This window comes from Bowdeniella massiliensis, from assembly GCF_023634005.1.
In the GTDB taxonomy this organism is placed as follows: domain Bacteria; phylum Actinomycetota; class Actinomycetes; order Actinomycetales; family Actinomycetaceae; genus Bowdeniella; species Bowdeniella massiliensis.
On record NZ_JALIQR010000008.1, the window covers coordinates 57,672 to 142,130 of the forward strand.

The 84,459-nt window shown below is 63.5% G+C and carries 72 protein-coding genes and 1 riboswitch (1 of these 73 cut by a window edge); of the genes, 32 read left to right on the plus strand and 40 right to left on the minus strand.

What is annotated here, in order from left to right; genetic code table 11:
* The 3 genes in view from tgt to dxs are tightly spaced (each overlapping or abutting the next) and all read right to left on the minus strand, a layout consistent with a single transcriptional unit that may run on beyond the window.
* Positions 1-647, minus strand: the 5' portion of a protein-coding gene (gene tgt / locus MUN85_RS06950) for a tRNA guanosine(34) transglycosylase Tgt (RefSeq protein ID WP_250506012.1). It extends 577 nt beyond the left edge of the window; only the first 647 of its 1,224 coding nucleotides appear in the window; its start codon is at positions 645-647; its stop codon lies off the left edge, out of view.
* Positions 644-1,324: a queuosine precursor transporter gene (locus tag MUN85_RS06955; protein WP_250506013.1), complete on the minus strand. Its 681-nt coding sequence runs from the start codon at positions 1,322-1,324 to the stop codon at positions 644-646. Before MUN85_RS06955 ends, tgt begins: the two co-directional genes overlap by 4 nt.
* Positions 1,321-3,204, minus strand: coding sequence for a 1-deoxy-D-xylulose-5-phosphate synthase (dxs, locus tag MUN85_RS06960; RefSeq protein WP_250506014.1), 1,884 nt, complete (start codon positions 3,202-3,204; stop codon positions 1,321-1,323). The genes MUN85_RS06955 and dxs overlap by 4 nt, the downstream gene beginning before the upstream one ends.
* 80 nt (positions 3,205-3,284) lie before the next feature.
* Between dxs and MUN85_RS06965 the strand changes: the two genes are divergently transcribed.
* The 3 genes from MUN85_RS06965 to MUN85_RS06975 are packed head-to-tail and all read left to right on the plus strand — an operon-like array spanning position 3,285 to position 8,033.
* Positions 3,285-5,237 carry an alpha/beta hydrolase family protein gene (locus tag MUN85_RS06965; protein ID WP_250506015.1) on the plus strand — a complete coding sequence of 651 codons (1,953 nt, stop codon included), beginning with the start codon at positions 3,285-3,287 and terminating at the stop codon, positions 5,235-5,237.
* Positions 5,238-5,252: 15 nt separating this feature from the next.
* A complete protein-coding gene (locus tag MUN85_RS06970; RefSeq protein WP_250506016.1) occupies positions 5,253-7,109 on the plus strand; it encodes a chloride channel protein in 1,857 nt (618 codons plus the stop codon).
* Positions 7,110-7,118: 9 nt separating this feature from the next.
* Positions 7,119-8,033: a TIGR01777 family oxidoreductase gene (locus MUN85_RS06975; protein ID WP_250506017.1), complete on the plus strand. Its 915-nt coding sequence runs from the start codon at positions 7,119-7,121 to the stop codon at positions 8,031-8,033.
* Positions 8,034-8,140: 107 nt separating this feature from the next.
* Here MUN85_RS06975 and MUN85_RS06980 read toward each other — a convergent pair whose 3' ends face one another.
* The 3 genes from MUN85_RS06980 to MUN85_RS06990 form a co-directional block, all read right to left on the minus strand.
* Positions 8,141-10,930, minus strand: coding sequence for an aconitate hydratase (locus MUN85_RS06980; protein ID WP_250506018.1), 2,790 nt, complete (start codon positions 10,928-10,930; stop codon positions 8,141-8,143).
* Positions 10,931-11,109: 179 nt separating this feature from the next.
* The gene (locus MUN85_RS06985; RefSeq protein WP_250506019.1) at positions 11,110-12,294 is read right to left on the minus strand and encodes a class I SAM-dependent RNA methyltransferase; all 1,185 of its coding nucleotides are present in this window, start codon (positions 12,292-12,294) and stop codon (positions 11,110-11,112) included.
* Positions 12,278-14,251 carry an APC family permease gene (locus MUN85_RS06990; RefSeq protein ID WP_250506020.1) on the minus strand — a complete coding sequence of 658 codons (1,974 nt, stop codon included), beginning with the start codon at positions 14,249-14,251 and terminating at the stop codon, positions 12,278-12,280. The genes MUN85_RS06985 and MUN85_RS06990 overlap by 17 nt, the downstream gene beginning before the upstream one ends.
* Before the next feature lie 83 nt (positions 14,252-14,334).
* On the opposite strand from MUN85_RS06990, the gene MUN85_RS06995 reads away from it, so the two are divergent.
* The gene (locus tag MUN85_RS06995; RefSeq protein WP_250506078.1) at positions 14,335-14,988 is read left to right on the plus strand and encodes a potassium channel family protein; all 654 of its coding nucleotides are present in this window, start codon (positions 14,335-14,337) and stop codon (positions 14,986-14,988) included.
* Positions 14,985-15,686, plus strand: a complete 702-nt coding sequence (locus tag MUN85_RS07000; protein WP_250506021.1) for a potassium channel family protein — start codon at positions 14,985-14,987, stop codon at positions 15,684-15,686. Before MUN85_RS06995 ends, MUN85_RS07000 begins: the two co-directional genes overlap by 4 nt.
* On the opposite strand, the gene MUN85_RS07005 is transcribed toward MUN85_RS07000, so the two are convergent.
* Genes MUN85_RS07005 through dut form a run of 4 tightly spaced genes read right to left on the minus strand, consistent with a single transcriptional unit; the run spans position 15,595 to position 17,765 of the window.
* Entirely contained in the window at positions 15,595-16,278 is a 684-nt protein-coding gene (locus tag MUN85_RS07005) for a DUF3159 domain-containing protein (RefSeq protein ID WP_250506022.1), read from the minus strand. The two genes, MUN85_RS07000 and MUN85_RS07005, sit on opposite strands and share 92 nt — an antisense overlap.
* On the minus strand, positions 16,275-16,577 hold the full coding sequence (locus MUN85_RS07010) for an OB-fold nucleic acid binding domain-containing protein (RefSeq protein WP_250506023.1): 303 nt from the start codon (positions 16,575-16,577) through the stop codon (positions 16,275-16,277). The genes MUN85_RS07005 and MUN85_RS07010 overlap by 4 nt, the downstream gene beginning before the upstream one ends.
* A gap of 4 nt (positions 16,578-16,581) precedes the next feature.
* Positions 16,582-17,262 carry a DUF3710 domain-containing protein gene (locus tag MUN85_RS07015; RefSeq protein ID WP_250506024.1) on the minus strand — a complete coding sequence of 227 codons (681 nt, stop codon included), beginning with the start codon at positions 17,260-17,262 and terminating at the stop codon, positions 16,582-16,584.
* On the minus strand, positions 17,262-17,765 hold the full coding sequence (gene dut, locus MUN85_RS07020; RefSeq protein ID WP_348647962.1) for a dUTP diphosphatase: 504 nt from the start codon (positions 17,763-17,765) through the stop codon (positions 17,262-17,264). The genes MUN85_RS07015 and dut overlap by 1 nt, the downstream gene beginning before the upstream one ends.
* Before the next feature lie 9 nt (positions 17,766-17,774).
* Here dut and MUN85_RS07025 point away from each other — a divergent pair, with 9 nt between their 5' ends.
* A complete protein-coding gene (locus MUN85_RS07025) occupies positions 17,775-18,224 on the plus strand; it encodes a DUF3093 domain-containing protein (protein WP_250506026.1) in 450 nt (149 codons plus the stop codon).
* On the opposite strand, the gene MUN85_RS07030 is transcribed toward MUN85_RS07025, so the two are convergent.
* Complete coding sequence (locus tag MUN85_RS07030) at positions 18,221-18,520, minus strand: DUF4193 domain-containing protein (protein ID WP_092561469.1); 300 nt, start codon at positions 18,518-18,520, stop codon at positions 18,221-18,223. The genes MUN85_RS07025 and MUN85_RS07030 overlap by 4 nt on opposite strands.
* A 231-nt stretch (positions 18,521-18,751) precedes the next feature.
* Here MUN85_RS07030 and sepH point away from each other — a divergent pair, with 231 nt between their 5' ends.
* Positions 18,752-19,738 (plus strand): septation protein SepH, encoded by a 987-nt coding sequence (gene sepH, locus MUN85_RS07035; protein WP_250506027.1) that lies wholly within the window; start codon positions 18,752-18,754, stop codon positions 19,736-19,738.
* Here sepH and MUN85_RS07040 read toward each other — a convergent pair.
* From MUN85_RS07040 to MUN85_RS07050, 3 genes are read right to left on the minus strand one after another with little or no spacing between them, the layout of a single operon-like run.
* A complete protein-coding gene (locus MUN85_RS07040) occupies positions 19,735-20,832 on the minus strand; it encodes an alkaline phosphatase family protein (protein WP_250506028.1) in 1,098 nt (365 codons plus the stop codon). The genes sepH and MUN85_RS07040 overlap by 4 nt on opposite strands.
* Positions 20,829-21,392: a DUF5998 family protein gene (locus MUN85_RS07045; RefSeq protein WP_250506029.1), complete on the minus strand. Its 564-nt coding sequence runs from the start codon at positions 21,390-21,392 to the stop codon at positions 20,829-20,831. The genes MUN85_RS07040 and MUN85_RS07045 overlap by 4 nt, the downstream gene beginning before the upstream one ends.
* A 30-nt stretch (positions 21,393-21,422) precedes the next feature.
* Complete coding sequence (locus MUN85_RS07050) at positions 21,423-23,969, minus strand: GNAT family N-acetyltransferase (RefSeq protein ID WP_250506030.1); 2,547 nt, start codon at positions 23,967-23,969, stop codon at positions 21,423-21,425.
* 81 nt (positions 23,970-24,050) lie between these two features.
* Between MUN85_RS07050 and MUN85_RS07055 the strand changes: the two genes are divergently transcribed.
* Complete coding sequence (locus MUN85_RS07055; RefSeq protein WP_250506031.1) at positions 24,051-26,534, plus strand: DNA gyrase/topoisomerase IV subunit A; 2,484 nt, start codon at positions 24,051-24,053, stop codon at positions 26,532-26,534.
* Here the strand turns inward: MUN85_RS07055 and MUN85_RS12920 are convergent.
* Positions 26,531-27,502 carry a GNAT family N-acetyltransferase gene (locus tag MUN85_RS12920; RefSeq protein ID WP_250506032.1) on the minus strand — a complete coding sequence of 324 codons (972 nt, stop codon included), beginning with the start codon at positions 27,500-27,502 and terminating at the stop codon, positions 26,531-26,533. The two genes, MUN85_RS07055 and MUN85_RS12920, sit on opposite strands and share 4 nt — an antisense overlap.
* A 192-nt stretch (positions 27,503-27,694) precedes the next feature.
* Positions 27,695-29,803, minus strand: a complete 2,109-nt coding sequence (locus MUN85_RS07065; RefSeq protein WP_250506033.1) for a DNA gyrase/topoisomerase IV subunit B — start codon at positions 29,801-29,803, stop codon at positions 27,695-27,697.
* Positions 29,804-29,945: 142 nt separating this feature from the next.
* Between MUN85_RS07065 and MUN85_RS07070 the strand changes: the two genes are divergently transcribed.
* Positions 29,946-30,158 (plus strand): DUF7455 domain-containing protein, encoded by a 213-nt coding sequence (locus MUN85_RS07070; protein WP_092561453.1) that lies wholly within the window; start codon positions 29,946-29,948, stop codon positions 30,156-30,158.
* A 57-nt stretch (positions 30,159-30,215) separates the two neighbouring features.
* Here the strand turns inward: MUN85_RS07070 and MUN85_RS07075 are convergent, their stop codons facing one another.
* The 5 genes from MUN85_RS07075 to MUN85_RS07095 all read right to left on the minus strand — a co-directional run bounded on the left by MUN85_RS07075 (position 30,216) and on the right by MUN85_RS07095 (position 37,890).
* The gene (locus MUN85_RS07075; RefSeq protein ID WP_250506034.1) at positions 30,216-32,030 is read right to left on the minus strand and encodes an RNA polymerase sigma factor; all 1,815 of its coding nucleotides are present in this window, start codon (positions 32,028-32,030) and stop codon (positions 30,216-30,218) included.
* A 194-nt stretch (positions 32,031-32,224) separates the two neighbouring features.
* Positions 32,225-35,098, minus strand: a complete 2,874-nt coding sequence (gene gcvP / locus MUN85_RS07080; protein WP_250506035.1) for an aminomethyl-transferring glycine dehydrogenase — start codon at positions 35,096-35,098, stop codon at positions 32,225-32,227.
* Positions 35,095-35,466, minus strand: a complete 372-nt coding sequence (gene gcvH, locus MUN85_RS07085; protein ID WP_092561447.1) for a glycine cleavage system protein GcvH — start codon at positions 35,464-35,466, stop codon at positions 35,095-35,097. The genes gcvP and gcvH overlap by 4 nt, the downstream gene beginning before the upstream one ends.
* 20 nt (positions 35,467-35,486) lie before the next feature.
* Entirely contained in the window at positions 35,487-36,587 is a 1,101-nt protein-coding gene (gcvT, locus tag MUN85_RS07090) for a glycine cleavage system aminomethyltransferase GcvT (protein ID WP_250506036.1), read from the minus strand.
* 20 nt (positions 36,588-36,607) lie between these two features.
* Positions 36,608-36,700: riboswitch (glycine riboswitch) on the minus strand.
* A gap of 158 nt (positions 36,701-36,858) precedes the next feature.
* Positions 36,859-37,890 (minus strand): DUF4192 family protein, encoded by a 1,032-nt coding sequence (locus MUN85_RS07095; RefSeq protein ID WP_250506037.1) that lies wholly within the window; start codon positions 37,888-37,890, stop codon positions 36,859-36,861.
* Between the two features lie 117 nt (positions 37,891-38,007).
* Between MUN85_RS07095 and MUN85_RS07100 the strand changes: the two genes are divergently transcribed.
* Entirely contained in the window at positions 38,008-39,090 is a 1,083-nt protein-coding gene (locus MUN85_RS07100; RefSeq protein ID WP_250506038.1) for a polyprenyl synthetase family protein, read from the plus strand.
* 3 nt (positions 39,091-39,093) lie between these two features.
* Here MUN85_RS07100 and MUN85_RS07105 read toward each other — a convergent pair whose 3' ends face one another.
* Positions 39,094-39,465, minus strand: a complete 372-nt coding sequence (locus MUN85_RS07105; RefSeq protein ID WP_250506039.1) for an Rv2175c family DNA-binding protein — start codon at positions 39,463-39,465, stop codon at positions 39,094-39,096.
* A gap of 188 nt (positions 39,466-39,653) precedes the next feature.
* On the opposite strand from MUN85_RS07105, the gene MUN85_RS07110 reads away from it, so the two are divergent.
* Positions 39,654-40,910 carry a LysM peptidoglycan-binding domain-containing protein gene (locus MUN85_RS07110; RefSeq protein ID WP_250506040.1) on the plus strand — a complete coding sequence of 419 codons (1,257 nt, stop codon included), beginning with the start codon at positions 39,654-39,656 and terminating at the stop codon, positions 40,908-40,910.
* 83 nt (positions 40,911-40,993) lie between these two features.
* Positions 40,994-42,898: a Stk1 family PASTA domain-containing Ser/Thr kinase gene (gene pknB / locus MUN85_RS07115; protein ID WP_250506041.1), complete on the plus strand. Its 1,905-nt coding sequence runs from the start codon at positions 40,994-40,996 to the stop codon at positions 42,896-42,898.
* A 48-nt stretch (positions 42,899-42,946) separates the two neighbouring features.
* Here pknB and MUN85_RS07120 read toward each other — a convergent pair whose 3' ends face one another.
* Positions 42,947-44,173, minus strand: coding sequence for a pyrophosphate--fructose-6-phosphate 1-phosphotransferase (locus MUN85_RS07120; RefSeq protein WP_250506042.1), 1,227 nt, complete (start codon positions 44,171-44,173; stop codon positions 42,947-42,949).
* 72 nt (positions 44,174-44,245) lie between these two features.
* Complete coding sequence (locus tag MUN85_RS07125) at positions 44,246-45,121, minus strand: lysophospholipid acyltransferase family protein (RefSeq protein ID WP_284501016.1); 876 nt, start codon at positions 45,119-45,121, stop codon at positions 44,246-44,248.
* Positions 45,122-45,180: 59 nt separating this feature from the next.
* Between MUN85_RS07125 and MUN85_RS07130 the strand changes: the two genes are divergently transcribed.
* Positions 45,181-45,549 (plus strand): hypothetical protein, encoded by a 369-nt coding sequence (locus tag MUN85_RS07130; protein ID WP_250506044.1) that lies wholly within the window; start codon positions 45,181-45,183, stop codon positions 45,547-45,549.
* On the opposite strand, the gene MUN85_RS07135 is transcribed toward MUN85_RS07130, so the two are convergent.
* On the minus strand, positions 45,550-46,488 hold the full coding sequence (locus MUN85_RS07135) for an ROK family glucokinase (RefSeq protein ID WP_250506045.1): 939 nt from the start codon (positions 46,486-46,488) through the stop codon (positions 45,550-45,552).
* A gap of 139 nt (positions 46,489-46,627) precedes the next feature.
* Here MUN85_RS07135 and MUN85_RS07140 point away from each other — a divergent pair, with 139 nt between their 5' ends.
* The 3 genes from MUN85_RS07140 to MUN85_RS07150 are packed head-to-tail and all read left to right on the plus strand — an operon-like array spanning position 46,628 to position 50,603.
* Entirely contained in the window at positions 46,628-48,451 is a 1,824-nt protein-coding gene (locus MUN85_RS07140; protein ID WP_250506046.1) for an AMP-dependent synthetase/ligase, read from the plus strand.
* A gap of 35 nt (positions 48,452-48,486) precedes the next feature.
* A complete protein-coding gene (locus tag MUN85_RS07145; protein WP_250506047.1) occupies positions 48,487-50,325 on the plus strand; it encodes a DEDD exonuclease domain-containing protein in 1,839 nt (612 codons plus the stop codon).
* Positions 50,322-50,603: an Lrp/AsnC family transcriptional regulator gene (locus MUN85_RS07150; protein WP_092561427.1), complete on the plus strand. Its 282-nt coding sequence runs from the start codon at positions 50,322-50,324 to the stop codon at positions 50,601-50,603. The genes MUN85_RS07145 and MUN85_RS07150 overlap by 4 nt, the downstream gene beginning before the upstream one ends.
* Here MUN85_RS07150 and trpD read toward each other — a convergent pair.
* Complete coding sequence (trpD, locus tag MUN85_RS07155) at positions 50,600-51,637, minus strand: anthranilate phosphoribosyltransferase (protein ID WP_250506048.1); 1,038 nt, start codon at positions 51,635-51,637, stop codon at positions 50,600-50,602. The two genes, MUN85_RS07150 and trpD, sit on opposite strands and share 4 nt — an antisense overlap.
* Positions 51,634-52,032, minus strand: coding sequence for a response regulator (locus MUN85_RS07160; RefSeq protein ID WP_092561423.1), 399 nt, complete (start codon positions 52,030-52,032; stop codon positions 51,634-51,636). Before MUN85_RS07160 ends, trpD begins: the two co-directional genes overlap by 4 nt.
* A gap of 219 nt (positions 52,033-52,251) precedes the next feature.
* On the opposite strand from MUN85_RS07160, the gene ctaE reads away from it, so the two are divergent.
* The 5 genes from ctaE (at position 52,252) to MUN85_RS07185 (ending at position 57,253) form a co-directional block, all read left to right on the plus strand.
* On the plus strand, positions 52,252-52,866 hold the full coding sequence (gene ctaE, locus MUN85_RS07165; RefSeq protein WP_250506049.1) for an aa3-type cytochrome oxidase subunit III: 615 nt from the start codon (positions 52,252-52,254) through the stop codon (positions 52,864-52,866).
* Between the two features lie 31 nt (positions 52,867-52,897).
* Positions 52,898-53,674, plus strand: coding sequence for a cytochrome bc1 complex diheme cytochrome c subunit (gene qcrC / locus MUN85_RS07170; protein ID WP_250506050.1), 777 nt, complete (start codon positions 52,898-52,900; stop codon positions 53,672-53,674).
* Positions 53,671-54,738 (plus strand): cytochrome bc1 complex Rieske iron-sulfur subunit, encoded by a 1,068-nt coding sequence (gene qcrA, locus MUN85_RS07175; protein WP_250506051.1) that lies wholly within the window; start codon positions 53,671-53,673, stop codon positions 54,736-54,738. The genes qcrC and qcrA overlap by 4 nt, the downstream gene beginning before the upstream one ends.
* Entirely contained in the window at positions 54,735-56,474 is a 1,740-nt protein-coding gene (gene qcrB / locus MUN85_RS07180; protein ID WP_250506052.1) for a cytochrome bc1 complex cytochrome b subunit, read from the plus strand. The genes qcrA and qcrB overlap by 4 nt, the downstream gene beginning before the upstream one ends.
* Positions 56,475-56,632: 158 nt before the next feature.
* A complete protein-coding gene (locus MUN85_RS07185; RefSeq protein ID WP_250506053.1) occupies positions 56,633-57,253 on the plus strand; it encodes a superoxide dismutase in 621 nt (206 codons plus the stop codon).
* A gap of 231 nt (positions 57,254-57,484) precedes the next feature.
* Here MUN85_RS07185 and MUN85_RS07190 read toward each other — a convergent pair whose 3' ends face one another.
* The 6 genes from MUN85_RS07190 to MUN85_RS07215 all read right to left on the minus strand — a co-directional run bounded on the left by MUN85_RS07190 (position 57,485) and on the right by MUN85_RS07215 (position 63,003).
* Positions 57,485-57,955, minus strand: a complete 471-nt coding sequence (locus MUN85_RS07190; RefSeq protein ID WP_250506054.1) for a cytochrome c oxidase subunit 4 — start codon at positions 57,953-57,955, stop codon at positions 57,485-57,487.
* Complete coding sequence (ctaD, locus tag MUN85_RS07195) at positions 57,955-59,670, minus strand: aa3-type cytochrome oxidase subunit I (RefSeq protein ID WP_250506055.1); 1,716 nt, start codon at positions 59,668-59,670, stop codon at positions 57,955-57,957. The genes MUN85_RS07190 and ctaD overlap by 1 nt, the downstream gene beginning before the upstream one ends.
* Positions 59,670-60,518, minus strand: a complete 849-nt coding sequence (ctaC, locus tag MUN85_RS07200) for an aa3-type cytochrome oxidase subunit II (protein WP_250506079.1) — start codon at positions 60,516-60,518, stop codon at positions 59,670-59,672. Before ctaC ends, ctaD begins: the two co-directional genes overlap by 1 nt.
* 149 nt (positions 60,519-60,667) lie before the next feature.
* A complete protein-coding gene (locus tag MUN85_RS07205) occupies positions 60,668-61,594 on the minus strand; it encodes an FKBP-type peptidyl-prolyl cis-trans isomerase (RefSeq protein WP_250506056.1) in 927 nt (308 codons plus the stop codon).
* Between the two features lie 79 nt (positions 61,595-61,673).
* Positions 61,674-62,027 carry an iron-sulfur cluster insertion protein ErpA gene (erpA, locus tag MUN85_RS07210; RefSeq protein ID WP_092561408.1) on the minus strand — a complete coding sequence of 118 codons (354 nt, stop codon included), beginning with the start codon at positions 62,025-62,027 and terminating at the stop codon, positions 61,674-61,676.
* 82 nt (positions 62,028-62,109) lie between these two features.
* A complete protein-coding gene (locus MUN85_RS07215; protein WP_250506057.1) occupies positions 62,110-63,003 on the minus strand; it encodes a glycerate kinase in 894 nt (297 codons plus the stop codon).
* A 53-nt stretch (positions 63,004-63,056) separates the two neighbouring features.
* On the opposite strand from MUN85_RS07215, the gene MUN85_RS07220 reads away from it, so the two are divergent.
* Positions 63,057-63,464, plus strand: coding sequence for a DUF4333 domain-containing protein (locus MUN85_RS07220; RefSeq protein WP_250506058.1), 408 nt, complete (start codon positions 63,057-63,059; stop codon positions 63,462-63,464).
* Here MUN85_RS07220 and MUN85_RS07225 read toward each other — a convergent pair.
* Positions 63,461-64,837, minus strand: coding sequence for a dipeptidase (locus MUN85_RS07225; protein ID WP_250506059.1), 1,377 nt, complete (start codon positions 64,835-64,837; stop codon positions 63,461-63,463). The two genes, MUN85_RS07220 and MUN85_RS07225, sit on opposite strands and share 4 nt — an antisense overlap.
* Positions 64,838-64,883: 46 nt before the next feature.
* On the opposite strand from MUN85_RS07225, the gene MUN85_RS07230 reads away from it, so the two are divergent.
* The gene (locus tag MUN85_RS07230) at positions 64,884-65,471 is read left to right on the plus strand and encodes a DUF3043 domain-containing protein (RefSeq protein ID WP_250506060.1); all 588 of its coding nucleotides are present in this window, start codon (positions 64,884-64,886) and stop codon (positions 65,469-65,471) included.
* Positions 65,468-66,463, plus strand: a complete 996-nt coding sequence (locus tag MUN85_RS07235) for an SLAC1 family transporter (RefSeq protein ID WP_250506061.1) — start codon at positions 65,468-65,470, stop codon at positions 66,461-66,463. Before MUN85_RS07230 ends, MUN85_RS07235 begins: the two co-directional genes overlap by 4 nt.
* Here the strand turns inward: MUN85_RS07235 and MUN85_RS07240 are convergent.
* The 3 genes from MUN85_RS07240 to MUN85_RS12925 are packed head-to-tail and all read right to left on the minus strand — an operon-like array spanning position 66,456 to position 68,279.
* On the minus strand, positions 66,456-67,487 hold the full coding sequence (locus MUN85_RS07240) for a quinone-dependent dihydroorotate dehydrogenase (RefSeq protein WP_250506080.1): 1,032 nt from the start codon (positions 67,485-67,487) through the stop codon (positions 66,456-66,458). The two genes, MUN85_RS07235 and MUN85_RS07240, sit on opposite strands and share 8 nt — an antisense overlap.
* Before the next feature lie 7 nt (positions 67,488-67,494).
* Positions 67,495-67,929 (minus strand): hypothetical protein, encoded by a 435-nt coding sequence (locus MUN85_RS07245; RefSeq protein WP_250506062.1) that lies wholly within the window; start codon positions 67,927-67,929, stop codon positions 67,495-67,497.
* A complete protein-coding gene (locus tag MUN85_RS12925; protein WP_250506063.1) occupies positions 67,926-68,279 on the minus strand; it encodes a hypothetical protein in 354 nt (117 codons plus the stop codon). The genes MUN85_RS07245 and MUN85_RS12925 overlap by 4 nt, the downstream gene beginning before the upstream one ends.
* 51 nt (positions 68,280-68,330) lie before the next feature.
* Between MUN85_RS12925 and MUN85_RS07255 the strand changes: the two genes are divergently transcribed.
* The 3 genes from MUN85_RS07255 to sucB all read left to right on the plus strand — a co-directional run bounded on the left by MUN85_RS07255 (position 68,331) and on the right by sucB (position 73,138).
* Entirely contained in the window at positions 68,331-69,788 is a 1,458-nt protein-coding gene (locus tag MUN85_RS07255; protein ID WP_250506064.1) for a leucyl aminopeptidase, read from the plus strand.
* 150 nt (positions 69,789-69,938) lie between these two features.
* The gene (lpdA, locus tag MUN85_RS07260; protein ID WP_250506065.1) at positions 69,939-71,318 is read left to right on the plus strand and encodes a dihydrolipoyl dehydrogenase; all 1,380 of its coding nucleotides are present in this window, start codon (positions 69,939-69,941) and stop codon (positions 71,316-71,318) included.
* A 26-nt stretch (positions 71,319-71,344) separates the two neighbouring features.
* Positions 71,345-73,138 (plus strand): 2-oxoglutarate dehydrogenase, E2 component, dihydrolipoamide succinyltransferase, encoded by a 1,794-nt coding sequence (sucB, locus tag MUN85_RS07265; RefSeq protein ID WP_250506066.1) that lies wholly within the window; start codon positions 71,345-71,347, stop codon positions 73,136-73,138.
* 50 nt (positions 73,139-73,188) lie between these two features.
* Here sucB and MUN85_RS07270 read toward each other — a convergent pair whose 3' ends face one another.
* Positions 73,189-74,484 carry a protein kinase domain-containing protein gene (locus MUN85_RS07270; RefSeq protein WP_250506067.1) on the minus strand — a complete coding sequence of 432 codons (1,296 nt, stop codon included), beginning with the start codon at positions 74,482-74,484 and terminating at the stop codon, positions 73,189-73,191.
* A 93-nt stretch (positions 74,485-74,577) separates the two neighbouring features.
* Here MUN85_RS07270 and lipB point away from each other — a divergent pair, with 93 nt between their 5' ends.
* The 4 genes from lipB (at position 74,578) to glnA (ending at position 78,499) form a co-directional block, all read left to right on the plus strand.
* Positions 74,578-75,237, plus strand: a complete 660-nt coding sequence (lipB, locus tag MUN85_RS07275) for a lipoyl(octanoyl) transferase LipB (protein WP_250506068.1) — start codon at positions 74,578-74,580, stop codon at positions 75,235-75,237.
* Complete coding sequence (lipA, locus tag MUN85_RS07280) at positions 75,234-76,268, plus strand: lipoyl synthase (protein ID WP_250506069.1); 1,035 nt, start codon at positions 75,234-75,236, stop codon at positions 76,266-76,268. The genes lipB and lipA overlap by 4 nt, the downstream gene beginning before the upstream one ends.
* Before the next feature lie 8 nt (positions 76,269-76,276).
* Positions 76,277-76,969, plus strand: a complete 693-nt coding sequence (locus MUN85_RS07285) for a DUF4191 domain-containing protein (protein WP_250506070.1) — start codon at positions 76,277-76,279, stop codon at positions 76,967-76,969.
* Positions 76,970-77,074: 105 nt separating this feature from the next.
* Positions 77,075-78,499, plus strand: coding sequence for a type I glutamate--ammonia ligase (gene glnA, locus MUN85_RS07290; RefSeq protein ID WP_250506071.1), 1,425 nt, complete (start codon positions 77,075-77,077; stop codon positions 78,497-78,499).
* Here the strand turns inward: glnA and MUN85_RS07295 are convergent.
* Both MUN85_RS07295 and MUN85_RS07300 read right to left on the minus strand, forming a co-directional pair.
* Entirely contained in the window at positions 78,496-81,384 is a 2,889-nt protein-coding gene (locus MUN85_RS07295) for a bifunctional [glutamine synthetase] adenylyltransferase/[glutamine synthetase]-adenylyl-L-tyrosine phosphorylase (RefSeq protein WP_250506072.1), read from the minus strand. The genes glnA and MUN85_RS07295 overlap by 4 nt on opposite strands.
* A 2-nt stretch (positions 81,385-81,386) precedes the next feature.
* Positions 81,387-82,718 (minus strand): glutamine synthetase family protein, encoded by a 1,332-nt coding sequence (locus MUN85_RS07300; RefSeq protein WP_250506073.1) that lies wholly within the window; start codon positions 82,716-82,718, stop codon positions 81,387-81,389.
* Positions 82,719-82,807: 89 nt separating this feature from the next.
* On the opposite strand from MUN85_RS07300, the gene nadE reads away from it, so the two are divergent.
* The gene (nadE, locus tag MUN85_RS07305) at positions 82,808-84,388 is read left to right on the plus strand and encodes an NAD(+) synthase (protein WP_250506074.1); all 1,581 of its coding nucleotides are present in this window, start codon (positions 82,808-82,810) and stop codon (positions 84,386-84,388) included.
* Positions 84,389-84,459: the final 71 nt, after the last annotated feature.

Consider the following 84,459-nt stretch of genomic DNA (forward strand, 5'->3'; position numbering starts at 1 on the left):
AGTTGCCGTGGACGCTCGGGGTGCGAGTCCATGAGGCGCGTGATCTCGCGCAGGCTCCGCTCTGCCCAGCGCCGAGTCCGCTCGAGCGACTCGACCTGATAGTCATAGGAGTTCAGCAGCGTCGTGAGTTCGTCGAAGGCAAAGATGATGTCGGCGCCAAGCGCGTGCTGGACCTGCATCGAGACTTCGGGAGTGAAACGATGCTTCGTGCCGTCGCGGTGGGAGGTGAACCAGACCCCGTCATCATCGACCTGGGCGCGGCGGATCTTGTCCTCGGCAATGTCCGTATCGGCATTGGCTTTGCCAGCAAACTGATCGGATAAGACTTTTTTGAAGCCCGACCCGAGTGAGAGCACCTGGAAGCCGCCCGAGTCGGTGTAGGTCGGGCCCGGCCAGTTCATGAAGCGGCCCAGTCCCCCAGCCTCTTCGACGATCTCGGGTCCGGGCTGCAGGTAGAGGTGATAGGCGTTGGCGAGCACAGCCTGCGCGCCAAGCGAGGCGATGGTCTCCGGCAAAACGGCCTTAATGGTCGCTTGGGTCGCGACCGGGATGAACGCCGGGGTGTGGATGTCGCCGTGCGGTGTGTGAATGATCCCGGTGCGTCCACCGGTCTCGAGCTGCGTGCCGAGAGTGAAGACCTCACTCATGCGGTCTCTCCCGCCCGGTAGCGCTTGAACAATGCGATCACTCGGTACGTAATGGGCAGCAGCATCACTTCGACGCCGACCTTGTAGGCAAAGCCGACGAGGATGTAGTTGAGGAGGTTGCCTCCCGTAAGAATCCCGCCGAAGGCGATCGTGCAAAAGATGATGGTATCGGCGCCTTCGCCCACGACCGTCGAGCCGAGCAGCCGCGCCCACAGGTGGTTCTCGCTGTGCCGTTTCATCACCGTCAGCACGAGCGCGTTCAGATATTGGCCGACGAGATAACCGGCAAGGGAGGCTGCCACGATACGCGGCACGAAGCCGAGGACCGCCGCAAAGGCCTCTTGGTTTTCATAGTCGGCGGCCGCTGGCGCAATCTGGACGAGATACAGGGTCAGCGAGGCAATGATTGAAACCACGAAGCCCAAGATGATGGCGCGCTTGGCGCGAGCGAAGCCGAACACCTCGGCGAGGACGTCCCCGAGGATGTAGGTCAGCGGAAAGAGGAGCGCTCCCCCATCGAAAATGAGCGATGCGGGGCCAATGTCGAACTGGATGAGTTTCGTTGCCGCGATGTTTGACAGCAGCAAAAACCCCACGAAGAGGGTGACGACGACGTCATAGCGCAGCGCGGCCGGAGGTGGCGCGACCTGGGCCTCCGGGCGGGTGTGAACGCTCACTGATCGCCTCCCACGGCATTGAGAATGGCATCCGGTGTCAGGCCGAAATCGTCAATGAGCTGTGATCGGCTCGCAGTGGTGTGGAAGTGCTTGGGAATCCCGAAGCAGTGCACCGTCGTGGCGGCGCCGCGCCGCGAGAGTTCATCTCGCAGGCTATCGCCCACGCCGCCATCAACCAGGCCGTCTTCGATATGGATGACGAGGTCGCTGTCTTCTGCGAGCTGCATAAGCGTGCTCGAATGCGGCAACACCCACCGCGGGTCGGCGACCGTGACCCGATCGCCGCGCGCAGCCAGTGCCTTTCCAACCGCGATGCCGGTCGGCGCAAACGGCCCGAGGCCGACGATGAGCACCCGGCGACCACTGCCCTCGGATTCGTCCTCGTCGAGGATATCGACCCGGTCATAGCCCTCACCGATTGAGCGGATCGCGGGCAGGGGCTCGGGCAGCGAGCCCTTCGGATAGCGGATCAGCGTCGGACCGCCGTCCTCATTCAGGGCGGTGTTGAACATCTCCGTTAGCTCATCGCCATCGCGTGGCACGGCGACCCGCATCCCCGGAATCGTGCGCATGAGGGCGAGGTCCCACATGCCGTTGTGGGAGGCGCCATCATCGCCGGTGATGCCGGCGCGATCGAGCATGAAGGTCACTGGAGCATTGTGCAGCGCCACGTCCATCAGGACCTGATCATAGGCCCGGTTTAGGAAGGTGGCGTAGACCGCGACGACGGGGTGCATGCCGCCAAAGGCGAGCCCTGCGGCCGAGGTGACGGCGTGCTGTTCCGCGATACCGACGTCAAAGACCCGGTCGGGAAACTCTGCCCGCATCGGGGCGAGGCCTACGGGGTGAAGCATCGCTGCCGTGATACCCACGACGTCGGGCCGCTTGCGTGCCGCCTTGACGATCTCTTCGGCAAAGACGCTGGTCCAGCCAAAGCGCGACGGCGCGACCGGCAGGCCCGTTTCGGGGTGGATGACGCCAACGGCGTGGAAACGATCATCGACGTGGTTCTCGGCCGGGGTGTAGCCGCGACCCTTTTCGGTGATGACGTGCACGAGCACCGGACCGCCATAGGCCTTGGCGCGGGTGAGCGCGAACTCCACCGCGATGGTGTCATGGCCATCGACCGGGCCAATGTACTTAATGCCGAGGTTTTCGAAGAATCCCTGCGGCGCCAGCACATCCTTGACGCCCTTCTTTAACCCGTGCAGCGCGTCGTAGGCCATGTGGCCAGGAGTTCCGCCCTTGTGCAGCGTGCGCTTGCCCCAGTCGAGGATCTTCTCGTAGCTCTTCGTCGTGCGCAGGGCATCGAGGTGGTGCGCGAGGCCGCCGATCGTCGGCTCATAGGAACGGCCGTTGTCGTTGATGACGACGACCAGCCGCGTATCGTCTTCATCGGCGATCGTATTCAGCGCTTCCCACGCCATGCCGCCGGTCAGGGCGCCATCTCCGATGACGGCGACGACGCTGCGGTCGTTGAGCCCCTTGATACGGTTGGCGCGGGCGATGCCCTCGGCCCAGGACAGCGCAGTGGAGGCGTGCGAGTTTTCGACGATATCGTGCTCGGATTCGCTGCGAGCCGGATAACCGGAGACACCGTCGCGCTTACGCAGGGCAGAAAAATCGCGGCGGCCCGTAAGGATCTTGTGGACGTAGGACTGGTGCCCGGTATCGAACACGATCCGATCCTTGGGCGAGTCGAACACGCGGTGCAGCGCGATCGTCAGCTCAACCACGCCGAGGTTTGGGCCGAGGTGTCCACCCGTCTTGGACACGGATTCGACGAGGAATTCCCTAATATCGCTCGCGAGCTCTGCCAGCTCGCTCGGAGTCAGTTGTCGCACGACGTCAACAGAGGTGATGCGGGATAGCTGACTCATGGTTCTCCTAGCAGGCGGCCATTACTTCGACCTCCTACTCTATGCCGATTTGGCCCCTGATGCGCCATACAATGGAGGCTATGACCACCACCACGATGCCGTATGGCACTTGGCCCTCTATTCTCACGATCGACTCCCTCACGGCCGCGAAGACAACGCTGTCAGACCCGCTCATCGCCGATACCGGGATCGTTGTCGGCCGCACCGGTGCAAGCGGCACCACTCGACTCGCACTCGAACGTGACGGTGAGATCGTCGACTTCCCACTGCTGGATGAGTCGGGCACGGAGATCCCGATCGGCTCCCGATTGCACGAATACGGCGGGCCAGCCATCGCCGTTGATGGCAGCGACGTCATCGTCTCCCATCGCACCACCGGCCGCCTGTACCGCGCATCGCTGAATGCAGCGCCGGGCGAGCGTGCGCTCGCGATCACGCCCGATGACGGATGGCGGTACGCCGACCTGCAGGCGCGCGACGGCCACGTCATCGCGATCGCCGAAATCCACGACGATTCCCGCGCCGATGGCTACCCGCGCCACGCGATCGTCGACATCGACTGCGCCGATGGCGAGCGCACGGTCATCTACGACGGCGCGGACTTCATCGCCGGCGTGCGCCTGTCCCCCTCGGGCGAACGCATCACGTGGTACGAGTGGGACCTCGGGTTGATGCCGTGGGAGGACACGCGCGTCATGCTCGGCGAACGCTTCGAGACGGCCATCACCGAGATCACGCGCATCGACGGCGGAACGTCCTCTGCCATCGCACCGCTGTTCGTCACCGACGACGACCTCGTCTTCATCGATGACCTCTCCGGCTGGTGGAATATCTACCGCGCGGAACTCGGCGAGCAGATCCGGGTGCGGGCGCTCCATCCCGCGGAGGCCGATTTCGCCGACCCGCCCTGGGTCATGACGATGCCGTACGCGGTGCTCGATGACGATCACCTGCTCGTGACGTGGGCGGCCGACGGGCAGCGCCACCTCGGCTCGCTTGCCTGGCGCACCGGTGAGCTCGAGGAATGGCTCATCGGCTACGACCCGCTCGGCACCCCCGCCGTCGCGGGCGACCGCGTCGCCGTCCTCGGGGCCAGCGCCACCGCCGCACCGGCGGTCATCGCGATCGACCTGCCGCACGCGCGCACTCGCCTCGTCCTTGCCTCCGATGATTCCCCGCTGCCCGAGGAATGGACCTCCCTGCCCGAGCCGCTGACCTGGCAGGTACCGGCCGGAGATGGCTTTGGCGCCCACGAGGCCTACGGCTACTTCTACCCGCCAAACCACCCCGAGGTGGCCGCACCGCAGGAGGAGGCTCCGCCGCTCATTGTCATGGTGCATGGCGGGCCCACCTCGGCCACGAGCCCCACCTACCGCGACGCCATCCAGTTCTGGACGACGCGCGGCTTTGCCGTCCTGGACGTCGACTACTCCGGATCCTCCGGCTATGGCCGCGCCTACCGGGACTCGCTCGCCGGACTGTGGGGCGAGATCGATAACGCCGATATCGCCGCGGGCGTCAGCCACCTTGCCGCCGAGGGCCTCATCGATGCCAAGCGCGCCGTCATTCGCGGTGGCTCGGCCGGTGGTTATGCGGTGCTGCGCGCCCTGACGACGCTGGAGACGTTCGCGGCGGGTACCTCCCTGTTCGGCGTCGCGGATCTGAGCTTGCTCGCCAAGGAGACCCACATGTTCGAGGCGCGCTACCTCGATGGGCTCATCGGACCCTACCCGCAGGAAGCCGAACGCTACGAGGAGCGCTCCCCCATTAACCATCTCGACGCGCTCACCGTCCCGCTCCTGCTGCTGCAGGGCGAGGATGACAAGGTCGTCCCGCCGAGCCAGGCCCGCGTCATCTACGACGCCATGGCGAACGCGGGCAAACCAGTCGCACTGCGCATGTACCCCGGCGAGGGCCACGGCTTCCGCGCGGCCGCGGCCCGCAAGGACGCGATCGCGACCGAGCTCGCGTTCTACGGTGAGGTCCTGGGCTTTAGGCCGCACGACGTCGAGGTCGACGTGCCGTGGGCCTAGCCTGACGCTGTCCCCATGACCACCCCGATCACGCCTCCGAGCCCGCCGGTTCGCCGGCTGCGCTCGCTGCTGACTCATCACCGCAGCGCCTTCGCCGCCCTGTGCGCGCTCGTCGGGATCGGGGTGGGCCTCGCCGCCGTTCTCTTCCAATACCTCATCGCCGCCGTCTCGCGCCTTGCCACCGGTTACGCCGATTACGGCGCGACGCTTGGCGCGCCCCACGGCGCAACGGGCTGGCATCCGGCCTTCGTCATCGCCGTGCCGGCAATTGCGGGCCTCATCTGCGGGGTCGCGATCAATCGATATTCGCCGTTCGCTCGCGGCCACGGCGTTCCCGAGGTCATGCTGGCCGTGCGGCGCAAAGGCGGCGTCATCCCCGGCCGCGTCGCGATCGTCAAGATCATCGCGACCGCGCTCACGATCGGCGGCGGCGGCCCCGTCGGCAAAGAGGGGCCCATCGTCCAGGTGGGGGCCGCTATCGGATCGTTTTTCGGCCAGAAACTCAAACTCTCCACGCGCCAGCTCACGCTGCTGTGCGGCGCGGGCGCAGCAGGCGGCATCGCCGCGACCTTCAACACCCCGCTCGCCGGCGCCGTCTTCACCCTCGAGCTGATCCTGGTCTCCTTCACCGCGGAGACGATCGGCATGGTCGTCATCGCCTCGGTCTCCGGCGCGGTCATCGCCCACCTGATCCTCGGCGACACCCAGGTCGTCTCCATCCCCGCCGTCCTGCTCGAATCGACGACGGACCTGTGGTGGGTCGCGCTCGTCGGCCTCGTCGCGGGCCTGGCCGGAATCGCATTCTCGCGCTCGATCTATCTGGTCGACGACGCCATGAACCTGGCCTACCGCGGACCAGAATGGGCGCGCCCGGCCGTCGGCGGCCTGCTCGTGGGCCTCGGCCTCGTGGCCGTGCCCGCGATGTACGGCGATGTCACCACGACGCTGCACCGCGTGCTGACCGGGCAGTTCGATGCCGCAATGATCGCGCTGCTGCTCGTCATGCAGATCCTGCTGGCCGCCCTCGTCATCGCGATGGGCGGCTCCGGCGGGGTATTCGGTCCCACCCTCTTCGTCGGCGCGACGACGGGCGCCTTGCTCGCCTCGGCCTTCGCACCCTTTGCGGCCAGCTCCCTTACGACCTTCGCGGTCATCGGCATGGGCGCTGCCTTCGCGGCCGCCGCTCGCGCGCCGCTGACGAGCGTCCTCATCATTGTGGAGATGACGGGCCAATACGCTCTCATCTTGCCGATGATGCTCGCGGTCGGGCTCGCCACGGGCCTGTCCGCCTTCCTCACCCGCTACACGATCTACACGACGAAGCTCGTGCGCCGCGGCGACGTCCTGGACGACCCGGTCGAACAGACCCTGCTAGGGCGAGTGCGCGCCGAGGGCCTCATGGGCCGCGAGCCCGCCGTCATCGGCGAGGCGCTGTCCATCCGGGACGCGGCCGCTGTCATTCGCGAATCAGGCTCCACCGCAGTGCCCGTCGTCGCGCCCGATGGCACCTACCTCGGCACGCTCGGGGCGCTCGGGATTGCGGCCGCACGCGAGGACGGCATCGACCCACACCGCCCCGTCACCGACATCGCCCTCGCACGCGAAGCCGTCAACCGGCGGGAGTTCGCCTCGGTCGTCCTGCGCACGCTCGTGGACGCCGGCATCGAGGGCATTGCCGTCGTTGATGACGACGGCAAGCTCGTCGGCTGGGTCGCGCAGCGCGATCTCGTGGGCCGCATCTATCGTCAGCAGCGCCGAGCCCTGCAGCAGGCGGAATCGGCGAGTTCGTGGGGGTCGCGCATGAGCACCCGGCTGGCGAAGTACCGCCGCCACCGGGACTCTCTGGAGGCGCACGAGCGCAAGCGCCCCTAGGGTGACACCATGAGAACACTACTGATCGCGGGAGCCTCCGGCTTCGTCGGAGGGGCCCTCACCGCCTACGCCATCGAGAACGCCTGGCACGTCAAACACCTGGTACGACGCGAGGCTCGCAGCGGCGACGAGGTCTCGTGGGATCCGGCGCGCGGCGAGCTCGATCCGGCGGCGATCGCGGCCGCCGATGCGGTCGTGTGCGTCTCGGGCGCGGGCATCGCGGATCGGCCATGGACGCCGGCTCGGCAGCGCGAGATCATCTCCTCGCGGATCGGCAGCGTAAACCTCCTCGCCCGCACGATCGCCGAGCTGCCGAGCGAGCATCGGCCAGAGGTGTTCGTCAGCGGCTCCGCCATCGGTTACTACGGCTCGCGCGGCGCCGCCGAGCTGACTGAGGACAGCGGTCCCGGTGAGGGCTGGCTGCCGCAGGTGTGCCTGGCGTGGGAGGCGGCCGCCGAGGCTGCCGAACAGGCGGGGGTGCGCACGATCCAACTGCGCACTGGCCACCTCATGGATACCGGCGACGGCCTCCTTGGCGTCTTGGAGCCGCTGTACCGCTGGCACCTGGGAGCGCAGCTCGGCAGCGGCGAGCAGTATTTTTCCTCCATTTGGATCGGCGACGCCGTCGCGGCGATCATGTTCGCGATCGAGGACGAGGAGATTTCCGGCCCGATCAACCTCGTGGGACCGAATCCGGTGACGTTCAACGCGTGGCACGAGGCGCTGCAGGACGCGCTCGGGCGATCCTCCCCGCTCGTGGCGCCGGCTCCCCTGCTGGCCGCCCTTGGCGCCATGGGCGAGGAACTTTTGCTCACGAGCCAGCGCGTCGTGCCGCACGCACTGACGCAGGCCGGCTTCACCTTTGCCGCGCCGACGGTAACCGAAATTATCGATCGCGCGCTGGCCGGCCCCTACGCTGATTAGGACCGCTTCAGGGCCGCCGTTCATGCACCCCGTCGCCGAGCCTGCCTAGGGCACAACGCAATCGGTCCGAGCCCTCAAGGGCCCGGACCGATCTTGGCGTCGTGTGGTTACTTCACGAGCGAGCGCAGCACGTACTGCAGGATGCCGCCGTTGCGGAAGTACTCCCGCTCTCCGGGGGTATCGATGCGCACTCGAGCGTCGAACTCGATGGTCGAGCCATCGTCCTTGCGCGCCGTGACCTTCACGGTCTTGGGGGTCGTGCCCTCGTTCAACTCCGTGATTCCGGAGATGTCGAAGGTTTCCGTGCCGTCAAGGCCGAGCGAATCGGCGTTTTCCCCGTCAGGGAACTGCAGCGGCAGGACGCCCATGCCGATGAGGTTGGAGCGGTGGATACGCTCGAAGGACTCGGTGATGACGGCCTTCACGCCGAGCAGTGCGGTTCCCTTGGCAGCCCAGTCACGCGAGGACCCGGAACCGTACTCGGTGCCGCCGAGGATGACGAGCGGGATGCCCGCCTCCTGGTAGGCCTGGGAGGCATCGAAGATCGAGTCCTGCTCACCGGTGAGGAAGTTCTTGGTGTAACCGCCTTCGACGCCATCCAGCAGCTGGTTGCGCAGCCGAATGTTGGCGAAGGTACCGCGGATCATGACCTCGTGGTTACCGCGACGCGAGCCGTAGGAGTTGAAGTCGCGCCGGCTCACGCCGTGGGACTTCAGGTACTCGCCTGCGGGCGAATCGAACTTGATCGCTCCGGCCGGTGAGATGTGGTCGGTCGTGACGGAGTCGCCGAGCTTGGCGAGCACGCGCGCGCCGGTGATGTCCTCGACGGGGGTGAGCTCCATGCTCATGCCCTCGAAGTACGGTGGCTTGCGCACGTAGGTCGATTCCTCGTCCCACTCGAAGATGTCACCCTCGGGGGTCTGCAGCGCACGCCAGCGCTCATCGCCCGCGAACACGTCCGCGTAGTCCGATTCGAACATCTCCTGCGTGATCGAGGAGTCCATGACCTGCTGGACCTCATCCGGCGAAGGCCAGATGTCCTTGAGGAAGACCTCGTTACCGTCCTTGTCGGTTCCCAGCGGCTCGGCTTCGAAGTCGAAGTCCATGGTGCCGGCCAGGCCGTAGGCGATGACGAGCGGCGGGGACGCGAGGTAGTTCATCTTCACGTCTGGGTTGATCCGGCCTTCGAAGTTGCGGTTACCCGAGAGCACCGAAACGACGGCCAGGTCGTTATCGTTGATGACCGCGGAGATCTCTTCCGGCAGCGGGCCAGAATTACCGATACAGGTTGTGCAACCGTAGCCCACGAGGTGGTAGCCAAGGGCTTCCAGCGCGGGCCACAGCCCGGCCTTCTCGTAGTAGTGGGTCACGACCTTGGAACCGGGCGCCATCGAGGTCTTCACCCACGGCTTGACGCTCAGGCCCCGCTCGACGGCGTTGCGCGCGAGGAGAGCGGCGGCGAGCATGACCGACGGGTTGGAGGTGTTGGTGCAGGACGTAATCGACGAAATCACGACCGCGCCGTGATCCAGCTCGGTCTCCGTGCCGTCTTCCATCGTGACCTTCACGCGCTTGTGCGGGCGACGGGTCGCGGTCGGGGTATCGACGATCGCCTCTCCCGAATCCTCGCCGTAGACCGGCGCGATCGGATCCGAGGCGGGGAAGGTCTCCTCCACGGCCTCATCGAGCCCGGAGGCTTCCTGCTCCTCATCGGAGACATAGTTCGGCAGCGCCGCAGCGAATGCTTCCTTGGCCTCCGACAGTTCGATACGGTCCTGCGGGCGCTTCGGGCCGGCGATCGACGGAACGACGGTCGACAGGTCGAGCTCGAGGTATTCGGAGTAGGCGGCCTCGCGCGACGGTTCGTGCCACAGGCCCTGCTCCTTGGCGTAGGCCTCGATCAGCTTGCACTGCTCTTCAGAACGGCCCGTGAGGCGGTAGTAGTCGACGGTGACGTCGTCGATCGGGAAGATCGCAGCGGTCGAGCCGAACTCGGGGCTCATGTTGCCGATCGTGGCGCGGTTAGCCAGCGGCACGGCCGAGACACCCTCGCCATAGAACTCGACGAACTTGCCGACGACGCCGTGCTCGCGCAGCATCTGGGTGATGGTGAGGACAACGTCGGTGGCGGTCGCACCCGTGGGGATTTCGCCCGTCAGCTTGAAGCCAACGACGCGCGGAATGAGCATGGAAACCGGCTGGCCGAGCATTGCGGCCTCCGCCTCAATACCGCCAACGCCCCAGCCCAAGACGCCAAGGCCATTGACCATCGTCGTGTGCGAGTCGGTACCCACACAGGTGTCGGGGTAGGCTCGCTCGACGCCGTCAACCTCGCGGGTCATGACGCCGCGCGCCAGATACTCGATGTTGACCTGGTGGACGATGCCCGTGCCCGGGGGCACGACCTTGAAGTCGTCAAAGGCGCCCTGGCCCCAGCGCAGGAACTGGTAGCGCTCCTCGTTACGGCCATACTCGAGTTCGACGTTGCGCTCAAAGGCGTCGGCGCGGCCAAAGACGTCGATGACCACGGAGTGGTCGATGACGAGCTCGGCCGGTGCCAGCGGGTTGATCTTGTCGGGGCTGCCACCAAGATCTGCGACGGCTTCGCGCATCGTGGCAAGGTCGACGACGCAGGGCACGCCGGTGAAGTCCTGCATGACAACGCGAGCGGGAGTGAACTGGATTTCGGTCTCCGGCTCATCGTCCGGGTTCCAGTTCGCAAGTGCCTTGATGTGATCGGCGGTGACGTTCGCACCATCTTCGGTGCGCAGTAGGTTCTCGGTCAGAATCTTCAAGCTGTAGGGCAGCTTGTCAGCGCCGTCAACGGCGTCCAACCGGTAGATCTCGTATTCTTTGCCATCAACATCGAGCGTGGCGCGGGAGTTGAATGAATCCACCTGGTTCTCCTTTGCAGTCCTTCGTTAGCCGGGCAGATGACAACCTGCCGACAAACTCTCTCGATATCAAGATACTTTATCGACGGCATGTCGTCCACTCGACACTCCACCTCCGTTCTAGCACCCCGCGCGACCGCTCACCCGTGGATTGAGGCCGCAAGGACCTCACAACTCATTGCTCAGGGCAGCGTGAGCAGCGCGGTGGTTTCGAGGTGGTGAGTGTGCTCAAAAAGGTCGAACGGGACGATCCACTGCACGTCGTAGCCCTTGCGAACAAAGACCGCGAGGTCTCGCGCGAACGCGGCCGGATCACATGCGATGAGGATGACCGCCACCGCACCGGAATCGGCGAGCAGCGACGCGACATCCTTGCCCAGGCCGGTTCGTGGCGGGTCGACGACGATCGCGTCAAAGCTGTGCTCAGCAAGGAGTGCTCTTACGGACCTTCTATCGATGCGGCCGTGGCGAACTTCGACACTGGAATGGACGTTCGCACGCGCATCCCCCGCGGCCGCTTCGCTGCCCTCCACGGTGATAAGTCGGCCGCGGCGGCCGATAACGTCGTGGATCGGAGCAGAAAACAGCCCCACCCCACTAAAGAGCTCAAGGACGGAGATCCCCTCGGGGTCACCCGGACCAAACAGCCCCGAGCGCACCTGCTCCGCCAGGAGCTGGGGTGCGGCCTCATGCGCCTGCCAGAATCGATCGGTGGACAGCTGGTAGCTGTACGTACTGCCGGCAACGCTCACCTGCTCGGTGATACGAACATCGGCGCCGGCCTCTACGACGTGTACCTCGCCCGTCGAGGTCGCCACATGCCGCAGCTGAGCTCCGGCGGGCCCGGTGACCTCACTGAGGTCGGCGATGGGGGCTACGGCCAGCGGCATTCGGTCAATCGCGACGAGGTCGTTGGAATGGTAGCGCCGCATCGCAGGCCGTCCCTCGTCGTTAAGGATCGTGCGAAACCGCGTGCGGGTACCGCGTGAGCCCGGTGATACCGCCCGAATGGGTTCGCGCACGTCGTTGGCAGCCTCGGCGATGTTAGCGCCCCCGATGCGACGTAGCGTGTGGTCGAGGACCGCCTCTTTGAATTCACGCTGCCCCAGAGGACTTAGATGACCGAGCTCCACTCCCCCAATGTTGTGGCGGGCGGCCTCGGGCCAGATATGCGCGCGGCGATGGGGACTCGCGACGACGACGTCAATAGCATCGCCAAAGGCTCGAGTCGCGAGCTCCTCGGTGATCTGGACTCGTACGGTTTCGCCCGGGGCGGTGTGCCGGACGAATACGACTTTGCCGCTGGGCAAGCGTCCAACGCAGGTGCCGCCGTGGGCTACGCCCGTAATCTCAACGATCGGATCCATGGCCACTTTCTTGTACGTCGGCGAGCTGGAAGGGAACCGAGGACATCACGACCCCGGGCGTAAAGAGCAGCCTCGACTTCAGCCGCAGCGCGGTTTGATTGTGCAAAATATGTTCCGGCCACGTTCGAACCACGAACTCGGGTACGAAGACCACCACGAGATCGCGCGGCGATTGCTTCCGGATGGAGCGCACATACTCGACGATTGGCCGGGATATCTCGCGGTAAGGCGAATCCAAAATGGTGAGATCGATCGGGATTTCGGCTTCGCGCCAGTCGGCGCGCAGTTGCTCGCTTGCCTCCGGATCGACATTGACGTGGACCGCCGACAGTGTCGAGGGACGGGTGGCCCGGGCATAGGAAATGGCCTGCAACGCGGGGCGGTTGAGGCTGGAGACGAGGATCAACGCGTGAACCCGTGACGGCAGTGCTCGGGAGGCCGACAGATCGGTCACGGCCAGCTGGCGGCCGACCCGATCATAGTGGCGCCGGATCCGGTGCATAAGGAAGAACACGAGCGCGATCAGCACGAGCGTGATCCACGCTCCGTGCAGGAATTTCGTCACCAGCGCGACGACGAGGACGAGCCCGGTGAGCGCACACCCCACGGCCGCAATGATGCGTGAGCGGCGGATGCGGCGGCGCTCCGAGGCGGAAGTCGACAGCCCAAGCTCGCGCGTGAAATGGCGGTACATGCCGAACTGGGAGGTCGTGAAGGAGATGAATACTCCCACGATGTAGAGCTGGATGAGCCGGGTTACCTCAGCATCGAAAATCACGATCAACACGATGGCCGCGACCGCGAGGGCCAAGATGCCGTTAGAAAACGCTAACCGGTCCCCGCGCTTGTGTAACTGGTGCGGCAAGAAACCGTCGCGGCCAAGAATCGAACCCAAGACGGGAAAACCGTTGAACGCCGTATTCGCGGCGAGCACCAGGATGAAGCCCGTCGTGACCGTGACGAGGAGGAAGAGCGGGAAAGCGCCCGCGAAGATCGTCTCGGCGAGCTGCCCGATGACGGGAGCCTGGTGATAGCTCGGCCCCACAGGAGCCCCATTGTCTAGCAGCTGGGTAGCCGGGGCGTAGGCGAACTTGAGGTTAGTCGCACGCCCGAGCAGCACCACGGACATCAACATGACCGAACCGATAAGGCCTAAGAGACCCAGCGTGATCGCAGCATTATGAGATTTGGGTTTGCGGAAGACCGGGACACCATTGCTGATCGCCTCAACGCCGGTCAGGGCTGCACAGCCGGATGAAAAGGCCCGCAGCACGAGGAAGCCGCCAGCTAGCCCCGTTAACCCGGCATCCAGGTCCGATTGGGCGACGAGGTCGAAGCGCGCGCTTGGCGCGGGCTGCAGCGATCCCGTGAAGTATTGGAACGCGCCAACAACCGCGAGCAGGCCAATGGCGAACATGTACAGATACACCGGGGCCGATAGTGCCCGGCCCGACTCGCGCGAACCACGCAGATTGATGAGCGCCAGGATGACGACGGCTCCCACGGCAATGGGGACCTGATAGCCGTACATGCCTGGCAGCACGGTGATGAGGTATTGGGCGCCGGATGAGATGGAGACCGCGACGGTGAGGACGTAATCGACGAGAAGCGCGGATGCCACGGTCAGGCCAGCGTTGCGCCCGAGGTTCGTTGTGGCAACCTCATAATCCCCACCCCCGGAGGGATAGGCGTGGACGTTTTGGCGATAGGCCGTGACGACGACGAGCATCACGATGACGACCGCGAGGCCCACCCACGGCGAGATCGTGAGCGCGGCGACGCCCGCAATGGAGAGGGTGAGGAAGATTTCGTCCGGGGCATAGGCGACCGAGCTCAGGGCATCAGAGGCGAAGACGGGAAGCGCCAGGCGCTTGGGCAGCAGCGTATGGCCGAGCCGGTCGGAGGCGACGGGCTTGCCAAGAAGAAAACGCTTGAAGGCGCCAGGATGTGCGGACACGCTTTTCATGCTAGATCCCATTGCGCCCACATTGGTAACGCACGGCGAAGAGAGTAGCGTGAGTCATTGTGCACTTCGTAATTATGGGATGTGGGCGCGTGGGCGCCATGCTTGCCTCGCACTTGGATAGCGCGGGCCATTCTGTCGCGGTGATCGATGCCAATCCGGAGGCGTTTCGGCGGCTCGATCCCGAGTTTTCCGGCCGTCGCGTGACCGGAGTCGGATTTGATCGCGATTCCCTCACCCAGGCCGGCATCGAAGACGCTTACGCCTTTGCCGCCGTCTCCTCGGGCGACAACTCCAACATCATCGCTGCGCGCGTCGCGCGCGAGGTGTTTGGGGTCGAACACGTCGTCGCGCGCATCTATGACCCCCGGCGCGCCGAGGTTTTCCAGCGCCTTGGCATCACCACGGTCGCGACCGTGCTGTGGACGGCGGACCAGATCGTGCGCCGGATGCTGCCGATGGGCGGCTCAACCGAATTCCTCGATGCCTCGGGCCGGATTGCCCTGACGGCACTGCCAGCGCCTGCCGCCTGGATTGGGCGCCCGCTCACCGAGCTCATTGACGATACCGAGACCCGGGTAGCGTTCATTACACGCCTCGGCAAGGGCATGATCCCCGATGACCGCACCGTCATTCAGGAACAGGACCTCATCCACTTTGTGGCTGCCAAGGACGATGTCTCGGTGATCGAACGCCGCATCACCAAGGGGCCCTTAGGAGAGCATTCATGAAAATCCTGATTGCCGGAGCCGGCTCAGTTGGGCGCTCGATCGCCAGGGAACTGCTCACCCACGGCCACGAGGTCACCCTCATCGACAAGAACCCCGCCGCGATGCGAATCGCGTCCGTGGCCGATGCGGACTGGCTGCTTGCCGATGCGTGCGAACCGATTGCCTTGCAGCAGGCGAGCACCGATGACGCCGACGTTGTCGTCGCCGCGACCGGTGATGACAAGGTCAACCTGGTCGTCTCACTGTTGGCGAAGACAGAGTTTGGGGTGCCCCGCGTGGTGGCTCGCGTCAATAATCCAAAGAACGAATGGATGTTTGACGAAGCCTGGGGTGTCGATGTTCAGGTCTCGACGCCTCGCATCATGACGGCGCTCGTGGAAGAAGCAGTCTCAGCCGGAAACCTCGTGCTGCTGTTTACCTTCCACTCCTCTGGAGCCTCGATGTACGAGATCACCTTGCCGGTGGACTCCCCTGTCCTTGGGACGCGCATCGCGGACCTCGCACTGCCCTCATCGACGCAACTGGCGACCATTATTCGTGCGAATCAGCCGATCGCGCCGACCCCGGACGACACATTAGAAAGTGGCGATGAGGTGCTGTTGATTGTCACTGAGGACGGTGCTGACGATCTTCAGGCGTTGCAGGATCTGCTTGCCCCTCGTCCTGAGGATTCCGATCCCGAAGAACCAGCCAGCTAATAAAGATTGCGGTCGCGAACAGCGGGATCCCCATGACTAGTCGTGCGGTTCCCAGCGCTGCGACATTACCCGAGGCGTACAGCGGCCACTGTACGGCCAGGCGTAGGGCAAACAGCGCCGCCCACATGACGGTCAGCAGGTAGTAGCGTCCCATCTTCGGGCTCGTGCGCCAGTTCTTCTCGCCCCGCGCAAGACCGTCAATGAATCCGATGATGGGATACCTGAACAGTGCCGATAGCAAGACGATGGAGCCGTAGACCGCGTTGACGACGAGCCCGGGTGCGAAGTAGCCTTCGGCGCTGCCGGAATATCCCGCCCACAGCACACACAGCGCGACGCCGAGGAAGCCACCGAGGGCCTGGTTCACGGCGGTGCGGGCGAAGAGTCGCGCGACAAGCAGCCCGGCCGCGACGACGAGGGCGAGCCCGGCTGCCCACCACAATTCGTGGGTGGACAGGTAGATCGCAAGGAAAACGATGACGGGAGCAACGGATTCGATGACTCCGCGTACGCCACCGATCGCGGCCGACAGGTCGAACTCGTCGGCACTGATCTGTTTCATCCCGCGCTTCGGGGACTCCGATTCGCTCACAGGTCGAGGCTCCCTGATGGCAGCAGACGATACTCGGGATCAAAAATCACGATGTCCCCATTTTCTTCATACACGGTGCCCGTCGCGATGAGCTGACGTCCCGGCGTGATGCCAGCGATCTCGCGACGTCCATGAAAGACCAGGTCGAGGCTGCCGGATGAATCGGTCAGCCGGGCGCGTAGTTGAGGGTTGCGCGACTCCGGCCGATAGGTCACGGCGCTGACCCTTCCTGCCACCCGGGCGCGCATGCGCGGGTGGACTTCAGCAATCGGTAATCCGTGCTGCGTCGAGGTCGCCATGGGGTTATCGGATCTCCGTAATCTCGGGCCCGCGGGAAGGCATCGTAAATGATGGTGCACTGGGCTCAGCTTGGGCTTGGCCGGGGATCGTCAGCGCGATGATGCGTTTGGGTGGCAGCGGTTCGTCACCACGGTCGACCACCACGCCACGCAGCGCTTCTTCCAGCGGCACGGCCGCCTTCATGTCGGTGGCTGCGGGACCGATGAACAGCGCCTGCAGGAACCATCGCGGACCGTCGATACCGACGCATCGCAACGGGCGAATCCCGCTTCCGGCCGGTGTTTGGACCGGGAGTTTCATGACGACTTCCGAACCAAAGGGCCCGTGCTGTTCGATGGCCTCACCGTTTTGTGCCTCGGCGCTCTCGACTCGTTCGGCACGCAGGTCCTTCCAGATGCCTGCCGACTTCGGGGCCGCATAGACCTGCAGCTGCATCACGGAATCGTCGAGTCCGACCGAGACCGCCAACGGCGCCCGAGTTGCCGAATCGAGTTCAATGCGGATGTTCATCTCAGGCTGGGTCGGAATCTTGAGGACGCCAAGATCTAGGTAACCTTCAAGGTCTTCGACCTGCTCGATATCGAAGGGACCCGTCGGCGGCGCATCCTCCTCGCGGGGCGTTTCCTCTGCGACAGATTCGCTCGCCTTATCGATCTTCGATTTCTTCCGTCCAAACCATGCCATCAGTTTTCACCCTTTCGGTTGCGCCCCGTCGACCCGAACCCGCCGGCTTCGCGCGCCGAAGAGCTCAGCGATTCCGCGGCCTCAAATCGCGGCAGGCTCACTTGCTGAATGACGAGCTGGGCGATTCGATCTCCGGCGTTAATTGTGACACTCGTATCGGGGTCGGTGTTGTGCAAGATGACCTTGACTTCGCCGCGATATCCGGCATCGATTGTTCCGGGCGCATTCAAGACGGTCAGGCCTTCGCGCGCTGCAAGTCCGGAGCGCGGGTGAACGAAACCCGCGTAGCCGTGGGGAATCTCGATGGCGATCCCGGTTCCCACGAGGGCCCGTCCGCCGGGAGCGATGACGCAGTCCTCATTGCTGATCAGATCCGCGCCCGCATCATCGTCATGCGCACGCACCGGTAGCTGGGCGCTTGGATCTAACTTCCGCACGGCAATACTCAACTCGTTCACGGGCCTAACGGTATCGCGGTTTGTTGGACGGTCCCAATGTGTCACAGTAAGAAGGTGACTGTGACGCGCTATTCCTCCCGGTTAACGCCCCCGCCCCTCATGTTGATCGTCCTTGGTCTGCTCGGGGCGTCCTTCGGGCTCATCTTCGTCCCAGTCTCGACGACGCTGGCGTGGATCGTGGCGGTGATCGGAGGCCTCGTCGTGGTTGGTCTCCTCGTTGGCTCCGCTCCGGTCACCGTGGTGGAAGATGGGGAGCTGAAAGCCGGCGGAGCACACATCCCGCTGCATTTTCTTACCACCGCTGAAGAACTCGATGCCCCGGCGCTACGAGAAGCGATGGGGCCCGCGGCCGATACTCGAGCCTGGGTCGTCCACCGCCCGTGGGCTAGGTCCGCGGTGAAGGTCGGCATCGATGATCCGCGCGATCCCACGCCATATTGGCTGATATGCGTGAAGGACCCGCACCATTTGGTGCAGGTCCTTCACGAATCGGCGGTTCACTAACCGGCGCACTCCGCGCAAATCATCACGCCGCCCTCATCGGAGGCCAGCTGAGAAATGTGGTGGACGAGGAAACACTGCATGCAGGTAAACTCATCCGCCTGCGGGGGCAGGACGCGAACCGAGAGTTCCTCGTTCGACAAATCCGCACCGGGAAGTTCGAACCCTTCCGCGGCTTCGGTTTCGTCTTCGTCTACCGACGAGGATTGTGATTCACCGCGCCGCGCCTTGAGTTCTTCTAGCGACGACTCATTCATGTCGTCGTCGTTCTTGCGTGGGGCGTCGTAATCGGTGGCCATCGGGCGTCACGCTCCGCTTATCACTAGGGTGGCTGCTTCTCACGCACTGAAAGGTGCGTACCAGGGATTCTTACCATAAATTCGAACGCGATGCGCGCGCTGAAGCGCGATCCTGACGTGAGGGGTCCATCACCATAGGCGCTTGGCGCGCCTTAGCGAAGCGGAACGGCGCGCCGAGTGCTCCGATCGCTTCCGACCAGGTAGTGTTCAGGCGTAAGAGCGGGAGGTTTGATGACCAAGCTGAACTTTGTGTCACTCCAGTCCGATGGCACCCACATTGTCCTTTCCGACGACAATGGGAAGACGTATCACCTTCCCATCACTCCGGAGCTGCGCCATGCCCTGTGGCGGCCGAGCCCGGTTGTGCAATCCACACCTGCCAGCGGCACACCGAGCCTGCGCCCCCGCGATATTCAGGCAATGTTGCGCGCGGGAGCGAGCGTCGAAGAGGTCGCGGCCAACGGCAACGTGAGTGAAGAGCATGTCCGTCGCTACGAAGGTCCTATCGTCGCCGAACGGGACTGGGCGATTCAACAGGCCCGCGAATGCACAGTCGGCCATGAGCTCGGCGCGCCGACCCTCGGCGAGATCGTCGTGGACCGGCTCGCTGAACGCGGTGTCGATACAGACTCGTTGCGGTGGCACGCATTCCGCGAGTCCACGGAACCTTGGAATGTCACGGTGAGTTTCACTGCTGGCGGAAAAGAACGGGTGGCTCGCTGGCGTCTCGATATCGCAGCGCGGTCCGTCAAAGCCATGGAGGACGAAGCTCGGTGGCTGTCAGAAACAGACTCGGCCTCACCTCGAGCACGCCGCCACGTCCGTTCCTTTGATCCACTGGTTGATTCCGCCGAGAGCCCGGATGAGGGCGAGGAGAGCGGCGAGCAGAACACCGAATCGCTGCTGGATCATCTGGCGAAGAACCGCGGCCGTCGTCCGGACCCCTCCCCCTTCGGCGCGAGCGACGAGACCTCGGATCTGCTCTTTGGCGGGGGCGACGATATCCCTGCAGCTCACCCCTCCCGCCCCGAAGAGGCCAACGATGCGGTTGTCCTATCGTTTCCTGATCGGGAGCCGGAGCCGCCCGGCGAGAACGAGCTCGATATTGAGGTCGAGCGGACCGAGCGCCCAGAAAAGCCGAAAAAGTCCAAGAAATCCGGTCGCCGCTCAGTGCCGTCGTGGGACGAGATTGTTTTTGGCGGGAAGTCCGATAGCTAGCCGAGTTCCACAGCGAGCGGGACGGTCATTTCTGCCTCGCTCGTGGCGCCATGGGCGCCGACGAGTCGCATCTGGTTTTCGCTCATCCAGCGCGAATCGCTAATTCCCCAGGTTCCCTCGGCGACGATGGCGAAGTCACCAACCCGGGGTGCGACCCGCGCGCTGGCACCGCCAAGCGCTGCCAGCATGTCATCGCGTGACCACACGTGTGCGCAATCGCCGAGCCAGGCCGCTGTGCGCTGCGCAATCTCACCGACGCGGTCCGGCTCGTCGACGAAGACCTGCAGCATGCGTTCTTCGCCCGCAGTCACGCACTGAGTGGCGTGCGGACTCGCAGCAAAATCTCGTCGCTGCGAGATATCGACCATGCCGTGATCGGCCGTGATCGCCAATCCTGTATCGCGCGGTAGTGCTCTCGCGAGCGCGGACAGTTGCGCATCCACGTATTCAAGCTGAGCCGTCCATTCCTCTGATTCCCACCCGTGAACGTGTCCTACATGATCGAGGTCCGCCCAGTACAGATAGACGAGACGCGCACCCCCGTTGAGCTGGGCAAGGGCAGCCTGGACCCGCTCCTCGAAAGTCTCTGCGTACACCCCCCGCATGCCGCGCCAAGCCGCCAGGGTGAGCCCGGAATCCCGAAACTTTTCCGGGCCGACGGAGCACATGGTGCCGCGATGGTCCGCGCGCTGCGCGATCGTGGGCTCGGACTGCCACACCTCGGGCGTGACGGGCGAATCAGCGAACGACAGCAACTGGATACGTGACCCGCTTTCCGGGTCTCGCGCGGTAAAGCCGATCATGCCGGTGCGGCCGGGATCGTAGCCCGTCGCGAAACTTGTGATCGCGCAGGCGGTTGTGGATGGAACCGTCGTGCGCACCGATTGCAGGTGCCTACGCCGCAAGAACGGAATGTGCCCGCGGCGCGCCTCAAGCTGGGTCAGGCCCATGCCGTCGATGAGCACGACGATATAGCGGGAAGCCGCCGGCAGCCCGACGGCGTCGGCGGCCTGCTCCCAAGTGTCCTCGGCGACACTACTGACATAGCCGACGGTGTGCGCCGCAGCGGCGAGGATGTCGCGCAGGCGGATCATGAGATCGCGGCAAACTGGGCGCGCCGCAGCGCGCGAGCAAAATCGAGGGCCGCCGTTAATCGTTCGGCGCCATCCCCTTCCGCGCTGACGCGGATGACGATGTCTTCCTGGGCAGCGCCGCCATTGCCGTGGCTGCCAGCGCAATCGGGATCATCGCACGAGCTGAAGTCGATCACGATGCGCGAGGCGCCACCCCAACCAATCGCGAGCACCAGATCCGCTGCAGGACCGCCCTCGGCCGAGTGGCCATAGATGGCGTCCACGCTGAGGAGTTTCGTTAGCGGGACGGTCTGGACCTGGATGTGCACCTCTTCGCTCGATTCCGGAAACGGAAGGTCCGAGGCATAGACGTGAATGAGCCGGGAGGGCGTGACGACAAAGAGGTTGGCATAGCGCGCAATAGCGCCACGATCGAAGGTCGTTTGGGCGCCGGCGAAGAACCCTAAAATGTCTTCCTCAAACAGGCATTCCTCGAGATAACTCGCCATTGCGGCGGGGTGGAATGCGGCCTGATTGAGCTCGGCGATGACGTCACTCATCGTGCGCGTGGAAGTCGTCATGCCTCCCATTGTGGCACTGACCGCCGACTTTCACGCCGTCGGGCTACGAAGTGCGCGCCGGGCATCATCGCTGCGGTGGGCGTCTCGAACCGTCACGGATGCGCCCGCGACGTGCACCCCATTTTCCCCCACGATGACCGGATGCAGCCGGATCCGCGCGACATCCGCCAGGTCATCCTTGAGCAGTGACAACCGCGCGATGAGCTCTGCCAGGGCATCGATATCCAGCGGCGGCAATCCCCGGTAGCCCTTTAGCCGCACGGCGGCCGCGACCTCCTCAATGATCTGGTGCGAGTCGGCCTCGGTTAACGGCGCGATGCGGTAGGAGATGTCCTGCAAGATCTCTTCCGCATCGCCGGCGAGCGCAAAGGAGATGACCGGGCCATAGAGTGGGTCTTCCCAGGCGGAGACGACGCACGCCGCGCCGGCGGGCGCCATCGACTGCACGTCCCACCGCTCTTCTCCGCGCGCAAGGAAACGCCGAGCCGCAGCTCGCACCGCTTCGGGATCGCCAAGATCGAGTGCCACGCCCCCGAGATCCGCGCGATGCCGCAGCGCACTGCGGCCGGATTTCAAGACGACCGGGTATCCGAGTTTCTCCGCGGCCGCGAGCGATTCCTCCTCGGTGCTCGCTTCTATAGCTGGCAGTAGGTCGATGCCATAGCAGGCCAGCAGGTCCGCGCTCTGCTCCTCGCTCAAAGCCGCGTCCTCTTCTCCGGCCGCGGCCTCCACGAGGGCGTGTGCCTCGGATAGCTTGAGATCGTCAAAGGCGACGAGCTGCGCGTCTGCGAGTTCGCTGCGGCGTTGTTCAGCGTGCGATAACCGAGCCAGCACCGACAGCGCCGTTTCCGTGTCACCAAAGTGCGGCAGCGGCCCGGTCGGCGTCGGAATCCGATCCTCCCTGGTACCCCCGACGACCGCGACCCACGGCACGAGACGTTCGATGCCGAGCAGTTCATCGCGTGCATCGGCAAGGGCCCGCGTCTGCGTTTCGTTGACGGCGGTCAGCGCGACGATGACGGCATCGCACTCTCGCTGCAGGGCTTCGGCCTGAGCAGCAAAGGGCTCGAGACCTTCCAGGTCGATGTCGAGCCGAGCCGCCACCTGAAGCTCGTGTCGGCGCGCGGCGGCGGTGAGTGCAGTCGCCAGCGCTTCGGAGGAGGTGATGATCCCGAGCCGGGTGCCTGCCGGCACTCCCTGCTGCGCCGCGACCCGCGTCAGGTCCAGGATCTCGCGCGGTGAGCGGCTCGCGACGACGCCGGATTGCCACAGGATGTGGTGCAGCACGCGCGGGCCTTCGCTCGAGGTCGAGACGAGATGGCCGGGCAGCGTATCGGAGCCCACGCCCGCGGTGATGAGCGCGAACACGGGGCGCCCGGTAGCGAGGTGGCGCGCGATACGCGCGAATTTCCGCGCGTTTCCGACCGTATCGAGGCAGATGAGCGCCGGGCCCTCGCTCGGGTTCGCGGCCCAGTACTGCATCGTGTCATTGCCGGAAATATCGAGGCGGTGCCCGGCAGCAACCATCGTGCGCAGCGCGAGCCCGGAGGTCCGAATCCCCGTCAGCAACTGAACGGCCGCCTCCGCGCTCTGGACGAACAGGTCGACGTTGCCGCCCGTTGGCACCCCTGCCTCGATGGTCAGGTCCGTGCCGTCGATCGTCACGATGCCGTGGGAGGCCGGCCCGAGCAGGCGCATGCCCGCTCCCCTGGCGGCGCGCAGGATCCGCAGCGATGTTTCCGCATCGACGGTGTGGTGTCCCGAGTAGACGATCGCCGCTCGCACGCCGCGCTCACCCAGGTCATCGAGCACATCAGCCAGCTGTGGCGTGGGGGTCGAGATGAGGGCAAGCCGGCCAGCAAGGTCCGCCTCGCTCGCCCGCACGAGGTCCGCGCCGGATTCTAAGAGTCGTGCCGCCAGCGGCGCGAGGACCGCGCGTTCATCGTCGAGCAGCACGTAGGCGCCCGGCGCCATGAGCGCTTGCATCGCCAGCGCCTCGGAGTGTTGTTCGCGTTGCATCATGACGCGCCACGCTTCTGTTGTGGAGCGCAAATCGATCCGAATCTCGATGACGCCATCGTCGAGCGAGGTGTGCAGGCGATAGCCCGCATCCTTAAATACGTTAATCATCTTGCGGTTTTGCGGCATGACGAAGGCTTCGAACTCGTGGATCCCCAGCTCCCGGGCCGCCGCCGCCAGGTGATCGAACAGCACCGAGCCCAATCCCCTGCCGTGTTGCGAGTCAGCGACGTAGAACGCTACTTCCGCCACGCCATCGCGCGTCGTATTAAAGCCCCCGATCCCTGTCATGACCGCGTCTTTCCCACTGCCTTCGAACAGCGCGAGGGAAACATCGCGATGCTGGTCGACGTTCAGGAAATCCCTGACGTCCTTATCGGACAGATGCGAGCGCGGCGCAAAGAACCGGTAGTAGATCGAGGACTCCGACTGTCCGGCGTGCAGGGCGCGAAACGCGGCGTCATCCTCGGGCCGGACGGGGCGGATGTGCATCGTCGCGCCATCGCGCAGCACCACATCGGCTTCCCACTGGGCCGGATAGGGGTGTGTTGCCTCCATGTGCCCAGACTAACGCCTCCAATTGACCGCTTTGCCGTGTTGCACCCTAGAGTTTGGCGCGAAATCACGGATAATCACGACATGCCTAACCGCTCCAAGGAGCCCACCAGCGCGCAACAGATCGTGGATATCGACGTCTCGGCGGAGATGGAGTCCTCCTTCCTCGAATACGCCTACTCGGTCATCTACGCGCGCGCCCTGCCCGATGCCCGCGACGGCCTGAAACCGGTCCAACGCCGCATTCTTTATCAAATGGACCAGCTGGGGCTGCGCCCCGATAAGGGCCACGTCAAGTCCTCGCGCGTCGTCGGCGAGGTCATGGGTAAGCTCCACCCCCACTCTGATACCGCGATCTACGACGCGCTCGTGCGCATGGCGCAGGACTTCTCGCTGCGGCTGCCGCTCGTCGATGGCCACGGCAACTTCGGTTCCCTCGACGACGGTCCGGCCGCCCCGCGCTATACCGAAGCTCGGCTCGCCGCCGCAGCACTCGCCATGACCGATTCGCTTGGCGAGGATACGGTCGACTTCGTCCCGAACTATGACAACCAGTACACCCAGCCCGCCGTGCTACCCGCGGCGATCCCGAACCTCTTGGTCAACGGCGCATCCGGCATCGCCGTCGGCATGGCGACGAATATGGCCCCCCACAACCTGGGCGAAGTCATCGCCGCCGCGCGCCACCTGATTGAGCATCCGGACGCGAGTTTGGATGACCTCATGAACTTCGTGCCGGGCCCCGACCTGCCCGGTGGCGGCAAGATCGTTGGCCTCGACGGCATCCGCGAGGCCTATGCCACCGGTCGCGGTTCCTTCCGCACGCGCGCGACCGCGCGGATCGAGAACGTCACGCCCCGCAAGAAGGGGATCGTCGTCACCGAGTTGCCCTACCTCGTCGGCCCCGAGCGCGTCATCGAGCGGATCAAGGACGCCGTCGACAAAAAGCGCATCACCGGCATTTCCGCGGTCACCGACCTGACCGACCGGCACCACGGGCTTCGGCTCGTCATCGAGGTCAAGAATGCCTTTAACCCCGAGGCCGTGCTCGAAAAGCTCTATCGCGCGACCCCGCTGGAAGAGTCCTTCGGCATGAACAACGTGGCGCTCGTTGACGGTCGCCCCCAAACCCTGGGCCTGAAGGAGCTCCTGCAGGTCTACGTCGATCACCGCATCGACGTCGTGCGTCGCCGCTCGCAATACCGGCTCAACCAGCGCCAAGAGCGGCTCCACCTCATCGAGGGCCTGCTCATCGCGATCGCCGATATCGACGAGGTCATCCAGGTCATTCGGTCCTCGGAGACGGCGGATGAAGCGCGCTCCCGCCTCATGATGGTCTTTGACCTGTCCCAACCGCAGGCCGAGTACATCCTCGAGCTGCGCCTGCGCCGCCTCACAAAGTTCTCGCGCATTGAGCTGCAAGGACAGGCCGAAGAGCTCGCGCGCGAGATCGCGGAGCTGGAAGAAATCCTCGGCTCCGATCAGCGGCTGCGGGAGGTGGTCTCCGACGAGCTCGCTCGCATCGCAATCGAACATGGCACGCCGCGCCGAACCGTCCTACTGGAATCGGCCGGCACGCCACGCACCGCCGCCGACCCGGCCGTGCCCCTGCAAGTGCCCGATGTACCGGCCACGATCATGTTGTCAACGACCGGCCTGCTCGCCCGCCTCGACGCGCCCGATGCGGGCCTCGCTGCTGCCGATGACCAGCTGCCACTGGAAGACGACGCCCCCGCCATCTCGCGTTCGGGAGCGCGCGGCGCTCACGATGCTCTGGTGGCGACGGTGCGCGCCCGCTCGCATGGGGAGGTCGGCGTTGTCCTGTCCTCGGGACAGGTCCAGCGCATCAACGTCCTCGATATTCCTGCTCTCGCGGTCACCGGCTCCGCCCCCTCGCTCGCAGGCGGTGTGCCGGCAGGAGAGCTCGTGAGCATCCCGGCGGGTGAGTCGATCGTGGGGCTTATCGACGTCGCCGACGATTCCGCGATCAACGTCCTTGCCACCCGAGACGGCAAGATCAAACGCCTGGCGACCAAGGACTTCCCGAAGAACGCCGATGCCTTTGACATCGTGAACCTTGCCGACGGCGATCGCGTCATCGGCACGGGACGCACCTACGCCGAGGATGATCGCCTCATCCTGGTTACGAGCGACGCCCAGCTCCTGCATTTTGCTGCCGATGCCGTTCGTCCCCAGGGCCGCGGCGCCGGCGGCATGGCGGGCATCAAACTCGCCGAGGGTGCTCACGCCATAGCCCTCGCGGTCGTCTCCGATGCGGAGATCGCGGCCGCAAGCGTTGTCACCGTCGCGGGCAGTTTCGAACATCCAATGGCCGACCAGTTCGTCAAGGTCACCCCGCTCGATCGCTATCCCGGCAAGGGACGGGCGACCATGGGCGTTCGCGCCCATCGCATCCGCAGCGGTCACGACGGACTGGTGCGCGCGTGGGTTGGGTTAGATCCTCGCGCAGTCGGCAGTGCTGGCCAGGCGCTGGAATTGCCGGAGCTCGACGAACGTCGCGACGGTTCGGGCGTGCCCGCGGCGGGCGCGATCGCAGGAATCGGCTAAAGCTCGACGACGTACTGCGTCGTCGTGTGGGTCGGCTCAAAGCCGAGGGTCGCAAAGACCTGCTGGGCGCCCGTCGGGTTTTGGTTATCCGCGTCGAGTCCGGCGTATTCCATGCCGTCGCGACGCATCGCCTTCATCGATTTCACGAGCAGCGATTTTGCGACGCCCTGGCTGCGCCACTCCTCGAGGACCCCGATCGCTTCGATGTAGCCTTCGGACCAGCCGAGAGCCGTCCAGTCCTCTTCCCACTTTGCTGCGAGCACGTACCCGGCGATTCGCGCCCGGTCGGTGGAGCGGTCAACCGCGACGTAGGACCATTCCGGCACGAACCGTTCGCGTGCGCGGGTCCATTCCTTCTGGCTCACGGCCATGTCTTCGCCCGCCTGCTCAAAGGCGAGGTCGTGAACCTGCTTGACAGCATCGTGAAGCTCTTCGGTCCAGGGCTCGATACGTACGTGCGAGGGGACCTCGATCTTCGGCAGGTCATCGTCCAGCTGCCGTCGCATCTGGGTCACCACGCCGTGAGCGACGAAACCGTGGCCGCTGAGGAGCTCGTGCGAACCAGATTCGGATTCGTCGACGTGGATTTGAACGTATGCCGGCACGCCCCGAGCGCGTTCACTGACAAGGCTCCGTGCGGCCGCCACTTGCCAGGACAGCAGCTTGGTGGCGATCTCGGCGTCGCGCGCATTGGGATGGATGGTGCCCGACAGTGTCGCTACTTCAAAGGGCGCATCAAAGTCGGGAATCCGAACAAAGCCGTACGCGAGGAGATCATTGCCGTGGAATCCGCCGACGGAGTTGGTCGTATAACCGGGCGCAAACAGTTCGCTGAGCTCACCGCTCGTGGTGCGAAATGGCGGGTTTTCGACGTCCTCAACATCGGAGACGAGCTGCATCAACCGAGAATGGTCATCGGCTCGAAGCGGGCGCCACAGGAGGTTTCCCACGCCCTGGAGGTCAGGCACCGAACTGCTGGCAGGACTGCGCTTGGCGCGCCGCGCCTCTGTCAGCTGCTGAAACTTGCTGCGTAACCCGAATGTGGCCCGGTCTGGGGGTTCGTGATAGTGATGCGAGCGGCTCAGTTTCGGGTTGTGGCCGTAATCGCCCACGCGCCATCCTCCCTTCAACAACTAACGGTAATGTGCCTCAGCATATCGCTATGCGTCGATCTGCTCCTGCGAAACCTGATCCGCACCCGCCACAATGAACTCCTTGCGCGGGGCGACATCCGACCCCATGAGGAGCTCAAAGATCCGCTCGGCAGTGAGCAGCGCGTCCTCGTCTGCCATCGAGATTCGCCGCAGGGTCCGGTGGGCCGGATCCATCGTCGTTTCTGACAGCTGGTCGGCGTCCATTTCGCCTAAGCCCTTGTACCGCTGGATCGGCTCCTTGTAGGTCCGTCCTTGCTTCTCAAGTTGCGCCAGCGTGCGATGGAGCTCTGCATCGGAGTAGATGTATTTCACTTCGCGCTTGCGCCGGCCCTTGGCATTGATGTCGAGCCGGAACAGCGGCGGCACCGCGGCATACACGCGACCGGCTTCCACAAGCGGTCGCATGTAGCGGAAGAAGAGCGTGAGTAACAGGGTACGGATATGCGCGCCGTCGACATCGGCGTCGGTCATGATGATGATCTTGCCGTAGCGGGCCGCATCGAGGTCGAATGTGCGCCCCGATCCGGCACCTATCACCTGGATGATCGCCGAGCATTCTGCGTTCTTCAGGATGTCTGCTGGGCTCGCCTTCTGGACATTCAAGATCTTGCCTCGGATTGGCAGGAGCGCTTGGAATTCCGAGGAGCGCGCTAGCTTGGCGGTACCGAGGGCCGAATCGCCCTCAACGATGAACAGCTCGGAGTCCTCAACGCTCTTGGTTCGGCAGTCCGCGAGCTTCGCTGGCAGGGCACTTGACTCAAGGGCGTTCTTGCGACGAGAAATCTCCTTGTGCATCCGGGCCGATACCCGAGCACGCATTTCGCCAATGATCTTTTCCATCAGCTGCGTGGATTGCAGCTTGGCGTCGCGCTTATTTGAGGCAAGGAGCGCGCCCAATTGCTCATCGACGACACCGGCGACGATGGCGCGTACCTGCGGAGTGCCCAGGACCTCCTTGGTTTGGCCCTCGAATTGCGGTTCCTCAAGGGAAACCGTGACGACAGCCGTCAGACCCGCGAGGATGTCATCCTTTTCGATCTTCGGATCTTTTGCCGTGTACTTCAGCCGCCGCGCGTTGGCGTCGATTGCTTTGCGGATCGTGCGGGTTAGTCCCTGTTCGAAGCCCTGGATGTGGGTGCCGCCCTTGGGGGTGGCGATGATGTTGACGAATGAGCGGACGAGCGTATCGAAGCCACTACCCCACCGCAGCGCGATGTCGACCGTGCAGTTGCGTTCCACGTCCTTGGGCTTGAGACGACCATTCTTATCAAGCTGTTGCACCGTTTCGGTGAACTTGCGGGTCTCTCGCAGTCGCCAGGTATTGGTCACCGCGGCATCGTGCGACAGATAGTCGACAAAGTCCACGACTCCGCCATCGTGGCGGAATTCCTCTCGGACAGGCTCTTCGCCCCTGCGGTCTTCAACGATGAGGGTCAGCCCTGGGACCAGGAATGACGTCTGGCACGCGCGCTCCGTGATCGTGGTGAGGTTGAAGTGCTCCGACTCGGGGAAGATCTGGCGGTCAGGCCAGAACCGAACACGGGTACCGGTCTTCTTTTTGGCGATTCGCCCAAAGCTGCGCAGCCTCGATGAGGAGGTAAACGGGGTGAAGGTTGCTTCCGGGTTCGGCTCTCCCGTGTCGACGAATTCGCCTGGTTCACCTCGCCGGAAACTCATCGCGTGCGTTTTGCCACCACGATCAACTTCGACATCGACTCGCGCCGAGAGCGCATTGACCACGCTCGCGCCGACGCCATGCAGACCGCCGGATGCCGCGTAGGATCCGCCGCCGAATTTACCGCCGGCGTGAAGCTTGGTGTAGACGACCTCTACACCGGAAAGCCCTAGGCCAGCGACCTCATCAACCGGGATTCCGCGGCCATCGTCTCGAACTTCGACGGAATCGTCATCACGCAAGATGATTTCAATCGTCGAGGCATAGCCCCCGATCGCCTCATCCACGCCGTTATCGATGATCTCCCAGACGCAGTGCATGAGCCCGCGAGAATCGGTGGAGCCGATGTACATGCCGGGGCGTTTGCGAACTGCCTCCAGGCCTTCGAGGACTTGGAGGTGGCGGGCTGTATAGCTGGAGCGTTGGGACACATCGGTCATCGTAATTCAGAGCGCTGACATTACTGGCAATGGCGCGCTATCGGCTAGATAATCAGGCATGTCTCACGTACCTCGTTCAGCCCATTGCGAAGATCTGTGGATGAGAGTCTCGCTTCCGGGCAAACAGTGATTGCATGGAGACATGGAAACGACCACTGCACCCACGAAAGAGTTGGAACCGCTTTCGGCTTCCGACCGTTGCGACGCCTGTGGTGCGCAGGCTTACGTGCACTACGGCCTTGATACGGGCGAGCTGTACTTTTGTGGTCACCACGCACGGCTGTACTCGGAGAGTCTGAGCGGTCGCGGCGTGGTACTGCGAGACGAGACGGCGAAGCTGTCCGAAACGCCCTAATCCTACGAAGCAAAAAACTCGGGGCGAGCCGTGAGCTCGCCCCGAGTTTTTTGGTGCCTAGTCCAAGTAGTCACGCAGCACTTGGCTGCGGGAGGGATGGCGAAGTTTGGACATCGTCTTGGATTCGATCTGACGGATCCGCTCACGCGTCACACCGTAGACCTTGCCAATTTCGTCCAACGTCTTCGGCTGGCCATCGTTGAGTCCAAAGCGCATCGAGATCACTCCGGCCTCACGCTCCGAAAGCGTATCGAGCACTGCATGGAGCTGTTCTTGGAGCATCAGGAAGGAGACGGCATCCGCCGGCACGATCGCCTCGGAGTCCTCGATGAGGTCACCGAACTCGCTGTCACCGTCTTCGCCGAGCGGGGTGTGCAGGGAGATGGGTTCGCGGCCATACTTTTGAACCTCGACGACCTTCTCGGGAGTCATATCGAGTTCCTGAGCAAGCTCTTCTGGTGTAGGTTCGCGCCCAAGATCCTGGAGCATCTGGCGCTGGACACGGGCGAGCTTGTTGATGACCTCAACCATGTGGACCGGGATGCGGATCGTGCGAGCCTGGTCCGCCATCGCCCGGGTGATGGCCTGCCGGATCCACCACGTGGCATAGGTGGAGAACTTGTAGCCCTTCGTGTAGTCAAATTTCTCAACTGCACGGATGAGACCGAGGTTGCCTTCCTGGATGAGATCAAGGAAGAGCATTCCGCGTCCGGTGTAGCGCTTGGCAAGCGAAACCACGAGTCGAAGGTTTGCTTCGAGAAGGTGGTTCTTCGCATCCTTCCCATCAGCAGCGATCCACATCAGTTCACGCTTGAACTTTCGATCGATCGCGTCGCCTTCTTTTTCCAGCTTGTCTTCGGCAAACAAGCCAGCTTCAATGCGCTTTGCAAGATCGACTTCCTGCTCAGCGTTCAGCAGCGCAACCTTGCCAATCTGCTTGAGATAGTCCTTGACTGGGTCGGCGGTAGCGCCGGCAGTAACGACCTGCTGAGCCGGGCCATCATCGTCTCGATCGGAAACAACGAAACCGCGGTCTTCCTTCTTCGTCCTAACGGACTTCTCGGCCGGAGCCTCTTCTTCGTTCTCTTCTTCCGCTTCTTCTTCGTCCTCTGCCGAATCAGCAGAGTCCGCCGATTCCGCCGATTCAACAGAATCAGTCAGATCGATTTCTTCTTCGTCGATCTCCTCATCGGGAGTCAACGCAGAGTCGTCCGTGGTGACCTCGTCAAGATCAGAGTCCTTAAGGGTCGCTTTCGGGTCCTTCGCCTTGGCTTCTTCGGCAGCGGTCGTCTTCGCTGTCGATTTCTTCGCCGGCGCCTTTTTCGCTGGAGCCTTCTTGGCAGCCGTCTTCGCAGCCGTCTCAGTGGTCTTGGCGGGAGCCTTCTTGGCCGGAGCCTTCTTGGCAGCCGTCTCAGTGGTCTTGGCGGGAGCCTTCTTGGCCGGAGCCTTCTTGGCAGCCGTCTCAGTGGTCTTGGCGGGAGCCTTCTTGGCCGGAGCCTTCTTGGCAGTGGCCTTCGAGGCTGCTGTCTCAGTTTTTTTCGCCGCGGCAGTCTTGGCGGGAGCCTTCTTCGCGGGTGCCTTCTTGGCAGCGGTCTTGGGAGCAGCTTCGGCGGTCTTGGCCGGGGCCTTCTTCGCCGGAGCCTTCTTGGCGGGAGCCTTCGCGGTCGTTTCCGCATCCTTCGCGGGCGCCTTTGCAGTCGCGGTCTTCGTCGCTGGCTTGGCGGTAGTCTTCTTCGCCGCGGTCTTCGTCGCTGGCTTGGCGGTAGTCTTCTTCGCTGGCGCCTTCGCTGAGGTCTTCTTGGCGGCAGCTGAGGTTGAACTCTTCTTCGCTGTAGTGGTCTTGGTATCCGATGCTGAGGAAGTGGAGGACACTAGGGGCCTTTCCATACAGAGAATTAAAAACGCGACGGCACTTTCCGCGCCGCCGCCTACAATTATAGACCTTAGGCACTAAGAGCCGCCTTGTCAAGGGCTCATTCCCCGCATGATTTCGGCATTTATCGCTGCTCGCGAAAGCAGCGACGCGGCCATCACCTGTGCGAGATGGCCGCGTCGCTGGCTGGGACCTAGTCTTGCTCGTACGCCTCAATCGGCGGACACGAACAGGTGAGGTTCCGGTCTCCCCATGCACCATCGATGCGGCGGACGGGTGGCCAGTACTTGCTGGCAATCGCGGATGCCAGTGCAACCGCATCCTCGCCACGGTTCGATACCGAGTACGCACCCGCATACACCGCGACTTCTCGCGAATACGGGTGAGTCCATTCACCGACGAGTGCGCAATGGGCAGTGTGCGGCGCGTTGACGAGCGGATTGTCGTCCGCTGGCCATTCGCCACTCTTGACCCGCATGGCCTCCTCGTGGATCAGGATCATCGCTTCGCAGAAGCGATCGATCTCGCCCTTGTCTTCCGACTCTGTCGGTTCGACCATGAGTGTTCCTGCCACGGGGAAGGACATCGTCGGGGCGTGGAAGCCGTAGTCCATGAGCCGCTTAGCGACATCGTCAACCGTGATACCGGTTTCCTTCTTCAGCGGTCGCAGGTCCAAGATGCACTCGTGAGCGACAAGATCGTTTTGGCCCTTGTACAGCACGGGGAAGTACGGATCGAGTCGCTTAGCGATGTAATTGGCGGAAGCCACAGCCGTTGCCGTTGCCTGACGCAATCCATCGGCTCCCAGAAGGGCTAGGTATGCCCACGGGATGGGAAGGATCGAGGCGGAACCGTAAGGCGCCGACGACACTGCCCCCTCTTTACGATCTGGCAGGGCACGATGCCCTGGCAGGAACGGGCGTAGATGCTCGCGAGCATGCACCGGCCCTACTCCGGGGCCGCCACCGCCGTGCGGGATCGCGAACGTCTTGTGCAGGTTCAGGTGCGAGACATCTCCCCCAAACTTTCCGGGACGCGCAACCGCCACCAACGCATTGAGGTTCGCGCCATCGATGTAGACCTGGCCGCCGTGCTCATGCACGATTGCGCAAATCTCTTCGACTGCTGCCTCATAGACCCCGTGGGTCGATGGGTAGGTGATCATGATCGCGCCGAGCCGCTCGGCGTGCTTTTCGCACTTTGCCTTGAGGTCCTCGACATCGACGTTGCCATTGTCATCGCACGCCACAACGACGACCTGCATGCCGGCGAGTGCCGCCGAAGCAGCGTTCGTCCCGTGGGCGCTGGATGGGATGAGGCAGATTCGGCGGTCGGTGTCACCGCGCGAATCGTGGTAGGCGCGAATTGCCAGCAGCCCCGCGAATTCACCTTGAGCTCCCGAGTTAGGCTGCAGGCTCCCGCAGTCATAACCGGTGATGGCGTTTAGCCACCCGGTGAGCTCTTCGATCATCTCGCGGTATCCGATGCTGTCAGATTCCGGGCAAAGCGGATGCAGTCCAGCGAACTTCGGCCACGTAATTGCTGCCATCTCAACCGCGGAGTTGAGCTTCATCGTGCACGAACCGAGCGGGATCATCCCCCGGTCGAGAGCGTAGTCCTTGTCGGATAGTCGACGAAGATAACGCATCAGCTGCGTTTCGGTGTGATGGGAGTTGAAGACCGGATGTGACATGTAGTCGATCTCGCGGATCTTCTCTACACCAAGCGTGTAGTCAGGCGTCTGCGCCTCGCCCTCGGTGCCGAACTCGGCCAGTGTCTTGACGATGAGGTCGATCGTCTCATCGCTTGTCATCTCATCAGTCGACAACCGTAGTCGGTTATCTTCCTGATAAGCCAAGATGCCGGCTTCATACAGGGCTTCGAGCGCTGCGTCGGCCTGGTCCTTCAGGTCGAGTTCGATCGTGTCAAAGAACGCGCCGTGAACGATCGTGATCCCGAGATCGGCGAGACCGCGCGCCAGGGAGATCGCCTTCGCGTGAACTTCCTCTGCCATGGCCTGCAGGCCACGAGGACCGTGCCACACGGCATACATCGATGCCATGACGGCGAGGAGTACCTGCGCCGTGCAAATGTTGCTGGTCGCCTTTTCGCGCCGGATGTGCTGTTCTCGCGTTTGCAGAGCGAGACGGAACGCGGGGGTACCATCGGCGTCCTTTGAGACGCCGACGAGACGTCCGGGCAGCTGACGTTGCAGCTTTTCGCGCACGGAAAGGTAGCCCGCGTGCGGACCACCAAAGCCCATGGGTACGCCAAAGCGCTGCGTAGTGCCTGCCGCAATGTCGGCTCCCAATGAACCTGCTGAGGGCAGCACCGTTGCAGCGAGGAGGTCTTGCACGATGATGACTAGAGCGCCGGCACCGTGCGCAGCTTCAGCAAGGGCACGCACATCTTCTGCAGGGCGGACTCGACCCGAGGCTCCCGGGTACTGGATGACGACGGCGAAGACGTCATACAGGTCCGTCCCAGGTTGAAGATCAGAGATTTCCACCTCAACGTCGGCCGCTTCGGTTCGCGTCTTGACCACATCGAGCGTCGTCGCAAAGAGGTCCGAATCGATCAGGACCTTGCTTCCCTTGCGCGAAGCTCGGCGGGCGAGCGCAATGGCCTCAGCAACCGCGGTTCCCTCATCCAGCATCGACGCTCCAGCGACGTCGGTTCCCGTGAGTTCGGCGACGACGGTTTGGAAGTTCAGGAGCGCTTCCAAGCGACCTTGCGAGATCTCCGGCTGGTAGGGCGTGTAAGCCGTATACCACGCCGGATTTTCGAGCACGTTACGTTGGATTACCGCTGGTGTGCGGGTGTTGTAGTAGCCCTGCCCGATCAGCGAGGTGTTGACAATGTTCTTGTCCGCATACCGCTGCAGCCGAGCGATCACACCTGCCGGAGAATCAGCATCGGGGATCCCATCGGAGAAATCCTCGTACAGAATGTTGCTTGGAACCGCGGCGTTGATGAGCTCCTCAAGATCTCCATAGCCCAGAGCAGCTAAGAGATCGACTTGCTCCTCCCCTGTCGGTCCAATGTGACGGGTGGCGAAGCTGGTCACTGACCGCCACCTGCCGTCAGCTCTTCGTATCCGGCTGCGTCGAGCAGTTCGCCTTCTTCTTCGACGTTCACCTTGAACAGCCAACCAGCCCCAAACGGATCCGAGTTCACCGTCTCCGGCGCATCAACGACATCGTCGTTGACTTCTTCGACGGTGCCGGTCACCGGGGAGATGAGGTCTGAAACTGACTTCGTGGACTCGATCTCACCGCAGGTTTCCCCTGCAGTGACTTCGGAGCCGACCTCAGGCAGATCGACGTACACAACGTCGCCGAGGGCATCGGCCGCGAAATCGGTGATGCCTACCGTGCCGTCTTCGGCAATCCACTCGTGGTCAGAGCTGTACTTACGATCAGTGGGGAAAGCCATGATTCTCCTTAGTTTTGTGGCTATTTGGGGCGGGAGTAGAAGGGGGTATCGACAACGGTCATCGGCTGGGTCTTACCGCGCACATCGATGTCCAATTGGCTGCCGACGTCTGGCGCCGGAAGGGTCACTCGCGCGAGCGCGATGGGGTATCCGAGCGTGGGTGACAGCACGCCGGAGGTCACCACACCGACCTCCTTGCCGTCATGCAAGACCGTTGATCCGGCGCGGGCTGCCCTGCGCCCTTCCCCGCGAAGTCCAATCAGCGCGTAGCGAGCTTCGCGCTCGGAAAGGGCCTGGCTGCCGACAAAGTCGTGATCGAATTTGACCATCCGCCCCATGCCAACATCAGCGGGCGAAAGTTCAGCCGAGAGCTCATTTCCGTACAGCGGCATACCGGCTTCCAGGCGGAGGGTGTCGCGGCAGGCAAGGCCACAGCGTGTGATGCCTGCGTCCGCACCCGCCTCAAGGAAGACATCCCACAGCCGTCGCGCTTTGTCTGCGGCAAGGTAGACCTCGAAGCCATCTTCGCCGGTGTAACCCGTGCGCGCGACAAGGACCTCTTCTCCCTCAAACTCGGCACGAGTGATGGAGTAGTAGCGAATATCGACAGCGTCTGCGAATCCGGCGGCCTTCATGACCTCGACGGCGTGCGGACCCTGAACAGCGATGATGGCGCGGTCGCGAGTACGGTCGTCGACGTCGATGTCGGGATCAACCTCCGAGCACCGCTTCGTCACTTCACGCACCACGACCTCACGGTTGGAGGCATTGGCGACGACGAGATACTCATCGTCAGCTAGTCGGTAGACGATGAGATCGTCGACGATTCCGCCTTCGTCATTCGTCAGCATCGAGTACTTTGCTCGGCCAACGCTCATCTTGTCCATTGGCGATATAAAGCAGCGGTTCAAGCCCTGGGCGGCCTGTGCGCCGGAGATGATGATCTGCGCCATGTGCGACAGATCGAACATGCCGACGGCAGTTCGTACAGCTTCGTGTTCCTGACGATCAGAGGTATAGCGCACCGGCATATTCCATCCGGCAAAGTCAATCAAGAGCGCGCCTGCGTCCTCGTGCGCCGATAGCAGCGGCGTGGTGAGCAGGTTCGAATCAGGGCTCATGGGCATCTCCGTCCTTGGATTTCTCCCCCTCTGTCGCTGTGCCTGAGAGATTCACCGGACGAGCCGGCTTACACCATCGGCGAGGCATGTGCCTTCTTTCCAGATTGGCCTGATCGTGACGGTGCTGGTGCCTGAGAGTGTGCGGGGGTGCTTGCTCCTACGGCGTCGGATTTCCGACTCTCCCGACTCGATTCCTAGCGGCCCGGTATGTGGTTGTGAACCAACGGTACCAAGGCTTTGTGTCGGCCGTCACCCACACCCACAGGGCGAGTCACGATGCTGCCCGAAAAGCTTCCTGCTCCCCGACCTTCCATGGTGGCGGCATCCCGACAGACAGTGCGGCGCGCACCAGGAGCGCGAGACTGTAGTTGGCATCGGTGGCAAGGCACTGATCGGTGAGAATCCGCGCCCGCACTCCATCGCCGGCGTACCAGGCCAGGTATCCGGCGATACCGCACATGGCGGCGTGGATGGGACCGCGCACGTGGTGTGCCAGCCGAGCAAAGACCCCATAGGCGTGGTGGAAGTCCTTTGTCGATCGAGGTGGTCCAGCGATACACGCCTCATTGATTCGCTCTTTGCTATACCCGGCGAAGCTCGGAACCGAGTCACCTCGTTCGATCAGGGAGGCGATCACGGTATCGCGTGTGACCCGGTCGAGCATCGCGCAGGCGAGGGCAACGTGCATCTCGCGGCTAGCAACGCCCTGCTCGATAGCGCTCCAGAATGTCCGCAACTGACTGGGCTCAAACTCGCCCGCTTCGGGTCCATCCGAAACCGCGGCCGCCTCGGGCTCAGGCAGTGCGAAGGAGTCCAGCGAATCCTGCGTCGTTCGCCCCTCCACCACCATGCGCATGACTTCGGGAGTCGACTCCCACATCGTGCGAGAGATGGAGGAATGGCCCCCTTCGTCATCGTTCACCACAACATCCGTGTCGTCGATGACAACTGTCCCGATGACTGCAAGTTTCCGGTCAATTTCCGCGCAGGCCACGTCGATGGCATCGCTAAGGCGGGCGATGTGCTCTGTCGTAACCACGACGAGGCACGCAGCAAGCGGAAAGCGCATGATCGGTTGCAGGGTATCGGCAAGCTCGCGCGGCCACATCTGCGCGATGTCGTCCAGGTCGAGACGCGCAACCGGTCCGATGAGGACGTCGGTGCCGTGGGAGCAGTTCAGTCCGATAACGATGAATGAGTCCTCGGGAAAATAGCCGAGGGCGTAGGGAAGCGTCGATGACGCTGAAATGAGGAGGTCTCGCTTTTCGGCCGAGGACAGAGCCGTGAACTGTGTAGTTTCCATGGCTCTACTTCAGGCGACGTCAAGGACTTAGACATGGAACCACGGAACAGATCCGCTTTGCCCATGACCTAAATCGCGCCTGTGTATAGTTGCGGCAATCACCGTATCCTTGACGGCATGGCCCTCTCCGATTCCTTCCGCGAGCATGTCGCGGTTCGCGTCCATGAAATCCTCGCTCAGACCGAGGATGAGTTTGGTCCAATGTCCCCCGATGTTTCTGGATTTCTAGCGCCCGCGTTTGCGTTGACCTCGGGGGGCAAACGTATGCGTGCAATCCTCATGGCGACGGGTTATCGAGCAGCTGGTGCCGGTTCGGAGATTACTGACAGCGTGGTTGAACTCGGCGCTGCCCTTGAGCTGTTCCAAGCGGCGGCGCTGGTTCACGACGACATCATTGACGACTCCGATACCCGCAGATCCCAGCCATCAACTCACGTGAAATTCTCGGCTCTCGCCCCCTCAGATGCGCTGGAGACGCCGAGGGTCTTTGGCAAGAACGCCGCGATCCTCCTCGGTGATCTGCTCATAGTCCTTGCTGACCAAGCTGCGGCACGCGCATTCGAAGGACACGAGCAGCGCGTTCAGGAGCGTTGCCGCAGGCTTTGGAATGAGATGACCAGCGAGGTCGCGATCGGGCAGTACCTCGACACCCTAAATTCCACGCTTCCGCTCCGATCGGTCTCCTCCGACGAGGCACTGGCGGCAGCGCTGAAGGTCGTGCGACACAAGTCTGCTCGCTATTCCGTGGAACATCCCCTAACCCTCGGAGCAGCCCTTGGTGGCGGAAGTGATGCGCTCATCAAGTCTCTGAAAGCCGTCGGGCTGCCGCTCGGCGAGGCTTTCCAGCTGCGCGACGATGATCTAGGCGTGTTCGGCAATCCCGAGGCCACAGGTAAGCCTGCCGGCGATGATCTGCGGGAAGGTAAACGGACCCCACTGCTTGCCATCACTCGCCAACTCGCCGACGGGGATCAGCGGCATCTTATTGAGCAGCACTTGGGCGACCGCGCCATGCCGGGTGAGATCGTTGAGGCGCTACGGAGCATCGTCATCGAGACGGGCGCTCGAAGCCAGCACGAAGCTCTCATCGACGAGCGGCTCTCGCTCGCGCTCGACGCAATCGAGGGGGCAGGGCTACCCGACGCCCCTGCGCAGGAACTCATGCGACACGCGCGCAATCTCGCCCATCGCGACGCCTAATTGCTACAGCGCAGTCGAGAGAATCGCGCGCCGCACGCCATGGATATGACCTGCGTGCAACGCGGCAAGCGGAGACGAAGTCAACTCCTCGTTCTCGCTCGCAAGCCATTCGGATGCCTCGGGTACCGTCAGGCCATTGTCGAGCAGGGCAAGCACAGTGCCTCGAAGTGCCGGATTAACCTCCAACCCGGCCTCTCCTTGCAGCATGGCGTATTCCGGAATTCGCTTGCCGTCGGGGGTCGTGAGCTCGATGAGATCGTGGGCTCGCACGAGGTTTCGCACGCGGTGCTCCTCAACGCCCAACTTCGCTGCCAACTCGGCGCGCGTAAAGAGATGTCCCGTGGCGCTCGTCTGTCCTTCATTCACATCGTCCATCCTAAAGGCTCCTGACCACAGCCCCGCTTAGCGGAGCGGAAAAGTATAGCGATCTTCGCCATTTGTTTGGTAGAACGACACGCCGCGCGATATAGTCCCATCAGCAACATTTTTCTCGTTTGGCTCGTTTGTCACATCAGTCACCGGGCTTCGGGAAGAACCGTTCCCTCCATGCATTAAGGATCACGATGACCCTCCGCTCGACCCGCACAGCGGTCGCCAGTGCAGCAATTGTCGGGCTGATCGCCCCTGCCCTCGGTGCCACTCCCGCCTCCGCGCAAGCCATTGGTGTTTCTCAGGCCACCGGTTCCCTCGCTCATAAGCCCTCGCCGCTCGTGCCCGCCGCTAAAGTCGCGCCGAAGGCATCCCCGGTCGAGGCGACCTACCAGGTCCAGCGTGGCGATTCGTTCTGGTCCATCGCGCGCAAGTTCAACGTCGACATGCACGCACTGGTCTCCCACAACGGTTTGAGCACCTCCACGATCATTCATCCCGGCCAGGTGCTTAAGGTCCCGGCTCCCGCGACGAGCGCTCCGGCTGCTCCCGCGCCTGCCGCGCCGGTCGCAACCGCTACCCACAAGGTCGCCTCCGGTGAGACCCTTTCTTCGATTGCCCGCAAGTACTCGACGACGACGTCAACGCTGGCCTCGCTGAACTCGCTTGCCAATCCCAACCGCATCTACGTGGGGCAGGTCCTGAAGGTTGCTGGCTCCGCGCCAACCCCGAGCACGTCGGCAAAGCCTGCACCTGCGCCCGAGGTTAAGGCCGCGACCCATAAGGTTGCCGCGGGAGAGACGCTGTCGGGAATTGCGCGCAAGTACTCGACGTCGGTCTCGGCTATCGCCAGCCTCAACGGGATCACCAACCCGAGCCGGATTTTCGTCGGCCAGGTCTTGAAGGTCGCCGGAAACGCGAGCACCCCGTCCGCAACCACTCCGTCAGCTCCCTCCAAGGACCGACTCGTTCCTGACACCTTCCTTGGCCGGACCTATCCGGAAGCCGTCGTTAACGCTGCGAATCAGAACAAGGCGCTGCTGAACTCGATCGACGTTCCCTCGCGGGCGCAGATGCAGCAGATCGTGCGGTCCAAGGCCATTGAGATGGGCGTCGATCCCTCGCTCGCCCTCGCGGTCGCCTTCCAGGAGTCGAGCTTCAACCACCGCTCGGTCTCCCCCGCCAACGCGATTGGCACGATGCAGGTTATTCCCTCCTCGGGACAGTGGGCCTCGCAGCTCGTCGGGCGCAAGCTCAACCTCATCGACCCGCATGACAATGCCACGGCCGGGGTTGCGATCATCCGCCAGCTGCTGCGCAGCGCCCCGAGCGTCGATCACGCCATCGCGGGTTACTACCAGGGACTCGGCTCGGTCAACCGAAACGGCATGTTCGCCGATACCAAGGTCTACGTCCAGCGCATCAAGAGCCACCAGGCAAAATTCCGCTAAACCACCAGCGTCCGTAGCGCCATGCACTCCGCGGTGCGTGGCGCTGCGCCGCGTTGTAGGGCTCCTGCTTTACCATGCGAGATGTGGAGCGTCCGCAACCCGAATCCGATGCGGTGATCATCGATCACCGCTACCGCATCGTGCGCAGAATCGCGCGTGGCGGGATGTCACAGGTGTATGTCGCCCACGACCAGCGCCTCGAGCGCGATGTCGCCCTGAAGATCATGCACCCCTATCTCGCCGAATCGGAGGAGTTTGTCCGGCTCTTCCGTCGCGAGGCCCGCGCTGCGGCACGGCTGTCCCACCCCGGAATCGTCGCAGTGCATGATCAGGGGCAGACGGGCGATTCCTTTTACCTCACTATGGAATACGTCGACGGCGGCAATCTTCGCCACCGCCTGATGGAGGCGGGAACGCTGAGCCTGGGCGAAGCACTCGACATCACCGAGCAGATCTTGTCTGCGCTCGACGCCGCTCACCGTGGCGGCCTCATCCATCGCGATATCAAGCCCGAAAACGTCCTCATGCCCTCATCCGGCGGCATCAAGGTCGCGGACTTTGGCCTCGCGCGAGCCGTCTCCGAGGCCTCGATGTCGGGCACCTCGACCGTTCTTGGCACGGTCGCCTATCTTGCCCCGGAGGTCGTCGTCGACGGCGCTTCCTCCCCTGCCGCCGATGTCTACGCGGTTGGCATTCTGCTCTACGAAATGCTCACGGGCCAGCCCCCGTTCACGGGCGAGCGTCCCATCCAGGTGGCCTATAAGCACGTGAACGAATCGGTGCCGGCCCTATCCGATACACTGCCGTGGATTCCGAGCGAGGTCGATGAATTCATCGCTGCCCTATGCGCTCGCGATATCGCCGATCGGGAGCCCGATGCAGCGACAGCGGTGCGACACCTACGCCGCGTCAAGGACGATATCCCCGCGGACCTGCTCGCGCGCCGCCACGAGGTTGCTGCACGTGCTGACAACGAAACTTCGGCCGCACGCCCGGGTGATACGCAAGCGATCGAGACGCACCGCACGGCGGTGTTCGACCGCCCATCCAAGGTTGCGGTGCCGGTTGGCGCCGTCACGGACAAGCCGCGCCCTGCCCGCCGCACCGGCCGGCGGCGTTGGCCCTTCTTCCTCTTAGCGTTCGTGTTACTGGCTTCGGGAGCGTTCGCGGGCTGGTGGTTCACACTCGGGCCGGGCGGTACCCGACCCGTCCCGGAGGTTGCCGGCCTTGCCGAAGCCGTCGCCGTCGATAAGATCCGCGATTCGGAACTCGCGGTACACGTTGAACGCGACTATCACGACACGGTCGCCTCCGGGCTCGTAATTTCCACCGACCCGGCCTCAGGCGCGGCGCGCAAGGGCTCGACCGTCACGGTGCTCGTATCCAAGGGAATCCGCACGGTCACGGTTCCCGCGCTGGTCGGCGAATCCGAAGATGCGGCCCAAACGGCACTCAAGGGCGCAGATGTCACGGCTGGCCAGCATACCCGGGAGCATTCCGATACGGTCTCTGCCGGTCGAGTGATCTCGGCGAGCCACGAAGCTGGCGCCGTCATCCCACACAACGAGGCCGTCACGCTCGTTATCTCCGATGGCCCCGCTCCTATCACCTTCCCCGACGTGCGCGGCGCAAGCCTCGATGATGCCTCCGCAACGCTGAAGGACTTCGCGTTAAGCATCACGACCTCGGAGCAGTTCTCAGACGATGTCCCCAAGGGCCACGTGATCTCCATGTCGCCCGAGCCCGGCAGCGCGGGTCACAGGCTTGACCAGGTCTCACTCGTGGTGTCCAAGGGGCCGGAACTCATCGAGGTTCCCAGCGTGTTCGCCAAGCAGGTCGACGAGGCCACGCAGATTTTGAAGGACGCCGGTTTCGAGGTTCGAATCGAAAAGCTCCTCGGCGGTGTCTTTGGAACCGTGCATTCCCAAAACCCGTCCGGGGGCACGATGGTCCCCAAGGGTTCGACCATTACGCTCAAGATCGTCTAACGCCAGTGGGCCCGGCAGTTGCCGGGCCCACTGGGGTCTCACGTGATGTTAGTGGTCGCTAGGCTCTGCGGCCTCGACGCTCTGGCCGATATCGGCCATCATCTCGGTGAACCACGGCTGCGTGATATCGAAGGCCTTGCCGCCGGCGATCCGCGGGAACTCAATCGCGCGCAGCACATCGCCCTGCTCTTCATCGTGGCCGATGACGCCGGAGACGTCGTCGAACGCGCACTGCACAGCGAGGTCGGTCATCGACTTGATGAGGCGGAGGTCCTCGGTGTTGGCCGCGGCCGAGCGGGAGAAGTAGCCCGACTTTTGGACCATGACCTTCTCGGCCCCGATCTTTTCCGCGAACTGCTTCGCGAACCACTGGCCGGGGTTGATGGTGTCGAGCTTGACGTGACCGAAGGGGTCGCGCTGGACCTCTTCGCCCTTAGCCTCCAGCTCGGCGACGATTTCGGGCACGCCCGCACCTTCGGACAGGAAGATGTTGACATTGCCGAGTTCATCCATGACGCCGCGCAGGCGATCAGCCTCGGCGTCGAGATCGAAGTGCATCTCCGGCAGGAAGACCGCGTGCACATCCCAGCGTTCCTGCGTCAGGCCGAGGGCGGGCGCCCACTTCTGGGTCGGCAGCCACTCGCGGTATTCCTTGGCCGCAGCGGCGGTCAGCCAGCCACAGTGACGTCCCATGACCTCGTGCACGATGAGCATGCGCGGGTTGGAGCGGTGTTCGCCAATGATGTTCTGGGCGAAACGGGAGGCTTGTTCGGCCGCGGTCCAGGCACCAAGCGACTGTCGGATCGGGATGACGTCGTTATCGATCGTCTTCGGCAGGCCGACCACGATCATGTGGTAGCCGTTGTCCTCCAGGTAGGCGGCCAGATCCGCCGCGGTGGTGTTGGTGTCATCCCCGCCGATGGTGTGCAGGACGTCGACGCCGTCCTTGCGCAGCTGCTCAGCGGCGACCTCCAGGGGATTCTCCCCTTCCTTGACCAGACCGCGCTTGACGAGGTCCTCGGCGTTGGTGAGCTTTACGCGGGAGTTGCCGATGGGCGAGCCACCGAAGGCGTGCAATCGACCGGCGTGCTTACGGGCCTCGTCATCGATTGTGAGGTAGGTGCCGGTGAGCAGGCCGTGGTAGCCGTACTGGTAGGCGATGATCTCGACATCGGGGGCGAGTTCGGTGTAGCGCTCGATAAGGCCACCGACAGCAGATGAAAGGCACGGGGCGAATCCACCAGCGGTGAGTAGAGCGACGCGACGGACGGTCATCGATTTCCTTCCCTAGAGGTAAGTCCTGCCCCCAGTTTAGTCCGATGCGACCTCGCTACCGCAGCGAAAGTCCTAGTCCGCGCTCGGCGGTTCCTTCTCATCCTCATCGGTCCGCGCCGACTTCTCGCTGCCGGGCAGCGGCCACTTCAGGGCCTCTCCTGCGACGCGCTTACCCTCTTCGACTTCCTCATCGCTTGGCTCTGGCACTTCCAAAACTGGGGTGGGACGGCCGCCCGGGGCCGCCGGGGGCGTCATCGATTGCGTGGTCGCCTCCTCGATGCTCATGCCCTTAGCGATCTTCGACTTCACCGTCGCCGCGTACATGTCGACATACTCCTGGCCCGAGAGCTGCATGAGTGCGTACATGATCTCATCGGTCACCGAGCGCAGGATGAACCGGTCATTTTCCAGGCCTTGGTAACGCGAGAAATCCAGGGGCTCACCGATGACGACGCCGATGCGCACGAGCTTGGGGATCCGTTTGCCGATCGGCTGGGCGATGTTCGTGCCGATCATCGCGACGGGAATCACGGGGGCGCCCGATTCCAGAGCCAGGCGTGCGACACCGGTCTTGCCTCGGTAGAGCCGGCCATCGGGGCTGCGCGTTCCTTCGGGATAGATCCCGAACAATCCGCCTTCGTTCAGACGCTTCAACCCGGTGCGCAGTGCCGCCTCGGAGGCGCGGCCTCCCCCACGGTCAACGGGGATTGTGCCGACGCCGCGCATGAAGGCAGCAACCGCTTTACCCTTGACACCCTTGCCGGTGAAGTAGTCCGACTTGCCGAGGAAGACGACCTCACGGCGGATCATGAGGGGCAGAAAAAAGGAGTCGATGACCGCCAGGTGATTGGAGGCAAGAATAGCCGGTCCGGTCTCCGGGATATGGTTGGCCCCACGAACCCACGGCTGATAAAACACCCGCATAGCGGAACCAACCGTGGCTTTCATGAATTGGTAAAACACTATCCAGCCTTTCACGTACCTGGTTTCCATCCTAGAGTCTAGGTATGGCAGGACGCGCATCTCTTCCGGGGGACGATCATTCGTTATCGGATGATGAACAACGAGCTTGGGACAACCTTACCCGCGAGATCGGTCCCCTGACGAACCTTGGCAATCCCCGTGACTATCAGGTGGAAGACAACGAGGACGATGACGCCTTCGTACCGCCCGACCCGGATTTGCCGCCCACCCCCATGCACGTCAAAGTGCCGTGGATGGTGCTCGTTATCGCCATTGGGCTGATCGTGCTCGTCGGCTTTCAGGGCTGGGCCTGGTACTGGGGATTCGCGGCCTTCATTGGCGCTGCCTGGGCGATTATCACCCTGCTGCGACAGCTCCCGCATGAGCGGGGCAACCGCGAACCGAGGGTCTAATTAGTCTCGACGGGCCAAGTCTCCGGCACCGATCATCCCGCCGTCATTTTCAAACTTCGATACGACGATCGGGGCGAGCGGGCGGTTTTCCATTGCGAACAGGTTTTCTTTATACGAGCGACGTGCCGGCTGAAGGAGGACTTCCCCCGCCCGTGAGACACCGCCGCCAATGACGATGAGCTCCGGGTCGAGCACCGCCGACAGTGATGCCGCTCCCCGACCGATCCAGTACCCGAGGTCGCGCACAAGCTTCAGCGCCGCCTCATCCCCGTCGGCGGCGGCCCGGGTGACGTCTTGACCCTGGAGCTTGCTCCGATCACCCGCATACTCGCGAATCGTCGACATGAACGAGGGCTCCGCGATCTCGCGGCTGCGCGCCGAGCGAGTCAACGCCGTACCGGAGGCATACATCTCCAAGCAGCCTTCGTGGCCGCAACCGCAATAGTGCCCAAAGGGCACGGCGACCATGTGGCCGATCTCGCCGGCGCCGCCGAAGGCGCCGCGCACCAGCCGTTCGTTCATGATGATGGCGCCGCCAAGTCCAGTGCCGATCGTCATCATCACCATGTTGGAGACGTCCTTGCCCACGCCGAACTGGAATTCTGCCCAGCCAGCGGCATTCGCATCGTTTTCTACGACGACGGGAAGATCGAGCCGATCGGCCAGGATCTCGCCGAGCGGGTGATCGCGCCAGGCGACGTTGCCTGCGAACCGGACGGTGGAACGGTCGGCGTCGACGAAGCCGCAGGCCGCGACGCCCACGGCCTCAATCTCGTGGGTGCGGGCAAAGTTCTGCACTGCCGAGACGATGCCGTCCTCGATGACCTCCGGGGACTTCGAGTCGGTTGGCCACTGTGTGGATTCGAGCAGCTCGCCACCTTCGTTGACTACTCCCGCGGCAATCTTGGTACCGCCAATATCCACGCCCACCGTCGTCATGGTGATTTCCCTTCGTTTTGGAAACTCGTTTTGTGTCTAGTCACGATTCTACGAACAACCCCGACGTAAAGGCGCATTCCCCGCCAGCGGACAGTTACGATCAACAAACTGCCCTCGACCACTCACTGGAAGCCCCCTCATGAAGAAGGAATTCTCCGTTCCCCTGCCCGTTACCGTCGAGGACGACATGACGATCGTCAGTTATCTCGTCCGCCACGCCTCCCAGCGACCAGACATGGTGTTGTTTGAAACGCGCACGGGGCAGACCTGGCAACCACTGACGGCCAGCAAAGTGCTAGATGAAGTTCGCGCCCTGGCGGCGCTGCTGTACCGACGCGGAATTCGGCGGGGCGATAAGGTCGCGATGATGTCGCGTACGCGCCTGGAGTGGTCGCTCATCGACCTGGCGACGTGGTACCTGGGCGCCACCGTCGTGCCCGTGTACGAAACGAGCTCGCCGGAACAAACCCAGTGGATCCTCGCTGATTCCGGTGCGAGCCTCGCGGTCGCCGAGACCTCGGACCTCGCCGATGTCATCGTCGCCGCCCGAACGATCGATTCCGGGCACCTGGCCGAGGCCGTCCTCGTCATTGAGGACGGGGACCTCGCCGCGAGCGCGCCCACCGAATCCGAGCTCGAGGCAATCAACGCCGAATACGCTCAACGCTCGCTCGATGACGTCGCGACCATCATTTACACCTCGGGCACGACCGGCCGGCCGAAGGGCGCCGTGCTAACCCAGGGCAATTTTGTCGTCCTGTGCGAGGGCACCCTGATCGACCTTCACGAGGTCGTCGAAGGCGAGGGCGTGCGAACCCTCCTCTTCCTCCCCATGGCCCACGTCTTTGCGCGCATCCTGTCGGTGCTGTGCATCATTCAGGGCGTACCGCTCGGGCACACGCCGGACACTTCCCAGGCCGTGACGGACATCGCCACCTTCAAGCCGACCTTCCTCATGTCCGTGCCGCGCATCTGGGAAAAGGTCTACACGGGTGCGGAGCAGAAACAGGGCGGCGGGCTGAAACGACGCATCTTCATCTGGGCCGTTCGCGTCGCGATCGCCTACTCCCGCGCCCTGGACGCCTCGGGCCCGTCGGCGGCGCTCAAGGCACAGCACCGCCTGGCGGACAAGCTCGTGCTCTCCAAGTTGCGCGCGGCACTCGGCGGCAACCTCACCTACGCGATCTCCGGCGGCGCGCCCCTTGGCGCTCGACTCGGGCACTTCTACCGCGGGATCGGCCTGACCGTGCTGGAGGGCTACGGCCTGACCGAGACGACCGCCCCGCTCACGGTCAACCGGCCCGGCGCCACGAAGATCGGCACCGTCGGCTACGCCCTGCCGGGCACGACGATCGGCATCGACGACGATGGCGAAATCATGTGCCGGGGCGTCGGCGTCTTTTCGGGCTATCACAACAACGAGGAGGCCACCCGCGAGGCCTTCCGCGATGGCTGGTTTGCTACGGGCGACCTCGGGGACATGGACGAGGACGGCTTCGTGACGATCACCGGCCGGAAGAAGGAAATCATCGTGACGGCCGGCGGCAAGAACGTCGCCCCGTCCATGCTGGAGGACCGCCTGCGCGTCCACCCCCTCGTCTCCCAGTGCATGGTCGTCGGCGATGACCGCCCCTTTATTGGCGTTCTCGTCACGCTCGACCGGGACATGCTGCCGATCTGGCTGAAGAACAAGGGCCTGGAGCCGATGGATATCGCGGAGGCGAAGAAGCATCCGCTGGTCCTAGAGCGACTGCAGGGTGCGATCGCGCGCGCAAATAGCGGCGTCTCGCGCGCGGAGTCCATCCGCGAGATGCGGATCCTCGATGACGACTTCACGATCGACAACGGCGCGCTGACGCCCTCGCTGAAGGTCAAGCGCCACGTCGTCGCCGAACGCTACGCTGCCGACATTGACGCCCTTTATGCCGACGCCAAAAAAGCGCGCGATTCGAACGGCGGCTAGCCCCCACGTCACGGTCGGGGCTTAGGGTAGGCACCATGCCGCCTGCTCACCCAGCCGTACCCGGTCGACGCTTCGTGCTCGATACCGGGGGCAGCGAGGCAGTCCAGCTCAGCTTCGATGACCTCGGCACCCCGCTCTCGGAGGTCACCTTTGTCGTCGTCGACTTGGAAACCACCGGCGCTCGGTCCTCGGGCTCGGCGATCACCGAGATCGGGGCCGTCAAGGTGCGCGGCGGCCAGGAACTAGGACACTTTCAAACCCTCGTGCGTCCCCACGAGCCGATCCCGGCGAACATCGTCTCGCTCACGGGAATCACCAACGCGATGGTGGCATCGGCTCCCAGCATCGAGGCGTGCTTTGCCGCATTCATGGAATTTGCTGGCTTTGACCGCGGCCACGTGCTCGTCGCGCATAACGCTGGATTCGATGTCTCCTTCCTGAAAGCCGCCGCCTCCCAGCTCGATTACCGGTGGCCGCGGCCCATGGTCGTGGACACCCTGTGGCTCGCGCGCCGCGTCGTGACAAAAACCGAAGCCCGTAACCACAAACTCGCCACGCTGGCCGCGCTGTTCGGGGCGCGCACCTCCCCCACCCACCGGGCCCTGGATGACGCGCGCGCCACCGTCGATGTCCTGCACGCGCTCCTCGAACGTGTGGGTCCGCTCGGCATCACGCACGCCGAAGATCTCGCCTCCATCACGGCGCCGGTCCCCCAGCGTCGACGCCGCAAAACTCACCTGGCCGACGGACTGCCCACCACGCCCGGGGTTTATCGCTTCGAGGGGCCCGGCGGCGAAGTGCTATACGTCGGCACTGCCACGAATATTCGACGCCGCGTGCGCAGCTATTTCACCTCGGCCGAGACTCGCAAACGGATCGGGGAAATGGTCGACCTCGCCACCCGAGTACGCGCCGAGCCGTGCTCGGGAGTGCTGGAATCCCGCGTACGCGAACTGCGCCTCATCGCCGCGCACGACCCGCCCTATAACGTGCGCTCCAAGCGCCCGGCCGCCGCACGCTTCGTCGTGCTGACCTCCGAGGCGTATCCGCGCGCCCTCATCACCGCCAAGGTGCCCGTCGACGCGACCGAGGTCTGGGGCCCCTTCCCGTCCACCGCGATGGCGCGCAAGGCCGTCGAGGCGTTGCAGCGCGCCACCTCGCTGCGCTCGTGCACGCCGCGGCTGCCCACCGCGCCGGCCGCGAACGCTCACGCCTGTTTAGCCAAGGAGTTCGGCACCTGTGCGGCGCCCTGCGTCGATCCTGCCGCAGCGGCCAGCTACCTCGAGTCGGTCGAGCTTGCTCGCATGTGCCTGGCCGGTGACCTTCGCGGCCTGCGCGAGGCGAGCCTGGCTCGGATCGAGGCGCTCGTCGCCGCGGAACGATTCGAGGAAGCGGCCCTGGAGCGTGATCGTTATGCGGCCGCTCGCTACGGGGCGCGGCGCTTCGATAGCCTGCGTCCTTTCCTGCTGTGCCCCGAGCTCGTCGCGGCACGGCCAGCGGGAGGCGGCCGCTGGGAGCTCATGATCGCTCGCTATGGCCGCCTCGCAGGCACCGTCATGCTGCCGCGTGGCGCCGCCGTCGCGCCTTACCTCTCCGCTACGCGAGCGATGGCAGACGACGTCGCCCCACCGACCTACCTCGCTGAACGCGCATCGATCGAGGAGACGGCCCTGCTCGCCGATTTTTGTGCCAGCGACGGCGCCAGGCTCGGCGAGTTCCCGCTAACCGCCGTCCCTCTCGCCTACCCGCTCACCTCGGCGCTACGCCCGGATGTGGCGCTGTCCTCGCTGCCGAGCGACGTCGATGGCGCCGCCAGCGCACTAGATGAGGAAGAATGGGAGCTATCCGCCCCCAGCGCGAAGGAGCAGCCATGATCACCGCCATCATTCTTATCGACGCCGTTGCCCACCGAATCCCCGAGGTCGCAAAAGACGCCGTCGAGCTCGAGGGCATCAGCGAGGTATTTTCGGTGACGGGCGATATCGATCTCATCGCGATCGCTCGGGTCGCGGCGCATGAGGATCTAGCCGGCGTCGTTGCCGATCGACTCTCCAAGATCGATGGCGTGATCAACACGCGTACCTACATTGCGTTCCAGGCCTACTCCAAGGAAGACCTGGAAGAGGCTTTCTCCCTGGGCCTGGGCGACTAGCGGCCGGAAAAGGCCACCCACGCGTTCAACGTCGCGAGCGCTGCGCCGCTGCGCAGCGTGTCGAGTGCGCGTTCGCATTGCGCCGCTAGGTCGGCGCCCAGCTCGCCATGCTGGCCGCTGGCCGCCACCATGGCCGCCGCGGCATTGAGCGCGACGGTCTGCGCGATGATATCGATCTCGCCGGAAAGCACGCGGCGCGCGACGTCGGCGTTGAACTGTGCGTCTGCACCGCGAAGGTCGGCGATCTCGGCAGCCGGCAGTCCCAGCTCCCGTGCGTCAAACTCCTCGTAGTGGACGGCTCCGTCGACGACCCGCCAAACCTGGTTCACCGCGGTTGACGTTAATTCGTCCAGGCCATTTGCGCCGCGAAAGACCATCGCCGAGGTACCGCGCTCGGCGAGCACTCCCGCAACGAGCGGGGCGTGTCGCGCGCTTGCCACCCCGATCGCGCAGGCCCGCGGCCGCGCCGGGTTCGTCAGCGGCCCGAGCACATTGAACGCCGTACCGATGCCGAGCTCGCGCCGCGTTGGCGCCGCAAATCGCATCGAGGGATGGAACAGGTTGGCGAACAGGAAGCAGATCCCGACCTCGCGATAGCCCTGGGCCACCCGCTCCAACTCGAGCCCCAGGTCGACCCCGAGCGCCTCGAGCACATCGGCTGATCCGGACGCGGAGGAGGAGGCGCGGTTGCCGTGCTTTGCCACGGGCAGTCCGCTGCCGGCGATGACGATCGACGCCATCGTCGAGATGTTCACGGTCTTAGCGCGGTCACCACCGGTACCGACGATGTCGATCGCCCCCGCAGGAAGGTCAATCGGGGTGGCGTGCGCCAACATCGTGTCGGCCAGGGCCTTGAGTTCGGGAACCGATTCGCCCTTGGTGGCAAGGCCGACGAGGAAGGCACCGAGCGTCGCCGGTTCAACCTGGTCGGCCATGATCTGACCCATGGCCCAGCACGTCTGTTCGTAGCTGAGGTCCTCCCCGGCAACGAGACTCGCGAGAAGGTCGGGCCAGAAAAACTCGTGGCTTGTCATTGGCGGCGCTGCATCGCAGCGATCTTCTCCTGCACCTGCCGCGGGTTGAGCGGGAAGGGCAAGACGTCATCGGCTTCGGACCAGTGGGCAAGCCACGTGTCCTGCGGACGCGCGATGAGCAGCATGATCGGCGGGCAGTTGAAGATCTCCTGCTTCAGCTCCTTGCTGAGCGCCATTCCGCCGACCTTGGCGGCCTCGCCGTCCAGCACCAAGAAGTCGTAGTCATGGGCCGCGACCTTCTCGCGCACCGCAGCGGCGGTCGCGGTTTCGTCCCAACGGATCAACGGCAAGTCGCGAGCGGCCCGACGACCGACGGCCCGGATGACCTCAGCGCGCGTGGTGACATCATCGCTATAGAGCAGAACATCCACGTGCTCAACGCTGGGCTGGTCCATGAGTTTTCCTCCTACGTGTGACTACCCCCATGCTAATGGTGTTTTGCGCCCAGGCGGTAAATCCGTCTCGACGCCACACCTCGCGATCAACGTCACACACAGAAATTGGCGGCGAGTTTGCCACGATAATTGGGCCCAAGGGCCCACACTCCGGCACAAAATGTGTGGAATGCCCCCGATATGGGACATAATGACAGCGTGTCGTCATCATCAGTCGCCATGAGCAAACCCCGTGTCGAGGTGAACCGACCGAACACCCTAGCGGTCGGCACCATCGTTTGGCTGTCCAGCGAACTCATGTTCTTCGCTGGCCTGTTCGCGATGTATTTTTCGCACCGATCTGCCTCAAGCGAGATCTGGCCGCAAAATACTGAACTGCTGAACTTCCCGTTCGCGCTCGCAAATACGTCGATCCTGGTCCTGTCCTCCGTGACGTGTCAGCTCGGTGTGCACGCAGCGGAGAAGTTTAAGAAGGTCCGGTCTGGAGCGCTGTGGGATGTCCGCCGCTGGGGCGCGATCGAGTGGTTCACGCTGACCTTCATCATGGGCGCCATCTTTATTGGCGGCCAGGTCTTTGAGTACGCCGAGCTGGTTCACGAGGGCCTCCATATCGGAGCAAACCCCTATGCCTCGGTCTTCTACATCACGACGGGCTTCCACGGCCTGCACGTTATCGGCGGCCTCATCGCATTCTTGTTCTTGCTCGGCCGCATGTTTGTGGCGCGCCGCTTCACCCAGCACGAGGCCACGACGGCTATCGTCTGTTCCTACTACTGGCACTTCGTCGACGTCGTGTGGGTCGTGCTGTTCGGCATTATCTACATTCTTAAGTGACCGCCCCTACTACCCGACAAGGACCTATATCGTGAAGGCTCTTGCAGCAGGACGGCGGAGCAAGCGGGCTCCCCTCATCCTCTTGTTACTCTCGCTGTTTCTGACCGGCTGGGTGTATGCAGCACTCTCGCCTTCCGCTGACGCCGAAACCGGTTCTGCGGGTGAAGTCAAGCAGGGCGAAGCCCTGTTCCAGTCCAACTGTTCGACCTGTCACGGCAATCAGGGTCAGGGCACGGATATCGGCCCCTCACTCATTGGTGTCGGTGCTGCCTCGGCCGACTTCCAGCTGTCCACGGGCCGGATGCCGATGGCCGCCAACGCTCCCCAGGCTCCGGTGAAGACCCCGACGTTCACGGCGGAAGAAATTGCCGCGATGTCGGCCTTCGTCGGCTCGCTTGGTCCGGGCCCGCACATTCCGACGGATGATCAGGTCGACCCTGCCAAGGGCAACGCTGCCAAGGGCATGCAGCTGTTCAGGACCAACTGCGCGATGTGCCACAACGCTGTCGGCGCCGGCGGTGCACTCTCGAGAGGCAAGGTCGCTCCTCCCCTGTACGAAGTCACTCCCCGTGAGATCTATGAGGCCATGCTGACCGGCCCGCAGTCGATGCCGGTCTTCAACGAAGCGTCCGTAACGCCCGAAGGCAAGCGCGATATCATCGCCTACCTCGTGGAGCAACGCGATCCCTCACCCGGCGGCCTGTCACTCGGCTCGCTCGGCCCGGTTTCCGAAGGCCTGTGGGTTTGGGTAATCGGTCTCGGTTCCCTCATTGGCCTGTCCGTTTGGATTGGAGCGAAATCTTCGTGAGCACTCACCAGCCTGACTTCCCCTCACACGCCGCTAGCAACGAGGTTGCTGAACGCGACGAACACCCCCAGCGCTTTGAGAACCCCGGCCTGCCCCCGCACAAGGAGCGGCTGTCTGATACGGACGAGCGCTCTGCAAAACGAGCCGAGCGCCAGGTCGTAGCCCTGCTGGTCATCTCGATCATCGCCGCCGTTGGTGGCGTTGCGGGTTACTTCGCCTTCGATACTGCCGGCGGCGCTCAGGCCGTCCGGTTCTCGACGCTGTCGATCGGCGCCGGCCTCGGTATCGCCATGCTGTGCATTGGTCTTGCCGCTGTCCACTGGGCCAAGGCACTCATGGTCGATTCCGAAATCGTCGAGGAACGTCACCCGATCACGTCGGATGAGCTCACTCGTGACGAAGCCGTTCAAAAGCTCACCGACGGCGTCGCTGATTCCCGAATCCAGCGCCGCCCGGTTCTCAAGGGCGCGCTCGCCTCCGCGTTGCTGCTGGCTCCGCTGCCGTTCGCGGTTCCGCTGATCGGCAACCTCTCTTCTGATTGGAACATCTCCAAGTTCCGTCATACCGCCTGGGCGAACCGTCCCGATGGAGCGAAGGGACGTCGTCTCGCGCGTGATCCCGAGGACGAGCCCATCAAGGCGAGCGACGTCACGATCGGATCTGTCTTCCACGTCATTCCGCACGAGCTCGGCAAGCTTCCCGGCGAAGAGCACTTCATGGAAGAAAAGGCGAAGGCCGTCGTTCTGCTGGTGCGCATCGATCCCAACGAACTCATCGAGGCCGAGGACCGCAAGGACTGGTCCTACGACGGCATCGTTGCCTACTCCAAGATCTGCACCCACGTCGGTTGTCCGGTGGCGCTATACGAACAGCAGACCAAGCACCTGCTGTGCCCCTGCCACCAGTCGACCTTCGACATGACGGACGGCGCCAAGGTGGTCTTTGGTCCGGCCAAGCGCCCGCTGCCGCAGCTTCCGATCACCGTCGACGATGAGGGGTACCTCATCGCGACCAGTGACTTCCACGAACCTATTGGCCCGAGCTACTGGGAGCGCCTGAAGTGACGACATCAACGAATTCTGCGGCGCAGAAGAAGCCCCGCACTATGTCGGGTCCGGCTAAAGCTGGTGATTTCCTCGATTCGCGTACCGGCGCGGCCAAGGCAGTTCGGGAGTTTGCACGCAAGGTCTTCCCCGACCACTGGTCGTTCCTACTGGGTGAAGTCGCTCTATACAGCTTCATCGTGCTGGTCCTGACCGGCGTCTTCTTGGCGATCTTCTTCGTGCCGTCAATGGCCGAGGTGCACTACCCCACCGACCAGCTCCCGACCTCGATGCAGGGCGTGGAGATGTCGGAGGCATTCAAGTCCACACTTGAGCTCTCGTTCGAGGTTCGTGGTGGCCTCTTGATGCGCCAGATGCACCACTGGGGTGCCCTTCTGTTCATGGCGGCCATCACGGCCCACATGTTCCGCGTTTTCTTCACGGGTGCCTTCCGTCGTCCCCGCGAACTGAACTGGGTCGTCGGCTTCACGCTCCTGATCCTTGGTCTGCTCGCCGGCTTCACGGGTTACTCCCTGCCGGATGACGTCCTTTCCGGAAACGGTCTGCGAATCGCGGACGGTGTCGCCAAGTCGATTCCGATTCTCGGTTCCTACGTCTCCTACGGTCTCTTCGGCGGCGAATTCCCGGGCACTGTGATCATTCCGCGGCTGTTCACCGCGCACATCCTGTTGGTTCCCGGCCTTATCCTGGCGCTGGTCTCGATTCACCTCATGATGGTTGTCGTGCACAAGCACACCCAGTACCCCGGGCCCGGAAAGACGAACAAGAATGTTGTGGGCTACCCGGTCCTGCCGGTCTATGCAGCGAAAGCCGGCGGCTTCTTCTTCATCGTCTTTGGTGTCATCGCTCTGATGGGAGCTTTCCTTTCCATCAACAATGTGTGGAATTACGGCCCGTACGATCCCTCCCCGGTTTCAGCCGGCGCCCAGCCTGACTGGTACATGCTCTTCCTCGAGGGTGCATTGCGCCTGATGCCTGGACAGACCGAATACGTCATTGGCGGCTACACGCTCTCACTGAACATCTTGGTGCCCGGCGTCGTCATTCCAGGCGTGCTCTTCACACTGTTGGGCGCTTGGCCGTTCATTGAGAAGGCCGCCACCAAGGACACGGGCGAGCACCATATCCTTGATCGTCCGCGCAACGCTCCGGTACGCACCGCGATTGGCGTCTCGATCATTACGGCGTTCCTCGTTCTCGTGATCGCAGGATCGAACGACCTCGTGGCCACCCACTTGGGGCTGGACCTCAACCTCATTACGTGGGTCCTACGCTTTGGGTTCTTCCTCCTTCCGTGGCTCGCGTTCTACCTGACAAAGCGGATCTGCTTGGCCCTGCAGCGCCGCGACCGGGAGCTTGTCCTGCACGGGCATGAGACCGGACGTGTGGTCCAGCTGGAAAACGGCGCGATGATGGAAGTCCACCGTCCGCTTAACCCCTATGAGCGCTGGACACTGGTCTCCTTCGAGGACCGTGCACCGATTGAAATCGAGCCCGAGGTCGACGCCAACGGCATCGAGCGAAAGGGCTACAAGGCCGATCGCATCAAGCAGCGCCTGTCTCGCTTCTTCTACGAAGATCGGGTGCGTCCGGTCTCCCCGCAGGAACTTGCCGCCGCGCATGAGGAGCATGCCCACCTGGCATCGACCTCCGTCGCGACGTTGGATCCGAAGGATCAAGAAGCGGTGTATCGCGCTCTTGAGGCCAAGAGCAAGGTTGACTCAAACCGTAGTTAACCGACACAGCTGATAGCGGCCGGTTTCCCCAAATTAAAGGGGAAACCGGCCGCTCGCTGTTGGCGGAAAGAGTCGCGACATAGGACTTTAGGCCATAGATTAGAAGCGTGAACGTCTCCGTCGCAACCGGTGGCGGAGAACGATGAACAGGAGAATTCATGGCTGTTTACACTCTGCCCGACCTCCCCTACGACTACTCTGCTCTCGAGCCTCACATCTCGGCGAAGATCATGGAGCTGCACCACTCCAAGCATCACAAGGCCTATGTGGATGGCGCGAACACAGCTCTGGAGAAGTTGGCGGAAGCCCGCGAAAAGGATGACCTGGCAGCGGTGAACCTGCACGAGAAGAACCTCGCGTTCAACCTCGGCGGACACTCGAACCACTCGGTCTTCTGGAAGAACCTCTCCCCCAATGGTGGTGGCGAGCCGGAGGGCGAGATCGCTGACGCGATCAAGGAGAACTTCGGCAGTTTTGATGCCTTCAAGACACACTTTGCTGCTGCAGCTACCGGCATTCAGGGCTCCGGCTGGGCGATCCTCGCCTACGACACGATCTCAGGCAAGCTCGTGATCTTCCAGCTCTTCGACCAGCAGGGCAACATTCCGGTCGGTGTGGTGCCGCTGCTCATGCTGGACATGTGGGAGCACGCCTTCTACCTCGACTACCTCAACGTCAAGGCCGACTACGTCAAGGCGTTCTGGAACATCGTGAACTGGGAAGACGTCGCCGAGCGCCTCGCACGCGCCAAGGAGAACTACTCCGGGCTGCTCGTCTAGCCTCTAAGCGTTCACGCGCTCTCAGGGCGGTTAGGCTACGGCCTAGCCGCCCTGAACTGTGTGTGGGCGCCTGTGCCGAACTCCGACGGGCTTCTGGACACTTCCCCCGACCAAGACCCTTCTGGGCCGACACGCACTGCCCTAGCACCTTGCGCGGACGTATATATAGCCGGGCCGCCTCCTAGGCTGCATAGGAGGCGGCCCGAGTACGTGAAGGAAGGTGCGTCTTCCTTAGTGCGCGTGGATCCCGCGGGAGAATTCGAAGAGCTGGCCGACCAGACCGATAATCGCGACGGCAACGCCGATCACCACTACCCAGCGACCGATCGCAAGGCCAGAGAACACCAGGGTCGTTGCGATGCCGAGAACCAGCGGCCACCAGGAGTGAGGTGAGAACTCGCCGAGCTGGCCCTCACGCTCCGCGATTTCGCCGTAGGGGTCATCCTCCGGGCGCTTATCGATTCGACGGCCGAGAACCCACAAATACCCGCCTACGAGGACACACATGCCTGCGAGGAGCAGGAAGGCCGTCGTGCCGACAGGTTCCATGTTCGCCGCGATCATGTAGCCAATGGCGACCGGTCCGAAGAAGAAGATGCCCAGGAAGAACATCAGCATCTCAACGCGCAGCGGCTTGGCCTCGCTCGAGTAGCCGTCCGGCTTCGCGAGATGCTCTGAAAGCAGTACCTTGTTCTGTTCCATTACTTGCTCTCCTCGCTCGAGATAGCGGCCGGCATGCGGATCTGCTCCGGATCGACTCGGTCGAGCGCTGCCACCTCAGGATGATGCAGGTCGAAGGCCGGACGCTCGGAACGAATCCGGGGCAGCGCGTGGAAGTTATGACGCGGCACCGGGCACTCGGTGGCCCATTCGAGCGAGCCACCAAAGCCCCACGGATCGTTAACGAAGACCGTGCGCGGACCGCGCTGGGTCTTCCACACGTTCCAGATAAAGGGCAGCATCGACAGCGCGGTAATGAATGCGCCAACAGTCGAGATCTGGTTCAAGAAGGTGAATCCGTCTTCAACCATGTAGTCAGCAGTACGGCGCAGCATGCCCTCGACTCCCAGCCAGTGCTGGACGAGGAAGGTGAGGTGGAAGCCCGGGAAGAGTAGCCAGAACTGGATCTTTCCAAGGCGCTCATCGAGCATGCGCCCGGTCATCTTGGGCCACCAGAAGTAGAAGCCACCAAAGACCGCGAACACCACGGTTCCGAAGATCACGTAGTGGAAGTGCGCGACGACGAAGTAGGAGTCGTGGACGTGAGAATCCATCGCCGGGCTGGACAAGATAATTCCAGTCAGGCCACCAAACACGAAGGTGACGAGGAAGCCCAGGGCGTACAGCATCGGCGTTTCGAAGGTGATCTTCCCTCGCCACATTGTGCCAATCCAGTTAAAGAACTTCACGCCGGTGGGCACCGAGATCAGCATCGTCATCAAAGCGAAGAAGCTCAGCATGACGGCGCCCGTGGTGTACATGTGGTGCGCCCAAACCGTCACGGACAGTGCCGCAATCGCGACGGTAGCAAAGACCAGAGTCTTATAACCGAAGATCGGCTTACGCGAGAAGACGGGAATGATCTCGGAGATGATTCCGAAGAACGGAAGCGCGAGAACGTAGACCTCCGGGTGGCCGAAGAACCAGAACAGGTGCTGCCACAAGATCACGCCGCCGGATTCAGGGTTGTAGATCTGGGATCCGAGGATGCGATCGGAAGCTAGGCCGAAATACGCGGATGCGAGAACCGGGAAGGCCATCAGGACCAACACGGAAGTGATGAGGATGTTCCAGGTGAAGATCGGCATCCGGAACATTGTCATGCCGGGTGCACGCATCGTGATGATCGTGGCAATGAAGTTCACGGAACCAAAAATCGTGCCGAAGCCGGTCATGGCAAGGCCGAGGACCCATAGGTCGGCACCCAAGCTGGGTGCGTATGGGCGGGTCGATAGCGGGACGTAGCCGGTCCAGCCAAAGTCTGCAGCGCCGCCCGGCATGATGAGGCCGGCGCACGCCAGGAGGCCGCCGAAAAGGAAGATCCAGAAAGCGAACATGTTCATGCGCGGGAAGGCGACGTCAGGGGCTCCGATTTGGAGCGGGACCAGCACGTTGCCAAAGGCCGTGAACATCGGCGTAGCGAACAGGAACAGCATGATCGTTCCGTGCATGGTGAACAGCTGGTTGAACTGTGCCTTCGATTCCAGCAGCATGCCCGGCTCAAAGAGCTCGGCGCGGATCACCATGGCCATGATGCCCGCCAGGACGAAGAAGAACATCGAGGTCCACATGTACATGTAGCCGATGGTCTTGTGGTCCGTGGAGGTAATCCAGCTGACGATTGTCTGCCCGAGCTTTTGACGCTGTGGCCGCAGACCGGGCACCTGATCTACGTGCTGGGTCGTTCCGGTAGCCATTAGTAGGATCCTCCCGGCTTGTAGGTACGGTCAAACTCTGCGCCGCGCTCGCCGACATTTCCGGCATCGCGCAGTTTTTGCATTTCTGCGTCGTACTCGCCACGCTCAACGACCTTGACCTGGAAGAGCATTTCCGAGTGGAACTCACCGCATAGCTCGGCACACTTGCCAACGAACGTGCCCGTCTCCTGCGGTGTGACGTGGAAGACGCGCTGCTCGCCGGGGATCATGTCCAGCTTGGTCAAGAAGGCGGGGATCCAGAACGAGTGCTGAACATCGCGCGCGTGCAGCTGGAATTCAATGGTCTCGTTCACCGGCAGGTACAGGGTCGGCAGGCGGTCGAAGTCGCCTTCCTTGCCTGTCAAAGCGATGCGTTCACCCGCGTAGTAGACATCATCATCGAGGTAGTTGAAGTCCCACGACCACTGCTTGCCGTAAACGGAAATGTGATTGTCCACCTCACCGGAGGTATCCCACAGTTCATCGGTCGTCTTGACCGTGTGGTAGAACAGCACACCCATCATGAAGATCGGGATGACCGTGTACATGATTTCCAGCGGCACGTGGTACTGCAACTGGACCGGCAGAGTGTTGTCATCCTTGCGCTTGCGGTAAACAATGACGCACCAGATGATCAAGCCCCAAACGAGCACACCAACTGCGAGACCTGCGATCCAGGCGCCGTTCCACAGGCTGATGATCGAGGCTGTCTTATCGGTCAGCCCCGGCTTGGACGGGAGAAATCCCGTTGACAGTTGGTCGGCCGAACAGCCTGCCAGGCTGAGAGAGAGGACGACACCTAACGCAAGAATGCGCCAGCGTGTGCTCCTCTCGGTGCGGGACTTCATTCGCACGGTCACTCCTCCGCATGAAACTCTTCGTGGGACTTTCGTCCTTAGCCACAGACTACCTGGTGATTCGACTCGCTGTCAGAACGTGTTCCCCATTTGTGTCATTGTGTGGAACACGTCTCAGCTCTCTGCCCGATATGGGCGAATTACTTCGCCGAAAGCACCTTGATAATGTCAAACACCGCGGCCTGGGCGGGTCCCTGACCCGAGGCGGGGCTTAGGAGAGCGAAACGCGCGCCGGGGGCTGCGCCAACCGTGTCAGGCAATGCTGCCGCATCCGCGGTAATGATCTGAGCGCCTCCTGGCGTCGGCTCGCCATTAAACGTACCGCCGACCACTCGCACGATCATTTGCGAGTTTTCGGCGACGGTCCCCTCGCCGGTGCCTTCGGTCAGCTTCACGAGCTTGGGTTCGGTTGGTTCGGTCGTACCCTTCTCGACCGTCACGGACTTCAGCTGCCCATCGGCGTCTTCTACGGTGAGGCCAAGTTCGGCCGGATCCGATACCTGTTCCCCGGCTGCAGGTGCCGGCGTGTCGGGTGCGACGGAGTCGAGAATTTCTACGACGAAGACGATGGTGTCGCCCGCTTTAATCCCGCCGTCGGGAGTGCCATTCGGGTAGCCGTATTCAGACGGGATTGACAGCTCGACGCGCTCGCCGACGCGAGCACCCGTCAGGCCGTGCTTCCAGCCCGGGATCACGCCATTGAGGGAGAACGCAATGGGCGCGCCGCGGTCATAGGAAGAGTCAAACTTCTCCCCGTTCCACACCTGGCCGTGATAGTGGGCATAGACGACGTCGTCGGGACCGACTTCGGCGCCATCCGGCTTGGCATCGAGCGTGTAGCGCTGCAGCTCGGCAGGCGCATCACCGTTAAAGGTGAGTTCCGGGGCGCTGCCCGCATCGCCCTTGACTTCAAAAATTGGGGAATCGACAACCTTGACAGCGACGTCGGATTGGGGCGCGGTCGTCGACGGCGCAGAAGTCTCGGGGTCCGTGGCGGTGGAGTTACCAGAGCAAGCGGAAAGGACAAGGGCAGCGGCAGCGGTAGCTGCAAGCGCGAAGCGTTTCATTCTGACTTTCAGTTAGTGGGTCGTAGACAGCACGATGCCCGGGTCGCGGCTTGGTGCGCGCCCGGGCGTGAGCTCAAGGCTAGTTGAAGGACTCTCCGCATGCGCACGAGCCTGCGGCATTCGGGTTGTCGATCGTAAAGCCCTGCTTTTCGATGGAGTCGGCGAAATCGATGGTGGCGCCAGCCAGGTACGGCACGCTCATCTTGTCAACGACGACCTCGACGCCATCGAAGTCGCGTACGGCGTCGCCGTCGAGCAGACGCTCATCAAAGTACAGCTGGTAGATCAGGCCGGAACAGCCGCCAGGTTGGACGGCCACGCGCAATCGAAGGTCATCGCGTCCTTCCTGCTCCAGAAGGGAGGAAACCTTCTGGGCCGCCTCCGTCGTGAGGTTAACTTCATGCGTGGGAAGTTCATTGATGGTGTCTGTCATAGCGACCTCCTCGGGTTGTCTGAAAGCAGCCTACGTCGATTTGTCCTTGGGTGCTAATGCGTTCCGCGTTCGGCAAAACGGCTCACGCGCGTATCCAGGTAGCAGCAAGTGCACGGCCCACTTCGAGGTAGCTGCGCTCCGCCCGGACGTAATAATCGGATACGCCAATACTGGCGAGGTGACGCCGCGGAAGTCCCGTGACGTTGCCGACGAGAGCTAATGGTGTGCCGGATTCCATGCTGTAGCCGCCGAGGGTTGCCGCCCAGCCGCTCAATAATGCGGTCGGGTCTGACTCATCAGTCAGCACAATGGTGAGGTCCGCGTCCTGAACGAGATCCGACCAGCCGTAATGCTCGGCGATCGCGGCTGGAAAGGTCACCAACCGTGCTCCGGCAGCCGCCAGCAGGAAGGCAACTCCCCCGGCTGTCCCACTACCTTCCAGCCGAGCGATTCGGGGGGAGGATCCAAACTTGCGGGATACCTCCGCGACGAACTCCCCGATCGCGGCGTCATGGCGCTGTGCATCGTCGTGGCTCACCGCTCCGGTGGTGGCGAGTTGGGCCGAGCGGGAGTGCAGACCCAGCAGCGGCGCGTGGTCTACCGCGCCGATCGTCATTCGGGGAGCAACCCGCTTCAGGGTCTCCCGCTCGTCAAGATCCAGTGCCGTGAAGACGCCATGACCGCCGTCATGCATGACCGTCAGACCCGCCACGACAGTCACATCATGGGACTCGGCAGCGGTCAGCAGGTCGATAACGTCAGGAACCAATGGCGCCGTTGAGGACAGGGGCTCCCGACGGGTGTCGTCGCCCGGTACGTCAAGCTGCGAGCCAACGCGCCACAATGCGGGTAGTTGGTCGGGTGACAGTTCGCTTCCCGGTGCGTGAGACAGGTCGGTTTCGGGGCGGCGATCATGCCAGCCCGCAACGAAGTCCGAACGTACCTCAGGGTCGTCAGCAACTAGCAATACGCGCAACGGAGTTCTCCTGTAGCTGGGCAATGGGGCTGATCATAGTGCACGATGGAGGCATGAAACTGGCGAGACTGACCACCGCTGCCGTGCTGTCGCTGACGCTCGGCACCCTCGGCTGCTCCGGGACCAACGTCAAACCGGTTCCAGCTGAGGAACTGCAGCAACGGATCGCACAGAGTGTGGAATCCGAGCTGGGCGATGCCCCGGCCGTGCTGTGCCCGGCAGGCATTGAAGCGGAGGTAGGCGCCGAAGCGCAGTGCTCGATTTCGGGCGGCTCTGAGCCGTTGATCGCCACGGCGAAAGTGACCGCCGTCGATAGTAAATCGGGCGAAGTCAAAATTGCCGTCTCCGTCGCACCAGATCCGGCTAACCCCGCTCCGTCTCCCACCTCCCCAGCGCCGGGCGAAGCGGATACGCCCGGCGAAGACGAATCGCCTTCGCCGAGCGAATCACCGACGAGTTAGAGCTCTGGCTCAATATCGCCCGCGAGGGCGGCGAGCACGATAGCGCCCGTCAGGGTTGCGCCTCGAAGCTCACCGAGGTGGACAGACTCGTCTGCGCCATGAGCACGGGTGTCGGGATCTTCGATCCCGGTGATGAGGATGTCAGCGTCAGGGAAAACCTCCGAGAGCACCGAAATAAAGGGAATCGAGCCCCCCATACCAATGTTGACCGCCTCGTTATCCCACGCTTGGGTCATGGCCCACCGAGCAAGGCGCATCATCTCAGTGTCGTCACCGGCATCGAAGGGCTGACCGAGCTCGTTGATCGTCACGTCAACATCCGCGCCAAACGGCGCGTCGCTTTCCAGGTGGGCCTTCAGCGCGTCGGCGGCCGCCTGCGGGTCCTGGCCCGGCGCGATACGCATGGACAGTGCCGCAGTGCACGAGGGGATGATGGTGTTGGACTTCATGTCCACGCTCGTCACGTCCATGCCGATGACGGAAATTGCCGGCTTCGACCACAGGCGTGTGGGAATCGAACCGGTGCCAGCGAGTTCGTAGCCGGGGACGACTCCGGCATCAGTTCGCCACGTCTCTTCGGGATATTCCAGGTCGGATTCCGGCGCCATGTGCAGCCCGGGGACAGCGACGTCCCCGTTGTCGTCGTGCAAGGTCGAGATCAGGCGCGACATGCAGGTCACGGCATCGAGGTAGGGCCCTCCGAACATGCCCGAGTGAACGGCGAAATCTCCCGTCTTCACGGTGACGGTGACGTCGACGAGGCCTCGTAGGCTGGTCGTCAGTGCAGGCGTACCGACCTTCCAGTTGGCCGAATCGAGCACGATGATGACGTCGGCATCGAGCTTGTCGCGGTATGTCGTGAGGAAGTTGTGGAACGAAGGCGAGCCAATTTCTTCCTCACCTTCGAAAAAGCAGGTGACGGGAACGCCAAGGTCATCGCCGAGGAGTCGAAGCGCCCCAATGTGGGCCACAATCCCGGCCTTGTCGTCGCCGGTGCCGCGACCATACATGCGCTCGCCGCGCACCTCCGGCTCGAACGGGTCATCTTGCGTCCAGTCGGCGACGTCGCCTGGCGGCTGGACATCGTGGTGGGCGTAAAGGAGCACGCGAGGTTTATCGGCCTTGCCAGCCTTATGCGCCACGACGGCTGGCCGGCCTTCGGCGCCGTTGGCATCAGGTGCCGTGAGGATCTCGACGCTGTCCATCCCGACCCCGCGGAGCAGTTCCGCGGTGTACTCCGCTGAGGCTCGTACATGCGCCTGATCGAAGGCTGCGGACGAGACCGAAGGAATACGAACCAGGTTCTCCAAATCCGTGCGCACCTGGGCGAAGGCCTCATCGATGCGTTCTTTCAATTCAGCTACTGTGATCACGAACACGAGCGTACCTGGCCGCGGCCCAATCGCGTACCATCGAAGCGTGATCTTCCGTAAAAAGCCCTCCTCAGAGCTGCCCGCCGAGCCGGAACCTCCCGTCTCGGGCAAAGGCCGTCCGACGCCAAAGCGACGCGAAGCCGAAGCAAAGAACCGTCGGCCGCTTGTCGTCGATGATCGCAAGGCGGCCAAGGAAGCCGCTCGCCGCCGGCGCAATGAGGCGTACGCTCGGCAGCGCGAAGGCATGTTGACGGGCGATGAACGCTACATGCCGGTGCGGGACAAGGGCCCGGTCCGTCGGTTTGCGCGCGACTATGTCGATGCCCGGTGGAATATCGGCGAGCTCTTCATGCCGGTCGCATTCCTCATGATCATCGCCATGGTGATTGTGACGTGGCTGCCCGCGGTGGCCACCTACGTCACCCTGGGCATGTATGTCATTGTCTTCGGCGGCATCATCGATGGTCTTTTGATGGTCTTCATCCTGCGCCGCCATTTGAAGGCGCGCTTCGATGCCGATCAGATCCCGCGCTTCACGGGTATGTACGCGTTCTCGCGCGCTTTCATGATCCGTCCGTGGCGCATGCCGAAGCCGCAGAACCGCCGTGGTGAGTTTCCCGGTCATCACAAATGACCACCCCACCGCCGCTGCTAGCGCGGACTCCGTTTGCGGTGTTCGCTTCGATCATGGGCCTTGGCGGTCTCGCGGCTGCCTGGTTCCAGGCCTCCGTAAGACTGGGCGCCCCGCAGGGTATTGCGTCCGCCCTCCTTGGCATCGCAGCGGTGGTGTGGCTTGGCCTCGTGGCTGTGCAGATCGCCCGATTGGTTAGCTACCCGCAGGCCGTTCGACGCGAACTATCTGATCCATTTCCCGTCGTCTTTCTGGCCACGTTAAGCGTGGGAACGCTCGTATTGTGCGCTGCAGCCTTGCCGCTCCTTGGAGGCGCGATTGCGTGGGTGTGGTGGCCGGCCATGGTGGGCCACCTTGCGATCTCGGTCCACGTTTTTGGCGCATGGCTCGCTCGAACCGACATCAACCTCACGACACTATCCCCCGCGTGGTTCATCCCCGTGGTCGGAACGATGGTCGCGTCCTTTGCTGGAGCGAGCATTGCACCGACAGGCTTGGCGATGGCGCTGTGGGGACTCGGGTTCCTCTTGTGGTTCTCGCTCCAACCGATCGTTCTTCGCCGGATTTTTGTCCACGACGAGGTCCTGCCTGCGCGTATCGTTCCTACATTGGCCGTGCTCATTGCTCCTGCACCCGTTGCGCTGATCGGTTGGCACGCGCTCATTGATGGTCCGGTGAATTCGGGTTATGCCCCCGTACTTTCGGTCATGCGTTCGGCAACTCCGCTCGTCGATGCAACGCTGCTTGCTACCGGGATGCTGTTTCTCGCCCTTGTCGTATTGCCGAGGAATCGGCTCTGGTCCTCGCCGTTCACCCTGACCTGGTGGGCAACGACCTTTCCCGTCGCTGCACTCGCCAATGCCAGCATCATCGTGTTCAGCTCGGTGGCGCCGTGGGCAGCTTGGGTGTCCTTGAGCCTCGCGACGGTGTGGATCGGATACGTTCTGACGCGCTCCTTGGTGTCACTCAACCGGGATGCGGCTGCTTTTATTTAGCGGCGAGAGCGCGGTTCATTGCTCCCGGCCATGCGGGACCGCCGTAAACAAATCCGGAATATGCCTGTAGCAGGTCGGCTCCTGCGCTGAGCATCGCCTGTCCATCCTCGGGGGTTTCAATTCCTCCTACTCCCATGAGGACCGGCCGCAGCCCAAGCTCGTTGCGCACGAGGCGCACCACCTCAAGGGCTCGCTGCTTCAGCGGTCGGCCCGAAAGGCCGCCCTCACCGTAGGAGTGCGCAATGGTCGTGTTCGTCGCGACCATTCCGGTAATCCCTTCGTCTCGCACCAACTGCGCCACTTCGGCGATCTCGGAATCGGCGAGGTCCGGCGCAATCTTGACCAGCAATGGAACATCGCGCGCAGCCGAGCGGGAAGCTGCCGTGCGGACCGCATCAATGATCGGGCGAAGAGAGTCAACGGCTTGAAGATCTCGCAGGCCCGGGGTGTTCGGCGACGACACGTTGATGACCAGATAATCCGCCCATGGGGCCAGGAGGCGTGCGGAGTATCCGTAATCGTCCGCGGCGTGCTCAGCCGGCGTGATCTTCGACTTGCCCAGATTGATACCAACGATCGCGGACCGCCCCGCAGCGCTCGACCTCAGGTCCCGCATCCGTGCGGCGACAACATCCGCTCCCTCATTGTTGAACCCCATCTTGTTGCGAAGCGCGCGTTCGTCGAGATGCCGCCACATGCGAGGTTTCGCGTTGCCGGGTTGGGCGTGTCGCGTGACCGTTCCGATCTCAACGAACGCGAAACCAAGCGCCTTCAAGCCGAGTACGGCGGTGGCGTTCTTATCCATTCCGGCCGCTAGTCCGAGGTGGCCGGGAAATGGCCGCGGGAAGACTCGCAGTCGTTCGTTTCGCACGGGGCGAGAAGGTTCGCGACCAAATGTCGCCCGAAGCCCCCGCCTGCCCACCTCGTTGCCGCCAGCTAGCGCGATCGCTGAGAGCGATGCGCCGTGTGCTGTTTCCGGATCCGACTTGGTGATGACGCGGTCGAAGAGGGTGCGGTACATGATGCTCACTCTAGTTCTGGGCAAGGCGTGCGGGATTCGACGTAAACAGCCACGCGATGCCGAGGAAGGGTAGGACGAGCGGAACGAAACCGTATCCGGCGCCAAAATGTGACCACACGGTCGCGCGGGGGAAGAGCTCGGGGTGGAGGAAGGAGACGATTCCGATCGTGATGACGCCAAGAGCCTCGAAGACCACGGCTCCCCACGCGATGCGTCGCATGCGCTTTCCGTTATGCGCCAGCGATACCGTGGCCAGGATGTAGATCACGGCGGCGAGTGCCGACAGGCTATAGGCAAGTGGCGCTTCGCTTGGGTTGCGGATCAGCTGGACTGCGGATCGAGCGGTGGCGGCAAGGGCAAAGATGCCATAGATCAAAATCAAGACGCGCCCAAGCCCGTAGGCGGGTCGACGTGTATCAGTTGCCGATGTCGTTACCGTACTCATGCCACCCATATCTGCCAGACCCGCCACAGGCATACGACCTGCGACAGGGATACGATCACCATCGCGATAGACGACGTTCGCGTGCGATCAACGAATGCCCATGCGCCAGCAATGGGCAACAGGATCAGGCACGTCAGCAGATAACCCCACAGAGTTATGGCATCGGAAACGACGTAGCCGCGAGCCTGGTGTATCCCCGCAATAATAGCCGTCACCACGACAACCACCTCAATGACCGCAGCGAAAATCAGCTGCTTGAAAATGACCGCCCGATCAACGATGGCAAAGTAGGCAGCCCACAGCGCCAGGACACCCGTCAGCGCGGCAGACAACCAGATGGCAAGATACACGCCCGCCAGATTACCGTGTCCGCTTACTCTGCGTCGTCTACCCTATGGTGTGTGAACACAGTTGATTTGCATGCCAAGAAACTATCCGCTCTGAAGTCCGGCATCCTCCTTGTCGGCGCAACAAAGGTCGATGACAAAGTCGTCCCGTTCTGCGGCTCTCAGGTCTCCGAAAAAGCTGATGCGGCACTGGCCGCTTTGATCGAAACCCTCGACGTGCCCTGCAAGGAAGGCAGCGTCACGAAGGTCGTCTCCGATGAGTTCGCCACGCCTGTGGCAATCGTCGGCGTTGGCGAGGATCCATCGCCGGAAGCCCTGCGCCGAGCAGTGGGCTCCGCGATCCGCTCGCTGGCCGGTTTCTCCCACGTCGCCATTGCCCTGCCCGCCTCCGGTGCCGAAGAAATTGGCGCGATTGCCGAGGGCGCTCTCCTGGGTTCCTACGCGTTTGCGCAGTACAAGAAGTGCGATAAGGACCCAGTTGAAAAGGTCACGATCGCCACCACCCTGGCCGGCGAAAAGGACGTAAAGGCTGCCGTCGAGCGCGCGTCGATCCTGTCCTCGGCAGTTAATCGTGCACGCGACTTGGTCAACATTGCTCCGAACGATCTCTTCCCTGAGACCTTCGCCGACTACGCCACGCAAGCCGCTAAGGGCTTGAAGATTAAGGTCGATATTCTCGACGAGAAGAAGCTCGATGCTGGCGGCTACGGTGGCATTCTCGCGGTCGGGATGGGCTCGACTCGCCCGCCACGCCTCGTCCAGCTGTCTTACTCCCCTGCCAAGGCGAGCGGCCACGTAGCGCTCGTCGGCAAGGGCATTACCTTCGACTCGGGTGGTTTGTCCCTGAAGCCTGGCAAGGGCATGGAGACGATGAAGTGCGATATGGCAGGCGCCGCAGCGGTCCTTAATGCCGTCGTCGCCGCCGCCGAGCTCAAGCTCCCGGTCAAGGTCACCGGCTGGCTGGCACTCGCGGAGAATATGCCGTCCGGCGGCGCACAGCGTCCCGGTGACATCATCACCATGCTCGATGGCACGACGGTGGAAGTCCTCAATACCGATGCCGAAGGCCGCCTGGTAATGGCTGATGCGCTAGCGCGGGCCGTTCAGGACGAGCCCGACGCGGTCCTCGACGTCGCGACCCTGACGGGTGCCGCCGTTGTTGCTCTTGGCGAGCGGGTCGCGGGCGTCATGGGCGATGATGAGCTGCGCTCCGATGTTGTTGCTGCTGCCGATGCTGCGGGCGAGGCCTTCTGGCCGATGCCGCTGCCGGAGGAATTGAACGAAGGCTTGAAGTCGCCAGTCGCCGACCTGCAGAACATTGGCGGGCGCTGGGGCGGGATGCTGAGCGCTGGCCTCTTCCTCAAGCACTTCGTCAAGGACACTCCCTGGGCTCACCTGGATATTGCCGGTCCGGCATTCCACGAGCATGCGCCCTACGGCTACACGGGTAAGGGCGGCACCGGCTTCGCAGTGCGCACCCTGGTCAACCTGTTGGAGAACTTCGAGAAGTAAATCCCCTCGATCACAACGGTCCCGCACCAAAGGTGGCCCGCCTCATAGCGGCCACGGTGCGGGACCGTAGTTGCTCGAGCGCTACTTAGTGGGACAATGGTCCCGAGGATATTCAACGGGGCGCATGGCCCCATCCATGAGGAGTAGCACGTGACAGATACGCCGACGTACGACATCGTCATCCTAGGAGCAGGAAGCGGTGGCTACGCCGCCGCGCTGCGTGGCGCTCAACTCGGACTGAAAGTCGCCCTGATTGAAGGCGACAAGCTCGGTGGAACCTGCCTGCACCGCGGATGCATCCCCACTAAGGCCCTGTTGCACGCCGCCGAGGTCGCGGACACCGCCAAGGATGCCGCTTCGGTTGGGGTCAACATGAGCCTCGAAGGCATCGATATGCCGGGTGTCAACAAGTACAAGGATGGAGTCGTCGCTCGCCTGTACAAGGGTTTGCAAGGCCTCGTGGCATCCCGCAAGGTTGAGCTGATCAACGGCTGGGGCAAGCTCGTTGACAAGGACACCGTCGAGGTCGACGGCAAGAAGCTCAAGGGCAAGAACATCATCCTCGCCACTGGCTCCTACTCCAAGACGATCCCCGGCTTGGACATCGGCGGCCGCATCATGACGAGCGAGCAGGCCCTCACCCTCGATGAGGTTCCGAAGTCCGCGATCGTCCTCGGCGGCGGCGTTATCGGTGTCGAGTTCGCCTCCGTGTGGAACTCCTTTGGCGCCGAGGTCACGATCATTGAAGGTCTTCCGAACCTCGTGCCGAACGAGGATCCGTCAATCTCTAAGGCGCTGGAGCGCGCATTCCGCAAGCGCAAGATCAACTTCAAGACGAACACGATGTTCAAGTCGGCGACGCAGGACGAGAACTCGGTGACCGTCGAGACCGAAAGCGGCGATTCCTTCACGGCAGACGTGCTGCTCGTCGCCATTGGTCGGGGTCCCGTAACCAAGGATCTCGGCTACGAAGAGCAGGGCATCTCGATGGACCGCGGCTTCGTTCTCACGAACGAGCGCCTGCACACCGGCGTCGGCAACATCTACGCCGTCGGAGATATCGTTCCCGGCCTGCAGCTCGCCCACCGCGGCTTCCAGCAAGGCATTTTCGTCGCCGAAGAGATTGCCGGCATGTCGCCGCAGGTCATCGAGGAGTCCGGCATTCCGCGCGTAACCTACTGCGAGCCCGAGGTCGCCTCCGTCGGTATCACCGAAGCGAAGGCCAAGGAACTCTACGGGGATGACAAGGTCAAGGTCGTCGAGTACAACCTCGCAGGTAATGGCAAGTCCCAGATCCTGAAGACCACCGGTTTCATCAAGCTCGTTGGCGTTGAGGATGGTCCGATTGTTGGCGTCCACATGATTGGCGCCCGTGTCGGCGAACTCGTTGGCGAAGGCCAGCTCATCGTCAACTGGGAGGCCTACCCCGAGGACGTCGCCGCCCTTATTCACGCTCACCCGACGCAGGACGAGGCCATGGGCGAAGCCGCCCTGGCCCTGGCCGGCAAGCCGCTGCACGCCCACAACTAACGTTTGAACTAAGGAGACAACTCAACATGTCTGAATCCGTCAAGATGCCGGCACTCGGTGAATCCGTCACCGAAGGCACCGTCACACGCTGGTTGAAGGCTGTCGGCGAAAAGGTCGAGGTCGACGAGCCGCTGCTCGAGGTCTCGACCGACAAGGTCGATACCGAAGTCCCCTCCCCTATTTCGGGAACGCTGGAAGAGATCCTCGTCGAGGAAGACGAGACTGTCGATGTCGGTGCAGAGTTGTGCCGCATTGGTGATGGCTCGGGAGCATCCGAGGAATCCAAGGACGAAGAACCCAACGACGAGCCTAAGGACGAAGAGCCTCAGGAAGAGCCCAAGGACGAGGAACCCAAGGAAGAGCCTAAGGACGAAGAGCCGAAGGACGAACCTAAGAAGTCCAGCGGTGGTTCGGGGGGCGAGGCTGTCAAGATGCCGGCACTCGGTGAATCCGTCACCGAAGGCACAGTCACGCGCTGGTTGAAGGCCGAAGGTGACAGCGTCGAGGTCGACGAGCCGCTGCTCGAGGTATCGACCGACAAGGTCGACACTGAAGTTCCGTCCCCCGTTGCGGGAACGCTGAACAAGATCCTGGTCCAGGAAGACGAGACCGTCGATGTTGGCGCTGACCTCTGTTTGATCGGCGATGGTTCGGATTCCGGCGATGCCGATGATGAGCCGGCCGAAGAACCCAAGGCTGAAGAGCCGAAGGAAGAGGCCCCCAAGGCTGACGAGCCCAAGGACGAGGAGCCTGCCGAAGAAGCACCGGATCAGGACGAGGCGGAGAAGGCAGAGGAGCAGCCAAAGGCTGACACTGACGCCAAGGCCGAGCCCTCGGATGATGATGATCCGGTCGAGGTCCGCTCTGCTCCGTCGCGCTCGGTGAAGTCCGACCAGGTCTACGTCACCCCGATCGTGCGCAAGCTCGCCAAGGACAAGGATGTCGACCTCTCGCAGGTCGTTGGCACCGGCGTCGGTGGCCGTATCCGCAAGGAAGACGTCCTGGAAGCCGCTCGCAAGGCGGAAGCTGCCAAGGCTGAAGCTGCGGACGCAGCTAAAGCAGCTCCGGCTGCGAAGAAGGCTGCTCCGGTCGAGCCGAGCCCGCTGCGCGGCACGACGGAGAAGATGTCGCGCCTGCGCAAGGTCATTGCCACCCGCATGGTGGAGTCGCTGCAGACCTCCGCTCAGCTCACGACGGTCGTCGAGGTCGATGTCACGCGCGTTGCTGCGCTGCGTGGCGCGGCCAAGGACAAGTTCGCGGCAACCGAAGGCACCAAGCTGACCTTCCTGCCGTTCTTCGTTAAGGCCGCCACCGAAGCGCTGAAGGCCCACCCGAAGATCAACGCCACGATCAAGGACGACCAGGTCGAATACCGCGACACCGAGAACATCGGTATTGCCGTGGACACCGAGCGCGGCCTGCTCGTACCCGTGATCAAGGGCGCCGGCGATCTCACGATTTCTGGAATCGCGAAGTCCATTAACGATCTCGCGGCCCGTACGCGGGACTCCAAGGTCACCCCGGATGAGCTCTCCGGCGGCACCTTCACGATCACCAACACTGGTTCTGGCGGTGCGCTGTTTGACACCCCGATCATCAACCAGCCCGAGGTCGCGATCCTCGGCGTTGGAACGATCGTGAAGCGGCCGATGGTTGTCAAGGACGCCGACGGTAACGAGTCGATCGGTATCCGCTCGATGGTCTACCTCGCACTGTCCTACGACCACCGTCTGGTCGACGGCGCCGATGCAGCTCGCTACCTCATGGCTGTGAAGGCTCGCCTCGAAGAGGGCGACTTTGCTGCCGAGGTCGGCCTGTAACAGACCGCTTCATCGGGCCCGGAACTCCACTCGAGTTCCGGGCCCGATTGCTATGGTTCGGCGCGTTCGCACGCTTCGATCAGTGAGATTCTGTCCGCCTCGATCGTGAATCGCATGCACACAGCCTCCGACGCGGGCACCTGCGCTGCCTTACCGTCCTCGAGGCGGCTGTGCGTGCTAGCGCTGACCAGCCCTTCAATCCGGTCATTTACCTCGAGCCCCTCGCGGAAGTCGGTCTCAAGACCAGCAATACGAACCTTTGACTTGGCCCATTCCCGTAAGGTCTGCCGATCGGTAAGGAGCGCTGGCGCCTCAGGTGTATAGACCCGCTCGAGCAATTGCTGATCGCCCGACATCAACGCCTCGTCTCGCAGCTTGAGCAAAGCCTCGAGCCTGCTGATCGGATCGACCGCCTCGACCTTGGTGGGCAGCGCGGGCTGGGTCGCAGGCGCCAGAGTCACATCAACATGCGAAATCCTTCCTTCGGCGGCCTCGCTCATGAGCGCCCGACCGCAAAACCAACCACCCACGATGACGCACCCTGCTGCGAGGATCGCGGTCGCTTTCGGGACGACGCTGCGCGAGCGTCCGGCCCGCGCGCGACGTCGCGGCTTGATTTCGGTTGCGGGCAACCGGCGTCGAATCCGTGCCGCGGCGAGAGAGGCATCGCTTGGCATGCTCACGGGCTCCGGGCGTGCCAACTCGACGTGGCGAGCCACGAGGTCTCGACAGCTCGGGCGCGCTGTCGGATCGTGGTGCAGCGCGTCGTTCAGCAGCGCAGTGAGACAGTTGACCGGTGACAACGCGCGTATGAGCGCAGCAACGGAGTAGACATCCCCCGCGATTGAGGCGGGCCCACCAGCCATCCGCTCCGGCGCAACAAAGCCCTCGGTGCCGACTTCGGTCGACATTGGAGCGCACACGTCGATGAGGATCGCTTGTCCATCGGCGGTGATCATGACGTTTTCACTACTCACATCGCCGTGGATGATTCCTCTCTCGTGCAGCGCTGCCACGGCAGAGCCAACGCCATCCCAGATGTGCGCGATCTCTGGCCCCGACAATTCCCCGCGAGCAGCAAGAATAGTGGCGAGGGTCGTTCCGCTGAGAGCCTCGTAGACCACCATGACCCTGTCATTATCGACGACGACAACATCGATCACCATGACGATGTGAGCGTGATGCATTGTTCGAAGGTTGCCCAGACGACGCTGAAATGCGCGGGCTTCTTCGGCGCTCGGAACGGCAACGAACGCGAGAACACAGGCAGTGCCCGCTGGCGTTCGCCCCTCAAAAACGTCGCCGGCTGATAGCTGAGTCAGGACCTGGTATCCGCTGATCTCCATGTCCCTACGCTAGGCATGAAATAAGGCCCCTCTGGAGTTATCCACAACCGGACATTTTGGGCGCAAGCGATCGCGTCAGTTAGGATCGAGGTCGTGCGCGTTGTAGATCTCCTGACCACGGGGCGCCGAAGCTACGGTGACGTCGATACGATCCAACGAAACCTCCATGCAGACCTCGTTGCCGGACGCGGCGAGCCCGCACTCGTCCTGTGCGAACTCGACAGCGTCTACACGGCAGGTCGGCGCACCGCGCCATGGGATCGGATCGATCCCACCCTCGACGTCATTGACATCGACCGGGGCGGACGCATCACCTGGCACGGTCCCGGGCAAATCGTCGCCTACCCCGTCATCCGGCTCACCACTCCCCTGGACGTCGTCGCCTATGTCCGGGCGCTGGAAGCAGCCGTCCTCGACACGCTCGCGGATGTGGGCATCACGGGCGATCGGGTGGCGGGCCGATCCGGGGTGTGGCTGCACGAACCGGAGCGCAAGATCTGTGCCATCGGCGTGCGCGTCGCGCGTGGCGTCACGTTGCACGGCATTGCCCTGAACGTGGCCAATTCCCTGGAGCCCTATCGCGCGATTGTCCCGTGCGGAATCTCCGATGCCGGTGTCACGACGATGAATCACGAGGCCCCCGGCTTATTCCCGCCCGCTTCGCTACCTGAGGTCGCCGCACAGTTGGCCACCCACCTCACCGCCCGCCTTGCTCCCCTATCCGCTGATCCCCTGACAAAGGAAGTCGTATGACGATCGCTCCCGAAGGCCGCCGCATGCTGCGGGTCGAAGCAAAAAACGCCGAGGTTCCGATCGAGCGGAAACCCGAATGGATCCGGACGACGGCCTACATGGGTGAGCAGTATCGGGACGTGAAGTCCCTGGTTCGCGGCGCTTCCCTGCACACCGTGTGTGAAGAGGCCGGATGCCCCAATATCTTCGAGTGCTGGGAGGATCGCGAGGCGACCTTCCTCATCGGTGGTGAGACGTGCACGCGGCGCTGTGATTTCTGCCAGATCGATAGCGGTCGCCCGGGAACCTATGACCGCGACGAGCCCCGCCGCGTCGCCGAATCCGTCACTCACTTGGGCTTGAAATACGCTACCGTCACGGGCGTCGCCCGCGATGACCTGCCCGATGGCGCAGCCTGGCTCTATGCCGAAACGACACGGCAGATTCACGCCGCATCCCCCGGCACCGGCGTGGAGCTGCTGATCCCCGATTTTCGCGGCCAGGCCGACGCACTCGCCGAGGTCTTTTCCTCCTCCCCCCAGGTCCTTGGCCACAACCTGGAGACCGTGCCGCGGATTTTTAAGCGCATTCGGCCGGCCTTCCGCTACGAGCGCTCCCTGCAGCTCATCTCCGATGCTTCCGATGCCGGGCTCATCACGAAGTCGAACCTCATCCTTGGTATGGGCGAGACGCGCGAGGAGATCGAGGAAGCGATGCGGGATCTGCGCGAGGCCAAGTGCGACCTGCTGACGATCACGCAGTACCTGCGGCCCTCGCGGTTGCATCATCCCATCGAGCGCTGGGTGAAGCCCGAGGAGTTCGTCGAGCTTTCGGAGCTCGGCTACGAGCTTGGCTTTGCCGGCATCATGGCTGGCCCGCTCGTCCGCTCGTCCTATCGTGCGGGCCGCATGTGGGGTCAGGCGATGGCCAAGCATGGCCGTCACATCCCGGATGCTCTCGCGCACCTGTCCCAGCCGGTGACGGCTCATCAAGAAGCTTCGGCCGTCGCGCAGCGGATGCGTGAGCGGGCCGCCAAAGAGCCGGTAAACTAACAGACATCATGTCTAGCCAATCAACTGCACCCGCGAAGCGGCGCTGGTATCACAACATCGCGGACGCCTACCGCGTAACTCAGGCGTCCTTCCCGTGGATGAAATGGGCCCTCATCGGCCTATTCGTCGTGATCTTTGGTGGCGCGCTCGCCTGGGGTATCGCCTCCGGACACTGGCTCTACATCCCCTTCTTGGGGCTGCTGCTTGCGCTGCTTGCCATGATGATCCTGCTGTCGATGTACACGCGGCGGGCGTCCTACATGCAGATCGAGGGCCAGCCCGGCGCCTCGGCTGCGGTGATGCAGCAGATCAAGGGCTGGAACATGGAGCAGGAGCCGGTCGGGATGAACCCGCGGACGCAAGACATGGTCTTTCGTGCCGTCGGACGCCCCGGCGTCGTCCTCGTGATCGAGGGACCGGTCAGCCGCACGAAGCGCATTGTCGGCGATGAGGAACGCAAGCTGCGTCGTATCCTGCCCAACGTCGATATTCACAAGCTGTATGTCGGCAACGGGGAGGGCCAGGTCAAGCTCGGCAAGCTCGAATCCGCGATGCGTAAGCTGCCCAAGAAGCTCACCAAGCAGGAAGTCGCTGCTGTCGCGAAGCGTCTGAGTTCACTCGGCGCGATGAAGCTGCCGATCCCCAAGGGCATCGACCCGTATAAGGCTCGCCCGGACCGTCGCGGTATGCGGGGCCGATAACAGCTACCCCAAGCGCGCATGACCACATCATGCGCGCTTGTTTCTTGCCCGCCCCCTTGCTCGCTAGGATCAGTAGTGCCCGGCTCCGCCAACAGAAAGGCCGCCATGTTTACCACCGCCGCCGAAGCCATCGAGTTCACGAAAACCGAAGGCGTGCAGTTCATCGACGTTCGCTTTTGCGACCTGCCGGGCATCATGCAGCACTTCAACATACCGGTGCAGGCCTTCACCGAGGACCTCTTTACCGAGGGGCTCATGTTCGATGGCTCATCGATCCGGGGCTTTCAGGCGATCCACGAGTCGGACATGAAGCTCGTGCCGGACGTGACGAGCGCGTTTATCGACCCGTTCCGCCCGGCGAAGACGCTCGTCGTCAATTTCTTCATCGTCGACCCGTTTACCGATGAGCCCTATTCGCGTGACCCGCGCAATGTCGCGGCGAAATCCGAGGCGTACCTGCGCTCAACCGGTATCGCCGATACGGTCTACGTCGGGGCCGAAGCTGAGTTTTATATCTTCGACGATATTCGCTTCGCGACCTCTGCCGCCGGCGGCTACTACCACATCGATTCGGAGGCTGCCGCGTGGAATACCGGTCGCGTCGAAGACGGCGGCAACCGCGGCTATAAGACGCCGTATAAGGGCGGCTACTTCCCCGTCTCGCCCTCCGACCACTTCTGCGACCTGCGCGATGAAATGGTGCGGCAGATGTATGCCGTCGGGCTCAACGTCGAGCGCAGCCACCACGAGGTAGGCACGGCCGGCCAGCAGGAAATCAACTACACCTTCGACACGCTGACCGCCGCAGGCGACGACATGATGAAGTTCAAATACGTCATCAAGAACGCGGCGTGGGCGGCCGGCAAGACGGCGACGTTCATGCCGAAACCGATTTTCGGCGATAACGGCAGCGGGATGCACTGCCACCTGTCGCTGTGGAAGGATGGCGCGCCGCTGTTCTACGACGAATCGGGCTACGCCAACCTGTCGGACACGGCCCGGTGGTTCATCGGCGGCCTGCTCGAGCACGCGCCGAGCCTGCTCGCCTTCACCAACCCGTCGGCCAATTCCTACCACCGCCTCGTGCCGGGCTTCGAAGCGCCGGTCAACCTCGTCTACTCCGCGCGCAACCGTTCGGCATGCATCCGCATTCCGATCACGGGGACTTCCCCGAAGGCCAAGCGCGTGGAATACCGGGTGCCGGATCCGAGCGCGAACCCCTACCTCGCCTTCGCGGCCCAGCTCATGGCGGGCCTGGACGGCATTCGCAATCGAATCGAGCCGGCCGAGCCCATCGACAAGGACCTCTACGAGCTCGCGCCCGAGGAGCACAGCCAGATCGCGCAGCTGCCCTACACTCTCGACCAGGCGCTGATCGAACTCGAGCGCGATCACGACTACCTGACCGAGGGCGATGTCTTCACCGACGACCTCATCGCCACCTGGCTCGATTACAAGCGCACCCACGAGATTGAGCCGCTGCGCCAGCGCCCGCACCCGCACGAGTTCGAGCTGTACTTCTCGATCTAGCCCTCGCCGTACATTGCGGGCTCCGCGACCGAGCGGGCGCGGCGGGCGCGGCGGGCCCACTGCTCGTCAAACTCGTCGCGCTCGGCGACCTCGGGGCCGACGAGGCCGCCGATCAGCGAGCGCTCGTGGGCATCCGCGGGGATGACGTCGATCGCGTCGCCGCTGCGCCGCAGCGCCAGGGTGGCACCGGCGCGGATGTGGCTCGCCATTCGCCAGGCCGCCAGGAGACGCTCGGCCTCCTCGGCGCTGAGGTAGCCGAGCTCGCTCGCGGCAGCGATCGCGGCCTTCGTGCTCGTGGTGCGTAAGTCCGGCTCGTCGGCCCCATAGCGCAGCTGGATGAGCTGGATCGCCCATTCGACGTCGGCGAGGCCGCCGGGCCCGAGCTTGACGTGCCGCGCCGGGGCGACCCCGCGCGGCAGGCGTTCGGTTTCCATACGCGCTTTCAGGCGTCGGATCTGGCGGAGATCGGCCTGGCTCGGGCCGCCCACTCGGTAGCGGGCGGCGTCGATGCCCGCACGCAGGCGCTCTTCGAGAGCTGGCGGGGCGGCAAGGATGCGGGCGCGAATGAGGGCGTGGCGTTCCCACGCCTCGCACCGCCCCGCCAGGTAGTCCAGGTAGGAGCCCGCGCTGCGGGTGAGGGCCCCGGATTTGCCCTCGGGACGAAGCGCCAGGTCGACGGCCAGCGGCGGGGCGTCGGCGGGATCGGCAAGCAGCGAACGCCACCGGGTCACGAGCCACGTGGCATCGGTGGCGGTCATGTCCTCGTAGATCACGACGGTATCGGCGTCGGAAGCGTAGCTCATCTCGCGCCCGCCCATGCGTCCCATGGCGATAATCGCGAGGCTGCCGCCCACCTGCCGGCCGTGCACAACAGCAAAGTCGTCGCGCGCGGCACGCATCGCGTAGTCGACGATGACGTCGGCGACGTCGGTGATCGCCTCCTGGCGCGTCGTTGATATCCCCTCGATGACGTCGCTCATCGCCGCGCGCAGCAGTTCGCGCTGGCGCATGCGCCGCAGCAGCAGCGTGCGCGTGGCCGCATCCTCGTGCCGGGCAAAGATCGCCTCGGCTTCCGCCGCGAGTTCCTCGCGAGTGCGCGCGGCGCGCCGGTCCGCCTCAGCGAGCCAGGTGACGGCGGTCGGCACGGCGACGATGTGCTCCCCGATATAGCGCGACCGGCTGAGCAGGTGCGCCAGGGTGAGGGCGACGTCGGACTCATCGCGCAGCAACCCGAGGTACCAGTGGGTGGTCCCGAGCTCGTCGGACAGCCGGCGGAAGGCGAGCAGGCCGCCGTCGGGATCGGGACCGGCGGCAAACCACGAGAGCAGGACGGGCAGGAGTTGGCGTTGGATTGCCGCGCGGCGCGAAACTCCGCTCGTCAGCGCCTCGATGTGGCGTTGGGCGGCTGCCGGATCGCGGTAGCCGATGCCGATGAGGCGCTCGCGCGCGGCGGTCGGGCTCAGGGAGATGTCGTCGGCCGATAGCTGCGCCGTCGCGGGTAGCAGCGGGCGATAGAAGATCGCCTCGTGCAGGGTTCGCACGCGGCGGCGAACCGCCTCCCACTGCTCGGCGATGTCGCTGACGCCGAGCAGGCGCGAGAGCCGCACCTGATCGGCGGGCGCGGTTGGCAGCGTGTGGCTGCGCCTCAGTCGGTGGAGTTGGATGCGGTGTTCTAGGGTGCGCTCGAAGGTGTAGCACGCGGTGAGTTCGGCAGCCGCCTCGCGTCCGATGTAGCCGCCGGCCGCGAGCGCGGTGATCGCGTCGATCGTGGAGCGCACTCGCAGCGTCTCGTCGGTACGCCCGTGCACGAGTTGCAGCAGCTGGACCGTGAACTCGACATCGCGCAATCCCCCGGGGCCGAGCTTGATGTGGCGGTCTTTGTCGCGCGGGGAGATCGAGGCCTGCACGCGGCGGCGCATCGCTTGCGTGTCGGCGACGAAGCCATCACGTTCGACGGCGCCGAAGGCGAGCGGCCAGATCTCGCGCTCGTAGCGTTCCATAAGCTCGGGATCGCCGGCGATCGGGCGCGCTTTGAGCAGCGCCTGGAACTCCCAGGTGTGCGCCCACCGGGTGTAGTAGGCGCGGTGAGCGGCAAGGGTTTTGACCAGCGGCCCGTCCTTGCCTTCGGGCCGCAGCGCGGTGTCGATCGGCCACAGCGGCGGCTCGGGCCCTTCGGCCGCTGTGCAGATCTCGAAGGTGTGACGCACGAGCGTTGTCGCGAGGGCGAGGCCCGCCTCGTCGGTGTCGGTGATCGGGATGAGGTCGACGTCGGAGATGTAATTGAGTTCGCCGCCGCCAAGCTTTCCCATGGCGATGATCGCGACGGGAACGGAATCGGCCTCCGGGTACTTCGCGCGCGCCAGGTTGAGTGCGGCGCGCAGCGTAGCCGCGACGAGCTCACTTATCGCGCGCGCCACATCCGGCATCGCATCCGGCGTTCCCGCGGCAATATCGGCCGCCGCGATCTCGAACAGGCGCCGGTAGTAGGCCGCGCGAAGCTCGGTGGCATTGCCCGGCTCGCCGAGGTCGACGGGCGCCGTCAGCGAGGGTGCCGCAAGCGTGGCAAGCACGTCCGGGTGGCGCAGCGCGATCGCGCTCATGGCCCGGGATGCGCCAAGGAGGGCGGCGAGCAGGGCCCGCGGCCCCGGCTCCCGCCACAGTGCGCCGAGCTGTTCCGGATGGGCCTCGGCCAGCTGGACGAGCTCGACGAGCGCACCGTCCGGATCTGCCGCGTGGGCAAGGTCCTCGGCGAGATCGTCGTCGAACGCCCGATCGGTTCGGCCCAGTGCTCGGCCCAATGCGGCCGCAAGGCGCTCGGCGCGCGCGGGATCGCTGAGCCGGGCTCGCGCCGCAAAGGACGCCAGGTAGGGCGCGCGCTCACTCACGGCTAGGAACCCGGCAGGAAACGATCAAGCTCGAATGGCGTAATCTGCGCCCGGTAGTCCTGCCATTCTTGGTGCTTATTGCGGATGACGAAATCGAAGGCGTCCTCCCCCAGCGTGCTCGCCATGAGCTCGGAGGCCTCGAGATGCTCGACGGCGCGATGGAGCGAGGCGGGCAGCGCCTCAATCCCGAGCGCGCGCCGCTCGGCATCCGAAAGCCGCCACACGTCGTCTTCGGCGCCTTCCTCGAGGTCGTACTCGCCCTCGATTCCGGCCAGGCCCGCGGCAAGGAGCGCCGCAAAGGCGAGATAGGGGTTGGCCGACGGGTCTAGCGCCCGGTATTCGACGCGCGCAGACTGCGCTTTATCGGGTTTGGCGAGCGGCACCCGTACGAGCGCCGAGCGGTTATTGTGCCCCCAGCAAATGTAGCTTGGGGCCTCGCCGCCGCCCCAGAGCCGCTTGTAGGAATTGACGTGCTGGCAGGTCAGCGCGGTGATCTCCGGCGCATGCCGCAGCAACCCGGCAATGAAGCGCCGCCCGGTGAGCGAAAGCTGGTACTCGCCCGCCGGATCGAAAAAGGCATTACGGTCTGCCTCAAAGAGTGAGAGGTGAGTGTGCATGCCCGAGCCGGGGGCATCGATCATCGGTTTCGGCATGAAGGTCGCGATCACGCCGTTTTCGGCCGCAACCTCCTTCACGATCGTTTGGAAAGTCATGAGGTTATCGGCCGTTGTCAGCGCATCGGCGTAGCGCAGGTCGATCTCGTGCTGGCCCGGACCACCTTCGTGATGGGCGTATTCCACGAGGATCCCCATCGCTTCCAGGCGGGAGACCACTTCGCGCCGCACGTCGGTGCCGAGCCGCGTAATAGTGTGCTCGAAATACCCGGCGTGGTCGACGGGAACGAGCCTGCCTTCGCGGTAGGCGGCTTCGTCGAAGAGGTAGAACTCGACCTCGGGGTGTGTGTAGAACGTCAGACCGGCATCGAGCGCCCGCGCCACCATCCGCCGCAGCACCTGGCGGGAATCGCCGCGGGCCGGCGACCCGTCGGGCGTCACGATGTCGCAAAACATCCGTGCTAGCCCGGTCTCCGGCCCGGCTAGCACTTGGAAGGTCTGGGCATCGGGACGCGCGATCATGTCAGCTTCGAAAACCCGTGCAAGGCCCTCGACGGCCGAGCCGTCGAACCCGACGCCCTCGGCGAAGGCGCTTTCCAATTCTGCCGGCGCAATCGTCACGGACTTTAAGACACCGAGCACGTCGGTGAACCACAGCTGGATGAAGCGGATCTCCTCGTCCTGCACACTGCGCAGCACGAACTCCTGTTGCCGGTCCACGTCGGGCTCCTCGCGATTGATTCAGATGCTGATGACTCTTAGTTTCTCACGCCTAGTCGGCCCGAAGCCGGTGATGGCATGCTGGGACTATGAACTCCATCCGGATCGCGCTCGCGCAACTCAATCCGACCACCGGCGATCTTTCGGCCAACGCCGACGCCATCGCCCACGCTGCCAATCAGGCCCTGTCCTCCGGGGCCCAATTCCTGATCTGCCCCACCGGAGCTCTGTCCGGGCCCAATCTGGGGGACCTCCTCTCGCGCTTCGATTTCTCCCAGCAACTCGGCGAGGCGGTCGAACAGCTCGCCACCCGACTGCCCGAAATCTCGATCATCCTGCACGAGCCCGCCCTCTCCTCCTCAGGCACGCTCGCGGGTTCGTGGGTGGAGTTAACCGAGGGCGAGGTGATGGAGCTAGCCTCCTACGACGAGATCGACGGGATCCTCGGCACCGAGATCGGCACGATCGCCCTGCGCCAGACGGAATTCTTGGAGATCGACCCAGGCTTCGACCTCAGCGCCGCGGAGGCGGGCGCAATTGCCACGATCGTCGTCGATGACGGGGTTTTCGATGTCGAGCATGAACGCATCCGGATGAGCTTGCTTGGCACCTACCAGCGGATCAACGACGTACCCGTGTGCTACGCCAATCTCGTCGGCGGCAACGACTCGCTCGTCTACGACGGCGGCTCGTGCGTCCTGTCTCGCTCCGGCTCGCTCATCGCGCGCGCCGCGGACTTTGCCGAAGGCCTCCTGATCGTCGAGCTGTTCGAAGACGCCCACGTCGTTAATCGCGGCAAGAGCCACGAGGCGCTCGAGTTGCCCGAGCGCGTCTATACGGCCGTGACGACCGGACTGCGCGACTACGTACGGAAGAATGGATTTTCCACCGTCGCGCTCGGGCTTTCGGGCGGGATCGACTCCGCCCTCGTTGCCGCGATCGCGGCCGACGCCATCGGTGGCGAAAACATCATCGGCGTCTCGATGCCCTCGCGCTACTCCACGGACCACTCCCGCTCGGACGCCGACGACACGGCCGAGCGCCTCGGTCTCGACTACCGAGTCCAGCCGATCGGGCCCATGTTTGACGCCTTTGAGGCCGAAATGGACCTCGACGGAGTCGCGGAAGAGAACCTGCAGGCCCGTATCCGAGGCATGATCCTCATGGCGATTTCCAACTCTGAGGGCGCCCTCGTGCTCGCGACGGGCAACCGCACCGAAGTGGCCGTCGGCTATTCGACGATCTACGGCGATTCGGTGGGAGGTTTCGCCCCGCTGCGCGACGTCCCCAAGACCCTCGTCTGGGAGATCTCGCGGTGGCGGAACCAGGCAGCTAACGAGCGTGGCGAGGTCGAGCCGATTCCGGAAAACTCGATCACCAAGCCGCCCTCGGCGGAGCTGCGCCCCGGCCAGCAGGATACCGATTCGCTGCCCGATTACCCCATCCTGGACGCCATCGTCTCGGCGCTGATCGATGAGGACGCTAGCGTCGATGCCCTGGTCGCTGACGGCTTCGAACTGGAGACGATCGAACGCGTCATCTCCCTGATCAAGGGCGCCGAGTGGAAGCGCGGCCAGATGGCTATCGGCCCCAAGGTCTCCACGGTAACCTTTGGTGTTGACCGCACCTACCCGGTCGTCAACCGCTTTGCGATGAGGAGCACCTCGTGACCCCCGACCCGATTCACCGATGTCTCTTATACACATCAGACGCTGCCGACGATATGCAGTGTGTAGATCTC

Bases quoted from the DNA above. Each gene is read 5' to 3' on its own strand.
- dxs (WP_250506014.1), bottom strand. From the start codon at position 3,204: ATGAGTCAGCTATCCCGCATCACCTCTGTTGACGTCGTGCGACAACTG.
- MUN85_RS06965 (WP_250506015.1), top strand. From the start codon at position 3,285: ATGACCACCACCACGATGCCGTATGGCACTTGGCCCTCTATTCTCACG.
- MUN85_RS06970 (WP_250506016.1), top strand. From the start codon at position 5,253: ATGACCACCCCGATCACGCCTCCGAGCCCGCCGGTTCGCCGGCTGCGC.
- MUN85_RS06975 (WP_250506017.1), top strand. From the start codon at position 7,119: ATGAGAACACTACTGATCGCGGGAGCCTCCGGCTTCGTCGGAGGGGCC.
- MUN85_RS06985 (WP_250506019.1), bottom strand. From the start codon at position 12,294: ATGGATCCGATCGTTGAGATTACGGGCGTAGCCCACGGCGGCACCTGC.
- MUN85_RS06995 (WP_250506078.1), top strand. From the start codon at position 14,335: ATGGGATGTGGGCGCGTGGGCGCCATGCTTGCCTCGCACTTGGATAGC.
- MUN85_RS07000 (WP_250506021.1), top strand. From the start codon at position 14,985: ATGAAAATCCTGATTGCCGGAGCCGGCTCAGTTGGGCGCTCGATCGCC.
- MUN85_RS07010 (WP_250506023.1), bottom strand. From the start codon at position 16,577: ATGGCGACCTCGACGCAGCACGGATTACCGATTGCTGAAGTCCACCCG.
- MUN85_RS07015 (WP_250506024.1), bottom strand. From the start codon at position 17,262: ATGGCATGGTTTGGACGGAAGAAATCGAAGATCGATAAGGCGAGCGAA.
- MUN85_RS07030 (WP_092561469.1), bottom strand. From the start codon at position 18,520: ATGGCCACCGATTACGACGCCCCACGCAAGAACGACGACGACATGAAT.
- sepH (WP_250506027.1), top strand. From the start codon at position 18,752: ATGACCAAGCTGAACTTTGTGTCACTCCAGTCCGATGGCACCCACATT.
- MUN85_RS07040 (WP_250506028.1), bottom strand. From the start codon at position 20,832: ATGATCCGCCTGCGCGACATCCTCGCCGCTGCGGCGCACACCGTCGGC.
- MUN85_RS07045 (WP_250506029.1), bottom strand. From the start codon at position 21,392: ATGACGACTTCCACGCGCACGATGAGTGACGTCATCGCCGAGCTCAAT.
- MUN85_RS07050 (WP_250506030.1), bottom strand. From the start codon at position 23,969: ATGGAGGCAACACACCCCTATCCGGCCCAGTGGGAAGCCGATGTGGTG.
- MUN85_RS07055 (WP_250506031.1), top strand. From the start codon at position 24,051: ATGCCTAACCGCTCCAAGGAGCCCACCAGCGCGCAACAGATCGTGGAT.
- MUN85_RS07065 (WP_250506033.1), bottom strand. From the start codon at position 29,803: ATGACCGATGTGTCCCAACGCTCCAGCTATACAGCCCGCCACCTCCAA.
- MUN85_RS07070 (WP_092561453.1), top strand. From the start codon at position 29,946: ATGGAAACGACCACTGCACCCACGAAAGAGTTGGAACCGCTTTCGGCT.
- gcvH (WP_092561447.1), bottom strand. From the start codon at position 35,466: ATGGCTTTCCCCACTGATCGTAAGTACAGCTCTGACCACGAGTGGATT.
- gcvT (WP_250506036.1), bottom strand. From the start codon at position 36,587: ATGAGCCCTGATTCGAACCTGCTCACCACGCCGCTGCTATCGGCGCAC.
- MUN85_RS07095 (WP_250506037.1), bottom strand. From the start codon at position 37,890: ATGGAAACTACACAGTTCACGGCTCTGTCCTCGGCCGAAAAGCGAGAC.
- MUN85_RS07100 (WP_250506038.1), top strand. From the start codon at position 38,008: ATGGCCCTCTCCGATTCCTTCCGCGAGCATGTCGCGGTTCGCGTCCAT.
- MUN85_RS07105 (WP_250506039.1), bottom strand. From the start codon at position 39,465: ATGGACGATGTGAATGAAGGACAGACGAGCGCCACGGGACATCTCTTT.
- MUN85_RS07110 (WP_250506040.1), top strand. From the start codon at position 39,654: ATGACCCTCCGCTCGACCCGCACAGCGGTCGCCAGTGCAGCAATTGTC.
- MUN85_RS07120 (WP_250506042.1), bottom strand. From the start codon at position 44,173: ATGACCGTCCGTCGCGTCGCTCTACTCACCGCTGGTGGATTCGCCCCG.
- MUN85_RS07125 (WP_284501016.1), bottom strand. From the start codon at position 45,121: ATGAAAGCCACGGTTGGTTCCGCTATGCGGGTGTTTTATCAGCCGTGG.
- MUN85_RS07130 (WP_250506044.1), top strand. From the start codon at position 45,181: ATGGCAGGACGCGCATCTCTTCCGGGGGACGATCATTCGTTATCGGAT.
- MUN85_RS07135 (WP_250506045.1), bottom strand. From the start codon at position 46,488: ATGACGACGGTGGGCGTGGATATTGGCGGTACCAAGATTGCCGCGGGA.
- MUN85_RS07140 (WP_250506046.1), top strand. From the start codon at position 46,628: ATGAAGAAGGAATTCTCCGTTCCCCTGCCCGTTACCGTCGAGGACGAC.
- MUN85_RS07145 (WP_250506047.1), top strand. From the start codon at position 48,487: ATGCCGCCTGCTCACCCAGCCGTACCCGGTCGACGCTTCGTGCTCGAT.
- MUN85_RS07150 (WP_092561427.1), top strand. From the start codon at position 50,322: ATGATCACCGCCATCATTCTTATCGACGCCGTTGCCCACCGAATCCCC.
- trpD (WP_250506048.1), bottom strand. From the start codon at position 51,637: ATGACAAGCCACGAGTTTTTCTGGCCCGACCTTCTCGCGAGTCTCGTT.
- MUN85_RS07160 (WP_092561423.1), bottom strand. From the start codon at position 52,032: ATGGACCAGCCCAGCGTTGAGCACGTGGATGTTCTGCTCTATAGCGAT.
- ctaE (WP_250506049.1), top strand. From the start codon at position 52,252: ATGAGCAAACCCCGTGTCGAGGTGAACCGACCGAACACCCTAGCGGTC.
- MUN85_RS07185 (WP_250506053.1), top strand. From the start codon at position 56,633: ATGGCTGTTTACACTCTGCCCGACCTCCCCTACGACTACTCTGCTCTC.
- MUN85_RS07190 (WP_250506054.1), bottom strand. From the start codon at position 57,955: ATGGAACAGAACAAGGTACTGCTTTCAGAGCATCTCGCGAAGCCGGAC.
- ctaD (WP_250506055.1), bottom strand. From the start codon at position 59,670: ATGGCTACCGGAACGACCCAGCACGTAGATCAGGTGCCCGGTCTGCGG.
- ctaC (WP_250506079.1), bottom strand. From the start codon at position 60,518: ATGAAGTCCCGCACCGAGAGGAGCACACGCTGGCGCATTCTTGCGTTA.
- MUN85_RS07205 (WP_250506056.1), bottom strand. From the start codon at position 61,594: ATGAAACGCTTCGCGCTTGCAGCTACCGCTGCCGCTGCCCTTGTCCTT.
- erpA (WP_092561408.1), bottom strand. From the start codon at position 62,027: ATGACAGACACCATCAATGAACTTCCCACGCATGAAGTTAACCTCACG.
- MUN85_RS07220 (WP_250506058.1), top strand. From the start codon at position 63,057: ATGAAACTGGCGAGACTGACCACCGCTGCCGTGCTGTCGCTGACGCTC.
- MUN85_RS07235 (WP_250506061.1), top strand. From the start codon at position 65,468: ATGACCACCCCACCGCCGCTGCTAGCGCGGACTCCGTTTGCGGTGTTC.
- MUN85_RS07245 (WP_250506062.1), bottom strand. From the start codon at position 67,929: ATGAGTACGGTAACGACATCGGCAACTGATACACGTCGACCCGCCTAC.
- sucB (WP_250506066.1), top strand. From the start codon at position 71,345: ATGTCTGAATCCGTCAAGATGCCGGCACTCGGTGAATCCGTCACCGAA.
- MUN85_RS07270 (WP_250506067.1), bottom strand. From the start codon at position 74,484: ATGGAGATCAGCGGATACCAGGTCCTGACTCAGCTATCAGCCGGCGAC.
- lipA (WP_250506069.1), top strand. From the start codon at position 75,234: ATGACGATCGCTCCCGAAGGCCGCCGCATGCTGCGGGTCGAAGCAAAA.
- MUN85_RS07285 (WP_250506070.1), top strand. From the start codon at position 76,277: ATGTCTAGCCAATCAACTGCACCCGCGAAGCGGCGCTGGTATCACAAC.
- glnA (WP_250506071.1), top strand. From the start codon at position 77,075: ATGTTTACCACCGCCGCCGAAGCCATCGAGTTCACGAAAACCGAAGGC.
- nadE (WP_250506074.1), top strand. From the start codon at position 82,808: ATGAACTCCATCCGGATCGCGCTCGCGCAACTCAATCCGACCACCGGC.